The sequence below is a fragment of the Enterobacter cloacae complex sp. 2022EL-00981 genome (assembly GCF_028737495.1).
Taxonomy (GTDB): Bacteria; Pseudomonadota; Gammaproteobacteria; order Enterobacterales; family Enterobacteriaceae; genus Enterobacter; species Enterobacter cloacae.
In genome coordinates this window covers 1-115,343 of the sequence record NZ_JAQZRK010000006.1, presented here as the reverse complement: position 1 = coordinate 115,343, position 115,343 = coordinate 1, and the positions used below count along the sequence as shown (strand labels likewise).

The 115,343-nt window shown below is 55.1% G+C and carries 94 protein-coding genes and 1 pseudogene (1 of these 95 running past the window's edge); 38 read left to right on the top strand and 57 right to left on the bottom strand.

What is annotated here, in order from left to right; all coding sequences use genetic code 11:
* On the top strand, nt 1-1,102 hold the 3' portion of the coding sequence (locus PUZ33_RS08075; RefSeq protein WP_058680329.1) for a YcbX family protein. Its footprint begins 8 nt before the window's first position; only the last 1,102 of its 1,110 coding nucleotides appear in the window; its start codon lies beyond the left edge, outside the window; it ends in the stop codon at nt 1,100-1,102.
* Here the strand turns inward: PUZ33_RS08075 and zapC are convergent.
* Both zapC and pyrD read right to left on the bottom strand, forming a co-directional pair.
* The gene (gene zapC, locus PUZ33_RS08070) at nt 1,099-1,641 is read right to left on the bottom strand and encodes a cell division protein ZapC (RefSeq protein ID WP_020689696.1); all 543 of its coding nucleotides are present in this window, start codon (nt 1,639-1,641) and stop codon (nt 1,099-1,101) included. The genes PUZ33_RS08075 and zapC overlap by 4 nt on opposite strands.
* A gap of 165 nt (nt 1,642-1,806) precedes the next feature.
* Nucleotides 1,807-2,817, bottom strand: coding sequence for a quinone-dependent dihydroorotate dehydrogenase (gene pyrD / locus PUZ33_RS08065; protein WP_252107618.1), 1,011 nt, complete (start codon nt 2,815-2,817; stop codon nt 1,807-1,809).
* A gap of 249 nt (nt 2,818-3,066) precedes the next feature.
* Here pyrD and ssuE point away from each other — a divergent pair, with 249 nt between their 5' ends.
* Genes ssuE through ssuB form a run of 5 tightly spaced genes read left to right on the top strand, consistent with a single transcriptional unit; the run spans nt 3,067 to nt 7,307 of the window.
* Entirely contained in the window at nt 3,067-3,642 is a 576-nt protein-coding gene (gene ssuE / locus PUZ33_RS08060) for an NADPH-dependent FMN reductase (RefSeq protein ID WP_058680328.1), read from the top strand.
* On the top strand, nt 3,635-4,597 hold the full coding sequence (locus PUZ33_RS08055) for a sulfonate ABC transporter substrate-binding protein (protein ID WP_023619891.1): 963 nt from the start codon (nt 3,635-3,637) through the stop codon (nt 4,595-4,597). Before ssuE ends, PUZ33_RS08055 begins: the two co-directional genes overlap by 8 nt.
* Nucleotides 4,594-5,739, top strand: coding sequence for an FMNH2-dependent alkanesulfonate monooxygenase (ssuD, locus tag PUZ33_RS08050; protein ID WP_058680327.1), 1,146 nt, complete (start codon nt 4,594-4,596; stop codon nt 5,737-5,739). The genes PUZ33_RS08055 and ssuD overlap by 4 nt, the downstream gene beginning before the upstream one ends.
* Nucleotides 5,740-5,748: 9 nt before the next feature.
* A complete protein-coding gene (gene ssuC, locus PUZ33_RS08045) occupies nt 5,749-6,540 on the top strand; it encodes an aliphatic sulfonate ABC transporter permease SsuC (protein WP_058680326.1) in 792 nt (263 codons plus the stop codon).
* Entirely contained in the window at nt 6,537-7,307 is a 771-nt protein-coding gene (gene ssuB, locus PUZ33_RS08040) for an aliphatic sulfonates ABC transporter ATP-binding protein (RefSeq protein WP_058680325.1), read from the top strand. The genes ssuC and ssuB overlap by 4 nt, the downstream gene beginning before the upstream one ends.
* Nucleotides 7,308-7,358: 51 nt before the next feature.
* On the opposite strand, the gene pepN is transcribed toward ssuB, so the two are convergent.
* Nucleotides 7,359-9,971 (bottom strand): aminopeptidase N, encoded by a 2,613-nt coding sequence (gene pepN / locus PUZ33_RS08035; RefSeq protein ID WP_038981301.1) that lies wholly within the window; start codon nt 9,969-9,971, stop codon nt 7,359-7,361.
* Nucleotides 9,972-10,226: 255 nt separating this feature from the next.
* Between pepN and pncB the strand changes: the two genes are divergently transcribed.
* From pncB to PUZ33_RS08015, 4 genes are all read left to right on the top strand, one after another.
* A complete protein-coding gene (gene pncB, locus PUZ33_RS08030) occupies nt 10,227-11,429 on the top strand; it encodes a nicotinate phosphoribosyltransferase (protein WP_058680324.1) in 1,203 nt (400 codons plus the stop codon).
* A gap of 165 nt (nt 11,430-11,594) precedes the next feature.
* Entirely contained in the window at nt 11,595-12,995 is a 1,401-nt protein-coding gene (gene asnS, locus PUZ33_RS08025) for an asparagine--tRNA ligase (protein WP_058680323.1), read from the top strand.
* A 605-nt stretch (nt 12,996-13,600) separates the two neighbouring features.
* Nucleotides 13,601-14,656, top strand: coding sequence for a porin OmpF (gene ompF, locus PUZ33_RS08020; RefSeq protein ID WP_020689704.1), 1,056 nt, complete (start codon nt 13,601-13,603; stop codon nt 14,654-14,656).
* 184 nt (nt 14,657-14,840) lie between these two features.
* Nucleotides 14,841-16,031 carry an amino acid aminotransferase gene (locus tag PUZ33_RS08015; protein WP_058680322.1) on the top strand — a complete coding sequence of 397 codons (1,191 nt, stop codon included), beginning with the start codon at nt 14,841-14,843 and terminating at the stop codon, nt 16,029-16,031.
* Nucleotides 16,032-16,088: 57 nt separating this feature from the next.
* Here PUZ33_RS08015 and PUZ33_RS08010 read toward each other — a convergent pair whose 3' ends face one another.
* From PUZ33_RS08010 to cmoM, 7 genes are all read right to left on the bottom strand, one after another.
* The gene (locus PUZ33_RS08010) at nt 16,089-16,736 is read right to left on the bottom strand and encodes an MBL fold metallo-hydrolase (RefSeq protein ID WP_013097289.1); all 648 of its coding nucleotides are present in this window, start codon (nt 16,734-16,736) and stop codon (nt 16,089-16,091) included.
* Nucleotides 16,737-16,756: 20 nt separating this feature from the next.
* Nucleotides 16,757-17,308, bottom strand: coding sequence for a YcbK family protein (locus PUZ33_RS08005; RefSeq protein WP_013097290.1), 552 nt, complete (start codon nt 17,306-17,308; stop codon nt 16,757-16,759).
* Nucleotides 17,309-17,482: 174 nt separating this feature from the next.
* Nucleotides 17,483-19,306 (bottom strand): L,D-transpeptidase, encoded by a 1,824-nt coding sequence (gene ldtD, locus PUZ33_RS08000; RefSeq protein ID WP_058680321.1) that lies wholly within the window; start codon nt 19,304-19,306, stop codon nt 17,483-17,485.
* Between the two features lie 179 nt (nt 19,307-19,485).
* The gene (gene mukB / locus PUZ33_RS07995) at nt 19,486-23,934 is read right to left on the bottom strand and encodes a chromosome partition protein MukB (protein WP_062676567.1); all 4,449 of its coding nucleotides are present in this window, start codon (nt 23,932-23,934) and stop codon (nt 19,486-19,488) included.
* The gene (gene mukE / locus PUZ33_RS07990) at nt 23,934-24,638 is read right to left on the bottom strand and encodes a chromosome partition protein MukE (RefSeq protein WP_013097294.1); all 705 of its coding nucleotides are present in this window, start codon (nt 24,636-24,638) and stop codon (nt 23,934-23,936) included. Before mukE ends, mukB begins: the two co-directional genes overlap by 1 nt.
* Entirely contained in the window at nt 24,619-25,941 is a 1,323-nt protein-coding gene (gene mukF, locus PUZ33_RS07985; RefSeq protein WP_013097295.1) for a chromosome partition protein MukF, read from the bottom strand. Before mukF ends, mukE begins: the two co-directional genes overlap by 20 nt.
* A 3-nt stretch (nt 25,942-25,944) precedes the next feature.
* On the bottom strand, nt 25,945-26,724 hold the full coding sequence (cmoM, locus tag PUZ33_RS07980) for a tRNA uridine 5-oxyacetic acid(34) methyltransferase CmoM (RefSeq protein WP_058680319.1): 780 nt from the start codon (nt 26,722-26,724) through the stop codon (nt 25,945-25,947).
* 124 nt (nt 26,725-26,848) lie between these two features.
* On the opposite strand from cmoM, the gene elyC reads away from it, so the two are divergent.
* Nucleotides 26,849-27,628: an envelope biogenesis factor ElyC gene (elyC, locus tag PUZ33_RS07975; protein ID WP_013097297.1), complete on the top strand. Its 780-nt coding sequence runs from the start codon at nt 26,849-26,851 to the stop codon at nt 27,626-27,628.
* On the opposite strand, the gene PUZ33_RS07970 is transcribed toward elyC, so the two are convergent.
* From PUZ33_RS07970 to PUZ33_RS07905, 13 genes and pseudogenes are all read right to left on the bottom strand, one after another.
* Nucleotides 27,605-28,498 (bottom strand): YcbJ family phosphotransferase, encoded by an 894-nt coding sequence (locus tag PUZ33_RS07970; protein ID WP_013097298.1) that lies wholly within the window; start codon nt 28,496-28,498, stop codon nt 27,605-27,607. The genes elyC and PUZ33_RS07970 overlap by 24 nt on opposite strands.
* Nucleotides 28,499-28,640: 142 nt before the next feature.
* Nucleotides 28,641-29,387, bottom strand: coding sequence for a 3-deoxy-manno-octulosonate cytidylyltransferase (gene kdsB, locus PUZ33_RS07965; protein WP_013097299.1), 747 nt, complete (start codon nt 29,385-29,387; stop codon nt 28,641-28,643).
* On the bottom strand, nt 29,384-29,566 hold the full coding sequence (ycaR, locus tag PUZ33_RS07960) for a protein YcaR (RefSeq protein ID WP_013097300.1): 183 nt from the start codon (nt 29,564-29,566) through the stop codon (nt 29,384-29,386). Before ycaR ends, kdsB begins: the two co-directional genes overlap by 4 nt.
* 45 nt (nt 29,567-29,611) lie before the next feature.
* Nucleotides 29,612-30,734: pseudogene (locus PUZ33_RS07955) on the bottom strand (winged helix-turn-helix domain-containing protein).
* A 164-nt stretch (nt 30,735-30,898) separates the two neighbouring features.
* Nucleotides 30,899-31,876 carry a tetraacyldisaccharide 4'-kinase gene (lpxK, locus tag PUZ33_RS07945; protein ID WP_013097302.1) on the bottom strand — a complete coding sequence of 326 codons (978 nt, stop codon included), beginning with the start codon at nt 31,874-31,876 and terminating at the stop codon, nt 30,899-30,901.
* Nucleotides 31,873-33,621 carry a lipid A ABC transporter ATP-binding protein/permease MsbA gene (gene msbA, locus PUZ33_RS07940; RefSeq protein ID WP_023621029.1) on the bottom strand — a complete coding sequence of 583 codons (1,749 nt, stop codon included), beginning with the start codon at nt 33,619-33,621 and terminating at the stop codon, nt 31,873-31,875. The genes lpxK and msbA overlap by 4 nt, the downstream gene beginning before the upstream one ends.
* 36 nt (nt 33,622-33,657) lie before the next feature.
* Nucleotides 33,658-35,922, bottom strand: coding sequence for a ComEC family protein (locus PUZ33_RS07935; RefSeq protein ID WP_058680318.1), 2,265 nt, complete (start codon nt 35,920-35,922; stop codon nt 33,658-33,660).
* 214 nt (nt 35,923-36,136) lie between these two features.
* The gene (gene ihfB / locus PUZ33_RS07930) at nt 36,137-36,424 is read right to left on the bottom strand and encodes an integration host factor subunit beta (RefSeq protein ID WP_003858233.1); all 288 of its coding nucleotides are present in this window, start codon (nt 36,422-36,424) and stop codon (nt 36,137-36,139) included.
* Nucleotides 36,425-36,594: 170 nt separating this feature from the next.
* Nucleotides 36,595-38,268, bottom strand: coding sequence for a 30S ribosomal protein S1 (gene rpsA, locus PUZ33_RS07925; protein ID WP_008499966.1), 1,674 nt, complete (start codon nt 38,266-38,268; stop codon nt 36,595-36,597).
* 111 nt (nt 38,269-38,379) lie between these two features.
* On the bottom strand, nt 38,380-39,063 hold the full coding sequence (gene cmk / locus PUZ33_RS07920; protein ID WP_013097305.1) for a (d)CMP kinase: 684 nt from the start codon (nt 39,061-39,063) through the stop codon (nt 38,380-38,382).
* Nucleotides 39,064-39,248: 185 nt separating this feature from the next.
* Nucleotides 39,249-40,532 (bottom strand): 3-phosphoshikimate 1-carboxyvinyltransferase, encoded by a 1,284-nt coding sequence (gene aroA / locus PUZ33_RS07915; protein WP_014831286.1) that lies wholly within the window; start codon nt 40,530-40,532, stop codon nt 39,249-39,251.
* Between the two features lie 68 nt (nt 40,533-40,600).
* A complete protein-coding gene (gene serC, locus PUZ33_RS07910; protein WP_028028021.1) occupies nt 40,601-41,689 on the bottom strand; it encodes a 3-phosphoserine/phosphohydroxythreonine transaminase in 1,089 nt (362 codons plus the stop codon).
* A 162-nt stretch (nt 41,690-41,851) separates the two neighbouring features.
* Nucleotides 41,852-42,544 (bottom strand): DUF421 domain-containing protein, encoded by a 693-nt coding sequence (locus tag PUZ33_RS07905; protein ID WP_014831284.1) that lies wholly within the window; start codon nt 42,542-42,544, stop codon nt 41,852-41,854.
* 127 nt (nt 42,545-42,671) lie between these two features.
* Between PUZ33_RS07905 and ycaO the strand changes: the two genes are divergently transcribed.
* The 4 genes from ycaO (at nt 42,672) to pflA (ending at nt 48,969) form a co-directional block, all read left to right on the top strand.
* On the top strand, nt 42,672-44,432 hold the full coding sequence (ycaO, locus tag PUZ33_RS07900; RefSeq protein WP_014831283.1) for a 30S ribosomal protein S12 methylthiotransferase accessory factor YcaO: 1,761 nt from the start codon (nt 42,672-42,674) through the stop codon (nt 44,430-44,432).
* Between the two features lie 406 nt (nt 44,433-44,838).
* Nucleotides 44,839-45,696 carry a formate transporter FocA gene (focA, locus tag PUZ33_RS07895; RefSeq protein WP_013097310.1) on the top strand — a complete coding sequence of 286 codons (858 nt, stop codon included), beginning with the start codon at nt 44,839-44,841 and terminating at the stop codon, nt 45,694-45,696.
* 51 nt (nt 45,697-45,747) lie between these two features.
* Entirely contained in the window at nt 45,748-48,030 is a 2,283-nt protein-coding gene (gene pflB, locus PUZ33_RS07890; RefSeq protein ID WP_013097311.1) for a formate C-acetyltransferase, read from the top strand.
* A gap of 198 nt (nt 48,031-48,228) precedes the next feature.
* Nucleotides 48,229-48,969, top strand: a complete 741-nt coding sequence (gene pflA / locus PUZ33_RS07885; RefSeq protein ID WP_014831281.1) for a pyruvate formate lyase 1-activating protein — start codon at nt 48,229-48,231, stop codon at nt 48,967-48,969.
* Between the two features lie 36 nt (nt 48,970-49,005).
* Here pflA and PUZ33_RS07880 read toward each other — a convergent pair whose 3' ends face one another.
* From PUZ33_RS07880 to lrp, 10 genes are all read right to left on the bottom strand, one after another.
* Nucleotides 49,006-49,533: an anti-virulence regulator CigR family protein gene (locus PUZ33_RS07880; RefSeq protein WP_058680316.1), complete on the bottom strand. Its 528-nt coding sequence runs from the start codon at nt 49,531-49,533 to the stop codon at nt 49,006-49,008.
* Between the two features lie 123 nt (nt 49,534-49,656).
* Nucleotides 49,657-50,805: an MFS transporter gene (locus PUZ33_RS07875; protein WP_058680315.1), complete on the bottom strand. Its 1,149-nt coding sequence runs from the start codon at nt 50,803-50,805 to the stop codon at nt 49,657-49,659.
* A gap of 274 nt (nt 50,806-51,079) precedes the next feature.
* Nucleotides 51,080-51,943 (bottom strand): dimethyl sulfoxide reductase anchor subunit family protein, encoded by an 864-nt coding sequence (locus PUZ33_RS07870; RefSeq protein WP_058651188.1) that lies wholly within the window; start codon nt 51,941-51,943, stop codon nt 51,080-51,082.
* A gap of 1 nt (nt 51,944) precedes the next feature.
* Nucleotides 51,945-52,562, bottom strand: a complete 618-nt coding sequence (gene dmsB / locus PUZ33_RS07865; RefSeq protein ID WP_029882994.1) for a dimethylsulfoxide reductase iron-sulfur subunit DmsB — start codon at nt 52,560-52,562, stop codon at nt 51,945-51,947.
* Between the two features lie 10 nt (nt 52,563-52,572).
* A complete protein-coding gene (dmsA, locus tag PUZ33_RS07860; protein WP_058681027.1) occupies nt 52,573-55,017 on the bottom strand; it encodes a dimethylsulfoxide reductase subunit A in 2,445 nt (814 codons plus the stop codon).
* Between the two features lie 210 nt (nt 55,018-55,227).
* Entirely contained in the window at nt 55,228-56,520 is a 1,293-nt protein-coding gene (serS, locus tag PUZ33_RS07855; RefSeq protein ID WP_008499983.1) for a serine--tRNA ligase, read from the bottom strand.
* Nucleotides 56,521-56,612: 92 nt separating this feature from the next.
* A complete protein-coding gene (gene rarA / locus PUZ33_RS07850) occupies nt 56,613-57,956 on the bottom strand; it encodes a replication-associated recombination protein RarA (RefSeq protein WP_058681026.1) in 1,344 nt (447 codons plus the stop codon).
* A 9-nt stretch (nt 57,957-57,965) separates the two neighbouring features.
* On the bottom strand, nt 57,966-58,577 hold the full coding sequence (gene lolA / locus PUZ33_RS07845; protein ID WP_013097319.1) for an outer membrane lipoprotein chaperone LolA: 612 nt from the start codon (nt 58,575-58,577) through the stop codon (nt 57,966-57,968).
* Nucleotides 58,578-58,705: 128 nt separating this feature from the next.
* On the bottom strand, nt 58,706-62,437 hold the full coding sequence (ftsK, locus tag PUZ33_RS07840; protein WP_274205312.1) for a DNA translocase FtsK: 3,732 nt from the start codon (nt 62,435-62,437) through the stop codon (nt 58,706-58,708).
* 135 nt (nt 62,438-62,572) lie between these two features.
* Entirely contained in the window at nt 62,573-63,067 is a 495-nt protein-coding gene (gene lrp, locus PUZ33_RS07835) for a leucine-responsive transcriptional regulator Lrp (RefSeq protein WP_000228469.1), read from the bottom strand.
* Between the two features lie 544 nt (nt 63,068-63,611).
* Here lrp and trxB point away from each other — a divergent pair.
* The 5 genes from trxB to infA all read left to right on the top strand — a co-directional run bounded on the left by trxB (nt 63,612) and on the right by infA (nt 69,435).
* Nucleotides 63,612-64,580 (top strand): thioredoxin-disulfide reductase, encoded by a 969-nt coding sequence (gene trxB / locus PUZ33_RS07830; protein ID WP_013097321.1) that lies wholly within the window; start codon nt 63,612-63,614, stop codon nt 64,578-64,580.
* A gap of 114 nt (nt 64,581-64,694) precedes the next feature.
* Nucleotides 64,695-66,461 carry a heme ABC transporter permease/ATP-binding protein CydD gene (gene cydD / locus PUZ33_RS07825; RefSeq protein WP_274205311.1) on the top strand — a complete coding sequence of 589 codons (1,767 nt, stop codon included), beginning with the start codon at nt 64,695-64,697 and terminating at the stop codon, nt 66,459-66,461.
* Nucleotides 66,461-68,182 (top strand): heme ABC transporter ATP-binding protein/permease CydC, encoded by a 1,722-nt coding sequence (cydC, locus tag PUZ33_RS07820; protein ID WP_038419020.1) that lies wholly within the window; start codon nt 66,461-66,463, stop codon nt 68,180-68,182. The genes cydD and cydC overlap by 1 nt, the downstream gene beginning before the upstream one ends.
* Nucleotides 68,183-68,227: 45 nt before the next feature.
* Nucleotides 68,228-68,932, top strand: a complete 705-nt coding sequence (aat, locus tag PUZ33_RS07815; RefSeq protein WP_013097324.1) for a leucyl/phenylalanyl-tRNA--protein transferase — start codon at nt 68,228-68,230, stop codon at nt 68,930-68,932.
* A gap of 284 nt (nt 68,933-69,216) precedes the next feature.
* Nucleotides 69,217-69,435, top strand: a complete 219-nt coding sequence (infA, locus tag PUZ33_RS07810) for a translation initiation factor IF-1 (protein ID WP_002211347.1) — start codon at nt 69,217-69,219, stop codon at nt 69,433-69,435.
* A gap of 287 nt (nt 69,436-69,722) precedes the next feature.
* On the opposite strand, the gene clpA is transcribed toward infA, so the two are convergent.
* Nucleotides 69,723-72,002: an ATP-dependent Clp protease ATP-binding subunit ClpA gene (gene clpA, locus PUZ33_RS07805; RefSeq protein ID WP_023622164.1), complete on the bottom strand. Its 2,280-nt coding sequence runs from the start codon at nt 72,000-72,002 to the stop codon at nt 69,723-69,725.
* A gap of 27 nt (nt 72,003-72,029) precedes the next feature.
* Complete coding sequence (gene clpS / locus PUZ33_RS07800; protein WP_006174393.1) at nt 72,030-72,350, bottom strand: ATP-dependent Clp protease adapter ClpS; 321 nt, start codon at nt 72,348-72,350, stop codon at nt 72,030-72,032.
* Nucleotides 72,351-72,617: 267 nt separating this feature from the next.
* Here clpS and cspD point away from each other — a divergent pair, with 267 nt between their 5' ends.
* Nucleotides 72,618-72,839 carry a cold shock-like protein CspD gene (gene cspD, locus PUZ33_RS07795; RefSeq protein ID WP_008499993.1) on the top strand — a complete coding sequence of 74 codons (222 nt, stop codon included), beginning with the start codon at nt 72,618-72,620 and terminating at the stop codon, nt 72,837-72,839.
* 70 nt (nt 72,840-72,909) lie between these two features.
* Here cspD and macB read toward each other — a convergent pair whose 3' ends face one another.
* Entirely contained in the window at nt 72,910-74,850 is a 1,941-nt protein-coding gene (gene macB / locus PUZ33_RS07790; RefSeq protein ID WP_020689930.1) for a macrolide ABC transporter ATP-binding protein/permease MacB, read from the bottom strand.
* Nucleotides 74,847-75,962: a macrolide transporter subunit MacA gene (macA, locus tag PUZ33_RS07785; protein ID WP_023622163.1), complete on the bottom strand. Its 1,116-nt coding sequence runs from the start codon at nt 75,960-75,962 to the stop codon at nt 74,847-74,849. The genes macB and macA overlap by 4 nt, the downstream gene beginning before the upstream one ends.
* Nucleotides 75,963-76,121: 159 nt before the next feature.
* Here macA and PUZ33_RS07780 point away from each other — a divergent pair, with 159 nt between their 5' ends.
* On the top strand, nt 76,122-77,078 hold the full coding sequence (locus PUZ33_RS07780) for a VirK/YbjX family protein (RefSeq protein ID WP_013097328.1): 957 nt from the start codon (nt 76,122-76,124) through the stop codon (nt 77,076-77,078).
* On the opposite strand, the gene PUZ33_RS07775 is transcribed toward PUZ33_RS07780, so the two are convergent.
* A complete protein-coding gene (locus PUZ33_RS07775) occupies nt 77,075-78,733 on the bottom strand; it encodes an ATP-dependent endonuclease (RefSeq protein WP_013097329.1) in 1,659 nt (552 codons plus the stop codon). The genes PUZ33_RS07780 and PUZ33_RS07775 overlap by 4 nt on opposite strands.
* 371 nt (nt 78,734-79,104) lie before the next feature.
* Between PUZ33_RS07775 and aqpZ the strand changes: the two genes are divergently transcribed.
* The 4 genes from aqpZ (at nt 79,105) to hcr (ending at nt 83,633) form a co-directional block, all read left to right on the top strand.
* Nucleotides 79,105-79,800 carry an aquaporin Z gene (gene aqpZ / locus PUZ33_RS07770; RefSeq protein ID WP_013097330.1) on the top strand — a complete coding sequence of 232 codons (696 nt, stop codon included), beginning with the start codon at nt 79,105-79,107 and terminating at the stop codon, nt 79,798-79,800.
* Between the two features lie 157 nt (nt 79,801-79,957).
* Nucleotides 79,958-80,857 (top strand): lysine exporter LysO family protein, encoded by a 900-nt coding sequence (locus tag PUZ33_RS07765; RefSeq protein WP_058681023.1) that lies wholly within the window; start codon nt 79,958-79,960, stop codon nt 80,855-80,857.
* A gap of 144 nt (nt 80,858-81,001) precedes the next feature.
* Nucleotides 81,002-82,654 (top strand): hydroxylamine reductase, encoded by a 1,653-nt coding sequence (gene hcp, locus PUZ33_RS07760; RefSeq protein ID WP_023622157.1) that lies wholly within the window; start codon nt 81,002-81,004, stop codon nt 82,652-82,654.
* A gap of 10 nt (nt 82,655-82,664) precedes the next feature.
* Nucleotides 82,665-83,633 carry an NADH oxidoreductase gene (gene hcr / locus PUZ33_RS07755; RefSeq protein ID WP_058681022.1) on the top strand — a complete coding sequence of 323 codons (969 nt, stop codon included), beginning with the start codon at nt 82,665-82,667 and terminating at the stop codon, nt 83,631-83,633.
* A 90-nt stretch (nt 83,634-83,723) separates the two neighbouring features.
* On the opposite strand, the gene PUZ33_RS07750 is transcribed toward hcr, so the two are convergent.
* On the bottom strand, nt 83,724-84,158 hold the full coding sequence (locus tag PUZ33_RS07750) for a DoxX family protein (protein WP_029883004.1): 435 nt from the start codon (nt 84,156-84,158) through the stop codon (nt 83,724-83,726).
* 152 nt (nt 84,159-84,310) lie between these two features.
* On the opposite strand from PUZ33_RS07750, the gene poxB reads away from it, so the two are divergent.
* From poxB to PUZ33_RS07730, 4 genes are all read left to right on the top strand, one after another.
* Nucleotides 84,311-86,029, top strand: coding sequence for a ubiquinone-dependent pyruvate dehydrogenase (gene poxB / locus PUZ33_RS07745; RefSeq protein ID WP_013097335.1), 1,719 nt, complete (start codon nt 84,311-84,313; stop codon nt 86,027-86,029).
* A 38-nt stretch (nt 86,030-86,067) separates the two neighbouring features.
* Nucleotides 86,068-87,069 carry a low-specificity L-threonine aldolase gene (ltaE, locus tag PUZ33_RS07740; RefSeq protein ID WP_252107614.1) on the top strand — a complete coding sequence of 334 codons (1,002 nt, stop codon included), beginning with the start codon at nt 86,068-86,070 and terminating at the stop codon, nt 87,067-87,069.
* Nucleotides 87,070-87,079: 10 nt separating this feature from the next.
* Complete coding sequence (locus PUZ33_RS07735) at nt 87,080-88,516, top strand: SDR family oxidoreductase (protein WP_029883005.1); 1,437 nt, start codon at nt 87,080-87,082, stop codon at nt 88,514-88,516.
* A 92-nt stretch (nt 88,517-88,608) separates the two neighbouring features.
* Nucleotides 88,609-89,622: an NAD-dependent epimerase/dehydratase family protein gene (locus PUZ33_RS07730; RefSeq protein WP_058681021.1), complete on the top strand. Its 1,014-nt coding sequence runs from the start codon at nt 88,609-88,611 to the stop codon at nt 89,620-89,622.
* Nucleotides 89,623-89,718: 96 nt separating this feature from the next.
* Here PUZ33_RS07730 and PUZ33_RS07725 read toward each other — a convergent pair whose 3' ends face one another.
* The 15 genes from PUZ33_RS07725 to gspC form a co-directional block, all read right to left on the bottom strand.
* Nucleotides 89,719-91,572: a glycoside hydrolase family 19 protein gene (locus tag PUZ33_RS07725; protein ID WP_058681020.1), complete on the bottom strand. Its 1,854-nt coding sequence runs from the start codon at nt 91,570-91,572 to the stop codon at nt 89,719-89,721.
* A 136-nt stretch (nt 91,573-91,708) separates the two neighbouring features.
* Nucleotides 91,709-92,161: a type III secretion system invasion protein IagB gene (gene iagB / locus PUZ33_RS07720; RefSeq protein WP_058681019.1), complete on the bottom strand. Its 453-nt coding sequence runs from the start codon at nt 92,159-92,161 to the stop codon at nt 91,709-91,711.
* A gap of 137 nt (nt 92,162-92,298) precedes the next feature.
* Nucleotides 92,299-95,001: a glycosyl hydrolase family 18 protein gene (locus PUZ33_RS07715; protein WP_058681018.1), complete on the bottom strand. Its 2,703-nt coding sequence runs from the start codon at nt 94,999-95,001 to the stop codon at nt 92,299-92,301.
* A 263-nt stretch (nt 95,002-95,264) separates the two neighbouring features.
* Nucleotides 95,265-96,062, bottom strand: coding sequence for a prepilin peptidase (locus tag PUZ33_RS07710; RefSeq protein WP_058681017.1), 798 nt, complete (start codon nt 96,060-96,062; stop codon nt 95,265-95,267).
* Nucleotides 96,059-96,544, bottom strand: a complete 486-nt coding sequence (locus PUZ33_RS07705) for a type II secretion system protein M (protein ID WP_023621352.1) — start codon at nt 96,542-96,544, stop codon at nt 96,059-96,061. The genes PUZ33_RS07710 and PUZ33_RS07705 overlap by 4 nt, the downstream gene beginning before the upstream one ends.
* Nucleotides 96,541-97,671, bottom strand: coding sequence for a type II secretion system protein GspL (gene gspL, locus PUZ33_RS07700; protein WP_058681016.1), 1,131 nt, complete (start codon nt 97,669-97,671; stop codon nt 96,541-96,543). The genes PUZ33_RS07705 and gspL overlap by 4 nt, the downstream gene beginning before the upstream one ends.
* Nucleotides 97,672-97,686: 15 nt before the next feature.
* Nucleotides 97,687-98,703: a type II secretion system minor pseudopilin GspK gene (gene gspK, locus PUZ33_RS07695; RefSeq protein WP_058681015.1), complete on the bottom strand. Its 1,017-nt coding sequence runs from the start codon at nt 98,701-98,703 to the stop codon at nt 97,687-97,689.
* A complete protein-coding gene (gspJ, locus tag PUZ33_RS07690) occupies nt 98,700-99,371 on the bottom strand; it encodes a type II secretion system minor pseudopilin GspJ (protein ID WP_058681014.1) in 672 nt (223 codons plus the stop codon). The genes gspK and gspJ overlap by 4 nt, the downstream gene beginning before the upstream one ends.
* Complete coding sequence (gspI, locus tag PUZ33_RS07685; protein WP_029883205.1) at nt 99,368-99,742, bottom strand: type II secretion system minor pseudopilin GspI; 375 nt, start codon at nt 99,740-99,742, stop codon at nt 99,368-99,370. Before gspI ends, gspJ begins: the two co-directional genes overlap by 4 nt.
* Nucleotides 99,735-100,220, bottom strand: coding sequence for a type II secretion system minor pseudopilin GspH (gspH, locus tag PUZ33_RS07680; protein ID WP_020689911.1), 486 nt, complete (start codon nt 100,218-100,220; stop codon nt 99,735-99,737). The genes gspI and gspH overlap by 8 nt, the downstream gene beginning before the upstream one ends.
* Nucleotides 100,220-100,669: a type II secretion system major pseudopilin GspG gene (gene gspG / locus PUZ33_RS07675; RefSeq protein ID WP_013097349.1), complete on the bottom strand. Its 450-nt coding sequence runs from the start codon at nt 100,667-100,669 to the stop codon at nt 100,220-100,222. Before gspG ends, gspH begins: the two co-directional genes overlap by 1 nt.
* Before the next feature lie 2 nt (nt 100,670-100,671).
* Nucleotides 100,672-101,880 (bottom strand): type II secretion system inner membrane protein GspF, encoded by a 1,209-nt coding sequence (gspF, locus tag PUZ33_RS07670; RefSeq protein ID WP_058681013.1) that lies wholly within the window; start codon nt 101,878-101,880, stop codon nt 100,672-100,674.
* Nucleotides 101,880-103,358, bottom strand: coding sequence for a type II secretion system ATPase GspE (gene gspE / locus PUZ33_RS07665; RefSeq protein WP_057071989.1), 1,479 nt, complete (start codon nt 103,356-103,358; stop codon nt 101,880-101,882). The genes gspF and gspE overlap by 1 nt, the downstream gene beginning before the upstream one ends.
* 13 nt (nt 103,359-103,371) lie before the next feature.
* A complete protein-coding gene (gene gspD / locus PUZ33_RS07660) occupies nt 103,372-105,300 on the bottom strand; it encodes a type II secretion system secretin GspD (RefSeq protein WP_013097352.1) in 1,929 nt (642 codons plus the stop codon).
* 12 nt (nt 105,301-105,312) lie between these two features.
* Nucleotides 105,313-106,044 (bottom strand): type II secretion system protein GspC, encoded by a 732-nt coding sequence (gene gspC / locus PUZ33_RS07655; protein WP_058681012.1) that lies wholly within the window; start codon nt 106,042-106,044, stop codon nt 105,313-105,315.
* 299 nt (nt 106,045-106,343) lie between these two features.
* Here gspC and PUZ33_RS07650 point away from each other — a divergent pair, with 299 nt between their 5' ends.
* On the top strand, nt 106,344-107,897 hold the full coding sequence (locus tag PUZ33_RS07650; RefSeq protein WP_058681011.1) for a peptidoglycan-binding domain-containing protein: 1,554 nt from the start codon (nt 106,344-106,346) through the stop codon (nt 107,895-107,897).
* A complete protein-coding gene (locus PUZ33_RS07645) occupies nt 107,897-108,523 on the top strand; it encodes a hypothetical protein (RefSeq protein WP_058681010.1) in 627 nt (208 codons plus the stop codon). The genes PUZ33_RS07650 and PUZ33_RS07645 overlap by 1 nt, the downstream gene beginning before the upstream one ends.
* On the opposite strand, the gene PUZ33_RS07640 is transcribed toward PUZ33_RS07645, so the two are convergent.
* The 3 genes from PUZ33_RS07640 to PUZ33_RS07630 form a co-directional block, all read right to left on the bottom strand.
* Nucleotides 108,520-109,143 (bottom strand): helix-turn-helix domain-containing protein, encoded by a 624-nt coding sequence (locus PUZ33_RS07640; protein ID WP_023621365.1) that lies wholly within the window; start codon nt 109,141-109,143, stop codon nt 108,520-108,522. The two genes, PUZ33_RS07645 and PUZ33_RS07640, sit on opposite strands and share 4 nt — an antisense overlap.
* 263 nt (nt 109,144-109,406) lie before the next feature.
* Nucleotides 109,407-110,237 carry an N-acetylmuramoyl-L-alanine amidase gene (locus PUZ33_RS07635; RefSeq protein WP_013097358.1) on the bottom strand — a complete coding sequence of 277 codons (831 nt, stop codon included), beginning with the start codon at nt 110,235-110,237 and terminating at the stop codon, nt 109,407-109,409.
* A complete protein-coding gene (locus tag PUZ33_RS07630) occupies nt 110,234-110,557 on the bottom strand; it encodes a heavy metal-binding domain-containing protein (RefSeq protein WP_006174327.1) in 324 nt (107 codons plus the stop codon). The genes PUZ33_RS07635 and PUZ33_RS07630 overlap by 4 nt, the downstream gene beginning before the upstream one ends.
* A 107-nt stretch (nt 110,558-110,664) precedes the next feature.
* Between PUZ33_RS07630 and PUZ33_RS07625 the strand changes: the two genes are divergently transcribed.
* The 6 genes from PUZ33_RS07625 (at nt 110,665) to artJ (ending at nt 115,168) form a co-directional block, all read left to right on the top strand.
* On the top strand, nt 110,665-111,183 hold the full coding sequence (locus tag PUZ33_RS07625) for a lipoprotein (RefSeq protein ID WP_058681009.1): 519 nt from the start codon (nt 110,665-110,667) through the stop codon (nt 111,181-111,183).
* 226 nt (nt 111,184-111,409) lie between these two features.
* Complete coding sequence (gene artP / locus PUZ33_RS07620) at nt 111,410-112,138, top strand: arginine ABC transporter ATP-binding protein ArtP (RefSeq protein ID WP_013097360.1); 729 nt, start codon at nt 111,410-111,412, stop codon at nt 112,136-112,138.
* Nucleotides 112,139-112,158: 20 nt separating this feature from the next.
* Nucleotides 112,159-112,890: an arginine ABC transporter substrate-binding protein ArtI gene (gene artI / locus PUZ33_RS07615; protein WP_020689903.1), complete on the top strand. Its 732-nt coding sequence runs from the start codon at nt 112,159-112,161 to the stop codon at nt 112,888-112,890.
* 6 nt (nt 112,891-112,896) lie between these two features.
* Nucleotides 112,897-113,613, top strand: a complete 717-nt coding sequence (artQ, locus tag PUZ33_RS07610; protein WP_013097362.1) for an arginine ABC transporter permease ArtQ — start codon at nt 112,897-112,899, stop codon at nt 113,611-113,613.
* The gene (artM, locus tag PUZ33_RS07605) at nt 113,613-114,281 is read left to right on the top strand and encodes an arginine ABC transporter permease ArtM (protein WP_058681008.1); all 669 of its coding nucleotides are present in this window, start codon (nt 113,613-113,615) and stop codon (nt 114,279-114,281) included. Before artQ ends, artM begins: the two co-directional genes overlap by 1 nt.
* Before the next feature lie 155 nt (nt 114,282-114,436).
* Nucleotides 114,437-115,168: an arginine ABC transporter substrate-binding protein ArtJ gene (artJ, locus tag PUZ33_RS07600; protein WP_013097364.1), complete on the top strand. Its 732-nt coding sequence runs from the start codon at nt 114,437-114,439 to the stop codon at nt 115,166-115,168.
* The last annotated feature ends 175 nt before the right edge of the window (nt 115,169-115,343 follow it).

Sequence of the window (115,343 nt, the reverse complement as noted above, 5' to 3'; positions counted from 1 at the left end):
GTTATCCAGGCTTTTTATTCATCCGGTGAAATCCATGCGCGGTATCGGCGTTTCTCACGCCCTGGCTGACATCAGTGGATTTGCCTTCGATCGTATTTTTATGGTCACCGAGCCTGACGGTACGTTCATTACCGCACGCCAGTTCCCGCAGATGGTGCGTTTTACGCCTTCGCCGCTGCATGACGGCCTCCACCTCACCGCCCCGGATGGCTCAAGCGTGGTGATTCGCTTTGCTGATTTTGCGCCTGTCGATGCGCCAACGGAAGTGTGGGGCAATCATTTTACCGCTCGCATCGCTCCGGACGAAATTAACCGCTGGCTGAGCGGCTTCTTCTCCCGCGAGGTACAGCTGCGCTGGGTGGGTCCGGCGCTGACGCGACGCGTCAAGCGCCACGAAGCGGTTCCCCTCTCGTTTGCCGATGGTTTCCCGTTCCTGTTAACCAGCGAAGCCTCGCTGCGTGACCTGCAGCGTCGCTGTAAGGCCAGCGTGCAGATGGAGCAATTTCGCCCGAATCTGGTGGTGACCGGTACGGAAGCCTGGGATGAAGATACCTGGAAAGTCATCCGCATCGGCAGCGTCATTTTTGATGTCGTGAAGCCGTGCAGCCGCTGCATTTTCACCACCGTAAGTCCGGAGAAAGGCCTGAAGCATCCTTCCGGCGAACCGCTGAAAACCCTGCAATCATTCCGTACCGCGCAGGATAATGGCGACGTGGATTTCGGCCAGAATCTTATTCCGCGCTCAAGCGGAGTGATCCGCGTGGGTGACGAGGTGGAAATTCTCACCCGTGGGCCTGCGCGCGTGTACGGTGCGGGTCAGGAAGAAGAAACAGTAGACGTTGAGACGCAAGCCAGTTCGGCAGTGGATATTCACTGGCAGGGCCGCGTTATACGGGGTAACAATCAGCAGGTGATACTTGAGCAGCTGGAGCAAGCCGGGATCCGTATCCCGTATTCCTGTCGGGCGGGTATCTGTGGTTGCTGTCGAATCAAGCTGGTCGGGGGCGACGTCAGTGCGCTGAAGAAATCCGCAATCGGTGATGACGGGACGATCCTGTGCTGTAGCTGTATTCCAAAAACGTCGATACAGCTGGAAGCTTAAACCGCCTGTTCCAGGCTGAATGAATCCACGCGCAGCTGCGGTTTCAGCCTGTCATTCATGACCTTAATGGCATCCCCGAGCTGCATCGTCCGCCCGGCAATGGTCACGCCGGGCTGGGCCAGCAGACAAAGCGCGGCATTTTCGCCAGGTTCCACCACCAGTAAACTCACCTCTTCTGCGGTATCGCTCAGATTAACGCTGGCCGCATCGCCCGTGGACGGCGTCCAGTTCATATCATGCGGCAGAAAATGCCAGCTTTTCGGCATTTGCGGTTTCAGAAAACGAATCGCCACCAGCGCGTTTAATATCAGTTCGGCACGCTGTTCTTTTGAGAGCAGCAGGTCACGGCATTTCTCTTCAAAGGAGAAATAAAGCGCAGCATCGTCTACACAAAAGCCAGACGGGGAGAAAGCGTCCGGGGTTAACATTCGACGCGCAAAACGAGAACGGAACAACATGCCATTGGCTAAATCGAGCATCATTCGGTCATGCTCTTCACAAAAATACCAGCGCCAGTTATCGTCAGGTTTAATTCGCATATGTCTCTCCCGTACCCAAACGTCCTGTACTAAAAATGTCCCATTCGCCGCTTCGTTTATAACACCATTAATAAAAGACTATAATGTCTAAATAAGCAACAGTGACGGAATATAAAACAACCAGGGCTGGAAATAAAGCCCTGGTTGTCTGATTAAGAGAAAAGATTAGATATGAGTAACGATTTCTTTTATGAGCGGCGGGCCTTTAAAAATAAAGCCGGAATAGATTTGCACCAGTGAGGCGCCCGCAGCCATCTTCTCGCGCGCAGCAATCACCGAATCGATACCACCGACACCGATTATTGGCAGACGACCTTTTAATTCGGCGGAGAGCGCACGAATAATTTCCGTACTTTTTAATTGTACCGGACGTCCACTTAACCCACCCGCTTCGTCACAGTTTTTCATTCCCTGGACGAGGGAACGATCGAGCGTCGTATTGGTCGCAATCACACCATCAATATTATGGCGAACCAAGCTGTCGGCAACCTGGATCAATTCTTCAGCAGAAAGATCCGGTGCGATCTTAACCGCCACCGGAACATATTTATGATGGATCGCCTGCAGCTCATTTTGTTTATTTTTAATGGCGCTGAGAAGATCGTCCAGCGCTTCACCATATTGCAGAGAACGTAGCCCCGGGGTATTCGGCGATGAAATATTCACGGCGATATAACCGGCATAGGCATAGACTTTTTCCATACAAATCAGGTAGTCATCTTTACCCTGCTCAACCGGCGTGTCTTTATTTTTGCCAATATTGATGCCTAATACACCATCAAAATGGGCTTTTTTAACGTTTTCTACGAGATGATCCACGCCGAGGTTATTAAAGCCCATGCGGTTGATCAGCCCCTCGGCTTCGACCAGGCGGAACAAACGCGGCTTATCATTACCCGGCTGGGGACGCGGTGTGACGGTACCGATTTCGATGGAACCAAAGCCCATCGCGCCCAGGGCATCAATGCACTCGCCATTTTTATCCAGACCTGCCGCCAGACCCAGCGGGTTTTTAAAGGTCAGACCCATGCACTGCACAGGTTTTTCCGGCACGTTCTGACGCACCAGCGCGGCCAGCGGCGTTCCCGTAAAACGGCGTAATTGCTGGAATGTAAATTCATGAGCGCGCTCAGGGTCGAGCTGGAAAAGGGCTTTACGAACGAAGGGGTAGTACATGAACTCTCCTGGATTCCCGGTGTGCAAACCGGGAGGGGATTATGTGCGATCCTGCCCGGAAAGGGAATTGACCTGCGGCAAAAAAATCAGCGTAAAACGCAAACGTTTACTTCCCCGTACACTTCTTATGCGCTTTTTCGCATTTTAATTGCGGATAAATCATTTAGTGGAATAACCACGCAGTGTCACACTCCTGAAAATTGTTATGAATGTTAGATAAAAGCAAACAATTAGTTATAAGGAGCACACATGCGCGTCATCACCCTGGCCGGAAGTCCACGTTTCCCTTCTCGTTCCAGCGCCCTGCTGGAATATGCCCGCGAAAGGCTTAATGCTCTGGATGTGGAAGTGTACCACTGGAATCTGCACAACTTTGAACCTGAGGATCTGCTCTACGCGCGCTTTGACAGTCCGGCATTGAAAACCCTGATTGAACAGCTAAAAAGTGCTGACGGGCTTATCGTCGCGACCCCGATTTATAAAGCCTCATTTTCCGGCGCACTGAAAACCTTGCTCGATCTGCTGCCTGAACGTGCACTTGATGGAAAAGTGGTGTTGCCGCTGGCTACGGGCGGCACGGTTGCCCATTTACTGGCCGTGGATTACGCCCTGAAGCCGGTACTGAACGCGTTGAAGGCGCAGGAGATCCTGCACGGCGTTTTTGCCGATGACTCGCAGGTTATCGATTACCAGCACAAACCGCATTTCACCCCGAATCTGCAAACCCGGCTCGACACTGCGCTGGAGACATTCTGGCATGCCCTGCACCGTCGCGATATTCAGGCACCTGCGTTTGGACAGCCACAAGGAGTCGCACATGTTTAAAACACTTACCCGTATCAGCCTGGCTGGTCTGCTCACACTCTCGTCCCTGACCCATGCAGCAGAGACGGCACCTGACAGTTTGCGCATTGGTTACCAGAAAGGCAGCGTCAGTATGGTGCTGGCAAAAAGCCACCAGCTTCTGGAAAAACGCTTCCCACAGACCAAATTCTCCTGGGTGGAGTTTCCTGCCGGGCCACAAATGCTGGAGGCGCTGAACGTTGGAAGCATCGATTTAGGCAGTACTGGCGATATTCCACCGATCTTTGCGCAGGCGGCCGGGGCCGATCTGGTCTACGTTGGCGTTGAGCCACCAAAACCTAAAGCCGAGGTGATTCTGGTGCCGGAAAATAGCGCCATTAAAAATGTCGCCGAACTTAAAGGTCATAAAGTCGCATTCCAGAAAGGTTCCAGCTCGCACAACCTGCTACTCCGCGCCCTGCAGGAGGCCGGGCTAAAGTTCACCGATATTCAGCCCGTATATCTCACCCCGGCTGATGCACGCGCCGCCTTCCAGCAAGGCAATGTCGATGCGTGGGCTATCTGGGATCCTTACTACTCCGCGGCATTACTTCAGGGCGGCGTACGGGTATTGAAAGATGGCACTACCCTGAAACAGACCGGTTCGTTCTACCTGGCAGCCCGTCCGTATGCAGAGAAAAACGGTGCCTTTGTTCAGGAGGTCCTGAATACCTTTACCGAGGCCGATACCCTGACGCAAAGCCAGCGCCCGGAGAGCATCACCCTGCTGGCGAAAACCATGGGCTTACCGGAGGCGGTGATCGCGAGCTACCTCAACCACCGTCCACCCACCACCATTATCCCGGTGGACGCGCATGTTGCAGCCCTGCAACAACAGACTGCCGACCTCTTTTATCAAAACCGCTTAGTCCCAAAACAGGTGAACATTCGCGAACGCATCTGGCAACCCGCAGCCAAAGAAGGAGCCAAATCATGAGTCTGAATCTTTTCTGGTTTTTACCCACCCACGGCGATGGACACTATCTTGGCACCGAAGAGGGGTCGCGCCCGGTTGACCACGGCTATCTGCAGCAGATTGCGCTGGCGGCAGACCGAATCGGTTTCACCGGCGTGCTGATCCCCACCGGACGCTCGTGCGAAGACGCCTGGCTGGTCGCCGCGTCGATGATCCCGGTCACCCAGCGCCTGAAATTCCTGGTGGCATTGCGTCCGAGCGTGGTTTCCCCGACCGTTGCCGCACGTCAGGCGGCAACGCTCGACAGGCTCTCCAACGGACGCGCGCTGTTTAACCTGGTCACCGGCAGCGATCCGCAGGAACTGGCCGGTGACGGCGTGTTCCTCGATCATACGGAACGCTATGAGGCCTCCGCCGAGTTTACCCGCGTCTGGCGACGTCTGCTTGAGGGGGAAACGGTCACCTTCGATGGCAAGCATATTCATATTCGCGACGCGAAACTCTACTTTCCTCCGGTACAGCAGCCGCGTCCACCGCTCTACTTCGGTGGATCGTCGGATGTGGCACAGGATCTGGCGGCAGAACAGGTCGATCTCTATCTGACCTGGGGGGAGCCACCTGAACTGGTGAAAGAGAAAATTGCCCAGGTGCGGGCCAAAGCCGCCGCCCACGGCCGCAAGGTGCGCTTTGGTATTCGCCTGCACGTGATTGTGCGTGAAACCAACGAAGAGGCCTGGCAGGCCGCTGACCGGCTGATCTCGCATCTGGACGATGAGACCATCGCCAAAGCGCAGGCGGCGTTTGCGAAAACCGACTCCGTTGGACAGCACCGGATGGCTTCGTTACATAACGGCAAACGCGAGAATCTGGAGATCAGCCCCAATCTCTGGGCGGGTGTCGGCCTGGTACGCGGTGGTGCAGGTACTGCGCTGGTGGGTGACGGCCCGACCGTCGCGGCGCGTATCAACGAATATGCCGAGCTGGGTATCGACAGCTTTATCCTCTCGGGCTATCCGCATCTTGAGGAGGCATACAAAGTGGGAGAACTGCTGTTCCCGCATCTGGATGTCGCTATCCCGGACATTCCGCAGCCCCGCCAGCTGCAGCTTCAGGGCGAAGCCGTGGCCAACGAGTTTATTCCGCGAAAAGTCGCGCAAAGCTAAGGAGTGGCTATGTCTCTCACCTCACAAAAATGGCTGTTGCGCGCCGCCCCATGGTTTTTACCTGTCGGCATTGTCCTTATCTGGCAACTGGCCTCCTCCACCGGCTGGCTGTCGAGCCGTATCCTGCCCTCTCCGGAGGGCGTGATCGAAGCCTTCTGGTCGCTGAGTGCCAGCGGCGAGCTGTGGCAGCACCTGGCCATTAGCTCCTGGCGCGCGGTGATTGGGTTTTCCATCGGCGGGAGCATCGGCCTGACGCTGGGGTTGATCAGCGGCCTGTCCCGCTGGGGGGAACGGTTGCTGGATACCTCCATTCAGATGCTGCGCAACGTACCGCATCTGGCGCTGATCCCCTTGGTCATTCTGTGGTTTGGTATTGATGAGAGCGCCAAAATTTTCCTCGTGGCGCTGGGCACGCTGTTCCCGATTTACATCAATACCTGGCATGGGATCCGCAATATCGATCGCGGGCTGGTTGAGATGGCACGCAGCTACGGATTATCAGGATTTGCCCTGTTTATCCACGTGCTGCTGCCGGGCGCCCTGCCCTCCATTATGGTTGGCGTTCGCTTTGCGCTCGGCCTGATGTGGCTGACGCTGATCGTCGCGGAGACCATTTCAGCCAACTCCGGCATTGGCTATCTGGCAATGAACGCCCGCGAATTCCTGCAAACGGACGTGGTGGTGGTCGCCATTATCCTTTATGCCCTGCTGGGCAAACTTGCTGACGTCAGTGCCCAGTGGCTGGAACGCAGCTGGCTGCGCTGGAACCCGGCCTATTTCTCTCAGGAGGCGAAAGCATGAATACCGCCCGACTCACTCAGGGGACACCGCTGTTACTTAACGGCGTCACGAAACGCTACGGCGACAAAACCATTCTTAACGCCCTGGATCTGCATATCCCCGCCGGACAATTTGTGGCCGTTGTCGGCCGCAGCGGCGGCGGCAAGAGTACGCTGCTGCGCCTGTTAGCCGGACTGGAAGCGCCGAATGGAGGGGAGATTCTGGCAGGGACAACGCCGCTGGCCAATATTCAGGATGATACTCGCATGATGTTTCAGGATGCGCGCCTGCTGCCCTGGAAAACGGTGATGGATAACGTCGGGCTGGGGCTGAAAGGTCACTGGCGGGAGGAGGCGCGTCAGGCACTGGCCGCCGTCGGGCTGGAGGATCGCGCCGGTGACTGGCCTGCGGCCCTCTCAGGCGGGCAAAAACAGCGCGTAGCGCTGGCGCGGGCGTTGATACATCGTCCAGGCCTGCTGCTGCTCGATGAGCCGCTCGGGGCACTTGATGCCCTGACGCGGATTGAAATGCAGGATTTAATTGCCTCGCTCTGGCAGGAGCACGGTTTTACGGTCCTGCTGGTGACGCACGACGTGAGCGAAGCCGTCGCCATGGCCGACCGGGTGCTGTTAATAGAAGAGGGAAAAATTGGTCTGGATCTGACGGTAGATATTCCACGCCCTCGCCGTGTGGGATCGGCCAGACTGGCAGAGCTGGAAGCGGAGGTGCTGGAGCGAGTGATGAGGCGCGGTGTGAATGAGCGCGCGTTGATTAAAGCTAATGCCTGATGCCCTCACCCCGGCCCTCTCCCACAGGGAGAGGGAGGGTTAAGCTTTCTATCAGGCCAGCGCCTTCGAAATCTTCTCGTACAGATCGCCAGAGAGATTTTCCAGCCCTTTAAGCTGCTCAAGCGCGGCACGCATCTTCGCCTGGCGCTGCGTATCGTAGCGTTTCAGGCGGATCAGCGGCTCAATCAGACGTGATGCCACCTGCGGGTTGCGGCTGTTCAGCTCGGTCAGCATTTCCACCATGAACTGATAACCGCTGCCGTCTTCCGCGTGGAACGCAGCCGGGTTGCTGCTGGCAAACGCGCCAATCAGGGAGCGGACGCGGTTCGGGTTGCTCATGGTAAAGGAGCGATGCTTCAGCAGGCTGCGCACGTTGCTGAGCGCATCGGCTGCCGGACTGGTCGCCTGCAGAATGAACCACTTGTCCATAACCAGGCCATCCTGGTGCCACTTGTCGTCATACTCTTGCATCAGCGCATCACGGCACGGTAACTCGGCTGCCACGCTTGCCGCCAGGGCTGCGAGCGCGTCGGTCATATTATCCGCTTCGTGATACTGCTTACTCACCAGCGTGTTCGCCAGGTCTGTTTCACCAAAGGCCAGGTAGCGCAGACAGGTATTGCGCAGGGAACGTTTACCAATATCGCCATGTTCCACGCGGTACGCATCCAGCTTGTTGGCGTTGTAGATCGCCAGGAACTCATCCGCCAGTTCGGCCGCCAGCGTGCGGGTCAGCGCTTCACGCACAGCCACGATGGCAATAGGATCGATGGTCTCGAACAGCTCGGCGATTTCGGTCGCGGACGGCAACGTCAGGATTTCAGCCGCGAGGGCCGGATCAATCTGTTCATCCAGCAGAACCGCACGGAACGCGTCGGCCACGTGAACCGGCAGCGACAGCGGCTGGCCCTGCTGATGACGATTAACGTTCAGCTTGATGTATGTCGCGAGCAGGCTTTGAGCGGCATCCCAGCGGGAGAAATCGTTGCGCGCGTGACGCATCAGGAACGTCAGCTGCTGATCGCTCCACTTATACTCCAGCTTCACTGGAGCAGAGAATTCACACAGCAGCGCAGGCACCGGCTGGAAATAGACGTTATCGAAGATAAAGGTCTGCTCTGCCTGGGTCACGTTCAGCACGTGGTGTACCGGGTGGCCACCCTTCTGCAGCGGGATCACTTTGCCTTCGTTATCATACAGTTCAATGCTGAACGGGATGTGCAGCGGATATTTTTCTTCCTGCTCAGCCGTTGGCGGCGTGCGTTGGCTGATGGTCAGGGTGTACTGCTCGGTCTCCGGATTGTAATCGTCTTTAACGGTGACAATCGGCGTACCGGCCTGGCTGTACCAGCGGCGGAAGTGAGAGAGATCCACATTCGACGCATCTTCCATTGCCTGCACAAAATCATCGCAGGTGGCGGCGCTACCGTCGTGACGCTCGAAATAGAGCTGCATCCCTTTCTGGAAGTTCTCCTCGCCCAGCAGGGTGTGGATCATACGGATAATTTCCGCCCCTTTTTCATACACCGTCAGGGTGTAGAAGTTATTCATCTCGATGACTTTGTCCGGACGAATTGGGTGCGCCATCGGACTGGCATCTTCCGCGAACTGCAACCCACGCATGGTGCGCACGTTGTTGATGCGGTTAACCGCACGCGAGCCCAGATCGGAGCTGAACTCCTGGTCACGGAAGACGGTCAGACCTTCTTTCAGGCTCAGCTGGAACCAGTCGCGGCAGGTGACACGGTTACCGGTCCAGTTATGGAAATACTCGTGGCCAATAACGCGCTCGATATCGAGGTAGTCTTTATCGGTGGCGGTATCGGTACGGGCCAGCACGTATTTGGAGTTAAAGATGTTGAGACCTTTGTTCTCCATCGCCCCCATGTTGAAGAAGTCGACGGCGACAATCATATAGATGTCGAGATCGTATTCCAGACCAAAACGCTCTTCGTCCCATTTCATGGAGTTGATGAGCGAGGTCATCGCCCATGGCGCGCGATCGAGGTTGCCACGGTCAACGAACAGTTCCAGCGCCACTTCGCGGCCAGAACGGGTTTTGAAGGTGTCGCGTAAGACGTCGAAATCACCCGCCACCAGCGCAAACAGGTAGCATGGTTTTGGGAACGGATCCTGCCACTGTACCCAGTGACGGCCGTTTTCCAGCTCACCCTCACCCACGCGGTTACCGTTAGAGAGCAGGAAAGGATAAAGCGTTTTATCCGCGATGATTTTGGTGGTAAAGCGCGCCAGCACGTCCGGACGGTCAAGATACCAGGTGATGTGGCGGAAACCTTCCGCTTCACACTGGGTGCACAGCGCCACGCCAGACTGGTAGAGCCCTTCCAGCGCCGTATTGGCGGCAGGGCTGATTTCATTCACGATGCGCAGCGTAAAGCGTTCCGGCAGGTTATCGATCACCAGCTGGTTGTCTTCTTCTTTATAGTCAGTCCAGGCTGCATCATTAATATGCAGGGAGACCAGCGTCAGGTCTTCACCATCCAGACGCAGCGGCACTGCCGTCGCGCTCTGGCGCGTCACCTGGCTTACCGCCGTCACAACGGTTTTAGTGGCATCCAGGTCAAAAGTCAGATCGATATCGCTAATCAGGTAATCCGGCGCACGATAGTCGTGGCGGTATTTGGCTTGTGGCTGTTGTGTCATAGAAAACCTTATGCATCGTTTGTCGAATAACGATTCCAGTCTATTCCTGTTGTGTAGATCGCGCTATGCAGAATGTTCATCTTTTCAGGTACAAACACCCTTTTTGCTACATTTGTATAACACGGGGCACAAAATGCCCTCGACCATAAAGAGCGCTTATGTTGTGATCGGGGTTCAATAAATCACTAAACAAGGTATACTCCGGAGTTGTTTATTGTACTAAACGCTCCTGTGAGAGGATGCTACTGCGCACCTATGACTCGATTCGCTTCTCCTGTTCTGCATACATTGCTGGATACCGACGCGTATAAACTGCACATGCAGCAAGCCGTTTTCCACCATTACTATGATGTTGATGTTGCGGCGGAATTCCGCTGCCGTGGCGACGACTTGCTCGGTATCTACGCAGATTCCATTCGTGAACAGGTCGATGCTATGCAGCATCTGACGTTGCAGGACGACGAATACCAGTGGCTTTCCGGCCTGCCTTTCTTTAAAGCGGACTATCTGAACTGGCTGCGCGACTTCCGTTATAAGCCAGAGCAGGTCACCGTCACGAATGATAACGGCAAGCTGGATATTCGCCTTGAAGGCCCATGGCGTGAAGTGATCATGTGGGAAGTTCCGTTGCTGGCTGTGATCAGCGAGCTGGCTCACCGCTACCGTTCGCCGGAAACCGGGGTGACTCAGGCACTGGCCGCGCTGGAAAACAAACTCGCAGGGTTTGCCACCCTGACGGATGGGTTGGATATGTCCCGCTTCCGTCTTATGGACTTTGGCACGCGTCGCCGTTTCTCCCGCGACGTTCAGCAGGCCATTGTTCAGCGTCTGCAGCAAGAGTCGTGGTTCGTGGGCACCAGTAATTACGATCTGGCACGTCGTCTGAACCTGACACCCATGGGTACCCAGGCGCATGAATGGTTCCAGGCGCATCAGCAGATCAGTCCAGATCTGGCCAACAGCCAACGCGCCGCACTGGCCGCGTGGCTTGACGAGTATCCGAATCAACTCGGCATCGCCCTGACCGACTGTATCACGATGGATGCGTTCCTGCGTGATTTCGGCCCTGAGTTCGCTGAGCGTTACCAGGGGTTACGTCATGACTCCGGGGATCCGGTTGAATGGGGTGAGAAGGCGATAGCGCATTACGAAAAACTCAGCATCGACCCGATGAGCAAGGTGCTGGTCTTCTCCGACAACCTCGATCTCGCGAAAGCGGTTGAACTCTATCGCCATTTCAGTACCCGAGTGAACCTGAGCTTCGGGATTGGCACCCGTTTAACCTGCGACATCCCTCAGGTAAAACCGCTGAATATCGTGATAAAACTGGTGGAATGTAACGGCAAGCCGGTAGCCAAGCTCTCCGATAGCCCGGGTAAAACCATCTGTCATGATAAAGCGTTTGTCCGCGCGTTACGCAAAGCTTTCGATCTCCCTCAGGTCAAAAAAGCCAGTTAAGCGCTTAAGGGAGCCAAATGGCTCCCTACTTCTTATTTATTTCTTAATTCTTCTCTTTTGACTGCGAAATTTACTTGTCTGATAGCGGATGGCAGGTAACATAGATATCCCCCCATTTGGGTGGACAAGTGTTTATTTTTTCCGACTATTAACAGAGAGAATATTATGAGCGTTGTGCCTGTAGCCGACGTACTCCAGGGCCGTGTCGCCGTTGACCAGGAAGTCACCGTGCGCGGATGGGTGCGTACCCGCCGAGATTCTAAAGCTGGCATCTCCTTCCTTGCCGTCTATGACGGTTCCTGCTTTGATCCTGTACAGGCCGTCATTAATAATTCTCTGCCCAATTACAATGATGACGTTCTGCACCTGACAACCGGTTGTTCCGTAATTGTTACCGGCGTGGTTGTCGCATCACCGGGTCAGGGTCAGAGTTTCGAAATTCAGGCCACTGCCGTTGAAGTAACTGGCTGGGTTGAAGATCCTGATACCTACCCGATGGCCGCAAAACGTCACAGCATCGAATATCTGCGTGAAGTGGCTCACCTGCGTCCACGCACCAACCTGATTGGTGCGGTGGCCCGTGTCCGCCACACGCTGGCGCAGGCACTGCATCGCTTCTTCGATGAGCAGGGTTATTTCTGGGTATCTACCCCGCTGATCACCGCCTCCGATACCGAAGGCGCTGGCGAGATGTTCCGCGTTTCTACGCTGGATCTGGAAAACCTGCCGCGCACGCCAGAAGGTAAAGTGGACTTTGACAAAGACTTCTTTGGTAAAGAAGCCTTCCTGACGGTATCTGGCCAGCTCAACGGCGAAACCTACGCCTGTGCGCTGTCTAAAATCTATACCTTCGGCCCAACCTTCCGAGCGGAAAACTCCAACACCAGCCGTCACCTGGCAGAATTCTGGATGCTGGAGCCTGAAGTGGCTTTCGCAGATCTGAACGATGTCGCTGGCCTGGCGGAAGCCATGCTCAAGTACGTCTTCAAAGCGGTACTGGAAGAACGTGCTGATGACATGAAATTCTTCGCTGAGCGTGTCGATAACGAAGCGATTGCACGTCTGGAGCGCTTTGTTTCCTCCGACTTTGCCCAGGTGGATTACACCGATGCGGTCGCTATTCTCGAGAAATGCGGTGAGAAGTTTGAGAACCCGGTTTACTGGGGCGTGGATCTCTCTTCCGAGCATGAGCGTTACCTGGCTGAGAAGCACTTTAAAGCACCGGTTGTTGTGAAAAACTACCCGAAAGACATTAAGGCGTTCTATATGCGCCTTAACGAAGACGGTAAAACCGTTGCCGCAATGGACGTACTGGCACCGGGCATTGGTGAAATTATCGGTGGCTCCCAGCGTGAAGAGCGTCTGGACGTGCTGGATGCGCGCATGCAAGAGATGGGGCTCAATCCGGCGGATTACAGCTGGTATCGCGATCTGCGCCGTTACGGTACTGTGCCACACTCAGGCTTTGGTCTGGGCTTCGAACGTCTGATCGCCTACGTCACAGGTGTTCAGAACGTACGTGACGTTATTCCGTTCCCACGTACGCCGCGTAATGCCAGCTTCTAAGTAACCAAAATCATAATGGCCAGCATTTGCTGGCCATTATTTTATTCTGCTCTGTCAATTTTCGTCAGCGTAAAGTAAGCACCTTTCAACTTTGACCCCGTCACAACCACTAGTTGTTACGTTTTGTTTCCACGAAATATCTACGAACAAAAAATAAACCCTATTCTTATTGCGATTATTTAATCCTCAAGCAATAGCACAAATTTCAACCAAAATCACAGCCATCCAGAAGTCCCTTTTGGGTCATAAGAAAAAATGAGTCGTTGAAGGTGCGCGTATACGAATTGCCTTTATCTAAATTAATTATAAGGAATTCATATATATAGTAATCTGCCTGCCGTTTAATTCGCCAGGTCTTTCTGAAATTTGAGGTGGTTCACAAAGTTCCGAAAAATACACATTTAGTTACATATAATTTCTTTTTGTTACTCAATCTTGAAAACTGTAACACTTTAAGGCTAGCGAAACGCTTCTATGAATGGAAAGATGCCTGACAGATACATAAAGACACCAAACTCTCATCAATAGTTCCGGAAATATTTATTGACGGAATTTATTGGCGGCAGTGGCGAGTGTCATAAAAAAACCAATGAGGGTAATAAATAATGATGAAGCGCAATATTCTGGCAGTGGTAGTCCCTGCCCTGCTGGTAGCCGGTGCAGCTAACGCTGCAGAAATCTATAACAAAGACGGCAACAAACTGGATCTGTACGGGAAAGCAGTTGGCCTGCATTACTTCTCTGATAATGACGGCAACGATGGCGACAAAACTTATGCTCGTCTGGGCTTCAAAGGCGAAACCAAAATCAACGACCAGCTGACCGGCTATGGTCAGTGGGAATATAACTTCCAGGGTAACAACTCTGAAGGCGCTGATGCTCAGTCAGGTAACAAAACCCGTCTGGCATTCGCAGGCCTGAAATTCGGTGACGCAGGTTCCTTCGACTACGGTCGTAACTATGGCCTGGTTTATGATGCAATCGGTATCACCGATATGCTGCCTGAGTTCGGTGGTGACACCGGCGTGAGCGATAACTTCTTCTCTGGTCGTACCGGTGGTCTGGCGACTTACCGTAACAGCGGCTTCTTCGGCCTGGTTGATGGTCTGAACTTTGGCGTTCAGTACCTGGGCAAAAATGAGCGTACCGATGCGTTGCGTTCCAACGGTGACGGCTGGGCAACCTCTCTGAGCTATGATTTCGATGGCTTCGGTATCGTCGGTGCTTACGGCGCGGCTGACCGCACCAATGCCCAGCAGAATCTGCAATGGGGTAAAGGCGATAAAGCTGAGCAGTGGGCAACCGGTCTGAAATATGACGCGAACAACATCTACCTGGCAGCACTGTACGGTGAGATGCGTAACGCGGCTCGTCTGGACAATGGTTTCGCTAACAAAACTCAGGACTTCTCTGTTGTAGCTCAGTATCAGTTCGACTTCGGTCTGCGTCCATCCATCGCTTACTACAAATCTAAAGCGAAAGACGTAGAAGGCATCGGTGACGAAGACTACATCAACTACATCGACATCGGCGCGACTTACTACTTCAACAAAAACATGTCCACCTATGTTGACTACCAGATCAACCAGTTGAAAGACGACAACAAGCTGGGCATCAACAACGATGATACCGTTGCTGTAGGTCTGGTTTACCAGTTCTAATCAGTACACCACTTTGTTATATGCTTAATGAACAGGGCTTCGGCCCTGTTTTTTTATGCCTGACAGAAAATAATGGCGACTTTTGAAAAGCCGCACGCTTTTCGTCGCAAACGGTTGGCATTTTGTAAATCTACCGTTAACCTGATAGCGGATTTCACTTCTGTAATCACAATGGAACTTCGTCATGTTTGAGAACATTACCGCCGCTCCTGCCGACCCTATTCTGGGCCTGGCCGATCTGTTTCGTGCCGACGACCGCCCTGGCAAAATCAACCTGGGTATTGGTGTATATAAAGATGAAACCGGCAAAACCCCAGTACTGACCAGCGTAAAAAAAGCTGAGCAGTATCTGCTGGAAAATGAAACCACCAAGAATTACCTCGGTATTGATGGTATCCCTGAGTTTGGTCGTTGCACGCAGGAGCTGCTGTTCGGTAAAGGTAGTACAATTGTGAGCGACAAACGCGCGCGCACAGCACAAACGCCTGGCGGTACCGGCGCACTGCGCGTGGCGGCGGATTTCCTTGCAAAAAATACCGCTGTTAAGCGCGTATGGGTAAGCAACCCAAGCTGGCCGAACCATAAGAGCGTCTTTAACTCTGCGGGTCTGGAAGTGCGCGAATATGCCTACTACGACGCCGCAAACCATGCTCTGGACTTCGACGGTCTGCTGGCGAGCCTGAGTGAAGCCCAGGCGGGCGACGTGGTACTGTTCCACGGCTGCTGCCACAACCCAACCGGCATTGATCCGACGCTTGAACAGTGGGAACAGCTGGCAAAACTGTCAGTCGATAAAGGCTGGCTGCCGCTGTTTGACTTCGCTTACCAGGGCTTCGCCCGTGGTCTGGAAGAAGACGCTGAAGGTCTGCGCGCTTTCGCAGCCGTCCATCAGGAGCTGATCGTTGCTAGCTCCTACTCCAAGAACTTTGGCCTGTACAATGAGCGTGTTGGTGCCTGTACGCTGGTCGCAGCAAACGAAGAGACTGCCGATCGTGCGTTCAGCCAGATGAAATCAGTTATCCGCGCTAACTACTCTAACCCACCAGCACACGGTGCTTCTGTCGTTGCCACCATCCTGAGCAACGATGCGCTCCGCGCGATTTGGGAACAAGAGCTCAACGATATGCGTCAGCGTATTCAGCGCATGCGCCTGCTGTTTGTGAACACCCTGGCAGAGAAAGGTGCAGACCGTGATTTCAGCTTTATTACTAAGCAGAACGGTATGTTCTCTTTCAGTGGCCTGACCAAAGAACAGGTTCTGCGTCTGCGTGAAGAGTTTGGCGTGTACGCCGTGGCCTCTGGCCGCGTGAACGTTGCAGGTATGACCCCTGACAACATGGCGCCACTGTGCGAAGCAATCGTCGCCGTACTGTAATGTAATTAGCGCCCACAAAAAAGCCTGCACGATGCAGGCTTTTTTTATTATCCGGATTTACCAGACAGGCATTTCATCCTGAAGGAAGGGGTTATGCACCCGCTCGTAGCCCAGCGTCGACATCGGGCCGTGTCCAGGGATAAACGTCACGTCATCGCCCAGCGGCAATAACTTCTGTTTAATAGACTGGATCAGCTGTCCGTGGTCGCCACGCGGGAAATCGCTGCGCCCTACGCCACCTTTGAAAATCACATCGCCGGAAATCAGCAGACGGGACTGGTCATCAAAGAAGACAATATGGCCTGGCGTATGCCCAGGACAATGCAACACCTGTAAAGTCACATTCCCTACGTTCACACGCTCTCCTTCGTTTAACCAGCGATCGGGCGTCAATGGCTGACACTCATCGAGGCCAAACATGCGGCTTTGGGCTGGCAAACCCTGCAGCCAGAACTCATCTTCTTTTTCCGGACCGATCACCGGCACTCCATAGTGCTGTGCCAGCTCCGCCGCTGCGCCAACATGGTCAAGGTGACCATGCGTCAGTAAAATCTGCATCAGCGTCACACCGCTTTCTGCAACTTCCTGTTTGATCTTCTCAGCGTCACCGCCGGGATCGACAAGCGCGGCCAGTTTGGTTTGCTCACACCAGATCAATGAACAATTCTGGGAGAACGCCGTAACCGGAATAATACGATAGTTCATACTGCTCCTGTGTTTCGTTATTACCAGTGCCGAACTGGACCGGTATCAATATGCACAAAGTTACTACTTGGGTAATATCCTACACCACCTGCGCGCATAGATAACGCAGCTTTGCGAATATTGGCTAACGAAACGCCTTCAATATGGAAATCCATTGCCTGTCCCCTGGTGTGATAGCTTTTTTTCGCTACCCCACGGCTGCGGGCGCGCAATTCATTATTGGTATCAATGGAACGATAACCGGAAATGAGTTGCACCGGCTTGCTGGTACCCAGCAGGCCCTGAAGGCGGAACAACTGGTCAAATAATCCTGGGTCGATGGCTTTTACTTTATTCGCGCGGAAATCACGGAAAAAATGGTTAAGTCTTGCTAATTCATCCTGAATATAGCCTCTGCCATCGAAGAATTCCGCTTTTAGCGACTCACCAGTATGCAGATTGTTGAGCGTTAAAATACGCGGACGAGGTGTCGAGAGGGTGGCAAATGCTGGCGTCGGCAGGATGGCCGCTGCGCCGAGCGCAACGCCACCTAACGCCAGCAGTTTGCGGCGATTAGCGTCAAATTTGTCCATGATAATCAGGTCTACAGGTCAAAGAAATCGTAATATGCTTAGCGCACGAAGGGCACCTTAACTGGCAAAGCCAACGACGTCAAGGCACCCAACCCCAGCAAACACGCGGCTTCCAGCCATATCGCCACGTATTTGCCCTAACTTACGACAACCTATTTTCCCGAACTGCTTCATTTACCTGATTAATTGTTCAGCTTTTGGCAAAATTTGTGCGCCGGATCGCGCCGTGAGATCATAATTGTAAATATCTGTACGATACTGGGTACGTCCATCTTCACCAACAAACGCCGTCAGATAGTAAAGATTGACCGGTATATTGTGTCGAATGTTAACGTAACGGGTGTCCCCCTGCTTGAGGGCATCGGAGATCCGCGTGTCGTTCCAGCCCGCATCCTGCAACAGCATATTCGCCAGTTCCGATGCCTTATTCACACGAACGCAGCCTGAGCTGAGCGCGCGGGCATCTTTCTGGAACAGGTTATGGTTCGGCGTATCATGCAGATAGATAGCGTCCGAACTTGGCATGTTGAATTTATAGCGCCCCAGCGAGTTATGCGCACCCGGTGCCTGCTGGAAACGGAATGGCAGGTTCGACGGCGTAATCGTTGACCAGTCAACCATCCACGGATCGATCGTCTCTTTGCTGTTCCAGCCGCGGATCACCGTATAGTTATGACGCTCCAGATAGCCAGGATCGTTCCAGACCTTAGGCAGAATATCCTTGCGCGCCAGCGTCGGTGGCACGTTCCACGGCGGGTTTACCACCACGTTATTCAGGGCACTGCTCATCATCGGCGTTTTACGGTCAGGACGTCCGACAATCACGCGCGACGCCAGCACTTCGCTACCGTTCTGATAATAAACCAGCGAATACGCTGGAATATTCACCATAATCCCGGTCGACAGTGTTCCCGGCAGCAGACGTAAACGCTGGATATTCAGCGCCAGCACTCCAGCACGCTGGGCAGGCGAGACGTTCAGCCAGTCGCGGGTGGATGGACCGATCACTCCGTCTGCGCCCAGCCCCTGCGCGGCCTGGAACTGCTTAACCGCCGCGACCAGTTCGCGATCGTAGGCGGCGGGTTTGTTGCTCTGTGCAACGGCCTTTTTCTCTTTTACCGGGGCCGACGGGCTGACGACCGCGCTTTGCGTATCGTCGCCGGGCAGCGCAATCTTAGGACCGCTTTCGAGAATGCCGGAGCGTTTCATAATTTCGCGGATCGCCGGGACATCGCTGCTCCACTGTCCCGGACGAAGCGTGGTTGTGCCACGCACCTGAGGCCACGGGCGGGAATCCGCAACCAGCTCAAGCAGCGACTGATGCATGGTGGCATACTGCGGATGGGCCGGTGCCAGGCTTGCGATAAAGCGCGGCAGGTCACCGTTATCCAGCGCCAGTTGCCACTGGTTAATGACCGACAGCGCCGGCGTCGCCAGCTTGTACGGTTTTTGACTGTATAACCAGCGGTTGCCATTGACCGGGATGCCCGCCACGAACTGGAGGTAGCCCATCATGGCATCAGACAGCACCACATCACGCGCCTGACCGGTAACGCCTGGATCGGTCAAGAGTTCAACCCAGGTGGTGAATTGCGGCTGAAAACCTGCAATGGCGACTTCCGCCAGCTGCTGCTGAAAAGCGCGCACGGCGTCCCGGTTTTCCCACATCGGCTTCATATCACGCGCGGCATAAAGCAGCGTAAGCTGGTTAATGTAAGCAGGCGTGTATCCTGCAGGAAGGCCGGTAAGAAGCTGCTGGCGGAGCGCGCCGGTTTCGATACCTTCGGGTAGCGGTCTGATACCCGCTAAAATGGCCGTCGCCGGAGATTGATCCAGCGGTTGTGACAGCGACGTCGGCTGCGCACCCATCGTCGCGGAACTGTCTGACGGTACAACTTCAGGCTCATCGGCCTGAGCGCTTAACAGTGGAGCAAACATCACCGCCAGACACAAACTCAACGCTGACAGCTGATGACCACGATTTTTCTTTAGCAACATCCCTTGCCCCCTGTTTTCTCACGACATGCCCATCACACTGGGGCTTTTATTCATTATAGGAAGGCACAAACGCAGTTGCCTTACCTTATGTAAAGAAGTTTAAAGATAACGCAGCCGTAAGCATAAGTTAAGCGTAAAAAAAAGCGGCGCTAATGCGCCGCGCTTTGTAACAACACGCCTCAGGAGGCGTCTGCCGTGCCCGGTAAGGACTCAGGCGGCTGCGGAGCAAAGCCACGCAGGCCTACAACGTGAACGTGCTCGCTGTTCTGGAACACTTTACGCACCAGTTTATAGGTTGTGCCTTTTTCCGGACTAATATTTTCCGGTGCCGCAATAATGAGCTGCATATCCAGACGTTCGCAGAGCTCAAACAGCGTGGCGATGGAGCGGGCATCCAGACGCGCTGCCTCATCAAGGAACAGCAGACGGCATGGGGAAATATCTTTGCCGCGCAGACGACGCGCTTCATCTTCCCAGCTCTGCACCACCATCACCAGAATCGACATCCCGGTACCGATAGCTTCACCGGTCGACAGTGCCCCGGATTCCGCACGCAGCCAGCCATCTGAACCACGGTTAACCTCAACTTCCATCTCCAGGTAGTTACGGTAATCCAGCAGCTCTTCACCGATGGTTTGCGGCGTACGTTGCCCCATATCAATCTGCGGATTCAGACGCTGATACAGCTTCGCCAACGCTTCGGAGAAGGTCAGACGGTTGCTGTTAAACAGATCCTGATGCTGTTCATGCTGCTCAGAGAGCACATCCAGCAGCGTAGAGTGCGCTTCACGGACGTTTACATTCAGACGTACGCTGTTCACCTGACCAAACGATACGCTCTGCAGACCCTGGTTCAGCTGGCGAATACGGTTCTGCTCGCGCTGAATGGTCTTGCGGATGATGTTCGCCACGCTACGGGAGCTGATAGCCAGCTTCTGCTCACGGGAGGTCAGCTCTTCCGTCAGGCGCCCCAGTTCAATTTCCATCTGTTCAATGGCTTCGACCGGATCGTCGGTACGGATGATGTCCTGACGAATACGCTCACGCAGATGCTGGTATACCGCCACGAAGAACTGAATTTTACGCTCAGGACGCTTCGGATCTTCAGACATACGCAGCACATCGCGCAGATGTTCGTTATCTGCCACCGCCAGACGCAGCGCACCCAACGCCTTATCCGACATGGATCGCAGTTCATCAGCAGAGAGGTACGCCAGTTCACGACGATGCAGACGGCGTTCAACATTATTGTCTTTCACCATGCGCATCACCGCGCACCAGCCTGCCTTCGCAGATACCACCTGCTCGCGCATTTCGTGATAGTCGCGCTCCAGCTTGCGCAGGCGGCGGGTCAGGTTATCCATCTCCGCTTCACAGAAGGTCAGCGCTTTTTCCAGCTGATTACGACGCGCACGGTTATTGCTCAGCTGGGCATGCAACTCATCACGACGAACACGCGCCCGCTCTTCTGCCCCGCTGTCGGCACGGACGCCGATGTCCTGCAGCTCTTTTTGCAGATCGTTTAACAGCTCTTTCTTGGTATCAAAGGAGCTTTTTAGCGAGGCCAGAACCTGGTTGTACTGGTTCAACTGGGCCGCGTGGCTACGCATCGCTTCACGGGCACGCGTACGTTCCGCTTCAGCCTGCTCAAGGCGCTGGCGTAATTTCTCGTTCAGATCGCTGTTACCGCTCAGCATTTCCGCCGAGTCAGAGTAGCCGAAGTGAGCGCGACGCTGCACCACTTCCGTCAGGGCAAACGCCTGCTGGCGTGCTTCACGCTGCACCTGCTGGGACCAGGCATAATCTTCTTTTAGCTGCTCAAACTGCTCTGGATCGCTCTGAAGCACCGAAACGACCGGCTCCAGCTTCGCCAGCTGATTACCGTGTTGCTGCACGAAGCGCGCAGCCTCCTGCGCTTCATCCAGACGTTCCTGGATTTCATCCACACGGTCAGCCAGCGTATCGTCCGCCAGCAGATTCAGACGCGGCAGAATGCGGTTCAGGGCAGCAACGCCCTCTTTCGCCTGTTCAAACTGAACGCGGCTCTGCTGGTTGTCATTTTCATGGCTGGCAATTGCGCGCTCAAGCTCGCCACGGCGGGTGTTGAGCTTGCGAATTTCCGCTTCCGGGTCAGCCTCAAAGGCCACTCCCAGATGGCTACCGATAAAGCGGCTAAATGCCTGATGCAGGCGCTGGGTTTTCTGCACGTCAAACGACAGCGTCGCAAAACGTTCAGACAGTGTTTCACGCTCAGCGTGCAGGCTCTCAATACGGTTTTCACGCGCGGCGCGGCCAAACAGAGGAAGTTCCGGGAAGCGTGAGTAACGCCACTGACGGTCAGCGATTTTCACCACTACCGCTTTTTCCAGCTCGTCAACGCTGAACACGCTGTCATCGAACGACTGCGGGTCTCCTTCGATCAGATAGAGATCTTCCGGGCAATCTTCCAGCCCTTCGAGCTGTTCGGCAATCAGAGACAGATCCGGCACCACAATCGCGTTACGCGACGGGCCATACAGCGCGGAGAAGTACGGCGCATCGTCCAGACCCACGTCATCATAAATTTCTGACAGCAGTACGCCACCGAAACGCTCCGCCAGCGTATTCAGGCGTGCATCTTCCGCACCGCCCGGCTGGCTTAAGCGTTCAATCTCTTCGTCAACCTCGCGCTTGCGCGCACCAACTTCATCACGCTCAACTATCGCCTCGCGCTCGCGCTCAAGCAGCTGTTGCAGATATTCGGTCACTTCCTGGCTGGATTCGAACGTTTCACCGCACTGTTCGCTGAGCTGGTTCAGGCTGCTTTGCGCCGCCAGCCAGACGGGTGCGCGTTGCAACAGCGTCTGCGAGCGGGACTGAAGCTGCTCCAGCTCCTGACGCAGCGTCATCCGCTGTTCGCTGGCGCTGGATACGGTATCGGACAGGGCGGCGATACGGGCTTCAAGCTCCTGGTGCAGAGCCTCGAGATCGTCAATATCGTAATGTTTACCCTGACGCTTACAGAACTCGGCCAGCAGACGCTCGGCCTCCTGCTGCTCGCGCAGACGCTGTTCCAGCTCGTTCAGACGCATACGCAGCGGTTGCACCTGCTCGGCCAGATGACGCTGGTTGACGCCGTCGCGCAGCAACTCGCGAGCTACGTCCCACGCTTCGTTTCGCGCCAGCGGGCCGTTAATCGCCACCACCAGCTGATAAGCTTGTTCAAACTGGCTGTGCGCGGTCTGCGCGACGCTCATTTTCTGTTCCAGGGAGAGCAGTTTTTCCGTGGCTTCCTGCTCTTTCGCCTGGAAGGTGTCCAGCCATTCATCGGCGCTGTCCGGCGTCAGGTCAGGCAGATGGCATAGCTCTTTCGCACGCTGCAATGCCTGCAGGGCCTGGTTGTACTGAATCGCTCGCGTCTGCTGCACGTCCAGCGCCTGCTGGTAATCGGCGAGCTGGCTTTTCAGCTCATCCACTTCCAGTTCGGCGGCTTCGGCACGCGCTTCGTTCTCTTCCTGCATGTCGGCAGCTTCGGCCACCACTTCGTTTTGCTCTTCGAGACGAATTTGCAGTTCATCGAGATCGGCTTCGTAGCGCTCGATTTTTTCCTGCTGGCGCAGCGCGGTCTGAACCAGGTTCAGGTGATCGCTGGCGGCCTGATAATCGGCTTCCAGATCGCCCTCTGCCCCGTTGTGTTCGCCCAGTTCACGGGCCATTTCAACGTGCTTATACTGCTCGGCCACCAGCTGTTTACGCGAGGTGAACAGCTCGCGGCGGTACTCTAATGCCTGATCGAGATGCACGCGACGCTCGTTGGCGTGACGCATATAATCCGCCGCCACATAGTTGGTGGCTTCACTGATCAGGTGTTTAAACAGATCGCGGTCAGACTGGGTAACGCGAATCGCTTCCAGCGTCATGCGGTTTTCACGCAGCGCGGCTTCCATGTCCTGGAAGGCCTTACGCACGCCGCTGTTTTCCGGCAACAGGTAGTCGCGCAGGGAGCGGGTAATGGCGCTGGAGATCCCGCCGTACAGGGAGGCTTCAATCAGACGGTAATATTTGCTGCGGTCGGATGCGGTACGCAGACGACGCGCCACCACGCCCAGATCGAACATCAGGGAGTGGTAATCGGTAATTGAGTTGAACTGCTTGAACTGCACGCCTTCGATAGCTTCGAGCTTGTCTTTCAGCTCCTGCAGCGTCAGTACGCGCGCCTGGCGCTCATTGAGCGTTTCCGTCAGCAGCGCCGTTGGCTGCATTGAGGTTGGCAGGCCCTGAATCGCGAACGGTTTGATATCCACTTTTCGATCGCGACCGGCGACCTGCTGCAGACGCACGCCCACCACCACACGCTGGTGACGGGAGTTGATCACATCCAGCACCGAATAACAGACGCCAGCTTTGAGCTTACCGTGCAGGCCTTTATCGCGGGAGCCGCTTGTCGCCCCCGCTTCGGTGGTATTACGGAAGTGCAGCAGCGTCAAATCAGGGATCAGCGCCGTCACAAAGGCCGCCATGGTGGTGGATTTACCCGCACCGTTACCGCCGGAGAGCGTTGTCACCAGCTCATCGAGATCAAAGGTTCGGGCAAAAAAGCCGTTCCAGTTAATCAGCGTTAGTGAGCGAAATTTACCGCGTTCAATCATTACTCTTCCTCCCCGCTATCCGGCTGATTGTCTTCAGGCTCGTCATTGAGCTGCAAATGGTTTTCCACCGGCATCGCCTCACCGTCGCGGATCATGCGAAGCTGCGCTTCACGCGCGTCGTCGCCCGCACGCACGTCGGCACCGAAGCGGAAAACAGATTCCGTAATGCGGAATTTGCTGCTGTCGTGGCCCATAAACCAGACCATCCCCAGACGACGCAGACGGTTCAGAGAAGAGCGAACTTTTTCCTGCAATTTCTGACGATCGAGATCCGACCCCGTTGAACGGTTGTTCACAAGCTTCAGCAGCTTGCTTTCGTCTGCCAGCGTCAACAGCTCATCGTAAAGCTCCTGCTGGGTGAAGATCCCTTCATTTGCCAGACGTTCCGGGCTGAGGTAGAGGTAGCACAGAATTTTGCCGACCATCATATCCAGCTCGGAAAGCACGGAGCGCGGAATAAGCGTGGTGGAACGCGGACGCAGGTAGAAGAAACCTTCCGGCGCGCGGATAAGCTCAACGTTATAGCGTGCGTAAAACTCTTCCAGATACTCCTGGAAGTCCATCAAAAAGGCGTGATTATCCAGTTCGTCGAGGCCAATATGACGACCGGCACGCAGCTGGCTGTCCAGCGCCGGAAATAACGGATTCGCCAGCGCCTGTGCCAGCTTTAATGGCATCACTTGTTCAATATTTGTCAATGACATGCGCCTGTACCTTGGCTCCGTAATCGTTAATCGGCTGCCACTTCGGCGGCAGTCCGGTGAAATCTGCTTGCGCGATACCCAGGCGAACCGCCTGGTCTACCACAATGCGGGCAACGTCGAAGTGGCGCGCGCGAGGATATTGCGCCAGATAGTCGCGCACCACGAGACCAAGATCCAGCGGTACCTGTCTGGTTTTGTAGACAGCGAGCTGTTCTTCGATCATGGCCGCAAGTTGCTCACGAATTTCGTTGAATTCTTCGTACTCCAGATCCGGTGGCAGCTCACCGGTTACCTCTTCATCACGCAGCGCCATCTCTTCGTCGCGCATATCGAGCAGACGATCGGCATTGGCGTAGGTTAGCGCCCACGGCGCATCGAAGTAGGTTTGAACAGACTGACGCAGACGCTGAGCAAAGACGCGGTTTTTATCCATATCGATGGCGGTACGGATAAATTTATGTACGTGACGATCGTAACCGATCCACAGGTCAATCGATTGCTGGCCCCAGCTAATGATGCGATCGAGCTTGCTCTGCAAATCAAAGACCAGACGGTCGATAAAATGCAGATCGTCATGTGCCATGGTCGCATCCTGAATGCGCAGCAGGTTGGCCTGGAGCTTATCGCCAGCGGCTTCCAGCGTATCCTGCAGTTCACGCAGCGTGCCGGAGGTTTCCGACAACAGCAGTTCACAGCTGGAGATGGCCGCACGCCAGTCTTTATTCAGCAGTTGCGCGATATCATCTTTCACCTGCTGCTGCTGTTCGTCCATCAGACGCTGGGTCAGATCGATACTGTCAAAAATCTCCGCTACCGAATATTTCAGCGGCGCGTAGACGTTACGGTGCCAGTGGAATTCATCACCGTTTTCATCCGCAGCATCGGCTGCACGCTTGAGTTCACCCGCCACAATGGAGAGCTGCATGGAAAGGCGCAACGTGGAAAACTCACGCTGGCGGATGTAGTAATCGGTAATGCCGATGCCCAGTGGCGTCAGTCGATAAATGGCGTTACCTTCCGCCTGCTCGCTGGTAAAGCGGTTCAGCAGACGTTGACGCACCATATCGTTGATTGCGTTGTTGGCACGCACGCTAATGGTTTCGCTGGTTTGCTCAAACGCATCACTCACATGGCGGAACGCATCCACCAGTTCACCCTCGCTCATTTCGCCATCGAGCCGTTCGCCGTTCAGCGTGGCAACCGCCAGCAGGAAAGAGAGTCTGTCTACCGGCAGCGAGATGGAGAAATCATTTTTCCTGGCCCAGGCAACCAGTTCGGGGACTGTCTGGGAAAATTCACTCATAGGTTATCCTTGCATCTGCGGCTTGTGCGCGGTGACGTGAATATAGCGGCCAAGACTGATAAACGGTTCCTGACGGCAATACCGCGTTTCTAATTCTGTTAAGGTGTCAAAACAGTCACGCTGTTTGTGTTTTTCACGCAGATAATCATGAAACACCCTGACGCCCGTCTTCCCGGTTATCTGCCAGCCAATCTCTGCCAGCCAGCCGTAAACCTGCTGGGGATCGCGCGGATAGTCCGGGGAAAGCGTGCGCTTTTTCTTTTTCGGCATTCCGACCTGAACATAGTCGAAGTTGCCCGCAACCATGTTGTGCATCAGGAAGCCGTTAGCATTGTAGAACATCAGCGACAGCGTACCGCCCGGGCGTAGCATCGACCACAGGGTTTGTAACACGCTTAACGGATCGGCTACCCATTCCAGCACCGCATGAAACAATATCAGATCAACCTGGGTTTCCAAATGCTGTGCGATGTCCTGAGCGGCGCATTGTACAAAATGCATGTTGTCGCTCACACCTTTCTCCTCTGCTGCACGCGTGGCACGCGCAACCATCTCAGCAGAAAGATCGCAAAGCGTGACATGATGACCGCGCTCAGCCATTTTTATGGCCGTCTGCCCTTCACCGCCTCCGGCGTCAAGCACGCGCAACGTTTGACCGCCATACGTGGCCAGAATGGTGTCCAGATCCTGCCAGAGGATCGTCTGACGTAACTGCCCTTTTGTGGTGCCGTATATGTTGCGCGAAAACTTTTCCGCGATGTCATCAAAATTGCGATCCCGCATTGGGAGAGTTCCACTCGCTAACTGCAAAACCGCTATTTTGTCACACCCGCGCGGAGAATGAACCTCTCTGGTGTAATATCACGGGTATTCGCCTGCTATATGGTTAAAAAAGGAACCAAAAAGGATGCTTTTTACCCTGAAGAAATACATTGGAGGCATGATGCTTCCCCTTCCGCTACTGCTGCTCATCATCGCGCTGGGGCTGGGGCTGGTGTGGTTTAGTCGCTTTCAGAAAAGTGGCAAAACGCTGATCACCTTCGGCTGGCTGGTACTGCTGCTGCTGAGCCTGCAACCCGTTGCAGACAAACTGTTACGTCCCATCGAAAACACCTACCCAACCTGGCAGGGAAACCAGAAAGTGGAGTACATCGTGGTGCTGGGCGGCGGGTATACCTGGGATCCAAACTGGGCCCCCAGCTCTAACCTGATCAATAACAGCCTGCCGCGCCTGAACGAAGGTATTCGCCTGTGGCTGGCTAATCCGGGATCAAAAATGATCTTCACCGGCGCGCCAGCCAAAACCAACCCGGTCAGCACGGCTGAAGCCGGCGCCAGGGTGGCAGAATCCCTCGGCGTGCCGCGCTCCGCTATTATCACGCTGGACAGTCCGAAAGATACCGAAGAAGAAGCCGCCGCGGTGAAACAGGCTATTGGCGATGTTCCGTTCTTACTGGTGACATCTGCTTCACATCTGCCAAGGGCAATGATTTTCTTCGAAAAACAAGGTCTGCACCCGCTTCCCGCGCCGGCGAACCAGATGGCCATTAACGCCCCGCTCAACCCATGGGAACGGGTGATCCCGTCCCCAATGTGGTTGATGCATAGCGATCGCGTCGGCTATGAGACGCTGGGACGCATCTGGCAGTGGCTGAAAGGCTCCTCAGGCGAGCCAGGGCAGGAGTGATTTTGTCGCAAGGTCAAAGTTGGCGCGGTTGAAACGTCCGGTATTCACCAGCTGCGCCACTTCATCCCACAATAAATAAAGCCAGCGCCGCCAGAGAAACGCCTCCGCAACGGGCGCGCGCTGCAGATAGTGCCACAGCAAGCCTTCAGCGGCCGCGCTATCGCTTAGCCTGAACAGGTCATACTCGCGCGGAGCCCAGAGCATGACCCCTGGCCCCAGCATCGCCAGAAGCTGATCGCTACGAGAATCTTTAAGCATGCTACGCAGGGTAAAATTACCGTGTATCAACACGCAGTTGTCGTTAAAGCCCTCAAACAGCGCCGGTAAACACTCCCGGGTGCGGAACAGGATACGTTTATCCTGCATGGTCAAGCCGGTGTTGTTGAACTGATTAAGCGTTCCCCACAGCACCTCCACCCGCTGGCGATACCACAGCGGCCAAAGATTTTCCTGAGTGCTGTCGACGGGTCCCACAAGACCACGGCTATCCTGCCGGTGCCAGGCCAGCAGAGCCTCCACAATCTGGTCTTTCAGCTGTTCCCAGCGCTCCGGTGTACGCGCCGGGGCTTCAACGGATACTCCGCGTAAACGCTCAATCAGCAGAACATCCGGACCGGGGTGCTCTTCATGCGTCATCACTCCGTAAACCGTCGGCATACGCACGGTTCCTTGCCGCGCGAGCATTGAAATTTTCCAGGCGAGCTGCCTGGCCACACCCGGCGAGGTAAAGCTTCGGGCCATCAGCGGCATTGGGTTTCCCTGACTGTCGTACAACGACCAGAGCGCGGTATCTGCCTTTTCACTTACACATTCCACCCGGCTTAACTTCTCGCCAAGCAGGTGACTCAGTTCGGCACGCAGCTGTTCCATATGAGATTACCCCCATTAAGACTACTGCTTTTATAATGAGCGCGCAGGACGCAGATGTCACCCTGCGGAGATCAATTATGGAAAAGATAAGAGAAAATAAACGGCGGAGTGCATCCCTCCCAAAAGAGGAATGCCGCAAGGATTAACGCAATTCAGCGCGAACGCGCTCAAGATCTTCTGGGGTGTCTACGCCTGTACCAGGCACCTCTTCGGCGACGGCAACGTGGATCTTTTCGCCGTACCAGAGCACACGAAGCTGTTCCAGCATTTCAATATGCTCCAGCGGACTCGGTGTCCAGGTTACATACCGGCGAATAAAGCCAGCGCGATAGCCGTAGATGCCAATATGGCGCAGGAAGGTATCGCCAATGGTCTCTTTGGACACCGCAAAGCGATCGCGATCCCACGGGATGGTGGCACGGGAGAAATAAAGCGCATAGCCCTCCGCATCCGTCACAACCTTCACCGCGTTCGGGTTGAACGCTTCTTCCGCGTGGTGGATAGGTACCGCGAGAGTTGCCATGCCAACCTGACGCTGCGCCAGGTTTTCCGCCACCTGACGAATAATCGCCGCCGGGATCATCGGTTCGTCGCCCTGCACGTTAACGATTACCGTATCGTCGCTGAATGCGCATTTCTCAACCACTTCAGCCAGACGTTCAGTACCAGACTGGTGATCGGCACGGGTCATGCATACTTCCCCGCCTGCGGCTTCAACCGCACGCGCAACATCAGGATGATCGGTGGCCACGATAATACGGTCAGCGCCGGACTCACGGGCGCGTTCAAGGACATGCACAATCATTGGCTTGCCGTTGATATCTACCAGCGGCTTACCCGGCAGACGCGTTGAGGCGTAACGGGCAGGAATAATGACGACAAAGCTCATGGTTTGCTCTCTTCAGCCACCAGGGAACGGGCTTCGTTTTCCAGCAGTACCGGAATACCGTCACGCAGCGGGAAAGCCAAGCTGTCCGGTTTGCAAATCAGCTCTTGTTTGTCCTGGCTATAGTAGAGTTTGCCGTTGCACACCGGGCAGGCAATAATTTCAAGTAAACGGTGATCCATAGTTCCTCCGTATGGGTAATCGCTAAAGCTTATCACATTCCCTTTTCAGGGCGTGCCTGTTTCCCAGCCACTTCGACAGGATGTAAAGAGTCCGTCAGGCACGCGGCCCAGCGTCACTTCGCAGGCCTTCTGCCAGCAGGCGAAATCATTGATGGCGGATGTTAACCCTTTTTCCAGGGTCGCGGTTATCCTGACGCCCTCTTCCAGATACAGCGCAATGACCTCTAGCGTGCCGGTTTTACGGTGCATTTTGGCATCCATGCGCCCTACCAGTTGTCCCTTGTGCAGCAGGGGCAAAACAAAGTAACCGTACTGGCGCTTTGGCGCGGGAGTGTAGCACTCCAGCCGGTAGCTGAAATCAAACAGCTGCTCGGCCCGTTTTCTGTCCCAGACCACCGGATCAAAAGGTGACAGCACCGCGCTATGGGTTGCCTGAAGTTTACCTGCTTCAGCTTGTGGCAGTAGCGGGAGTAAATCCACATGCAGCCACATATCGCCCAACCTCTCTACAGAGACCGGGATAACCCGCTGCTCGCGCTGCCAGTTATCCAGCAACGGTTTCAGCGTGGGCTGTCGGAGACGGTAATAATCGGCCAGCCATTGCGGACGGAAAATACCCAGACTGCGGGCGCTGTTTTCAAGCATGACGGCTTCGGCTGCCTCCTGTGTGAGCAGGTCGCGCTCGTCGTCCCAGTGAGGCATCACCCGCTGCGTCAGGTCGTACACCCGTTGAAAATTACGCCGCTCGACTACCATCACCTTGCCTGATGTAAACAACCCTTCCAGATGACGCTTGTGCGGTTTCCATTCCCACCAGCCGCTCCCACCAGCCGCTTGCCCCTTTTCGCGGATGTTCAAAATCCGCGGAACGTACTGGCCCCTTTTCCGCGATATGGGCAATGAGCTGCTCAATTTCAGCCGCATGCTCGTGCATCCACGCCTGCCGGTATTTCCAGCCCATTTTTTCCGGGGCAAGCATACGATGGCGAACCAGGGCAAAATCGCTGCGGGGCAGGAAACAGGCTTCATGTGCCCAGTATTCCATCAGCTCTCCCTTGCTGAGCGCATCATCGAGCCACTGAGGCGGATAATTGCCCAGCCGGCTGAACAGCACCAGGTAGGGGCTACGAGCCACAATGTTGATGGTGTCGATTTGCAACAACGACATGCGTTGCACGGTAGTGAGGATATCGGCAGGCTGCGCGCGGCGACGGGGCTTTTTAAGAAGTCCTTGCGCGGCAAGGTGCAAGTTACGTGCGGCTGAAAGCGAGAGTTGCGGTAAAGACATGCGTTTTCCTGTCAGTCAAAGCGCCACCAGAACCGCGTAAGCTCTTAATGCACCAACGCAATCAGTTCCTGGAGCAAGTGTTCCGGCTGCTCGCCGCTGAGTTCAGCGTCAACCGGCAGATACCACCAGTTTTCTTTCGCAAAAGCGCGGCATTTCACCGCATCTTTTTCGGTCATGATTAATGTCTGACCGGATGTTGTCAACGCGTCTACCTGCTCCGCCACCAGCGCCTGGTGATCGGCCAGCGGAACACGTTTATCAAGGCGGGCACCACACTGTTCCAGCGTTGCGAAGAAACGCGGAGGATGACCAATACCTGCCATCGCGACCAGCGCGGGTAGCCGGGAAACGGCCTGTCGTTCACCGGTCAACAGGTTAATAGCCATGCCTGGCTGGAGTTGCATCGGGATCTCCCCCGGCAGTGCCGCACCGCCGTTAACAATCACCGCATCCACGGACTTCAGGCGCGAAGCGCGTTCACGCATGGGGCCTGCAGGCAGCCACCAGCCGTTGCCAAAACGGCGGACGCCATCAATGACCACAATCTCTTTATCACGCGCCAGCGCGTAATGCTGCAGACCGTCATCGGTAATAATTATTTGCACGTCGTGTTCGGCAAGCAACGCCTTAACAGCATCACTACGCACCGGAGAGACTGCGACAGGCGCGCCAGTACGCTGATAAATCAATACCGGCTCATCCCCCGCCTCGGCGGTCGTCGTGTCCGGCGTCAGGAGCAGTGGATAGTGCGCCGCTTTGCCGCCGTAACCTCGCGACACCACGCCGGGGCGGATGCCGCGCTTTTGCAGTTGCTCAACCAGCCAGATGACCACCGGGGTTTTACCGTTCCCCCCTGCCGTGAGGTTGCCCACCACGACAACCGGCACCGGCGCACGCCACGCCCGCTTTAGCCCCAGACGGTAAAGCAGACGAATAATGCCGCTCACCAGACCATACAGCCAGGAGAGCGGCAGAAGCAGCAGCCATAGCGGGGACTCACCGGACCAGATACGGGCAATCATTCGCCGAACTGCATCTTATGGAGCTGAGCGTAAACACCACGCTGTGCCAGTAAATCGGTATGGCTACCGCGTTCTACAATGACCCCATCCTCCACAACGACGATTTCGTCTGCCTGTTCAATCGTTGACAGGCGGTGCGCAATCACCAGTGATGTACGGTTCTTTTGCAGTTCATCTAGCGCAGACTGAATTGCACGTTCAGATTCTGTATCCAAAGCAGAGGTTGCTTCGTCGAGGATTAGAATAGGGCTGTTACGCAGCAATGCACGGGCGATGGCGATACGCTGGCGTTGACCACCGGAGAGCAGAACTCCATTCTCACCGATGATGGTATCCAGGCCGTTGTCCATCTTGTTAATAAAGTCCATGGCATAGGCCATGCGAGCGGCTTCTTCAATCTGCTCGCGGCTGTACTCTTCAGTGCGCGCATAGGCAATGTTGTTCGCAACAGTATCGTTGAACAGATGCACGTTCTGAGACACCAGCGCAACCTGGTTACGCAGCGACTGCAGGGTGTATTCCCGCAGGTCGTAACCGTCTAACAGAATTTCACCCTGATCGATGTCGTAGAAACGGGTAATCAGGCTGGCAATCGTCGATTTACCCGAACCAGAACGGCCGACCAGCGCAACGGTTTTGCCTGCCGGAATGGTCAGATTGATGTTACGTAATGCTGGAACTTCACGGCCAGGGTAAGTGAAGGTCACGTTGCGGAATTCGACATCGCCCTTTGCGCGCTCAATGACGCGAGTACCTTCGTCTTTCTCTTGCTCGGAATCCAGAATGCTGAACAGCGTCTGGCATGCTGCCATCCCGCGCTGGAACTGGGCGTTAACGTTGGTCAGCGACTTCAGCGGACGCATCAGCGCAATCATGGAAGAGAACACAACGGTGATGGTCCCCGCCGTCAGCGTTTCCATTACGCTCGGGAAGCTCGCCGCATACAGGACGAATGCCAGAGCCAGAGAGGCAATCAGCTGAATAATGGGGTCAGAGATTGAAGAGGCCGAGACCATTTTCATCCCCTGCAGACGCATTTTGTTGCTGACTTTATCGAAGCGTTTTGTTTCGACCTCCTGCCCACCGAAAATCAACACCTCTTTATGTCCTTTCAGCATCTGTTCAGCGCTGGTGGTCACCTGCCCCATCGTATTCTGCATATTCTTACTGATATTGCGAAAACGCTTTGAGACGACGCGGATCGCGACAGAAACAACCGGAGCCAGCACGATGAGGATCAGCGACAGCTGCCAGCTGTAATAGAACATCATCACGAACAGACCGATAATTGACGCACCTTCACGCACAACGGTAATCAGTGCGCTGGAGGAAGAGGATGCCACCTGCTCTGAGTCATAGGTAATACGTGACAGCAACGTACCCGTCGATTGTTTGTCAAAGAAGGCCACCGGCATGCCCATCATGTGGCTGAACAGCCGACGGCGCATTGTCATGACCACTTTTCCTGACACCCAGGAGATGCAATAACTGGAAATATAGCTGGTGATACCGCGTAAGATCATCAGTCCGATCACCACCAGAGGCATCCATAGCAACACTGAGCGATCCGTTTTACCAAAACCGTCATCCAGTAACGGTTTGAGGAGCGATAACATAAAAGTATCGCTGGCTGCGTTGAGAACTAACGCTATACCCGCCACGATTAAACCTGCTTTAAAAGGTGCAATCATCGGCCAGAGTCGGCGGAAGGTTTGCCACGTGGAGAGATCTTTGTCGTTATGCATTCAAAAAACCAGCATCTGTTGAAATAGCCGCATATTCTACCCGTTATCGACGGGCGCGCCAAACCACTGATGATACCAACGCGGTAAATATTGCTCCCGCAACCGTCGGATTTGCCAGGCATGTTGCGAAAACGTCACCGATATTTGGCCCGAATGAGGAGTATCGTGCCAGACATACCCCTCCTTTCGATAACGCTTCACCACCTTCACTGACGGGAATCGCCACGCATTATAACGGGCCGCAGAATCCAGCGCGATATCGCCTCCCACCCGTTGTACCAGCGGCAACGATGAGGAGGTATTACTGCCATGGTGCGGCACCTGTATCACCGTTGACGTCAGATAACGCCAGTAATGGCTAAGCATAGCCTGTTCCGCTTGCGCTTCAATGTCCCCTGTCAGCAAAACACTCTGCTCACCGTCATCAATTTTAACCACGCAGGAGCGATTGTTACCCAGGGCAGTGGATCCAGCCGGTGGCCAGTGAACGGTCAATGTTAGCCCCTGCCATTTCCACTGCTGCCCGCGAAAGCAAGAAAGATGCTGCGCCCACCCCAGCGGGCTGCGTACCCATAAGCCGGGCCATGCCTCCTGCAGCGATGCCAGACCACCTGCATGGTCCAGGTGCTCGTGACTGAGAATAACGCCCTCTGGTTGCAGGTGATGCCAGCGTAACCAAGGAATAATCAACTGCTGCGCACTGTCTCCCCCAGGCCAGCCGGGACCGGTGTCGTATAGAAGCGCTTTACCCTGCCGCTCAATAACCATTGATAGCCCCTGCCCCACATCCAGCATATGCAACGTCCAGCTATCGGTTTTCTCCGTTCGCATGAATGGGCATGCCAGCACGACAGTTCCTGTCAGACACACCGCCGGCATGCTTTTCCAGGAGCGAAAGCGCCAGCCGATAATGGCCAGCCAGGGCAGTAATGTCAGGTACTGCCAGCGCTCATCGACGTCCTGCCAGCCATCAGGCAGACGCTGCAGCAGCCAGAACAAACCGGCCAGGGACTTATCTGCCGCAAACCATACGCCAGTCTCCAGGGGGACCAGCGGGAGCAGGTGCAGTAGCATACCGAGCAGGATCAGTGGAACCGAGATAAAGGTCACCAGCGGAACGGCAAAGAGATTGGCCACCAGCGAAGAGACGCTGAAGCCATGGAACATCAACACCTGCAAAGGCAGGAGCAGCAGCAACATCCCAACCTGCAGATAGAGTAAATTTATCAGGGGTCGCACCCGGCGAGTCCAGCGCCAGCTGGGGAGTGGCAGCCACTGATACCAGAAAATCAACGCCGCGACAGCAAACGCTGACAACGCCAGGCTTTGAGAAAGCACCGCCAGCGGATCAACGATGAGTATCGCTGCAATACAGCTACACCAGACCTGCCATGCAGACCACTGACGCGCGCCGATCCGCAGAGCGGCCAGCACCGCAAGCGCGATGACCGTGCGTAATGCAGGCGGCTGCAGACCCGTCAGCCATGCGTAGAAGGCCGCAAAAAACAGTCCCGCAAGCAGTGGCATCTGCCAGCGGATCCACTGACACGGCAATAAAAACTGAATACCCCTGGCAAGCAACCAGACGATGGAAGCCGCCAGCGCGATGTGCAAACCCGAGATCGCCATCAGATGCGACGTGCCGGTCTCACGCATCAGTGTTTTTATTTCCCGGGGCACATCCAGGCGCTCGCCCATCCCCAACCCCAGGATCACCGCTCCCCAACGATAGGCTGAAAGCGTGTCGTGCAGCGATGACAGATAGTGGGCACGCAAGCTACAGCGTTCATCAATGATTTCTGCCCGTGTAAAACGTCCGCTCAACGTTTGATGCCGGGCAAAAGCATTTCGCTGAGGATCATATCCCCCGTCGTTCAGTTCACCGTGTACAGGCCTGAGCCTGAGCGTCATGGCCCAGCGCTGACCCGCGCAGGCCTTTTGCGGCAGGTAATTGCCATACAGCACGATGCCCGTCGATGCCCACCAGCGTTTGCCATTAAGTGCAACGAGTTTCCCCTGATGGACTGTTGCGCCATCGGTGGCGGTGATCTCTACCTCAGCCTTGACTGCACCGGTGGTTAGATGCTGCATCGGCCAGACGCTTTCCTGCGCTGCCAGAATGCCCCACGCGCAAAATAACAACCCCATACCGATACACTTCAGACTGAAGCTTCGCTGTAAGCCCAGCACCAACCCACCGGCAACCATGATCCATACAGTATGCCGTGCAGGTAGTTCAGGTAACCAGAGTAGCGGCACTATCGCCAGAATGGCGCACAGACTTAGTGTGGGAATTCCCATTACGACCTCCCTGTTTCAGGGCGGCAGTATGTAAGAAGAGGGAGAGAGGCGTCAGTTGAATAAAATGCAGGTTACAGCGCGCGCTGCACTGTTTTTGTCGGTTTGCAGAAAACGACACGGGGATTGCGGCACGGCTTCAGAATAAAAACGATAAGTACAAAAAAAGCACCCGGAGGTGCTTTCTTTTGAACCCAGTTTAACCTGATGGCTAAACTCAGTTGCCGTAAATATTGGCGCGATCGCGCAGTTCTTTACCCGGCTTAAAGTGTGGAACGTACTTACCTTCCAGCTCGACTTTATCGCCAGTCTTCGGGTTACGCCCGGTACGTGGAGCACGATAGTGCAGAGAAAAACTACCGAAACCGCGGATTTCAATGCGCTCGCCCTGGGCAAGAGTGGTGGCCATATGCTCCAGCATCTCTTTTACGGCATCTTCCACTGCTTTAGCTGGGATATGCGGTTGCTGACTGGCAAGTCTTTCAATCAATTCTGACTTGGTCATGATTCCTCCGGTTCCTTTCAAACCAATTAGCTGAACAGCTCATTAAACAAGGGCGGCCGTAGCCGCCCTTTGTTATTGATTACAGGACGAATCCTGCAATCTGTCAAGTTTGCTCCTCATCCTTCGCGCGATAAATGCGTTACCGCTCAAAGGATGCTGAGGACTTGATATTACTCGCCTTTAGCTGCTTTGAAAGCTTCAGCCATTGCGTTGTTAGAGAAGTTTGCATCTTCCTGTTTGTTAACAGTAGCGATTGCATCTTTCTCGTCAGCTTCGTCTTTCGCACGAACAGACAGGCTGATTGCACGGTTCTTACGGTCAACACCGGTGAACTTAGCTTCAACATCGTCGCCAACGTTCAGAACCAGAGTGGCATCTTCAACGCGGTCACGTGAAGCTTCAGAAGCGCGCAGGTAACCTTCAACGCCGTCAGCCAGTTCTACGGTTGCGCCTTTAGCGTCAACTGCAGTCACTTTACCGTTTACGATTGCGCCTTTCTTGTTCAGTGCAACCCAGTTGTTGAACGGATCTTCTGCGAGCTGTTTAACGCCCAGAGAGATACGCTCACGCTCTGCGTCAACCTGCAGAACAACTGCTGCGATTTCGTCGCCTTTTTTGTATTCACGAACTGCTTCTTCGCCTGCAACGTTCCAGGAGATGTCAGACAGGTGAACCAGGCCGTCGATGCCGCCGTCCAGGCCGATGAAGATACCGAAGTCAGTGATAGACTTGATTTTACCTTCAACACGGTCGCCCTTGTTGTGGGTTTCCGCGAACTGCTGCCATGGGTTGTTTTTGCACTGCTTCAGGCCCAGGGAGATACGACGACGTTCTTCGTCGATATCCAGAACCATAACTTCCACTACGTCACCAACGTTAACAACTTTGGATGGGTGGATGTTTTTGTTGGTCCAGTCCATTTCGGAAACGTGTACCAGACCTTCAACGCCTTCTTCGATTTCAACGAAGCAGCCGTAGTCAGTCAGGTTGGTCACGCGGCCAGTCAGTTTGGTACCTTCTGGGTAACGCTTAGCGATAGCTACCCATGGATCTTCGCCCAGCTGTTTCAGGCCGAGGGATACACGAGTACGCTCGCGGTCGAACTTCAGCACTTTAACAGTGATTTCGTCGCCCACGTTCACGATTTCGCTTGGGTGCTTAACGCGTTTCCACGCCATGTCGGTGATGTGCAGCAGGCCATCAACGCCGCCCAGGTCAACGAATGCGCCGTAGTCAGTGAGGTTCTTAACGATACCTTTGACTTCCATGCCTTCCTGCAGGTTTTCCAGCAGCTGATCGCGTTCTGCGCTGTTTTCGGATTCGATAACGGCACGACGGGAAACAACAACGTTGTTACGCTTCTGGTCCAGCTTGATTACTTTGAACTCAAGCTCTTTGCCTTCCAGGTGCAGGGTGTCACGGACTGGACGAACGTCTACCAGTGAACCTGGCAGGAACGCACGAATACCATTCAGCTCAACAGTGAAGCCACCTTTAACTTTGCCGTTGATAACACCGACCACAGTTTCAGCTTCTTCGTAAGCTTTCTCCAGCGTGATCCATGCTTCGTGACGTTTAGCTTTTTCACGAGACAGCAGGGTTTCGCCGAAGCCGTCTTCTACTGCGTCCAGAGCAACGTCAACTTCGTCACCTACCTGGATTTCCAGCTCGCCCTGGGCGTTTTTGAACTGCTCTGCCGGAATGGCGGACTCAGATTTCAGACCGGCGTCAACCAGTACTACGTCTTTGTCGATAGCAACAACAACACCGCGAACGATGGAACCCGGACGGGTTTCGATTTCTTTTAAGGATTCTTCAAACAGTTGAGCAAAAGATTCAGTCATGTTTAATCTTCAGGTTAATATTAACGTCCACCTGGCTCCGTGCCGGATGGGGTTGTTTCACATACCCGCCGTCAATCCATTGCAGCGGGGGTACTGCTAAATCGGTCGCAATTACGCGAGTGCCAGTTTTTGGCGCGCATATTGTAGCGCTTTTTCAATCACTTGCTCAATAGTTAAACTGGTGGAATCCAGAACTAATGCATCTTCTGCAGGAACAAGTGGGGCGACGGCGCGGTTACGGTCGCGGTCATCGCGCTCTTTTATCTCGGATAAAAGGCGATCAAAGTTAACACTAAAGCCCTTCTCCTGCAACTGAAGCATGCGGCGTTGAGCCCGTTCTTCCGAGGAGGCGTCAAGGAAAATTTTCACTGGCGCATCAGGGAATACCACCGTCCCCATATCTCGCCCGTCAGCAATCAGACCCGGCGCTTCGCGGAAAGCGCGTTGACGGCGTAACAGAGCTTCACGAACGCGCGGGAAAGCCGCCACCTGAGAGGCCGCATTAGCAACCTCCTGCGTACGAATTTCGCCGCTTACATCTTCCCCTTCCAGGATCACTTCGAGGTTGCCATCGGTCGAGACAAAACGCACATCCAGATGCGCAGCCAGCGGAACCAGCGCCTCTTCAGACGCAACATCCACATGGTGATGCAGCGCTGCCAGCGCCAGCACGCGATAGATAGCTCCCGAATCTAAAAGATGCCATTGCAATGCTTCCGCCATCGCCTTGCACAGAGTTCCTTTCCCTGCGCCACTAGGCCCATCAATGGTGATTACCGGGGCAACTGCCGTCATCTTTTTCTCCTTAATAAAGGCATACCGTTAACATGAACGCCGCGCATTATACGCGCCAACGTGCGCAACTGTTACCTTTGCGTGCAAATTACGGAATTAATGAAGCAGAGTGTAGAAGAAATGTGCGGGAACAAACGTCAGAAAACGTAAGGAAATGCCGCATCGGGTGATGCGGCATCATGTCATCAGGCCAGTGTACTGATGCGGGCCAGCTGTTCGAAATAGTCCGGGAAAGTTTTCGCCGTACATTTCGGATCGAGGATCGTGACAGGTGTATCGGACAACGCCACCAGCGAGAAGCACATCGCCATACGGTGATCGTTGTAAGTGCCAATTTCCGCGAACTGCAGTTTTGCCGGAGGCGTTACGCGAATGTAGTCTTCGCCCTCTTCCACTTCGGCGCCTACTTTACGCAACTCGGTGGCCATCGCGAACAGACGGTCAGTCTCTTTTACGCGCCAGTTGTAGATGTTGCGCAGCGTCGTGGTGCCTTTGGCAAACAGCGCAGCGGTGGCAATGGTCATTGCCGCGTCAGGAATGTGGTTCATGTCCATATCGATGGCATTGAGCTCACCATGTGTACAGGCGATGAAATCATCCCCCCAGGTCACCACCGCCCCCATTTTTTCCAGCACATCAGCAAAACGAATATCGCCCTGCACGCTGTTACGGCCAATACCGGTCACTTTCACGGTACCGCCTTTAATCGCCCCTGCTGCCAGGAAGTAGGAAGCAGATGAGGCGTCACCTTCAACCAGGTAGTTGCCCGGAGACTGATACTGCTGCGCCCCCCGCACCACGAAACGCTGATAAGACTGGTTTTCCACCTCAACGCCGAAGGTTTTCATCAGGTGCAGGGTGATATCAATGTACGGCTTAGACACCAGGTCGCCCTTGATGGTGATAACCGTATCCTGCGGTGCCAGCGGAGCGGTCATCAGCAGTGCCGTCAGGAACTGGCTGGAGACGCTGCCGTCCACCTCAACGTTGCCGCCAGTAAAACCACCGCGAAGGCGCAGTGGTGGGTAATTCTCTTGCTCCAGATACTCAATCTGCGCACCGCCCTGACGAAGGGCATCCACCAGATGGCCGATCGGACGCTCTTTCATGCGCGGCTCGCCGGTCAGAACAATGTTGTTGCTGCCCAGACACAAGGCGGCAGCCAGTGGACGCATGGCGGTTCCCGCGTTACCCAGAAACAGCTCCAGTTCCTCGGCTGAACGTAGCGCACCGCCATTCCCCGTCACTTCACAGCGGGTACGGTCGTCAGACAGCGTGTAATGAACTCCCAACGCTTTCAGCGCATTGAGCATATGGCGCACGTCATCGCTGTCCAGCAGGTTAGTGAGGACGGTGGTGCCGTTTGCCAGAGCTGCCAGCAGCAGAGCGCGGTTCGAGACACTTTTTGAACCAGGCAGATTGATGGTGCCATCTACCCGCGCGATAGGTTGTAACGTCAGGGATTCCATGAAACTTAACTCTCAACTCAACATAATAAAAACCCCGTAGCAGGGCTACGGGGGTGAAAACAGCGCAATTAACCGTGGCGACGTTCGAAGTCAATCATGAAATCGGTCAGGGCCTTAACGCCTTCCAGCGGCATGGCGTTATAGATAGAGGCGCGCATGCCGCCCACCACACGGTGGCCTTTCAGCGCATGCAGACCTGCGGCGAAGGACTCTTCCAGGAAAACTTTATCCAGGTTGCTGTCCGCCAGCTGGAACGGCACGTTCATGCGGGAACGGTTGGCTTTCGCCACATCGTTACGATAGAAATCACTCTTATCAATGACGCCGTACAGCAGCTCAGCTTTCTGCTGATTGATCTTATCCATCTGCGCCACGCCACCGTTTTGCTTCAGCCATTTGAAGACCAGGCCGGAGAGATACCAGGCAAAGGTCGGCGGGGTGTTGAACATGGAGTCGTTATCGTTCAGCACGGTGTAATCGAGAATCGACGGGCAGGATTTATGCGCTTTACCCAGCAGATCGTCACGCACGATGACGATAGTCAGTCCTGCAGGGCCGATATTTTTCTGCGCACCCGCATAGATGACACCGTAGCGGCTGACGTCAATCGGCGCAGAGAGAATGGTAGAGGAGAAGTCAGCGGCAACCACCACGTCTTTACCGAAGTTCGGCGTCTCGTCGATGGCAATCCCGTCAATGGTTTCGTTCGGGCAGTAGTGCAGATACGCGGCGTTGTCAGAGAGCTGCCACTCGCTCATTGGCTTCACGGCACGCAGGCCATCAACGGTCACTTTGGCGTCGATGACGTTTGGCGTGCAATACTTGTGCGCCTCCTTCACCGCGCTGGCAGCCCAGTAGCCAGCGTCAACATAGTCTGCCGTGGTTTTGTCACCCAGAATATTCAGCGGTACGCCAGCAAACTGGCCGCGTCCACCACCGTGGCAGAACAATACTTTGTAGTTCGAGGGAATGTTCAGCAGATCGCGAAAATCCTTTTCTGCCTCTTCCGCCACCTGAATAAACTCTTTACCACGGTGGCTGATTTCCATCACCGACGTACCCAGACCGTTCCAGTCACAAAGTTCCTGTTGAGCCTGTTTAAGCACGTCTGCCGGTAACATTGCCGGACCTGAACTGAAATTAAAGACTTGAGCCATTTCCCCTCACCACGCTAAAAGCCATAAGTTATAACTGTGGATATCGGTTTTATCATTCAGTGACACGCGCCGCAATGTCTAAAACTTATGACCGGTGAAATGTGCCCGTCGTCACACAATACAATCTGCCGCCTCGCTGTCACAAAACCGACAAAATGGCTGTCAGATAAGGCGTTTGGCCCGGCTAACCTTCGTCCATTCCGGATTTGTACAGCGGGGGCATAATTGATGATCGCCCACCTGCATGGAGACGACATGGCTGCATCTTACACAGGCATACTCGCCGGACTCCGGCACTGTCTTAAACCGTTCGACCAACATATCCGGCAGAATACACAATCCCGGCTTCACCTCGTCGTCGGGATAGTAATACACGCTGATTTGCCCATTGGTTTCCATTATCGCCAGACGCACCTGCCCAAGCTGTTCCACGCTATTCAGACGCAGCTCCATGAAGAACTCAAATTCGGTCATATTGGCGCTTTGGACATTTTCCCAGGCCAACTGTCCATCCTCAACGATAACGACAGGCTTCCCTTCAAGCATGTCTTCCAGCTTTTCGCTTTTCGACATCAGCCACATGACCAGCCGGTAAAGCAGCGCCAGCGTGACGAAGACAATAAACACCGGCACCATTGGTACATCATCATAAAAAGCGACATCCCCCGCCGCTGAGCCCAGCGTCAGAATGATCAACACTTCAAACAGCGACATCTGCCGCACACCGCGCCGACCAGTGATTTTAAGAAACAGGAAGACCAGAACGAAGGTATACAGGCTACGCAGCGCCACTTCGCCTAAAAATTCGGGTGGGACTTTATCAAACGCCATCCTCTGGAGATCGAATGCTTTCATTTTTCTATGCCTTAACAGTCAGTTACTGACAGTAAGCATAGCCCAGTCTTTTATTTTCGCCGGAGATAGCACCTGTCACGCAAAACCCGTATCATTGCGCGCTTTACGTACGATAAAAGTGAACGCCATGACTCAAACGTTTATCCCCGGCAAAGACGCCGCTCTGGAAGATTCCATCGCTCGCTTCCAGCAGAAACTGACCGACCTGGGCTTTAATATCGAAGAAGCCTCCTGGCTCAATCCAGTGCCTCACGTCTGGTCCGTGCATATTCGCGATAAAGACTGTGCACTGTGCTTTACCAACGGTAAAGGCGCGACGAAAAAAGCGGCGCTGGCTTCTGCGCTGGGTGAGTATTTTGAACGTCTGTCGACCAACTACTTCTTCGCCGATTTCTGGCTGGGTGAAACCATCGCTAACGGCCCGTTCGTTCACTATCCCAATGAAAAATGGTTCCCGCTGACCGAAGACGATGAACTGCCGGAAGGTATTCTCGATGCGCGCCTGCGTGCGTTCTACGATCCGGAAAATGAACTGACCGCCAGCATGCTGATCGATCTGCAGTCGGGCAATGAAGAGCGTGGGATCTGCGCCCTGCCGTTCACCCGTCAGTCTGATGAGCAGACCGTTTACATCCCAATGAACATTGTCGGTAACCTGTATGTGTCTAACGGCATGTCCGCCGGTAACACCCGCAATGAAGCGCGTGTGCAGGGGCTGTCAGAAGTGTTTGAGCGCCACATTAAAAACCGCATCATTGCTGAATCCATCAGTCTGCCTGAAATTCCGGCCGACGTGCTGGCGCGCTATCCGGGCGTGGTGGAATCCATTGCTAAGCTGGAGGCAGAAGGCTTCCCTATCTTTGCGTATGATGGCTCGCTGGGCGGCAAATATCCGGTTATCTGCGTTGTGCTGTTTAACCCAACGAACGGCACCTGCTTCGCCTCCTTCGGCGCGCATCCTGACTTTGGCGTGGCGCTGGAGCGTACCGTCACCGAGTTGCTGCAGGGCCGTAGCCTGAAAGATCTCGATGTATTTACTCCACCAACCTTTGACGACGAAGAAGTGGCCGAGCATACCAACCTCGAAACCCACTTCATCGACTCCAGCGGTTTGATCTCCTGGGACATGTTCAAGCAGGACGCAGACTATCCATTCGTCGACTGGAGCTTTGCCGGTACGACCGAAGAAGAGTTCGCTACCCTGATGGCCATCTTCAACGCGGAAGATAAAGAAGTCTACATTGCTGACTACGAACACCTGGATGTTTACGCCTGCCGTATTCTGGTGCCGGGCATGTCCGATATCTATCCGGCTGAAGATCTGTGGCTGGCGAACAACAGCATGGGTGCGCACCTGCGTGAAACGCTGCTGGCCCTGCCGGGCAGCGAGTGGGAAAAAGAGGATTATCTGAACCTGATCGCCCAGCTGGACGACGAAGGCCATGATGACTTCACGCGCGTACGTGAGCTGCTGGGTCTGGCTACCGGCAAAGACAACGGCTGGTATACCCTGCGCATCGGCGAGCTGAAAGCGATGCTGGCGCTGGCTGGCGGCGATCTGGATCAGGCCCTGGCCTGGACCGAGTGGACCATGGAATTCAACCAGTCAGTGTTCTCTGCCGAGCGCACCAACTACTACCGCTGCCTGCAAACCCTCCTGCTTCTTGCGCAGGAAGAGGATCGTGAGCCACTGCAGTACCTGAACGCCTTCGTGCGCATGTACGGTGCCGAGGCGGTAGAAGCCGCCAGCGCGGCCCTGAGCGGCGAAGCGCCATTCTACGGACTGCAGGCGGTAGACAGCGATCTGAAAGCCTTCCCTGCGCATCAGTCGCTGTTGAAGGCCTATGAAAAACTGCAGAAAGCAAAAGCCGCTTACTGGTCAAAATAAGCGCATATAACATTATCAGCAGTAGGCGTATTTAATCGTCTGGGCTATATTACGGGGCAATTTCATTGCCCCGTTTTTTATTTTTTTCGGCAATGAACGTTGAATGTAATAATAAAGTTAAATATGGGTAAATATAATAATATTTACCTGGGCTTTACTGTTACTTTTTATGGCAAATACTCCATATTAATTAACTGTTCCAGAGGTGGCCGACCGAAAAAATTCAACTCTTTTCATAACTTTTAAAATTTATTTTTATACGGATAATCAAAAACTTACACCGCATTTGTCGTAAAACCATACACACTGCGGGCCTATAAGCCAGGCGAGATATGATCTATATCAATTTCTCTTCTATAATGCTTTGTTAGTATCTCGTCGCCGACTTAATAAAGAGAGAGTTAGTGTGAAAGCTGACAACCCTTTTGATCTTTTACTCCCTGCTGCGATGGCCAAAGTTGCCGAAGAAGCGGGTGTCTATAAAGCAACGAAACACCCGATGAAGACGTTCTATCTGGCGATCACGGCCGGTGTGTTCATCTCAATCGCGTTCGTCTTCTACATCACTGCCACCACCGGTACTGCCGCGATGCCTTACGGCATGGCCAAACTGATTGGCGGCATTTGCTTCTCACTGGGTCTGATTCTGTGCGTTATCTGCGGCGCCGACCTCTTCACCTCAACGGTGCTGATTGTCGTAGCAAAAGCCAGCGGAAGAATTACCTGGGGTCAACTGGCGCGCAACTGGCTTAACGTCTATGTTGGTAACCTGATTGGCTGTCTGCTCTTTGTTTTGTTGATGTGGCTCTCTGGCGAGTATATGACCGCCAACGGTGGCTGGGGACTGAACGTCCTGCAGACCGCGGACCACAAAATGCACCACACATTTATCGAAGCGGTTGCACTTGGCATCCTCGCGAACCTGATGGTCTGTCTGGCGGTATGGATGAGTTACTCCGGCCGTAGCCTGATGGACAAAGCCATGATTATGGTTCTGCCGGTTGCGATGTTTGTTGCCAGCGGCTTCGAGCACAGTATCGCGAACATGTTTATGATCCCAATGGGTATTGTAATCCGCAACTTTGCGAGCCCGGAGTTCTGGACTGCAGTTGGTTCAACCCCGGAAAGTTTCTCTCACCTGACTATTATGAATTTCATTACTGATAACCTGATCCCTGTCACTATCGGGAACATTATCGGTGGGGGTCTGTTAGTTGGGTTGACATACTGGGTCATTTACCTGCGTGGCGACGATCATCATTGATGGTTATCTCAGGCAGTAAATAAAAAATCCACTTAAGAAGGTAGGTGTTACATGTCCGAGCTTAATGAAAAGTTAGCCACAGCCTGGGAAGGTTTTGCAAAAGGTGACTGGCAGAATGAAGTAAACGTACGTGACTTCATTCAGAAAAACTATACCCCGTATGAAGGTGACGAATCCTTCCTGGCTGGCGCAACTGAAGCGACCACCAAGCTGTGGGACAGCGTAATGGAAGGCGTAAAACTGGAAAACCGCACTCACGCGCCAGTTGATTTTGACACCTCCGTTGCTTCCACCATCACTTCTCACGATGCTGGTTACATCAACAAAGCCCTTGAGAAAATCGTTGGTCTGCAGACTGAAGCACCACTGAAACGTGCGATCATCCCGTTCGGTGGTATCAAAATGGTTGAAGGTTCCTGCAAAGCGTACAACCGCGAGCTGGACCCAATGCTGAAAAAAATCTTCACCGAATATCGTAAAACCCACAACCAGGGTGTATTCGATGTTTACACCAAAGACATTCTGAACTGCCGTAAATCCGGTGTTCTGACTGGTCTGCCAGATGCCTACGGCCGTGGCCGTATCATCGGTGACTACCGTCGCGTTGCGCTGTACGGTATCGACTTCCTGATGAAAGACAAATACGCGCAGTTCGTTTCCCTGCAGTCCGATCTGGAAAACGGCGTAAACCTGGAAGCGACTATCCGTCTGCGTGAAGAGATCGCTGAACAGCACCGTGCGCTGGGTCAGATCAAAGAGATGGCTGCTAAATATGGCTGCGATATCTCTGGTCCTGCAACTAACGCTCAGGAAGCTATCCAGTGGACCTACTTCGGCTACCTGGCCGCAGTTAAGTCTCAGAACGGTGCAGCAATGTCCTTCGGTCGTGTATCCACCTTCCTGGATGCGTACATCGAACGTGACCTGAAAGCAGGTAAAATCACCGAGCAAGACGCTCAGGAAATGATTGACCACCTGGTCATGAAACTGCGTATGGTTCGCTTCCTGCGTACCCCAGAATATGATGAACTGTTCTCTGGTGACCCAATCTGGGCAACCGAATCTATCGGTGGTATGGGCGTAGATGGCCGTACTCTGGTCACCAAAAACAGCTTCCGCTTCCTGAACACCCTGTACACCATGGGTCCTTCTCCGGAGCCAAACATCACCGTTCTGTGGTCTGAAAAACTGCCTCTGAACTTCAAGAAATTCGCCGCTAAAGTGTCCATCGACACCTCTTCTCTGCAGTATGAGAACGATGACCTGATGCGTCCGGACTTCAACAACGACGACTACGCTATCGCATGCTGCGTAAGCCCAATGGTTGTTGGTAAACAAATGCAGTTCTTCGGTGCGCGTGCAAACCTGGCGAAAACCATGCTGTACGCTATCAACGGCGGCGTTGATGAAAAACTGAAAATGCAGGTTGGTCCTAAGTCTGAACCAATCAAAGGCGATGTGCTGAACTATGACGAAGTCATGGATCGCATGGATCACTTCATGGACTGGCTGGCGAAACAGTACGTTACTGCACTGAACGTTATCCACTACATGCACGACAAGTACAGCTACGAAGCCTCTCTGATGGCGCTGCATGACCGTGACGTTATCCGTACCATGGCGTGTGGTATCGCAGGTCTGTCCGTTGCTGCTGACTCCCTGTCTGCTATCAAATATGCGAAAGTTAAACCAATTCGTGACGAAGACGGTCTGGCTATCGACTTCGAAATCGAAGGCGAATATCCGCAGTTTGGTAACAACGACGCTCGCGTTGATGACATGGCGGTTGACCTGGTTGAACGTTTCATGAAGAAAATTCAGAAACTGACCACTTACCGTAACGCTATCCCGACTCAGTCTGTTCTGACCATCACCTCTAACGTTGTGTATGGTAAGAAAACCGGTAACACCCCAGACGGTCGTCGTGCTGGCGCGCCATTTGGCCCAGGTGCTAACCCAATGCACGGTCGTGACCAGAAAGGTGCGGTTGCCTCTCTGACTTCCGTTGCAAAACTGCCGTTTGCTTACGCGAAAGATGGTATCTCTTACACCTTCTCTATCGTGCCAAACGCGCTGGGTAAAGATGACGAAGTACGTAAAACTAACCTCGCGGGTCTGATGGATGGTTACTTCCACCACGAAGCGTCCATCGAAGGTGGTCAGCACCTGAACGTGAACGTCATGAACCGTGAAATGCTGCTCGACGCGATGGAACACCCTGAGAAATATCCTCAGCTGACCATCCGTGTATCTGGCTACGCAGTACGCTTTAACTCCCTGACTAAAGAACAGCAGCAGGACGTTATCACCCGTACTTTCACTCAGTCCATGTAACTGGAATTGACTGAAATCACGCGTTAAAAAGCGTACAATAAAGGCTCCACGTCAGTGGGGCCTTTTTCTTCCCCACCCCAGTCTCTTTTGGCCGCTATCTATACTGAATGGATAGCAGCCAAAACAGACTCGACATAGCCTTTGAGCTGTGCATCAACACAGGCCCCGGGATGGGCCAAATTCGGAGATATCACCGCAATGTCAATTATTGGTCGCATTCACTCCTTTGAATCCTGTGGCACTGTTGATGGCCCGGGCATCCGTTTTATCACTTTTTTCCAGGGCTGCCTGATGCGCTGCCTGTATTGCCACAACCGTGACACGTGGGATACGCATGGCGGCAAAGAAGTGACCGTTGAAGATCTGATGAAAGAGGTGGTGACTTACCGCCACTTTATGAACGCGTCCGGCGGGGGCGTCACCGCATCCGGTGGTGAAGCCATTCTTCAGGCGGAATTTGTGCGCGACTGGTTTCGCGCCTGCCACAAAGAAGGCATACACACCTGCCTCGACACGAACGGGTTTGTGCGCCGCTACGATCCGGTCATCGATGAATTGCTTGAAGTCACCGACCTGGTCATGCTCGATCTCAAACAGATGAATGATGAGATCCACCAGAACCTGGTTGGCGTATCCAACCACCGTACGCTGGAGTTCGCCAAATATATTTCAGCCAAGGGCATCAAAACCTGGATCCGCTATGTCGTCGTTCCAGGCTGGTCTGATGATGATGATTCCGCACATCGCCTGGGCGAATTTACCCGCGATATGGGCAACGTCGAGAAAATTGAGCTTCTGCCCTACCATGAGCTGGGTAAACATAAATGGGTGGCGATGGGTGAAGAATATAAGCTTGATGGCGTTAAGCCGCCGAAGAAAGAGACGATGGAGCGTGTGAAAGGTATTCTGGAACAATACGGACACAAGGTCATGTATTAAAGAAGAGGCCCGGTGAGAACCGGGCCTTTTTGTATTTTATTTAAAGACACCATTAATAATGGAAGTCACAATCGCAGTACTCAGCGCAACCAGGACCAGATCGTCACCGACCACGCGCCATTCATAGCCAGGATAGTTAGGGAGCTGGCCCAGCATGGAGGCTGGCACGGTTTTCTTCGCAATACCTGGAGGCAGTGGTTTGCCGCGTGCGAGGTTTTTAGCGATGCCCGGAGGCAGCGATTCATACCCCGTTAATCCATAGTTCACTGCCAGATGGCGAGCATGATCGAAGCTCACGCGAGCTGCGACATCATCGCTGACGCTTTTATTCGATTTACCCGGGTTGTCCAGACCACTTTTTTTATTGCCATGGGTATCGGACTTACCGTTGCCATGATTGCCGGAATTCCCGTTGCCGTGATTACCGCCATTACCTTGTCCGCCACTGTTACCGTGACCACCACCGCCATTCCCGTTTCCAGGGTTAGCCATGACCGGTGCTGTAGCAAACGTTAAAGACAACACTACTGCCAGTGCGGTAGTGGTTAAACGACGTGTAGCCATGATTGCTGCCTTTTAGTGTTAGAACTCACCTGAATTATCGCCTGGCGTGATAAACAAACAATGCGTAAAATTCTTATATGTGATGGGGACAAAAAAGCCAGTCAACGACTGGCTTTTAATTCATCAGGCATGCGCCACTGGCGTGGGATGTTCGCCCGCTTTGCGCAGCAGCATTAAGAGATAAATAAACGACACGCTGGCAATCATGATAAACAGCAAATTGTCGGAATAATTCTGCATCAGCATCGCGGTGAATGTCGGCCCCAGCAAACTGCCAATGGTATAGCTTAATAACAGCGCCTGGTTCATCGCCACCAGCTGGTGATGTTCAACTTTTTCACAGGCCCAGGCCATCGCGACCGGATAAAGTGTGAAACCTGCCGCCCCCAGAATAAACAGCGCTGGCGCCATCGCGGCATTGCTGAGCATGGCAAGGCAACCCATGATCACCACGAAGACCTGAACGCGCAACACCAGCAGACGCCCAAAACGGTCTGCCAGACGGCCAATCGGCCACTGTCCGACGATGCCCGCGCTGACCATTACCGCCATCCAGAAGCCGATCCCGGAATCACTGACGCCCTGATGGTTCAGGTAGAGCGGCATCAGACCATAAAGCGACCCCAGAACAATCCCGGAGATGATGCAGCCGTTCACGCCCAGACGCGCCTGTCGCAGTCTCAGCATCGGCCAGACGTGGGTCGCTTCCTGATGTTCACTGCTTTGATTCACAATGCGTGTAAAGAGCAGCGGCAGGATCGCCGCCAGGACCATGCCCGTTACCCACGGCAGAACGCTCATCAGGTCGGTAGGTAGTTTGCTGACCATTAATTGCCCAAGCACGGTTCCGACGTAATAGACCATCATATACGCTGCCAGCAGACGTCCCCGGTTGCGCGAGGTACCGCTGCACATCAGCGCACTTTCCACCACGACCCAAATCATCGCGCAGCCTACGCCAGCGATAAAGCGCCAGATCATCCAGCTCCAGAAGCCGACCATCAGGCCCAGCCCGGCACAGCCGGCAGCGAAAATCAGCGAGGCCAGATAATAGCTGCGGTTAAAGCCAACGCGTTTAATCAGGCTCCCCGTCATCAGGGTGCCCAGCAGGTTCCCCGTGAAAAAGGACGAGCTGACCATACCCACCTGCCAGGTTGGTAAGTTTTCATGGGCAAGCCATAGCGGGACGAGCGTATTCAACACTGCGATCGCCAGGGTCAACAAAAGCAGGCCACAGAGCAACAGGAGCACTGGCCGGGTATAGATGGTCATGGATTAAAAACCGTGAGGAAGTTCAGATTTCGTGCGCATCATGCCACTGGCAAAAACAAAGTCAATCCACCGATTCAGGCGTCACGCACGATATGTGCCATGTCGATTTAAAAAACTCATCCTGCTAATGCAAAGTCTGCTACTGATATTAATTATCTGGTTGTTTTTATTTATTTCAGGGGATTTTTAATACCAAACATCAGTCGAAAAATTTCATGATGGAAAAAAGAAAAGCCGGGCGCTATGTCCCGGCTTTTTATAACGAAAAATCAAATCAGCTGGCGATAGCCATGCCTACCGTCATATGCAGGCCGTAAAACACACCGCGACCGATCAACTCCCCTGCCAGCACCAGCACAAAGGCCACTGACAGTAACGGCAGTGCGGGCTGATAACCTTTAAGCTGAGGGGCAATCCAGCACACCAGCGCAACAGCCAGCAACACCACACGCCAGGCCATCAGAGAACCGTACTCTGGCACCAGGGCTGAGGCCTGCTGAATGGAGCTGTGAATGGTTGCCAGCTCAGCGCCCTGCATCAGCGCAACCATCGTGCTTACCACCAGCGCCAACAGCGAAACGGCAGGGAGCAGACGCATCGCCCAGCCGTCCACACCCGCCACGCGCAGCAGCAGGTAGCCCAGCAGCGGCCCGCCGATAAACATCGTCAGGAAGAAACTCATTGGCGTCCAGACGCTATACCAGGTGGGAACGGTATCGATGGTGTTATAAACCCGCACCATCATCCACACGAAGACCACGCCCAGCACCATTGTCACGATCAGCCACACGTTGCGCAGCCCCGCAGGAAGCTTTTTCAGGGCTGCCAGCAGCCACCCCAGCCCACCGACGGCAAAGAAGATCGCCCCGCTGGCAATTTCGTTACTCAGTGAGGATGCCCCCACGCGATTGAGAGAGTTGAACGCGCGCATTGGCGAGCCGAGGTGCAGCGTAGAGGCAATAAAACCGATCCCCATCAACACCCACAGACCAAACATACTCAGCACCACGCGCTGCTGCTGTTCAGCTTTCAAATCGCCTTTCAGTAACGCCAGCGCGAGCACAATAAAGCCACCCGCCACGCACTGCCCAAAGACCGTGAAGATCATCAGCGGCCATTCATGCCATCCACTTCCCATCTCACACCTCCTTCGGGTTTGCCAGATAGCCGGTGGTATCTCCCGTCGGGCGGCTGTTGGCGTTAGGTTTAATCACAATGCTCGGCTTCGTGAAGTGCGCGGACGGCAGTGGCGCGACGGCCGCAAGCTGGCCGTGTTTTTTACGCAGCTCGTCAATCGGGCCGAAGTCCAGCGCCCGCAGCGGACAGGATTCCACGCAAATCGGCTTTTTGCCCTCTGCGACGCGGTCATGGCAGCCGTCGCACTTGGTCATGTGGCCTTTGGCGGCGTTGTACTGCGGCGCACCGTACGGACAGGCCATATGGCAGTAGCGGCAGCCGATGCAGACATCCTCATTCACCACCACAAACCCGTCGTCGCGCTTGTGCATCGCCCCGCTCGGGCACACTTTGGTGCAGGCCGGATCTTCACAGTGGTTACAGGCAATCGACAGGTAATAGGCAAAGACGTTCTGATGCCAGACGCCGTTATCCTCCTGCCAGTCGCCGCCCGCGTATTCGTAGATCCGGCGGAAGCTGACGTCCGGGGTCAGGTCTTTGTAATCCTTGCAGGCCAGCTCGCAGGTTTTGCACCCGGTGCAACGGCTGGAGTCAATAAAAAATCCATACTGAGTTGTCATCGGTTACTCCTTACACCTTCTCAACCTGAACAAGGTTTGTGTGGGACGGGTTGCCTTTCGCCAGCGGCGACGGGCGCTGCGTGGTCAGTACGTTAATACTGCCAGCCTGGTCGATGCGGTTTGCATCCGGGCTGTACCACGCGCCTTCCCCCAACGCGACAACACCAGGCATCATGCGGGGCGTCACTTTGGCTTCGATATGCACCTCGCCGCGACCGTTAAAGATACGCACGCGATCGCCATTGCTGATGCCTCGCGCTTTCGCATCCATCGGGTTCATCCACATCTCCTGGCGGCAGGCGGCTTTCAGCACATCAACGTTGCCGTAGGTGGAGTGAACGCGCGCTTTGTAGTGGAATCCGGTCAGTTGCAGCGGGAATTTTGCGGTCAGCGGATCGTTATAGTTTTCAAACCCGGGCGTGTAGATCGGCAGGGGATCGATAACATCCCCTTCCGGCAATTCCCAGGTTGCGGCAATGTTTGCCAGCTCTTCGGAGTAAATCTCGATTTTGCCCGATGGCGTGGTCAGCGGATTCGCCTGCGGATCATCGCGGAAGGCTTTGTACGCCACGTGGTGCCCTTGCGGATCGCGCTGTTTATAGATGCCCTGCTTGCGGAAGGTATCGAAATCCGGCAGGTCAGGGATCGCTTTACGGGAAAGTTCATGCAGATGACGCATCCACTCTTCCTGAGTGCGGCCTTCTGTGAACTGTTGTTCGACACCAAGACGTTTCGCCAGCTCAGAGGTCATCTCATAGATGGTTTTGCACTCGAAACGCGGTTTGATGGCCTGGTCGGTGAAGATCACGTAGGACATGTTGCCGCAGGAGGCATCCAGCGCGAAATCCATCTGCTCCGAGGCGGTGCAATCCGGCAGCAGAATATCCGCATATTTCGCCGATGAGGTCATGTGGCAGTCGATCACCACAATCATCTCGCACTTCTTGTCATCCTGCAGGATTTCGTGGGTGCGGTTGATCTCCGAGTGCTGGTTAATAAGGCAGTTACCGGCGTAGTTCCAGATCATCTTGATCGGCACATCCAGCTTGTCTTTGCCCCGTACGCCATCGCGCAGGGCGGTCATCTCCGGCCCGCGCTCAATGGCGTCGGTCCACATAAACATGGAGATACTGGTCTGAACCGGGTTTTCCAGGGTTGGCATCCGTTCAAACGGCAGCGAATAGGAACCTTCGCGCGCGCCACTATTCCCACCATTAATACCCACGTTACCGGTCAGAATGGAGAGCATCGAAATAGCACGAGTGGCGATTTCGCCATTCGCGTGACGCTGTGGCCCCCAGCCCTGGCTGATATAGGCCGGTTTCGCTGAACCGATTTCACGCGCCAGCTGGACAATACGCTCCGCCGGTATCCCGGTGATTTTTGATGCCCACTCCGGGGTCTTCGCCACGCCGTCACTGCCCTGACCCAGAATATACGCCTTGTAATGCCCGTTGGCAGGGGCACTGGCGGGCAGGGTTTTCTCGTCATAGCCGACGCAGTATTTATCGAGGAATGGCTGATCGACAAGGTCCTCGGTGATCATGACCCACGCCAGCGCACTGACCAGCGCCGCATCGGTACCCGGGCGAATAGGGATCCACTCATCTTCCCGGCCTGCCCCCGTATCGGTATAACGCGGATCAATGATGATCATCCGGGCGTTAGATTTGGCGCGAGCCTGTTCAAGGTAATAGGTTACCCCACCGCCGCTCATGCGCGTTTCACCAGGGTTGTTACCGAAAAGCACCACCAGTTTACTGTTTTCGATATCGGACGGGCTGTTACCGTCTGCCCAGCCACCGTAGGTGTAGTTCAGGCCGGCAGCAATCTGTGCAGAAGAGTAGTCACCGTAGTGATTGAGATAACCGCCGCAGCAGTTCATCAAGCGCGCCACCAGCGTTTTACCCGGTGGCCAGGAGCGGGTCAGCGTTCCCCCGAGCGTTCCGGTGCCATAGTTCAGGTAGATGGATTCGTTACCGTACTCTTTTATCAGACGCTGCATATTGCTGGCGATGATATCGTAAGCTTCATCCCAGCTGATGCGCTCGAACTTCCCTTCCCCGCGCTTACCGACGCGTTTCATCGGGTACTTCAGACGGTCCGGGTTATAAACCCGGCGGCGCATTGAGCGGCCACGCAGACAGGCGCGAACCTGATGCAAGCCGTCGTAGTTATCGTCACCGGTATTGTCGGTTTCGACGTATTTGATCTCGCCATCCACCACATGCATACGTAATGGACAACGGCTACCACAGTTTACGGTACAGGCGCTCCACACCACGTTTTCCGGGGCCGTAGCCGGGGACAACGCATCCGCCGCCGACGCCAGTCGGGTAAAAGGGAGAGTGAAGGCACTGCTGGCAACGGCGAGACCGCCAATTGCCGTGGTTTTCATCAACCCACGGCGAGTGACCTCGGCAGCCATTAACGCTTCAGGCGCTTTGATTTTCATAAAGACTCACTTTGGTTGCTCACAAAGAATAAGGGGCGGAATTAACCGCGATATAGTTTTATATATAACGAGTTAATGCGTTATGCGTGTTTTATGCTGGCTTTCATTCGCAGGAGTATTACTACTTTAGAGGGAGGGGGTATTGCGTCGTATCAAACCGAGGGTATAAAAAAAGCGCCAAAAGGCGCTTTTTTGTTGTAAGGCAAAGAATTAGCCGATGTACTGCTGACCTTTCATGTATGGGCGCAGTACTTCAGGGATCTCAATACGTCCGTCTGCCTGCTGATAGTTTTCCAGCACGGCAACCAGCGTACGGCCAACAGCCAGACCAGAGCCGTTCAGGGTATGCACCAGACGGGTTTTCTTGTCGGACTTGCTGCGGCAGCGTGCCTGCATACGACGCGCCTGGAAATCCCAGACGTTAGAGCAGGAGGAGATTTCACGGTAGGTGTTCTGCGCAGGTACCCACACTTCCAGATCGAAGGTTTTGCAGGCGCCAAAGCCCATATCACCGGTGCACAGCGCCATACGACGGTACGGCAGGCCGAGCAGCTCCAGCACTTTCTCCGCGTGGCCGGTCATCTCTTCCAGCGCGTCCATGGACTCTTCCGGACGAACGATCTGTACCATCTCAACTTTATCGAACTGGTGCATACGGATCAGACCACGCGTGTCACGGCCGTAAGAACCCGCTTCAGAGCGGAAGCACGGAGAGTGCGCCGTCAGTTTGATTGGCAGGTCGTCTTCGTCGATGATCTCATCACGCACGAGGTTGGTCAGCGGCACTTCCGCGGTTGGGATCAGCGCGTAGTTGCTGCTGTCGGCTTCCTCGTCCAGCGGACGGGTATGGAACAGATCGCCGGCAAATTTCGGCAGTTGTCCGGTACCGTACAGAGTATCGTGGTTAACCAGATACGGAACGTAGGTTTCGCTGTAACCGTGCTGCTCGGTGTGCAGATCCAGCATGAACTGTGCCAGCGCACGGTGCAGATGAGCAATCTGACCTTTCATCACCACGAAGCGAGAACCGGTCAGCTTCACGGCTGCCGCAAAGTCCAGGCCCGCGTGCATTTCGCCCAGAGTAACGTGATCGCGAACCTCGAAATCGAACTCACGAGGCGTACCCCAGCGTTTCACTTCAACGTTGTCGTTTTCGTCTTTACCGACAGGAACGCTGTCGTCAGGAATGTTCGGGATAGCCAGGGCGATATCACGAATTTCGGCCTGAAGAACGTCCAGCTCAGCTTTCGCCTGGTCCAGCTCTTCACCCAGTTTGTTCACTTCCAGGCGTAATGGCTCAATGTCTTCCCCGCGCGCTTTCGCCTGGCCGATGGACTTCGATCGAGAGTTACGCTCTGCCTGCAGATTTTCAGTTTGTACCTGCAGAACTTTACGACGCTCTTCAAGAGCGCGCAGCTTATCTACATCCAGCTTAAAGCCCCGGCGTGCCAGTTTTTCAGCGACTGCGTCTGGCTCATTACGCAGCAGATTGGGATCGAGCATGCTTATCCTGTGCTTATCGAATTAAAATAGGAAAATGTGGCCACAGCCTGCGGCCACAGGGATACAATGCCAACATTACCGCAACGACTGAACTAACGGTAGCGTTTTATAGGGCTATTTTGATCCTGTCCGGCGAGCCAGGCGAGCTTTTCGCCAATCTTGCCTTCAAGACCTCTGTTTGTGGGGTGATAATAGCGGGTATGTGCCATTTCCTGCGGGAAATACTCCTCCCCGGCCGCGTAAGCGTTGGGTTCATCGTGAGCGTAACGATACTCCTGCCCGTACCCCATCTCTTTCATCAGCTTCGTTGGCGCATTACGCAGATGCACCGGCACATCGTAGTCCGGGCGCTCACGCGCATCCGACATGGCCGCTTTGAATGCGGTATAGACGGCATTACTTTTCGGCGCGCAGGCCAGATAGACAATCGCCTGAGCAATAGCGCGCTCACCTTCTGCCGGCCCGACGCGAGTAAAACAATCCCAGGCCGAAAGCGCCACCTGCATGGCGCGCGGATCGGCATTGCCAACATCTTCTGAAGCAATCGCCAGACAGCGACGCGCGACGTACAGCGGATCGCCACCGGCAGTGATAATGCGTGCATACCAGTAAAGCGCGGCATCCGGTGCGCTGCCGCGTACCGACTTATGCAGCGCCGAGATCAGATCGTAAAAACGATCGCCTTTGTTATCAAAACGCGCGCTACGCTCACCGGCAATTTCGGTCAACAGTTCCGGTTTTAATACCCGTTTGCCGGCGTCGTCGACTTCGGCCATATCGGCCATCATTTCCAGGGTATTCAGCGCCCGCCGCGCATCGCCGTTAACCAGCTCCGCAATTGCCCGACGCGTGTCGTCAGGCAGGATAATGTCCTGTCCGCCATAGCCGCGGGCTTTGTCGTCCATCGCCTGGGTGAGGACGTTTTCAATATCCTCGGTGGTGAGCGATTTAAGCAGGTAGACGCGCGCCCGGGAAAGCAGTGCCGAGTTGAGTTCAAATGACGGGTTTTCGGTGGTGGCACCAATGAAAAAGATGGTGCCGTCTTCGATGTGCGGCAGGAATGCATCCTGCTGACTTTTATTGAAGCGATGGACTTCGTCCACAAAGAGGATGGTTCGTCGCCCGGCGTTACGGTTCTGGCGCGCGCGCTCGATTGCCTCGCGGATCTCCTTCACACCGGATGTGACGGCCGAGATGCGCTCGACGTCCGCGTTAGCGTAGCGGGCGATCACTTCAGCAAGCGTGGTTTTACCGGTACCGGGTGGTCCCCAGAGGATCATCGAGTGCAGATGCCCGGCTTCAATGGCCCGCGGCAACGGCTTACCCGCAGCCAGCAGGTGCTGCTGGCCAATATACTGAGCTAAATTTTCTGGCCGCATACGCGCGGCCAGAGGTTGAAACGCATTATCTGAAAAATCGAGCGACAGGTTGCCCACTCATGCCTCTTACTTACGTTGGTCGTCCACCGTTACGCCCTGCGGCGGGGTAAACGTAAATTTAGATGCATCGACAGCGCCATTTTGCTGAGATTTGAGCTGATAGCTGCTGCGCTGATCGTCCTGCTCAACGGCGCCGAACTGATTGATGGTACCGTTAGTGCTTACATTGATGGTGAACTGCTTCAGGTTGCCGTTGCTGCCTTTTGGCGTCAGGACAAACTCATCACCGTTCTGCTTAATATTATACTGCTGCCAGTCGCTGGCCTGGTTACGGGCAATCAGCATAAATGGCGTGTTGCTGGTCGCATCTTTCAGCCAGGTGGCGGTTGCCTGCTCAACAAACGGGTTGAAGAACCACAGGGTTTTGCCGTCAGAGACCAGGATGCTCTCATCTGGCTGAGTCATGTGCCAGTTGAAAAGATTTGGGCGTTTTACCCACAGATCGCCCTGGCCTTCCTGCACCGCATTACCGCTGCCGTCAGTCACTTTTTGCGTGAAGCTGGCGTGGAAGCTGCTCACTTTATCCAGGCGGCTTTTAAGGTCGCTGGCCGCATCAGCCCAGACGCTGCTGGCGACAAAACTGGTGAGTAATGCACAGGCGATTGCGATTTTTTTCATTGTTGTTCCTTAAAATACGTCATCCCGAAATGGGGTTTCCGTTTTCTATTCTGGACCTGCCCGCAGGCAGGTGACAGAAGAAAATGCTTAAATTTGGCTGATTTACCCTTCTTTGCACACGCTGAAGATCAATCAAACGGCGGCGGAGCCAGCACCTCACGGTTACCGTTATGCCCCTGCTCGCTGACAATGCCCTGGGCTTCCATCTGCTCGATGATGCGCGCCGCGCGGTTGTAGCCAATACGGAACTGACGCTGAACGCCGGAGATAGACGCTTTACGTTTTTCGGTAACAAAATTAACCGCCTGGTCGAATAACGGATCCAGCTCTTCGCCGCCGTCAAAGCCACCGCCGCCGCCTTCGCTTTCGCTGTCGGAGGTAATGCCGTCAACGTATTGTGGACGACCACGCGCTTTCCAGTCCTGCACCACGGCATGCACTTCCTGGTCGCGAACGAATGCGCCATGAACGCGCACCGGAGAGGTGGAGTTCGGGCCGGAGTAGAGCATATCCCCCATCCCCAGCAGCGATTCAGCACCGCCCTGATCAAGGATGGTACGCGAGTCAATTTTGCTTGATACGGTAAAGGCGATACGGGTCGGAATGTTGGCTTTAATCAGACCCGTAATGACGTCCACAGAAGGACGCTGCGTCGCCAGGACGAGGTGAATACCGGCCGCACGCGCTTTCTGTGCCAGACGGGCAATCAACTCTTCCACTTTCTTACCGACGGTCATCATCAGGTCGGCGAACTCATCCACCAGCACGACGATGTAAGGCAGTTTTTCCAGCACCGGATGCTGGGCATCCATGCTATCGCCCGGTTTCCAGTATGGATCGGGAATTGGACGCCCCATCCGCGCCGCCTCGGCGATTTTCTCGTTATAACCGGCAAGGTTACGCACGCCCAGAGCCGACATCAGCTTGTAACGGCGCTCCATCTCGTTGACGCTCCAGCGCAGAGCATTGGCCGCGTCTTTCATGTCGGTCACAACTTCCGTCAGCAGATGCGGGATCCCCTCATAGACCGACAGTTCCAGCATTTTCGGATCGATCATGATGAAACGGACATCTTCAGGCTGCGCTTTATAGAGCATGCTGAGGATCATGGCGTTCACACCTACCGACTTACCGGAACCGGTTGTACCTGCGACCAGCAGGTGAGGCATTTTCGCCAGATCGGCTACCACCGGCTCACCCGCGATATCTTTACCCAGCACCACGGTCAGTGGTGAAGGGTTATCGCGGAATTTGGTGTTATCCAGCACTTCACGCAGGTAAACGGTCTGACGTTTTTTGTTCGGCAGCTCAAGGCCGACATAAGGTTTACCAGGAATGACTTCAACCACACGAACCGCAACGGTCGACAGAGAACGCGCCAGGTCGCGGGACAGGTTTGAAATACGCGCGGCTTTAACGCCAGGCGCCAGGTTGAGTTCGAAACGGGTAATGACAGGGCCTGGAGAGTAGTTGACCACGTCCGCTTTAATACGGAAGTCAGCCAGACGCGCTTCTACCAGACGGGCCATTTGCTCCAGCGCGAAGGTATCGACCGGCTCAACTTCTGCTGGCGGCGGCGTTAACAGATCCAGCGACGGCAGAGGCGTGCTCGGACGTTGCAACGGACGGCTGTCACCGTTACGCATCAGCAGCGGATGAATGAGACTTTCCAGCGGCTGTGCCTGAGGCTGCTGGAATTGTGGCTGCTGTGGCTGCTGTGGCTGCTGTGGCTGCTGTGGCTGCTGTGGCTGCTGTGGCTGCGCATAAGATTGTGGCGCAGGCTGCTGCGGCTGGGCGTAAGCCTGTGGCGCTGGGGCCGGCTGCTGACGCACCGGCTCGGCTTCCGGCATGACGCTCGGTGTGAACAGCGGTTCGCTCGGACCATCATCCACCAGATCTTTCATCGGTGAGAATTCGAAATCCGACAGCGAGAACGGGTTCGCACCAGCAGGTTGCTCACCTGAATAGCGTTGCTGCTGGGTGGCCGCAAACTGGCGTGCTAATTCTGCCTCTGCGGCATCATCATCGTCCGCCTGAGCAGGATGATCGTGCTGATACTCCTCGCCATAGCGCTGATGCTGCTGTGCGGCGAACTGACGCGCCAGTTCGTCCTGCTGCATTTCATCTGCATCATCGTCGTAATCAGATTCACGGGCTTTCTCCTCAGCCATACGCTGAGAAGGCAGTTTAATGCCATAGGATGCCAGCTCACGGCGGGTTGGCACACGCACGCGGTTAGGACGCGGCAACTGCGGGCCAATCCCCTCTTTTACCTGAGGACGTGGTGTTCCACCTGTCGCCAGGCTAAAGACCGGCGCCGCAGCCGAAGCGGCTGCTGTAGCCTGTTTCACGCTCTCTGCCACTGGTGCAACCGCAGGCGTTGAAGTAGCTGGCGGTGCGGAGACAGAAGGTGTATTCACAACAGGCTCCTGCACCGGCTCGGGAACAGGCTGATACCATGCTGCCAGTGGCTCGCGCTCACGGGCACGGCGCTCTTCAACCTCTTCGAAATAGTACATTGGCGGACGAGACGGTTTGACCTCTTCCACCACCTCAGGTTCTGGTTGAGGCGCGACATAAGGCTCAGCAGGCTGAACAGGCTCAGGGACATACTCCTGATACGGTTGCGCGACGGGCTGCTCGTCGTACGGGTACCCCTGCGGCTCATGAACGGGCTCAGGTTGATAAGGTTGCTGCCACGGTTCCTGCTGGACCGGCGCATAGCTTTCTGGCTCCGGTGCGATAACCGGCTCTGGCGTATGAACGCCCGGCGCCGTTTGCCACTCTACCTGAGGCTGTTGAATAGCGGACTCGGGAGCGGGAACCGACGCAGACGGCATAACGGCTTCCGCTGGTGCTGCATAAGCCTGCGCCGCCGTGGTCGCGGCTGCCGCGGCGGCAACCGGTGCGGTAACAGAGTGACCGTTTAGCAGTGGATCGTATTCATCAAAATCGCCCGGCGTGGCGCGACTGCCAGAGAAAAGCACATCATCAGGATCGACGGCGGCACCGGCTGAACGGTACTCAACATGATCGTCTTCGTCCATGCGTTTACCGGAGAAGAGCGCCGCATCGGTTTTACGGCCCAGCGGGTTGGCAAATTTCTCGGCGACGCGCTGACGGCGTGCCAGTGCTCCACGCAAAATACGTGCACGACGAGATTCACGACGCTGTACGGGCGCATCGTCTTCCTCTTCGTACTCATCTTCATATTCGTCTTCATCGACCCATGTGTCGTCACGACGGGTACGGTTGCTGGCAAAGGTCAGAATAGTGAGGACAAAACTGCCGATCTTCTCGGCAATGCTCACCCACGACCAGCCGGTGAACAGCGTTAATCCTGCCGCCCAGATACACAGCAAGGCCAGGGTACCGCCGCTGCTGTGAAGCATAGGCTGTAACGCAGAGCTCAGCAGGCTACCGATGACCCCGCCAGACGCGAAATACCAGATGTCATCGGCGTTGATGGCTGCCAGCCCGCAGGAAGTGAGGATCAACGCCAGCGCGCCTATCAGGCGCAGCGAAACCGCGAAATAATCGATGTAGTCGTCATTCTGACGATGGCGCCAGGCAAACCAGCATCCGCCAATAATAATGACGGGAATGGTATAGGCCATCACACCGAAAATGAAAAACAGGGTGTCCGCAAGCCAGGCACCGGGAACGCCGCCTAAATTATGGATAGGCTCATGCCATGCAGTTTGTGACCAGCTGGGATCTGAGGGGTTGAAACTGAGTAAGGCTGCCATCAGCCAGACGGCAAAAAGGACAATAACAATCAGCAACGCCTCAAGGAGCCGACGTCCGCTGCTTAGCTTCGATAATGTGACTTCTTTGTCTTCAGTGTATTCCTGGCTCAAGAAAGGCTCTCCAGGTATCAGGCATATCCTGCCTGTTTGCTAAAACGGACAACAGCGCCGGGACACCCCGGCACTGTTGCTGTATGGATTAACAGGAGTGTAATCAAACTACACTGATTTTGCACCTGTTCCGTGTTAGCGCGTCTTAATAACCAGACGATTGCTCTGTTTGACCTCTTCCATCACCACATAGGTACGGGTGTCGTTCACGCCTGGCAGACGCAGCAGGGTTTCACCCAGCAGCTTACGGTAGGCGGACATATCTGGTACGCGGGTTTTCAACAGGTAGTCGAAATCGCCAGAAACCAGATGACACTCTTGAATTTCTTCAAGTTTTTGTACAGCGGCGTTAAATTGCTCAAACACATCCGGTGCACCACGATTCAGAGTAATCTCAACAAATACCAGAAGTGAGGCATCCAGATAATGCGGGTTCAGCAGAGCCGTATAGCCCTGAATAAAACCCTGTCTTTCCAGTCGGCGCACACGCTCAAGGCACGGCGTCGGGGAAAGTCCCACACGTTTTGAAAGCTCGACGTTGGAAATACGCCCATCCTTTTGCAATTCATTAAGAATGTTACGATCGATACGGTCGAGATCTTTGCCAGGGCGCTTCTTGCTATCTACCATTATTATTGTCTCTCTGTATTCCTTCCCTACTCCTGCCTGGACCCTGTGCACATCACTGTTCAGAGCCTGTACCCGTTAGTCATCACATCGCCTGGTTATCTATTAGACGCGATGCGGATTCGGGTTCTGTTGGTAAGAAGACCGTTGCCCGAAGGCAGTCACCGACATCACGTATGGCGTCTGTCCACGCCATGCGTAGATTTCACTGACCCGGTAAAAATGGCATTTACATGCATGCCTATGCGGCACACGGTTAACGCGGTTTTTTTTCTTCCTTGAATGTTTTCGCAAAAGCGCAGGGGATTGTCAAAGCAAAACATCGATTTTTAGTACAACATGCCGGATATTCATTTCGGTGGGGTATTAATCCTCATTTTATTGCCTTATAAACAAGCGAATTTAAGAAGTAAGCCTGATGTTATAGCGCTCAATTTATCGTCATTGCCTATCGTACAGATTGAGATCAACATTGCTGTGCTCTTTTTTTACGGCAACAAATTCCCTACAATCCAGCCAACTGTCTGCCAACAACAATGGGGATCTCATGGGCACGGCCAAACACAGTAAGCTGCTAATTCTTGGTTCTGGACCTGCGGGATATACCGCGGCGGTCTATGCTGCACGCGCTAACCTGCAACCGGTTTTGATTACCGGTATGGAAAAAGGCGGTCAGCTGACCACCACCACTGAAGTGGAAAACTGGCCAGGCGACCCTAACGACCTGACCGGGCCGCTGCTGATGGAGCGTATGCACGAGCATGCGGCTAAATTCGAAACCGAAATTCTGTTCGACCATATTAACAAGGTCGATTTGCAGAACCGTCCGTTCCGCCTGACGGGCGACAGCGGCGAGTACACATGCGATGCGCTGATCATCGCAACGGGCGCTTCTGCCCGCTACCTTGGCCTGCCGTCAGAAGAGGCGTTCAAAGGTCGCGGCGTTTCTGCCTGCGCAACCTGCGACGGTTTCTTCTATCGCAACCAGAAAGTCGCGGTCATCGGCGGCGGTAACACCGCCGTAGAAGAGGCGCTCTATCTGGCGAACATCGCTTCAGAAGTGCACCTGATCCACCGTCGCGACACTTTCCGCGCCGAGAAAATCCTGATCAAACGTCTGATGGATAAAGTGGCGAGCGGCAACATTGTGCTGCACACCAACCGTACGCTGGAAGAAGTGACGGGCGATCAGATGGGCGTTGCCGGTCTGCGTATTCGTGATACCCAGAACACCGATAACGTCGAAACGCTGGAAGTGGCGGGCCTGTTTGTGGCTATCGGCCACAGCCCGAACACGGCAATCTTCGAGGGGCAACTGGAGCTTGAAAACGGCTACATCAAAGTGCAGTCCGGTATTCACGGCAACGCGACCCAGACCAGCATCCCGGGTGTGTTCGCTGCTGGTGACGTCATGGACCACATTTACCGTCAGGCGATCACCTCCGCAGGCACCGGTTGCATGGCCGCGCTGGACGCTGAACGCTACCTTGATGGGCTGGCTGAACAAGGTAAATAATCTTTACAAGTCAGTAACAAACGTAAATAAAGGCGGCGATAAGTCGCCTTTATTGTCTCCTCGTTGTAACATTGCGCTGCCCACTTTCTAATAACATCACCTGCAAAGCACGCAATGGAAAAAACCCGTCAACAAGAGTTAACACGCTGGCTAAAACAGCAGAGCGTTCTTTCCCGCCGCTGGCTCATGATTTCCCGTCTTCTGGGACTGATCAGTGGTCTGTTGATTGTTGCCCAGGCATGGCTGCTGGCCCGCATTCTCAATCATATGATCATGGAGAACATTCCGCGTGAAGCGCTTCTGCTGCCCTTCATCGTCCTGATCCTGGTTTTCATTCTGCGCGCCTGGGTCGTCTGGCTGCGCGAACGCGTTGGTTTTCACGCGGGGCAGCATATTCGCTACGAAATTCGCCGACAGGTGCTTGATCGTCTTCAGGAAGCCGGGCCCGCATGGATCCAGGGAAAACCAGCCGGAAGCTGGGCAACGTTAATCCTTGAACAGATTGACGATATGCACGACTACTACGCCCGCTACCTTCCGCAGATGGCGCTGGCCGTCTGCGTCCCGCTGCTGATTGTGATAACCATTTTCCCTGTTAACTGGGTAGCTGCGCTGATCCTGCTGGGTACCGCCCCGCTCATCCCCCTGTTTATGGCGATGGTGGGGATGGGAGCGGCCGATGCGAACCGCCGTAACTTCCTTGCGTTGGGTCGCCTGAGCGGCCATTTCCTTGATCGTCTGCGCGGGATGGAGACGTTACGCATTTTTGGCCGGGGTGAAGCCGAAACGGAAAACATTCGCCTGGCGTCGCAGGATTTCCGTCAGCGCACGATGGAAGTGTTACGTCTGGCGTTTCTGTCGTCTGGCGTACTGGAATTCTTTACCTCGCTCTCTATCGCCCTCGTGGCGGTCTATTTTGGTTTCTCGTATCTCGGCGCGCTGGATTTTGGTCACTACGGTACGGCGGTAACGCTGTCTGCCGGTTTCCTGGCGCTTATTCTGGCTCCGGAATTTTTCCAGCCGCTTCGCGATCTTGGCACCTTCTACCATGCCAAAGCGCAGGCCGTTGGCGCGGCTGACAGCCTGAAAACGTTCCTGGAGACGCCGCTGGCGCATCCGGAGCGGGGAGAGGTAACGCTGAACGCCAATGAACCCGTGACCATTGAAGCACGTGATTTCTCTATCCTGTCACCGGAAGGGAAAGTGCTGGCTGGCCCACTGAACTTTACCTTACCCGCCGGGCAACGGGTGGTGCTGGTAGGGACCAGTGGTTCAGGAAAGAGCTCTCTGATCAATGCATTATCCGGTTTTATGGCTTATACCGGCTCACTGCGCATCAACAAAACCGAACTGCGCGATCTCGATCCGAACGCCTGGCGTAAACAGCTCAGTTGGGTGGGGCAAAACCCGCAGCTGCCAGCCCCGACGCTGCGGGAAAATGTCCTGCTGGCTCGCCCGGATGCACGTGAAGACGAGTTGCAATCTGTTCTCGACCGCGCCTGGGTCAGCGAGTTTCTGCCGCTGCTTCCGCATGGCGTCGATACCGTTGTCGGCGATCAGTCTGCCGGGTTATCCGTGGGCCAGGCGCAGCGCGTGGCGGTCGCCCGCGCGCTGCTTAATCCATGCCAGTTAATGCTGCTGGACGAGCCAGCGGCCAGCCTGGATGCGCACAGTGAACAGCGCGTGATGGCGGCCCTGAACGCCGCCTCGCGGCAGCAAACCACACTGATGGTCACTCATCAGCTGGAAGGCATTGCCGACTGGTACCAGATCTGGGTCATGGAAAACGGTCGTATTGTTGAGCAAGGCGATCACGCCTCTCTCGTTACCGCGCAGGGCCCCTTCGCTGCCCTGCTGGCGAATCGTAAGGAGGACATCTGATGCGTGCCCTGCTTCCCTATCTCGCGCTCTATAAACGCCACAAATGGATGCTGACGCTGGGCATCGTGCTGGCCATTGTGACCCTGCTTGCCAGCATCGGCCTGCTCACGCTTTCCGGCTGGTTCTTGTCTGCCTCTGCCGTGGCGGGGGTCGCCGGGCTCTACAGCTTCAACTACATGCTTCCGGCGGCGGGCGTCCGCGGCACCGCCATTACCCGTACGGCTGGACGGTACTTCGAGCGACTGGTCAGCCATGACGCGACATTCCGCGTGCTGCAACATCTGCGCATTTACACCTTCAGTAAACTGCTGCCCCTCTCCCCTGCCGGACTGGCGCGTTTTCGTCAGGGGGAATTGCTCAACCGTGTGGTTGCGGATGTCGACACCCTGGATCACCTCTACCTGCGCGTGATTTCCCCGATAGTCGGCGCGTTTGTGGTGATTGTGGTGGTCACGCTGGGCCTGTCGGTGCTGGATGTCGCTGTTGCGCTGACGCTGGGCGGGATCATGCTTTTGACGCTCATTATCCTGCCGCCGCTATTTTACCGCGCGGGTAAATCTACCGGAGAGAACCTGACGCGTCTGCGCGGGGAGTACCGCCAGCAGCTCACCTCCTGGTTACAGGGGCAGGCCGAACTGACGATATTTGGCGCCAGCGAGCGCTACCGTGCGCGAATGGAGAACACAGAACTGAACTGGCATGAAGCCCAGCGCCGTCAGTCTGAGCTTACCGCGTTCTCTCAGGCGCTTATGATGTTAATCGGGGGTGTCGCAGTCATCGCCATGCTCTGGATGGCGTCCGGTGGCGTTGGCAATAACGCACAGCCGGGCCCTCTGATTGCCTTGTTCGTATTCTGTGCCCTGGCGGCCTTTGAAGCGCTGGCGCCGGTGACGGGTGCCTTCCAGCATCTCGGTCAGGTCATCGCCTCCGCCCTGCGCATCACGGAGATTGCGGAGCAGGATCCGGAGGTGAAGTTCACCGCAGAGCAAACGGCCACGCCTGAGCAGGTTGCCCTGACGCTCAGTAACGTCACCTTCGCCTATGACAAGCAGGCACAGAATGCGCTGGAAGGCATCAGCCTCGCTGTGGATGCGGGTCAGCGGATTGCGATCCTCGGCCGTACCGGCTGCGGCAAATCCACGCTTTTGCAGTTGTTAACGCGAGCCTGGGATCCACAGCAAGGTCAGATTCAGTTTAACGGAACTCCGCTGGCAGACTTCAGCGAACAGGCGCTGCGCAAAACCGTCAGCGTGGTTCCGCAGCGCGTTCATCTCTTCAGCGCCACGCTGCGCGATAACCTGCTGCTGGCTGCACCGGAGGCCACTGATGACGTACTCCGCGCCATGCTGGAGCAGGTCGGGCTGCATAAGCTGCTTGAAGACGATGGCCTGAACAGCTGGCTGGGTGAAGGCGGTCGTCAACTCTCTGGCGGTGAGCTGCGTCGTCTGGCGATTGCGCGCGCGCTGCTGCATGATGCGCCGCTGATGTTGCTCGACGAGCCCACAGAAGGGCTTGATGCGACAACTGAAAGCCAGATCCTTGATTTACTTGCGAATGTTATGGCCGGTAAAACCGTACTGATGGTGACACACCGCCTGCGTGGACTGGCAAGTTTTGATCGGATAATTGTGATGGACAACGGACACATTATTGAGCAAGGTAGTCACGCAGAGCTGTTGACGAAACAGGGTCGCTACTACCAGTTTAAACAGCGTCTGTAGACTATATTTGTAGCGTCCTCACTCGCGTACTGGAGTTTTGCTGTCATGCGCCTGGTCCAGCTTTCTCGTCATAACATTGCGTTCCCGTCGCCAGAGGGAGCGCTGCGTGAACCCAATGGGCTGCTGGCACTTGGCGGCGATCTCAGCCCTGCCCGGCTCCTGATGGCCTACCAGCGCGGCATATTCCCGTGGTTTTCACCTGGCGACCCTATTTTATGGTGGTCTCCCGATCCGCGCGCCGTGCTCTGGCCCACGCAGTTTCACCTGAGCCGCAGCATGAAGCGTTTCCACGCAAAATCACCGTACCGGGTCACATTGAATCACGCCTTCGGTCAGGTGATAGAAGGGTGTGCGGAAGACCGTCATGAAGGGACATGGATCACCCGCGATATCATCACTGCCTATCATCAACTGCACGAGCTTGGCTACGCCCACTCCATTGAGGTGTGGGAAGGTGGCGAACTTGTTGGCGGTATGTACGGCGTCGCGCAGGGGACGTTGTTCTGCGGTGAGTCGATGTTCTCCCGGGCGGTAAACGCCTCGAAAACGGCCCTGCTGGTTTTCTGCCAGGAGTTTGCTCAGCGCGGCGGGCAGTTGCTGGATTGTCAGGTTCTGAACGAGCATACCGCCTCCCTCGGTGCGGTTGAAATCTCCCGCCGCCACTACATTGAGCACCTGGATAACTGCCGTCAGGAGAAGCTGCCGCGCGATTTTTGGGTACCGCGGACACTCTTTATGCCCAATGTCTAAATGTTTTCCGCATATTTTTTATGAGGGTGTTATAATTATGCCGCAGAGTAGCTTCTGCCTGTTGCCCCGCCGCCGTTTGGGACCTTCGCTTCAGATAACGTCCTGACGTTTATCCTGTTGTATCCCCTTTACGAATGCGCTTTCCGTTCGGTTGTACCGTGACGCTTGGGCAATGCGCCGAAACTGTTTTGCTGCGTTTTAAACGCGCAATTCTTTACTTAATTGATGAATTTCGGCATTATCTTGCCGGTTCAAAACTTGGTAGTGATACCCCAGAGGATTAGATGGCCAAAGAAGACAATATTGAAATGCAGGGTACCGTACTTGATACGTTGCCTAACACCATGTTTCGCGTAGAGCTGGAAAACGGTCACGTGGTAACTGCGCACATCTCCGGTAAAATGCGCAAAAACTATATCCGCATTTTGACGGGCGACAAAGTGACTGTTGAACTGACCCCGTACGACCTGAGCAAAGGCCGCATTGTCTTCCGTAGTCGCTAATTGTTTTCGCCTGTAATGGCAGATGAATATTTAATAAGGCCGGGATAATCCCGGCCTTTTTTTATTCATGGCTTTAGTGTTGGTGTATTGTCTTCCACGGTTGTACAGAGGCGCCAATTTATGGCTGTGGATTTATCCAGAACCAACATCGAACGAAACTGGAAAGCGCCTTGCAAAATTACTCTGCGGGCTGTTGCCCTCACCCCAGCCCTCTCCCATTGGGAGACGGAGAAAAGCAGGCATAAAAAAACCGGGCTGATGCCCGGTTTTTAACACACATATTACACTCAGTGAGCCGCTTCCGGCTTGTGCTTCGCCGCACTCTGGAAATCGTACGTCAGTTCGTTCTTCGCCTGATCCAGTGCCACTGTCACCTGGCCGCCGTCCACCAGCGAGCCAAACAGCAGTTCGTTCGCCAGCGGTTTCTTCAGGTTATCCTGAATCACACGCGCCATCGGACGGGCACCCATCGCACGGTCGTAGCCTTTCTCAGCCAGCCAGTTGCGGGCCTCCTGGCTCACTTCCAGCGACACGCCTTTCTGATCAAGCTGAACCTGCAGTTCGACGATGAACTTGTCTACCACCTGATGGATCACCTCGGTAGACAGGTGATCGAACCAGATAATGTTGTCCAGACGGTTGCGGAACTCCGGCGTAAAGATCTTCTTGATCTCTTCCATCGCATCGGTGCTGTTATCCTGGTGGATCAGGCCGATGGATTTGCGCTCGGTTTCACGGACACCGGCGTTGGTGGTCATCACCAGCACCACGTTACGGAAGTCCGCCTTGCGCCCGTTGTTGTCGGTCAGCGTCCCGTTGTCCATCACCTGCAGCAGGATGTTGAACACGTCCGGGTGCGCTTTCTCGATTTCATCGAGCAGCAGTACCGCATGTGGATGCTTGATCACCGCGTCGGTGAGTAGACCGCCCTGGTCAAAGCCCACGTATCCCGGAGGCGCACCAATCAAGCGGCTGACGGTGTGACGCTCCATATACTCGGACATATCAAAGCGCAGCAGTTCAATGCCCAGCGCTTTCGAGAGCTGCACCGTTACTTCGGTTTTCCCGACACCGGTTGGACCGGCGAACAGGAACGAACCGACAGGCTTATGCTCATGCCCAAGTCCGGCACGGGCCATCTTGATCGCTTCGGTTAAGGCCTCAATGGCTTTATCCTGACCAAAGACCAGCATCTTCAGACGATTGCCAAGGGTACGCAGCGTGTCGCGATCGCTCTGAGAAACGCTTTTCTCAGGAATGCGCGCGATACGAGCCACTACGGACTCAATATCCGCCACGTTGACGGTTTTCTTACGCTTGCTGGCTGGCATCAGACGCGCACGCGCCCCTGCCTCGTCAATCACGTCAATCGCCTTATCTGGCAGATGACGATCGTTGATGTATTTCACCGCCAGCTCCACCGCCGCACGCACCGCTTTCGCGGTGTAACGCACGTCGTGGTGCGCTTCATACTTCGGTTTCAGGCCGTTGATGATCTGCACCGTTTCCTCGACGGACGGTTCAGTGACATCGATTTTCTGGAAGCGACGCGCCAGGGCACGATCCTTCTCAAAGATGTTGCTGAACTCCTGGTAAGTGGTCGAGCCAATCACCCGGATCTTGCCGCTGGAGAGCAGCGGTTTGATCAGGTTAGCGGCGTCCACCTGCCCACCCGAAGCGGCACCCGCACCGATGATGGTATGAATTTCATCGATAAACAGGATGCTGTTGGTATCCTGCTCCAGCTGTTTTAACAGCGCCTTGAAGCGTTTTTCAAAATCACCACGGTATTTGGTGCCCGCCAGCAAAGAGCCGATATCCAGCGAGTAGATGGTGCAATCGGCAATTACTTCCGGTACGTCGCCCTGCACAATGCGCCAGGCGAGACCTTCGGCAATCGCGGTTTTACCCACGCCCGATTCCCCCACCAGCAGCGGGTTATTTTTGCGGCGACGGCACAGCACCTGAATCGCGCGCTCCAGCTCTTTATCGCGACCAATCAGCGGGTCGATACCGCCAACGCGAGCAAGCTGATTAAGGTTGGTGGTGAAGTTTTCCATACGATCCTCCCCGCCTGCTTGCTCTTCATTGTTATTGACCTGATTGCTGGGATCCGATGCCTGGTTAGGCTCGTCTTTGCGCGTGCCGTGGGAAATAAAGTTAACCACATCGAGTCGGCTGACTTCGTGTTTGCGCAGCAGGTAGGCCGCCTGCGACTCCTGCTCGCTGAAGATGGCGACCAGGACGTTTGCGCCCGTCACTTCGCTACGTCCGGAAGACTGGACGTGGAATACCGCGCGCTGCAGCACACGCTGGAAGCTGAGCGTCGGCTGTGTGTCGCGCTCTTCTTCACTGGCTGGCAGCACCGGTGTCGTTTGTTCGATGAAGGCTTCGAGTTCCTGACGTAGCGCCACCAGATCCACGGAGCAGGCTTCCAGCGCTTCGCGGGCAGATGGGTTGCTAAGCAGTGCGAGCAGTAAATGCTCGACGGTCATAAACTCATGTCGGTGCTCACGCGCTCTGGCGAAAGCCATATTTAAACTGAGTTCCAGTTCTTGATTGAGCATAGGCACCTCCCCCAATTTTATGCCTTATCAGGCCTTTTCCAGCGTACACAGCAACGGATGCTCGTTCTCCCTCGCATAGTCGTTCACCATCGCCACTTTGGTTTCCGCCACCTCGGCGGTAAAGATGCCGCAGATAGCTTTGCCACGATAATGAACGGTAAGCATCAGTTGCGTTGCACGTTCTACATCATAAGAAAAGAACTTTTGTAGCACGTCAATAACAAATTCCATCGGCGTGTAATCATCGTTCATTAACATAACTTTATACATAGATGGCGGTTTTAGCGCGTCACGCACTTTGTCTTCCGCCAGCTGGTCAAAATCCAGCCAGTCGTTGGTCTTACCCATTTTGCATAACCACTTTGAATCTACCTCAGATGTTAGATAACAATCATCTATTACTGTCATCCGCGATGTCTGTCACAAACTGTTGCAATAGCGTTAACTGCTTCAAACTTTGGTTGATTATTGTCCCATCTCCAGCGCCAAACGCTTGACGATGTCTTTCGATTCTCTAAATTGTACAAGCGTGAGATGGCGAGGTTTTGAACAGCCCCCACTCCACCACCGGTTCATTCCATCTTAACTTATAAGATTTACGAAGGATGTCGAAGCATGGAAATGGGTACTGTTAAGTGGTTCAACAACGCCAAAGGGTTTGGCTTCATCTGCCCCGAAGGCGGCGGCGAGGATATATTCGCTCACTATTCCACCATTCAGATGGATGGTTACAGAACGCTCAAAGCCGGGCAGTCCGTCCGGTTCGATGTACATCAGGGACCCAAAGGCAATCACGCAAGCCTTATCGTACCGATTGAAGCAGAAACGGTTGCTTAGCTCTCTGTTTTATTGTGTACATCCCGCAGTCAAAATGCCAGCCCGATCGGCTGGCATTTTTATTTTCGGGTTATTCCCGAGCCAGCGCATCCACCGGATCCAGCCGCGCCGCGTTGCGGGCCGGCAGCCAGCCAAACAAGATGCCGGTAAAGGTCGAGCATAAAAATGCGGTAAGAATAGCCACCGGTGAAAACCCAATCTCCCAGCCGGGTAAGAAAATCTGCAGGGCAAAAGCGATCATCATCGACAGCGCAATCCCCATGGCGCCGCCCACCAGACACACCAGCACCGCTTCAATCAAAAATTGCTGCAGTACGTCGCTGGCTCTGGCCCCGACCGCCATACGAATACCAATTTCCCGGGTACGTTCCGTCACCGAGACCAGCATGATATTCATCACCCCGATACCGCCAACGACCAGCGAAATCACCGCCACCAGCGTGAGGAACAGCTGAAGAGTACGTGTGGTCTTTTCCGCCGTTTTCAAGAGGCCGTCCATATTCCAGGTGAAGAAATCCTTCTTCCCGTGACGCAGGGTTAACAACCGCTCAAGCTGCTGTTCGGCCAGCGCGCTGTCATAGCCCTCCTTGACGCGCACGGTGATAGAGTTCAGCCACGACTGCCCCATAATCCGCCCGGAAATGGTGCTGTACGGTAGCCAGACCCGCAGGATCTTGCTGCTGCCAAACATGGACTGCTTCTCTTCCGCCACGCCAATCACGGTGGCTGGCATGTTCCCTACGAGGATCACTTCGCCCACGACGTTGGTTTTATTGGGGAAGAGCTGTCTGCGCGAGTTCGCGTCCAGTACCACCACCTGCGCCCTGCCCGCCAGCTGTTCGGCGTTGAAGGTCGCCCCTTCGCTGAAGGTCATGCCGTAGACGTTAAAATAATCTCCGCTGACGCCGTTCGCGCTGGCGGCAACGTCCACGTTACCCACGCGCAGGCGAAGGTTTTGCGACACGGCAGGCGTCGCCGAATTGACCCACGGCTGTTTCTGAATGGCCGCCAGGTCGTCGTATTTCAACGCCTGCTGATACTGCGGTTCGTCATCACCAAAGTCTTTCCCGGGATAGACGTCAATGGTGTTGGTCCCGATAGCGCGGATATCCGCCAGCACCAGCTGTTTGGCTGCATCGCCCACCACCACAATCGACACCACCGATGCAATACCGATGATGATCCCAAGCATGGTCAGCAGGGTGCGCATTTTATTGGCCGCCATCGCCAGCCAGGCCATGGTCAGCGCCTCGCGAAAACCGCTGGAAAACTGTCCCCAGCCGGTTGCAGCAGGCAAGGCTTCTTTTGGCGCGGCCGCTCTGGACGCACGCGGCGGCGGGTTGCTCACCAGCTCGCCGTCGTGGATCTCGATAATGCGCTCAGCCTGCGCCGCCACCTGCGGATCGTGAGTCACGATAATGACCGTGTGCCCCTGATCGCGAAGCTGATGGAGGATCGCCATCACCTCTTCACCGGAATGGCTGTCGAGCGCCCCGGTGGGTTCATCGGCCAGGATCACCTGCCCGCCGTTCATCAGCGCACGGGCAATACTCACGCGCTGCTGCTGACCGCCAGAAAGCTGTGAGGGCTGATAATCTACCCGCTCCGCCAGGCCAAGACGCGTTAACAGCGCCTGCGCCCGCGCAAGGCGTTTCTTGCGCTCCACACCTGCATAGACCGCCGGGACCTCCACGTTCTGCGCCGCACTCAGGTGAGAGAGCAGATGGTAACGCTGAAAGATAAAGCCGAAGTGTTCCCGACGCAGCTTTGCCAGCGCGTCGCCGTCCAGAGTGGAAACGTCCGTTCCGGCCACGCGGTAGGTGCCGCTGGTCGGTTTATCCAGACAGCCAAGAATGTTCATCAGCGTCGATTTACCGGAACCCGACGCGCCAACAATCGCCACCATCTCGCCCGCTTCCACGCGCAGGGAGATGCCCTTCAGCACCTCCACCGGACCATCGCCCGACGGATAGCTGCGACGAATGTCAGTCAGCTCAAGCAATGCCGTCATTTCGCCGCTCCGGGCAGGGTTTCGCTGGTGACCACCTCGTCACCCTCTTCCAGCCCTTTCACCACCACCACGTCAGTATCGTTGCGTGCGCCAATCACCACTTCACGCTCACGCGTTTCGCCGTTGCGTAGCACCTTCACCTTATAACGGTTATCCCCGGCGGATTCCCCCAGCGCAGAGAGCGGAACGGTCAGCACGTTTTTTACGCCGGTCAGCTGAATATGGACCTGCGCGGTCATATCCAGACGCAGCACGCCCTGCGGGTTGGGGACTTCAAAACGGGCATAGTAGAAGATCGCATCGTTCACTTTTTCCGGCGTAGGCAGAATGTCCTTCAGCACGCCTTCATAGCGCGTCTGCGGATCGCCCAGTACGGTAAACCAGGCGTTCTGCCCCGGCTTAAGATGGATAACATCCGCCTCGGAAACCTGCGCTTTCACCAGCATAGTGCTCATGTCCGCCAGCGTCAGAATGTTCGGCGCCTGTTGGGCGGCAATCACCGTCTGACCCTGAAGCGTGGTGATCTGGGTCACTTCCCCGGCCATGGGCGCCACAATCTTCGTATAATCGAGGTTGGTTTTCGCCGTATCCAGCGAGGCCTGGTTGCGCTTGATTTGCGCGTCAATGGTGCCAATCTGCGCCTGTTTCACCGCCAGTTCGGTGGCGGCCGTGTCGAGATCCTGTTTCGAGATCGCCTGCGTTTTGGCCAGCGCCTGCTGACGCGTCAGGGTCACCTGGGCAAGATTACGTTCCGCCAGCGCCTGCGCACGCTGCGCGCGCAGCTCCATCAGCGTGGCTTCCACTTCCCGGATCTGGTTTTCAGCCTGTTCCGGGTCGATAACGCCGAGCAGCTGCCCCTTTTTCACCTTATCGCCAATCTCAACGGACAGCGTTTTTAACTGCCCGCTAACCTGTGCGCCCACGTCAACCTTGCGCAGCGCATCAAGTTTGCCGGTCGCCAGCACGTTTTGCTGCAATTCACCCGGACGGACGATCAGCGTTTGATACTGCGGAACCGGCGCGTTGAGCACTTGCCATAACCAGTATCCGGCCGCTATCACCACTATCGCCAGCAGCAGAAACCACTTTCTGCGTTTTCCCTTAAGGTTCATAAATATTCCAAATAATTATTCTGGCTTACATCAACGTCGATTCTATCTAAACCACTCCTCAACGAAACCCCTGAATTCAGGAAATACCTGGATTTGTTGACACAACGTTGACAAAGGGCCTGCTGAAATAACGCCATTCCATAAGAAGCAGGATCTCACATGTCTTCCATCGTCGATACACCGTATTCCACTCTGTCGCAGCCTAAATCCGGCTGGCAGCTGTTTAAAAGCCTGGTCACTGGCGCCATTACGCCGGGCCTGGCATGGCAAAATCCCGCCTATCGACGTAAGTTTGCGCTTCGCACGCTGGCCACACCGCTCAGCACCGCACGTCTGCTCTCAAGCCTGGCAAAGCAGCCCCGTTTGATGCAAATGCTGCAGGTCCAGCCTGGCCTGCCCTGTCGCCTGCATCGCCCTTGGCTGACCGTGAATATGGATCGCCCGCATGCGCTGGAAGCCCTGAACTGGCACTACCAGACCATGAGTGACCACCTGCCAGCCGCGCTGCTCAAAGGCTATCTTTCTAAGCAGGGCGTGACGCTCCTGACCTTAACCGGTAAGGATGAACAGCAGTTTACCGTTCGGTTGTGCGCCGATGCGTTCCTGGATAAAGAGGGAGAAGCTACCCTCTTTTTCAGTGACCATCAGGATACCGTGCTGGCGGAAATAACGTTTACGCTGTGCCCGTTTGAAGGCAAAAGCACACTCTTTATCGGCGGCCTGCAGGGGGCGAAAGCCCACGTTCCGCATGAGCTGATCCAGAAGGCAACCAAGGCGTGCCATGGCCTTTTCCCGAAACGTCTGCTGGTTGAAGCGGTTATGACGCTTGGCAGCGCCTTCCCGGTGGAGCAGATTGTGGCGGTGAGTAATGCCACCCACATCTATCGCAGCTGGCGATATCGCAAGAAAAAAGAGGGGAAACTGCTGGCGGATTACGACAGCTTCTGGATCTCCCTCGGCGGACACAAACAGGATAACGGTAACTTTGAACTGCCGCTTGCCATGCCGCGTAAGTCCATGGAAGAGATTGCCAGTAAAAAACGCGCGGAATATCGCCGCCGCTATGAGCTGCTGGATAGCCTCACGGAGCAGGTCACCCAGGCAACCCGGCGTTAATCGGCTTTCCCGCGTGCCAGCCACAGGACGCGGGAGAACATTTTACGCAGCAGCGTAGGCACCGATTCGATCCCTCTCCGCCCTGCTTCTGTTGCCACTTCAATGGCTAAATCCGGTTTTGAAGAGCGGTGGATCGCTTTGGCGATCACGCGCCGCATGTTCATCGGCACATCAACCGGCACCATCGCTATCCTGTGGAACACGTCATCGAACCCCTGGCGGTACATAAAGTGCTCCATGTCCATGGCGGGCAGCATGGTTAAATGGTCCCGCTCTTCTTCTCGCTCATCGTTCAACAGGCTGCGCACGGTGGATGCGTATTTTTTACCCGCCTCATCGCCGTCGACCAGCACGTGCCATTCTATGCCCATCCGCCGGGCGAATTTGATCAGCGGCTTTAACCCTGACTGCGCAAACTCGATGACCTTAATCCCCTCCGCATCAAAATGGTGGCCGCACTGGCGCGCCAGCTCGTTGATGACCCAGGTCTCGGTTTCCCCCTCCACCAGAAGCCAGCAGCGGGCAAAAAGCGACGAGGCGCGATTAAAGCGGATATGAAACGCAATACGGCGACCATCCTCGGCATTCATCCCTCCCGGCCCCAGCCGGTAAGCAGAAACGCGCGATGATTCACGCACCAGGCGGCAAACATACTCGACCGGCGTCAGCGACAACAACTCGCCGGAATTGGTGGTGGTAATGCGCTGAAGCGGCAGCAGATTCAGCAGGTGCCAGGCAACGGAGAGCATGATGGGGTGCAGACGTGTTTCCGGGTCTTCCACCAGCAGCAGCGGACGCGCATCGCGATCCAGACGGACGGTTCCCTTGGCCTGCAGAAGAGTGGAAAACAGCCCCAGCAAAATCACCCGATGAGTGCGTCCGCCGGGCCGGTCGATCATCCGGTTAATGATATCGAGATAGCGCCAGCTTCGTTGCTCATCATGGGACCGACGGCGCATCAGACGATGGCGCGACTGCGAGGTCCCCTGCTCGGAAAAATAGTGCTCCAGCAGTTGCACCATGGCAGATAGCCCCTGGCGGATTTGCCCATCAGTGAGATTTTGCGGACGCGAAACCAGCTCGCGTGCCAGGAAATCAAGCTCGCGGGCGGTGACTTCTACTTCCGGCATATGCGGCACGGTACCGTTACGGATACGCCGCATAAAACGCGCATCGCGCAAGCGTAGCACCGGCATCAAACGAATCAGATGACGGGCCAGCTCGTCGATATTGTCCAGCGGGATGGGGTTGCCTTTCTGGTCGAGAAATTCACGCAGGGTCAGCACCCCTTCATTCTCTGACATCTCGCCTTCCAGACGATAAAAAATACGGTGGAAGCCATCGTCGCTCTGAACCCAGCACGGTGACATCGGGCGGAAGCGACGCACCCGGTGACGCCCCGGCTCGGATTCGCGGAACGTCAGAATGATATGGAGATGCTTCTCGCGGCCGTTGACATCGCCGGGCGGAAACCAGAAATCATCATGAACGAAGTGATACAAATCGCCTTCGGGCGAAAGCAGCAGCGTCAGCGCATCCAGCAGGCTGGACTTACCCCAGGCGTTCTCGCCGATGAGGACGTTATTCTGCTCCAGCTGGAGTGACAGACGGTTTATACCGCGAAACCCGACAATTTCCACACGTTCGAGAAGCATACATCCCCCGAGAAATGATCACTTTTTCCTTTAAGTTATCAGCAGTATAGCGGCAGGATGCCGCGCAGAACACTGTCAGGCCTCCTGATTATTTTGTCTCAGCACGAAAAATTCAGAATTTACGTGCAAGGTTTCATTTGAAATAGTCTCAATAGCACCACAAACTATCGCCCGCAAATTGGACTATGATCTATTCACCTCCAGTTTGAACAAGGATTGACATCACATTGCCTTAAATCAAATTATCCGAATTTATTTAAGTGGCGAAGGGGTGTTGTTGGTTTCTAAAATAATGGCTCTTTGAGTCGTCATCCCTTTATGGCGATATATCCCGCGCGCGGGAAAGCGTGCGGTAGTTAATTGAGGTGGTTATGTTCAGAAAATTAGCAGCAGAATGCTTTGGTACATTCTGGCTGGTGTTTGGTGGCTGCGGTAGTGCCGTTCTGGCAGCAGCATTTCCGGAACTCGGCATTGGTTTTGTCGGCGTCGCGCTGGCATTTGGTTTAACGGTATTAACCATGGCCTTCGCCGTAGGACATATTTCCGGTGGTCATTTTAACCCGGCCGTGACATTAGGCTTATGGGCTGGTGGTCGCTTCCCGGCTAAAGAGGTCATTGGCTATATTGTCGCTCAGGTTGTGGGCGGTATTATTGCTGCCGCGGTGCTGTACGTGATTGCCAGCGGTAAAGCCGGCTTTGACGCCGCAGCCAGCGGTTTTGCTTCCAACGGCTTCGGTGAGCACTCGCCTGGCGGCTACTCCATGCTCTCCGCCATTGTGATTGAAATTGTACTGACCGCCGGCTTCCTGCTGGTGATTCACGGCGCGACCGACAAATACGCCCCTGCGGGCTTCGCGCCTATCGCCATTGGTCTGGCACTGACGCTTATTCACCTGATCTCCATTCCGGTGACCAACACCTCGGTGAACCCGGCGCGCAGCACCGCCGTCGCTATTTTCCAGGGCGGTTGGGCACTTGAGCAGCTGTGGCTGTTCTGGGTAATGCCGATCGTCGGCGGTATTCTGGGCGGCGTGCTGTATCGCACCCTGCTGGAAAAACGCGATTAATCTTTCCCTCCCTCTCCCCGTGGGAGAGGGCCAGGGTGAGGGCAACAGGCCGGGTAAGGCGCAGCCGACACCCGGCTTTCTTTTGCCGCTTTACTGAACAGCCTTTATTGGGTAGTGTCTCTGGCGCTCAACAGCTACTCACAAGGACCGGTTGTTCATGTTCTCAGGACTCCTCATTATTTTGCTGCCCCTGATTGTGGGCTATCTTATCCCGCTGCATCAGGCATCGGCATTACGGCTTATCAACCGTTTTCTCAGCTGGATTGTTTACGTCATTCTGTTCTTTATGGGGATTAGCCTGGCCTTTCTGGATAACCTGGCGACCAATCTGCTTTCCATCCTGCATTATTGTGCGGTCACTGTTGTGGTTATTTTGCTCTGCAATATCGCCGCCTTATTCTGGCTTGAACGCACTATTCCGTGGAAAAACCATCACCATCAGGAAAAACTGCCTTCCCGAATTGCGATGGCGCTGGAATCATTAAAACTGTGCGGCGTCGTGGTGCTCGGTTTTGTCCTTGGACTCACCGGATGGCCTTTTTTGCAGCACGCCACCGAAGCCAGCGAATATACCCTGATATTCCTGCTGTTCCTTATTGGTATCCAGCTACGCAATAATGGCATGACCCTGAAACAGATTGTCCTGAATCGTCGGGGAATGATTGTTGCCGTTATTGTGGTCGCCAGTTCAATGGTGGCAGGCGTCATTAACGCCTTGATTCTCGACCTGCCGCTCAAAACCGGCCTGGCCATGGCCTCCGGATTTGGCTGGTATTCCCTCTCCGGTATTCTGCTAACCGAGTCGTTTGGCCCTGTTATTGGCAGCGCCGCCTTCTTTAACGACCTGGCGCGGGAGTTAATCGCCATCATGCTGATCCCGGGTCTGGTTCGCCGCAGCCGCTCTACCGCGCTGGGTCTGAGCGGGGCGACGTCGATGGACTTTACCCTGCCGGTATTACAACGCTCTGGCGGGCTGGAAATGGTGCCCGCCGCCATCGTGCACGGCTTTATTCTGAGCCTGCTGGTGCCTGTTCTGATGGCCTTTTTCTCCGCCTGATACCTCTCTGGCGGTAGGGTTCCTGCCGCCAAAATTGCGCTAAATCAATCTCCCTCTATTTTGTCAGAAAAAGCCCTTTTCACCGCCCGGACACAGGCATAACCTTAAACATGTATATCAAATATAACTTTAACAGGTGTGATTATGTTTTGTGTGCAATGTGAACAAACTATCCGTACCCCGGCAGGCAATGGCTGTTCTTACGCGCAGGGTATGTGCGGTAAAACCGCAGAAACATCAGACCTGCAGGATCTGCTGATTGCTGCCCTGCAGGGGCTTTCCGCCTGGGCATTCAAAGCCCGCGAGTACGGTATTGTCGACCACTACGTAGACAGCTTTGCGCCGCGCGCCTTTTTCTCCACGCTGACTAACGTTAACTTTGATTCGCCGCGCATTGTCGGGTACGCCCGTGAAGCGATTGCCCTGCGCGAAGCGCTGAAAGCGCAGTGCCTGAATGCCGATGCCAGCGCCCGCGTGGACAACCCGATGTCAGAACTGCAGCTGGTGAGTGACGACCTGGGCGAATTACAGCGTCAGGCCGCAGAATTTACCCCGAACAAAGACAAAGCGGCGATTGGCGAGAACATTCTCGGCCTGCGCCTGCTGTGCCTGTACGGCCTGAAAGGTGCCGCAGCCTATATGGAGCACGCGCACGTGCTTGGCCAGTACGATAACGACATCTACGCGCAGTACCACAAAATCATGGCGTGGCTGGGCACCTGGCCTGCCGATATGAATGCGCTGCTTGAGTGCTCTATGGAAATCGGCCAGATGAACTTCAAAGTGATGAGCATTCTGGATGCCGGTGAAACCAGCACCTACGGTCATCCAACGCCAACGCAGGTCAATGTGAAAGCGACCGAAGGCAAATGTATTCTCATCTCCGGCCACGACCTGAAAGATCTCTACAACCTGCTGAAGCAGACCGAAGGCACCGGCGTTAACGTCTATACCCACGGCGAAATGCTGCCCGCACACGGCTACCCGGAACTGCGTAAATTCAAACATCTGATCGGGAACTACGGCAGCGGCTGGCAGAATCAGCAGGTTGAGTTCGCCCGCTTCCCGGGCCCAATTGTGATGACCTCTAACTGCATCATCGACCCGACCGTCGGCGCGTATGATGACCGCATCTGGACCCGCAGCATCGTCGGCTGGCCGGGCGTGAGCCACCTTGAAGGTGACGATTTCGGTCCGGTGATCGCCCAGGCGCAGCAGATGGCGGGCTTCCCGTACAGCGAAATTCCGCACCTCATCACCGTTGGCTTTGGCCGCGAAACGCTGCTCGGCGCCGCAGACTCGCTGATTGACCTCGTCAGCCGTGAAAAACTGCGCCACATCTTCCTGATTGGCGGCTGTGACGGCGCGCGCGGTGAGCGTAACTACTTCACCGATTTCGCCACCCGCGTGCCGGAAGATTGCCTGATCCTGACGCTGGCCTGCGGTAAATACCGTTTCAACAAGCTGGACTTCGGCAACATTGAAGGGCTGCCACGTCTGGTGGATGCTGGTCAGTGTAACGATGCCTATTCAGCCATCATTCTGGCGGTCACGCTGGCGGAGAAACTGGGCTGCGGCGTGAACGATCTGCCGCTGTCGCTGGTGCTCTCCTGGTTCGAGCAGAAAGCGATTGTGATCCTGCTGACCCTGCTCTCTCTGGGCGTAACCAATATCGTCACCGGCCCGACCGCGCCAGGCTTCCTGACGCCGGACCTGCTGGCCGTGCTGAACGAGAAATTCGGTCTGCGTTCCGTGACCACCGTAGAAGAAGATATGCAGCAACTGCTGAGCGCGTAAGGAGTATTTCATGACCATGCCAACCTCTCAGTGCCCGTGGCGGATGCAGGTTCATCACATCCATCAGGAGACGCCGGATGTGTGGACGCTGTCGCTGCTGTGCCATGACTACTACCCGTACCGTGCCGGTCAGTATGCGCTGGTCAGCGTCCGTAACGCGGCGGACACATTGCGCGCCTATACGATCTCCTCGACGCCGGGCGTGAGCGAATACATTACGCTCACTATCCGCCGCATCGATGACGGTGCAGGCTCGCAGTGGCTCACGCGTGACGTCAAGCGCGGGGATTACATCTGGCTGTCTGACGCTCAGGGGGAATTTACCTGTGACGACAAAAGCGAAGATAAATTCCTGCTGCTGGCCGCAGGCTGTGGCGTCACGCCGATCATGTCAATGCGTCGCTGGCTGGCCAAAAACCGCCCGCAGGCCGACGTGCAGGTGATCTACAGCGTGCGTTCGCCGGACGATGTGATCTTTGCCGATGAGTGGCACAACTACCCGGTGACGCTGGTGGCAGAGCACAACGCGACGCACGGTTTTGTCGAGGGACGTCTGAGCCGCGAGCTGCTGCAACGCGTGCCCGATATAGCGAACCGTACGGTGATGACCTGCGGCCCGGCACCGTATATGGAGATTGTGGAACAGGAAGTGAAAGCCCTGGGCGTAACCCGCTTCTTCAAAGAGCAGTTCTTCACGCCGGTGGCGGAGGCGGCAACCAGCGGGATTCAGTTCACCAAACTGCAACCGGCACAAACCTTCTTTGGCCGCGTCGGCACCACGCTGCTGGAAGCGCTGGAAAGCAATAAGGTGCCCGTGGTAGCTGCCTGTCGCGCGGGCGTATGCGGTTGCTGTAAAACGAAGGTAGTCTCCGGGGAGTACAGCGTGACCAGCACCATGACGCTGACCGATGCAGAAATTGCCGAGGGTTATGTGCTGGCGTGCTCATGTCATCCGCAGGGCGATCTTGTGCTCGCGTAATCGTTAAACGTGTCATTGTAGGCCCGGTAAGCGCCAGCGCCACCGGGCTTTTTGTCGGGTGGCACTACGTTTACCCGACCTACAACAACCCTATCGCCACGCAGGACCTTTCCCTACCGCGTACCGCCCTGCCCCTAAAAACGCCACCGCCAGCGAGCCGATAAAGAAATACACCAGGCTCTCAATGGCCCACGCACCGACGGCATCGAGTGCAAAGGTTTTGCCCGTGCCCACCATCAGCCATGCCACAATCATGGTAAACGCCAGCACCAGCGCCGCCGGGCGCGTAAAGAGGCCGACAATAATCAGGATCGGAGCCACCACTTCGCCAATCAATACGCCGTAAGCAATAAACCCCGGCAGCCCTTTTTCCACCAGCAGGCCGCTGATGAAGCCCACACCGCCAAATAACTTGTGTAATCCGTGAAACAACATCAGCCCACCGACGGCAAGTCGTAACAAGAGTTTGCCGAGATCGTCGCACGTTAGCTTTTCGTTTACAGCAATTAACAATGATTTAACCATCTGAAATGATTCCCGTTTTCACCCAATCTGTCGCCAGATTATGCCGAATCATTGCCGGTGAAAACCACCCTGAAATGAGGGGTATTGTGCAGGCAATACAGTGACTTTCTTCTAAGCTTGTAAGCGATATCACAAAAAGGAGACGGACAACCATGAAACAAACCGTGGCTGCATACATAGCGAAGACCCTTGAACAGGCAGGTGTAAAACGTATCTGGGGCGTAACCGGCGATTCACTGAACGGGCTGAGCGACAGCCTCAACAAGATGAAAACCATTGAATGGATGCCGACCCGTCATGAGGAGGTCGCCGCCTTTGCCGCCGGGGCCGAAGCACAGCTCACCGGAGAGCTGGCCGTCTGCGCCGGGTCGTGTGGTCCAGGGAACCTGCATCTGATTAACGGGCTGTTCGACTGTCACCGCAATCACGTGCCGGTGCTGGCAATTGCCGCCCATATTCCCTCATCTGAAATCGGCAGTGGCTATTTTCAGGAGACGCATCCGCAGGAGCTGTTCCGTGAATGCAGCCACTATTGCGAGCTGGTGTCCTCGCCGGAGCAGATCCCGCAGGTTCTGGCGATAGCCATGCGCAAGGCGGTGCTGAACCGGGGTGTTTCTGTGGTCGTGATCCCGGGGGATGTAGCGCTCAAGGCTGCGCCCGAAGGGGCCAGCACCCACTGGTATCACGCCCCCCAGCCAGTCGTTACCCCAGCTGAAGAGGAGCTGAAAAAACTGGCGCAACTGCTGCGTTACGCCAGCAATATCGCCCTGATGTGCGGCAGCGGCTGTGCTGGCGCGCACAAGGAACTCCTTGAATTTGCAGGTAAGCTAAAAGCCCCAATTGTTCATGCCCTGCGCGGCAAAGAGCACGTCGAGTACGATAACCCTTACGACGTGGGCATGACCGGGCTGATCGGTTTTTCGTCCGGCTTCCATACCATGATGAATGCCGACACGCTGATCCTGCTCGGTACCCAGTTCCCCTATCGCGCGTTCTACCCGACGGATGCCAAAATCATTCAGATCGATATTAACCCGGCCAGCATCGGTGCACACAGCAAGGTCGATATGGCGCTGGTGGGCGACATTAAATCCACCCTTGCCGCCCTGCTGCCGCTGCTGGAAGAGAAAACGGATCGTAAATTCCTCGACAAAGCCCTGAGCGATTACCGCGATGCGCGTAAGGGGCTGGACGAACTCGCCAAACCGAGCGACAAAGCGATCCACCCGCAGTATCTCGCGCAGCAGATCAGCCACTTCGCGGACGACGATGCCATCTTTACCTGCGACGTCGGCACGCCAACCGTCTGGGCGGCACGCTACCTGAAGATGAACGGCAAACGCCGCCTGCTCGGCTCGTTCAACCACGGCTCAATGGCCAACGCCATGCCGCAGGCGCTGGGCGCCAAAGCCACCGCCCCGGAGCGTCAGGTGGTGGCGATGTGCGGTGACGGCGGATTCAGCATGCTGATGGGCGATTTCCTGTCGGTGGTGCAGATGAAGCTGCCGCTGAAAATCGTGGTCTTCAATAACAGCGTGCTGGGCTTTGTGGCGATGGAGATGAAGGCCGGGGGCTATCTGACGGACGGCACCGAGCTTCACGACACCAACTTTGCCCGCATTGCCGAAGCCTGCGGCATAACCGGTATCCGCGTGGAGAAAGCCTCCGAGGTGGATGAAGCCCTGCAACGGGCGTTTTCCATCGACGGCCCGGTGCTGGTGGATGTGGTGGTCGCCAAAGAGGAGCTGGCCATCCCGCCGCAGATCAAGCTGGAGCAGGCCAAAGGCTTCAGCCTCTACATGCTGCGGGCGATCATCAGCGGCCGCGGCGATGAAGTGATCGAACTGGCAAAAACTAACTGGCTCAGGTAAAACATTTCGCATGACCTCTTAAAATAAAGGGATGTGAAATGATTGATTTACGCAGTGATACCGTTACCCGTCCGAATCGCGCCATGCTCGAAGAGATGATGGCCGCCCCGGTCGGGGACGACGTCTACGGTGACGATCCAACGGTCAACGAACTGCAGCGCTATGCCGCAGAACTCAGCGGTAAAGAGGCCGCCCTGTTCCTGCCCACCGGAACGCAGGCCAACCTGGTGGCGCTGCTCAGCCACTGCGAACGCGGTGAAGAGTACATCGTCGGCCAGGGGGCGCATAACTACCTGTACGAAGCGGGCGGCGCGGCGGTGCTCGGCAGCATTCAGCCGCAGCCGATCGACGCCGCACCGGACGGCACTCTCCCGCTCGACAAGGTCGCCGCAAAAATCAAAGCCGACGACATCCACTTCGCCCGCACCAAATTACTCAGCCTTGAAAACACCCACAACGGCAAAGTCCTGCCGCGCGAGTACCTCAAAGCGGCGTGGGAATTTACCCGCGAGCGCAGGCTCGGCCTGCACGTGGACGGCGCACGAATCTTTAACGCCGTGGTAGCCTACGGCTGCGAGCTGAACGAGATTACGCAATATTGTGACTCGTTCACCATCTGCCTCTCAAAAGGGCTGGGCACCCCCGTGGGTTCTCTGCTGGTGGGTGATGCGGACTACATCAAACGCGCCAACCGCTGGCGTAAGATGACCGGCGGCGGCATGCGCCAGGCCGGTATTCTGGCCGCAGCGGGTCTGTATGCCCTTAAAAACAACGTGGCACGTCTGCAGGACGATCACGACAACGCCGCGTGGATGGCCGGGCAACTGCGTGAAATTGGCGCCGACGTGATGCGACACGACACCAACATGCTGTTTGTTCGCGTGGGTGATGAGCACGCCGCTGCGCTTGGGGAGTTCATGAAAGCGCGTGGCGTACTGATCAACGCGTCACCTGTTGTGCGTCTGGTGATGCATCTCGACGTCAGCCGCGAGCAGCTGTTGGACGTCGTGAAACACTGGCAGGCGTTTTTACAGCGTTAAGGAGCAGAACGTGCCGCAACGTATTCTGGTGCTCGGTGCCAGCGGGTATATCGGTCAGCATCTGACCACGGCGTTAAGCCAGCAGGGGCATCAGGTGCTGGCGGCGGCACGCAACACGGAACGCCTGCAAAAACTGAACCTGCCTGGCGTCACCTGCCACAACGTCGACCTTAACTGGCCAGAGTCACTACCCGCACTGCTGGAAGGGGTCGACACGCTGTACTACCTGGTGCACAGCATGGGCGAAGGCGGCGATTTTATCGCCCACGAACGTCAGGTGGCCCTGAACGTCCGCGATGCCCTGCGGCAAACGCCGGTTAAGCAGGTGATTTTTTTAAGCTCGCTCCAGGCGCCCGAAAATGAGCAGTCGGACCACCTGCGCGCCCGTCAGCTTACCGCGGACACCTTGCGCAGCGCGGATATCCCCGTCACCGAACTGCGGGCGGGGATCATCGTCGGCGCGGGCTCTGCCGCCTTCGAAGTGATGCGCGATATGGTCTACAACCTGCCGGTGCTCACCCCACCGCGCTGGGTGCGGTCGCGCACCACGCCGATTGCCCTGGAAAACCTGCTGCATTACCTGGTAGCGCTGCTGGACCATCCCGCCGAACAGCACCGCGTGCTTGAGGCCGCGGGGCCGGAGGTGTTGAGCTATCAGGAACAGTTCGAGCATTTTATGCGCGTCAGCGGCCGCCGACGCTGGCTCATCCCCGTTCCCTTTCCGACCCGCTGGATCTCCGTGTGGTTTTTAAACGTTATTACCTCGGTGCCGCCGACGACAGCGAAAGCGCTGATCCAGGGGCTGAAGCACGATCTGCTGGCGGACGATGGCGAACTGCGCGCATTAATTCCGCAGACGCTGATCCGTTTTGACGACGCGGTACGCCATACCCTGAAAGAAGAAGAGAAGCTGGTGAACTCCAGCGACTGGGGCTACGACGCGCAGGCGTTTGCCCGCTGGCGGCCGGAGTATGGCTATTACCCGAAACAGGCGGGCTGCACGGTGAAAACCTCGGCCAGCCTGGCATCACTGTGGGAGGTGGTGAACCAGATCGGCGGCAAAGAGCGTTATTTCTTCGGCAATATTCTCTGGCAGACACGCGGAGCGATGGATCTGCTGGTGGGCCACCGGCTGGCGAAAGGTCGCCCTGCGCAGCCGTACCTCAAAGTGGGTGATACGGTCGACAGCTGGAAAGTCATCATCGTCGAACCGGAAAAACAGCTGGCACTGCTGTTCGGCATGAAAGCGCCAGGGCTGGGACGGCTCTGCTTCACGCTGAAAGACAAAGGCGATTGCCGGGAACTGGACGTCCGCGCCTGGTGGCACCCACATGGGATGCCCGGTCTGTTCTACTGGTTACTGATGATCCCCGCACATCTGTTTATCTTCCGCGGGATGGCAAAACGGATTGCGCAACTGGCAGAACAAAAAACGGAAAAGAACTAAATAAAACTCGCTTTCTTTCACCTTTCCCATTGCAACCCGCCGTAATTCACGAAAGAATGCGCACGAAATTCTTTTCAACACAGTGGATTGTTATGAAGGTACTGGTTACCGGGGCGACCAGCGGCTTAGGCCGAAATGCGGTCGAATTTCTGCGCAACAAAGGCATTAGCGTCAGGGCTACCGGTCGCAACGAGGCGATGGGTAAGCTGCTGCAAAAAATGGGCGCAGAGTTTGTCCATGCCGACCTGACGGAGCTGGTCTCCTCTCAGGCGAAAGTGATGCTCGCCGGAATCGACACCCTGTGGCACTGCTCCAGTTTTACCTCTCCGTGGGGAACCCAGGAAGCCTTCGATCTCGCCAACGTGCGCGCCACGCGCCGTCTGGGCGAGTGGGCCGTTGCCTGGGGCGTGCGTAACTTTATTCATATCTCCTCCCCGTCGCTCTACTTCGACTATCACCACCATCGGGATATCCAGGAAACGTTCCGTCCGGCCCGTTTTGCCTGTGAGTTTGCCCGCAGCAAGGCGGCCAGCGAAGAGGTGATCGACCTGCTGGCGCAGTCGAACCCGCATACGCGCTTTACGATCCTGCGTCCGCAAAGTCTTTTCGGACCGCACGATAAAGTGTTTATTCCGCGCCTGGCGCAGATGATGCACCACTACGGCAGCGTGCTGCTGCCGCGCGGCGGTGATGCGCTGGTGGACATGACTTACTACGAAAATGCCGTGTACGCCATGTGGCTGGCGAGCCAGCCGGACAGCGATAAACTGGCGTCCGGTCGCGCCTTTAACATTACCAACGGCGAACCCTGCCGCCTTCGCACCATTGTGCAGCGCCTGATCGACGAGCTGCACATCGACTGCCGCATTCGTTCGGTGCCTTATCCTATGCTGGATATGATTGCCCGCAGCATGGAGCGTTTTGGCAGCAAAACCGCCAAAGAGCCTGCGCTGACGCATTACGGCGTGTCGAAGCTGAATTTTGATTTCACGCTGGATATTTCGCGCGCGGAGAACGAGCTGGGGTATAAGCCGATTGTGACCCTGGATGAAGGGATTGTGCGCACCGCGGCGTGGCTGCGGGACCATGGGAAGTTGCATCGGTAGTTAATTGGGTGCGGCCTGATGCCCTCACCCCGGCCCTCTCCCACAGGGAGAGGGAGTAAAGACTAAAACGGCAACCTTTCGGTTGCCGTTTGCTGTTTATAATGCCGTCCAGGCCTCAGACCATGCCAGACCTGCGCCTGGTTCATAGTACATTGGTGCATTGTTACACCAGCCGCTGTACGGGAACGGTTTGCACTGGAACAGTTTACCGTGGTTGTTCACGATATCGCCTGCGCTGTACTTGCTGTTCGCGCTCCACGCCGGGTAAGAGCCGGAAGTGCCTTCGTCCTGAGACGGGGTGGCTGCTTTGGCTTTTACGTTCAGCAGGTATGTGGTGGTGCTGCTCAGCTCGCCGTCGCTGACGGTCAGGCTGATTTCATACTGCTGCGCCGTCGCGGCTTCTGGTGCATTGAAGGTCACTACCGCTTTATCGTCGCCGGTAACGGTCTGGCCGTCCTGGGAACGCCAGGTGTAGGTCAGCTTGTTGCCGTCTTCGTCGGTAGAGCCTTCTGCGCTCAGGGAGACCTGCGCACCGGCTTCAACCGCGCCAATCGGGCCCGCAATTTGCGCAACCGGTGCGTGATTTGCAGGAACCGGAACGGTATCTTCATCCGGCGTTGGCGTGACGTTTTCGTCAGGCGTTGGCGTCACATTTTCGTCTGGCGTTGGGGTAACATTTTCATCCGGCGTTGGCGTGACGTTTTCGTCAGGGGTGACGGCTGAGCCATCATCGTTAACGATGTTCACGTTAAAGAACTTCTGTACACACTTGGTGTAGTCGCCGTCTTTGAACGCGCTGAATGGCGTCTGGTAACCCACCAGCTGGCAAGCGTAGGTCTTGCCATCTGGGGTATCCGCGCTCCATCCCCAGTCCTGTTCCCAGTAGATCTTCAGGGCGCCTGCGCCGCCTTCATCGAACTGCTTCATGTTGGCACAGCCAAGCACTTCGTCAGCCGGTACAGGGACTTTCAGGTAGTTAGCGAACTCTTTGTAGTATTTGATACGGTTCTGAGACTGGGCAATTTCAGTCGGGCCACCGCACTCTACGCCGCCGTTGATGATCTGGGTGGTCACGCCAAAGCCAGGGACAAGACCGTTGGCTTTATCGTGGTCGTTCGGCTGCCAGGTGCCGTCGATAACCTGAAGCATGCTTGGTTTTGGCGGCTGTGGATAGGCGAAGAAGAAGATGGCGCTCGCCAGGTTCAGCCAGGTATCGGCCACCAGCTCAGGTTTGTCGAGCAGCGTGCGGACATCGCCGTACATTGCTTCAGAGAAGGGACCGTAGTTGTAGTTGTAGGACAACTGCTTAGCGCCGCGGCCAAAGTAGCTCAGGAAGTCGCCATCTTTGTCTTTACCGCACGGCCAGGTCTGACCCTGCCAGACGTCCGGGTTACACTCCCCGTTATAGCCGCCCTTCTGGCCTTCGCTCCAGCCCATCTCACGCACATAGACCAGTGCCTGACGCCATTCCGGCTCCGGACGCCAGCTTTCGTGGCCGCCGGTTTCTTGTGCGAAGTGAGCAAACATGGTTGCCAGCTCTTTACGGCAGATAGCTTCGCTGTCGCGGCCATCGTTGTAGGTATCACACAGCGCCGGGAATTTACCCACGGCTTTCAGGAAGTTACTGTAGCTGTAATCCTTCGCGCGCAGCGGGAACAGGTATTCCCAGTCGCTCTCTTTAAGGATCCCTTCAACGCGTTTCACGTTTACCGGGTTGGCTGCACGGCCTGGCTCAATCTGCTCGACCTGAGCGTTGTCCAGCGTACGGATGGTATCCTTCACGGATTTCATCAGTGGGAAATCGGTGAGCTCTTTTTCCTTTTTAGCCAGATCGCTGGCTTTCATGGTGTAAGGCACACTGCTTTCCGCCTTCAGCATGGTGGCCTGAGCAATCACCGGCGCTACGCAGGCACCGGCAATAAGCACGCTCAGTAATGTCCTTTTATTCATCTCGGTTATTCCTGTTAATTTCGATAAAGTTAAATAAATCTAAATTCATTTATTAATCCGTTAATAAATAAACTTCAGACAGCTGCTTTTCATTTTCTGAAGAATACGGGTGGGTACTCTTCAAAAAACAAAAAACTCACCAGTTGGTTCTGTCGCGGGCGGCTAATTTTAACTGCTGATACTTTTTCCAGACCTTATGGGCATAGACCATGCGCTTAGGGTAATTTTCTTTTTTAAGCCCGGCGTTATACGCACCTACTGCTTCCCAGTTGTATCCATAAACTTCAATCATGCCTGACAATATAGAGGCGCCGACCATAATGGAGGTGCAGGGCTCTGTCATCAGACGATTTTCATTAATGCCTTTGCGTTCAAGTTCAGGAAAGTGCGAGCTGTTGATTTGCATTAATCCGACATCGCGCGTTCCGTCATGATTGATGCCAATGGCGTACGGGTTCATTCCCGATTCCACATTCGCGATGGCATAAAGTAAAAACGGATCAATATGATAATAATGCGCCGCTTTATTCCAGCAATTTGCAAATGCGCTATGACTTAATATCAATAACAAAAACAGAAACCTTTTCATTCTTCACCTGCGTGGCCGTTTTTTATTCACCTCAAACACGTCCTGTTAAATTAGTGGAAGGTACTGGTCACACCCGAAGCGGGGTGTGACCAGTGATTGTGGGCCGATATCACACCCACAATTTCAAGCTCAGAAGATTATTTGCAGTCTGCTGACGCGCCTTCTTTCACCCATACATCGCTGTTGCCTGGTTTGTCACCTTTTGTCCACCATTTCGCGCGGTACTCGAAACCTTGATAGGTTGTCTTGTCACCACCGTTGTAGACCATGTCGGAGCGCCAGTTCATTTTCACCTGGCTGACCAGTTCCCATGCATCGGCGTTAAAGCCAGGTTTGTTGCCCTGAGTCCAGTACTTCGCTTTCCATACCAGATTATCGGAGCTGACCATGTCGCCGTTGTTGTAGATTTTGCTGGATTCCCATGCCGCGTATTTGCTGGCGTTGGCATCTACCGGGTTATCGCAGCTGCCAGTTGCAGTGCCTTCATCAGATGGGGTGTTACCTTCATCGGATGGCGTGTTGCCTTCGTCAGACGGGGTATTGTCTTCATCAGGCACAACCGGGGTGGCTTTCGGCGTTACGGTAACCTGTACGTTAGACTGTACGCTGGTTTTGCCGTCGCTTACGACAACGCTCAGGGTGTAGGTTGAGTCAGTTGTAACGTCCGGCGCGGTGATCTGTACGCTGGAGGTATCAGTACCGGTCGCGTGCATATCAGATGGTACGCTCCAGGCGTAAGTCAGTGCATCACCGTCTGGATCCGCCGCCTGCACGTTCAGGGCGTAGGTCTGACCGGCTTCCAGAGTGACGTTCTGCATCTGGTTAACCACAGGGGCCTGGTTGGCTTTCGGCGCTTTGTTCAGAACCTGTACGTCAGCGGTGCTGCTCAGGCCTTTCGCATCGGTCACGGTCAGACGGAATGCCAGGGTCTGGTTGCTGGTCACAGCGCCAACGGAGAAGGTCGCCTTCGCTTTGGTGCTGTTGGTCAGGGTAACGCTTGGGCCAGAGATCTGGGTCCATTTGTAGGTCAGCGCATCGCCATCAGGATCGGTGGAGGCAGAGCCATCCAGAGTCACGGTCGCAGGACCGGTCACGGTTTGATCCGCCGCAGAAGCAACCGGCGCATGGTTGGTCACTACCGGATCTGGCGTGGAGCTGCCCAGCAGGCTTTCGTTCATCGCGTTCAGGATATCGCCGTTATCGGAGTCGATAGACCACGCGAACAGGCCGCCCAGGTTTTTCGCCAGAACGTACTTACCTTTTGCGGTTGCAGAACGGGCATCTTCATAAGAGATCAGCTCGCCGGTGGATTTGTTGAAGACGTATGGCGCTTCAGCGTCTGCGTCATAGCCATATTCCCAGCCTGGCTTGCCTTTGTACTCGTTCACAATCTGACGATAGTCAACAACGCCTGGTTCCCAGGTGCCTTTCACGCCGTCAGTCGCCGTACCGGTGAACGGGTTGTTGCCGGTATAGCCGTGAACGCCAGTCCAGCCACGACCGTACATGCCGGTACCCACCACGATTTTGCCTGGCTGTACGCCCTGCTCCAGCAGCGCGTTAACGCCGTTTTCGGTGGTGTAGTTGGTGTCCGGACGCCATGCTGGTGCATGCAGCGCAGCCTGGTGGCCCAGATCGGTCATGCTCCACGCGCCGTAGAAGTCGTAGCTCATCAGGAAGATGTGATCGAGATACTGCTGCGCCGTGGTGTAATCCACGTCTTCGATCTTATCTTTACCGGCACCGATAGCGCTGGTCAGTTCATAGGTGCGCCCGGTTTCAGCTGACAGTTCGTTCAGCATGGTACGCAGATCGCGAATCACGGCAGTATAGGTTGCCTTATCCTGCTGCGGGTTACCCAGTGATTCGTTCACACCGCCGCCGCCCGGGAATTCCCAGTCGATATCCACGCCGTCGAAGAATTTCCAGGTTTTCAGGAAGTCTTTAACAGAGGCCACGAAACGTGCACGGATCGCGGAATCGTTCATGTGATAGAACGGATCGGACATGGTCCAGCCGCCAATGGATGGCAGAATTTTCAGGTCAGGATGGGCTTTTTTCAGCGCCATCAGCTGGCCGAAGTTACCTTTGTACGGGTCGTCCCAGTTAGATACGCCGGACTGTGGTTTTTGCAGCGCAGCCCACGGGTCGTGGATCGCCACGGTGTAGTCAGGACGGCCAGCACAGGCTTTCTGCAGGTTGGCGAAGCTGTTGCCGTTTTCAACGGTTTTCAGACCGTCGTTGATGCCGTCGCCGCCACAGATTGGAATGAAGCCGTACAGGATGTGGTTCAGGTTAGCGGCAGGGATTTTATCGACCGGGAAGTTACGGCCATAAACGCCCCATTCAGGGAAGTAGGCGGCAACCACTTTATCGGTATGTTTTGCGAAGGTTTTGTTGTTTTCCTGCAGAGGCGCATTCAGCGGCAGGAGGTGGCTACCGTCAGTATCCGCCACGATGATCAGCTTGCTTGCGCTTTTGGTACAGCCGCTGTTGTTACAGAGTTCAACCTGCTCCTGGTAGCGACCGCCTTTTTTCACTTTAAAGGTGGCAGAACCGGATGCACCGGCAGCACCGGACCAGACGGTCTTGCCATCCAGCAGCACTTTACCGGAGGTCGGCGCGTCGCCGCTCCAGACGTTCCACTCGACTTTTACGTCGACACCGTCGTTATGAACCTTAACAAGATTACCGTAGTCCACTACGGCCTGGTCCACTTCAACGATGGCAAATTTATCGTTACCGCTGCTGATTGAAGGCGTACCTGGCGCTGCGGCGAACGCAGAGCCGGAAACGGCTGCGACAAAGAGTGCCAGATAGGTTGGCTTCATAAATTTCATTATTAATTCCTGATAATCTTATTTTTGATAAATGAAAAGGACCATGTATTCCATATAACATGGGCGAGTACTGAATAAGCTATTTAATTAAAACCACAAACCCAATTTAATTTTACTAACCATGTATAGTGCTAATATACCCTCCATAAAAAGACATGAGCGGCAATCCTTACAGCTTATGTTTCTTACAATACTCCGGGAATTAATTGATGTCCTTTTACTCCCTCAGCGAAATAATTTCAAAAAAAACTTGACCGCGTAAATCAGAATGTGAATTGCAAGGTCTGCAGAATAAAAATAACCAAACCGGCGAGTGACAACAGAGGGCCAAACGGAATAACGCTATTTTCTTTAACCGCTTTATAAAAAACAAAATACAGTGCGATACCGCTTAATGCCGCCGCGAGCAATAACGAAGGCAACGCCTGCCAGCCGCACCACGCGCCCAGCGCAGCCAGCAGCTTAAAATCACCGTAGCCCAATCCCTCGCGTCCTGTTGTCAGGCGAAAGGCCCAGTAGAGAAGCCACAGCGACAGGTAGCCCGCCGCCGCGCCAAACAGGGCATCCGACAAAGGTATGGTATGAAAAAGCGCATGATTCAGCAGGCCCGCCCACAACAGCGGCTGCGTCAGGCAGTCCGGCAGCAGCATGTGTTTTGCGTCTATCGCCGCCAGCGGCAGCAGTCCACACCAGAGCACCCATAGCGACATCAATGCAGCCGCAGACGGGGCGTACGCCGCCGTCAGGGCAAAAAACAGGGCGCTGGAAAGTTCAAGCAACAGCAGACGCAGCGGGATCGCAGTCTGGCAGCAGCGGCAGCGTCCACGCAGACAACACCAGCTCAGAACCGGGATATTTTCCCACCAGGCGAGCATGTGGGAGCATGCGGGACAGTGGGAGGCCGGAAACAGCAGGTTTCCGGCGCCCTCCTCCTCTTTGATGAGCGGGGGAATGCGTTCGACCACTACCCCCAGAAAGCTGCCGATAATGCCGCCAAGCGTGCCGCTGAGCAGGCAAAGGGCGGGCATCTGGCTGCCCTGAAGCAGCGTCAGCGAGTTCATGCCACTTTCGCCCAGGAGAGCTTAATCTGGGCCTTTACATCGCTAAGGTGATCAACCGGCGTGAGATCCATTTTCTCCAGACGAACCCCGGTGGTTAAATTCACCTCCCGAAGCCAGTTTTTCAGTTCATAGACGTTGACCCGATCAATATTAAACGTCAGGGTTTGCCCGTCCTGCTGGATATTACTCAGCGCAACGTGGATCTCTTTGGCACTCTCTTCCACCACGCTTCTCGGGTTACTGGTTTTTAATACTTTCGCCTGAAGGTGATTTTTATTAATTTCTGCACGCATCCAGTTCAGGGTCTGTTTCTGTTTTTGCAGCGTGCTTTTCTCATTTTTAATAATATTATCCAGCGGGGTCATTACACCGTACCAGATAATGGCGCAACAGAGCGCCGAACCACAGAGTTTAATCAGCGTTCGTTCGCGCGGGCTGTAACGCAAATAGCGTGCTTTTAATTGTCCAATTTTCTCTTTCATTTATATTTCCCTGTGATGATAGCGGTATAAGGCGCTTCACTGGAGACCGGCTGCAGCGTAAAGTCGAAGGTATCACTCGCCTTATTGACGAACGCCTGCAACGCCGTGGGATCCATCGAACGGATGTTCAGCGTGAGCTGATTCTGGGTGTCGTCGTATCCCACTTCACTCAGTTCGACCGCCGGGAGCGATTGCTTGATCTGCTCCAGTGCGTCCAGTTGAAGAAAGATCCCTTTCTTCTCTTTCTTGATGTTCTGCCCGAAGTGGTACTTCAGGTTGGTGGTCTGGCGCAGCGTGGGGAAATAGTGCTGGGCCAATTCCACCATCTGCTGCTGGGCCAGGTTTTCCTGGTTAGAGAGCATCCAGGCCATGCCGATGCGAGGGCCAACCAGCAGCCCGAGACTCAGCACCGCCATGGCGGCAAGGGCCGGTTTCGCATAACGGAAACCGGTCTGTGCACCCGTGGCGCTAAAAACGCCGTGCAGCAGGTTTGCTTTGCAGCTTTTCCACTGCGGCTGGATCAGCACCAGCGGATGCTGCCAGGCCCGTGGCTCATCCACCTGCACGTCCGCTGGCGCATCGCCGTAGCAGACGAGGTTACCGGCGCACTGCTGGCTCAACAGCAGCGGCAACAGGGCGGCGTCGGTTTCACAGGCGCCAAACGGCGAATAGCGCATCCAGTAGCCGCTGTCGGTGGAGACCAGCGTGCTGCCGCCTTCGGTTACCGGCAGAAGGATCGCATCGGGCAGCACCTGCACTACCGTCAGCCCGGCATCGACACAGCGGTCCAGCCAGTACTGCAAACGCGCCGCATCAATGGCCACCGCGTCCACTTCCCGCCCCTTCCGGTTGAGCACCGTCCAGTGAAGCGTGTCCACATCGCCAATCAGCGTCTCTTCTGCCAGCCAGGAGAACTCAACGCTGCCTTTTTTGGGCAACGTGAAGCGACGGAAGATCATTTCGCTGGCCGGCAGTAGCAGGCAGACGCGTGCGGCTAACGCGTGACCGGCAAGCGCCGCCAGTGACGCCCCGCCCTGACGCTGTTCCACCTGGTCGCTACCGGACTCGCACCACATTATGTTCCCGTCCTCATGCGTGTCGGGACGAATAAAAAGCACCTGTTTCATAGAATTCGTCTTGTGTTATTCAACCATTCGGTAGCGACGTTGCCAGGTAATCACCTTCCCGGCTTCATTATCAACATGAAGCTGGCTGACGACGCGCAGCGTTAAATCATCGGTATTGCCGGTACTGTTGACCCGGAAATAGTGACTGTTTACCGCAAGAAACGCCTGAACCTGCTTGAGGGCGTCTTTGGTCTGCGGATAATTTGTCTCAAGCTCTTTCTGGAATGCCTCCATCGACTCCCAGCCCTCTTCCGGGCGGGAGGCGATCAGACGGGCGGCCTCGTCCTCGCTCAGCGAGCCGATAAACAGGGCTGCCAGGAGCGGTGCCTGTTCTTCGGTCAGGGTGTTGACATCCACCTTGCTGGCGGTGTCGGGTAAGGCGCACAGCACTTTACTGACCTTGCCGTAGGCCGCCACCGGAAACGCAGGCAGCAGCTTTAGCTCGCCCGGGGTGCGCATCATCTGATTCGCAGGCAGCCGTGCGGGCTCAACGCCGGCCCAGGCATCCGACTCCAGCCCCTCTTTGGCCGTTGTGGTATCACCGTCGAGATAGTCCATTAGTTGCAGGTAAATCTCTTCTGCGTCACCGGCGGAAATGCCGCTGTCGGTCAGAAGCTGCTCAACGATGCGCGCTTTGACCGGTTTTTCCGGCAGCGCCCCTGCGGTCTGTACCGCGGGGGTCGGATCGGCCGCCAGCAGGTTATTGACGTTAAAGCAGGTCTGGGCATCCTCAATCTGGCTCACCACGGTGTAGTGTTCACCCTCTGTCTCCACCGGCTCTGTCCACTCCCCTTTGGGCGACAGCCCCTGGCTGTCACCGCTGGCGTAGGTCTGAAGCAGACCTTCTATGGTTTTTTGCTGACTCTGAATGGCCCAGCGCAGCTGCTGCTGACTCACCTGATAACGGGTTTTCTGCAGATTGCGGCAGAACTGCTGGCTGATTTTGGCCGCCAGCGCCGACATCATGACCAGCAAAATTAGCACCACCAGCAGCGCGACACCGCGCTGTTTTCGAACCGATTTTCCGCTCATTTGTTCTCTCCTGACGGAGCGGGCACCGGCTGCGGTTGTGGCTGCGTTGGCGTGGCCGCATCCCCCGATGGCGCAGGCGTTTGTTCTGTTGGTGCCGCCGGGGCGACCGGCATATCACCCGGCGTGGTAAATACCCAGCGCCAGGTATCGCCATTCTCCATGGTCAGCAGAAGTTCTACGCCGTCCGGCTGATGCGCCGTGTCGGTCCATTTGTTCTGCCAGCCCTCTTTCCAGAAGCGCCACGTCATTTCTTTGACATCGCTGAGGATCGGCACCTCTTCCGGCTTCACATCGGCAGGGCTGTCGATAACCGGCCAGATATCGCGCCACAGTTTTTTGTCCTCAAGCCGCCAGCGCACGCGCTCCAGCTGGACCTGACCGCTCACGCCGTTCAGCGTGGTCAACTCCAGCGCATCGTCGTGCTGGACAAATACGTCAGGCTCGTTGCGTGGCGCGCGTGCCTGAAGCTGAAAGAAATCCCGCTCCAGCAGGTTATAGGCGCGCTGAAGCTGGTTGAGTTGAGTCGCAGCCACGTCGGTGGCGTTCGAGGTGCGCATCGCCCCGTCCAGGATTTGCCAGGCAAGCGTGCTGATAACCGCGAAGATGGTCAGCGCAATCATGATCTCCAGCAGCGTAAAGCCCTGCTGACGCTGAATGTGCTTGCTCATTTCACCTCTCCGGGTTCCGGTATCTGCAGGCTCAACACCGGTTTGTCTTCATCATCTTCGGCGTACACCTGCACTTCATCGGCAAAGCGATTTTCGGCGGTTTTCACCCGCTGCTTGCGCCAGATCCAGCTTCGCCCCCCCATGATTTCTGTCCCTGTCTGCAGGGCATCCGGGAACGGCGTGTTGCTCAGCTTTGCTTCCGCCAGCTGGTTTTCCGCCACCCAGCTCGCCTGCAGCGAATCGGCCAGGCCATGGGTAAAGCGCACGTTCAGCGAGACGGAGTTCATCAGCGCCAGCGCGGCGGTGGAGAAGATGACCAGAGCGACCATCACTTCCAGCAGGGTCATCCCCTGTTCTTTGCGTTTAGTCATCGTTCTCTACCGAAACCGGTGATGCCCCCTGCGACACCACGCGAAAGCGCTGCTTTTTATCGAAACTCTGCAGGGACAGCGTGAAGCGGCTTATCTCCCCGTCCGGCAAAAAGACAATCTGCGGCGTGGCGTCGGTTGTGGCAGCAATGCGCTGCGGTGACAGCGACACGTGCATCTCTTCCGGGAACTGGCCGTGGGTGACAATGCGCCCGGCGGTTAAGGGTTCCCAGTGTCGTTCGCCCTCTTTTTCGGCCCAGGTCACCAGCTGATATTCTGAGGTGGTGATCACCAGCCCAACGATATTTCCGTCCATTACCGCACGGTCTGAACCATATTCAACGAGGGCTTTTAACTGCTGACCGAAAATATCCGCGCCGCTGCGCGAGGGGATTGTCGACACCACCATCATGGCGCAGGAGGCAAATATCACCAGCGCCAGAATAATTTCCAGTAAGGTAAACCCACGTTGCTTATTCATTACTTCTCTTTTTTATCTAAAGACCAGTTGGTAATATCATCCGCGGTATTCGCTTCGGCATCCGGGCCCGCAGAGAAAACATCCACTGCGCCATGTTCACCCGGGCTGACCAGAATATAATCATTGCCCCACGGATCTTCCGGCAGGCGGCGAATATAGCCATCATCACGGTAGTTTTTCGGGATAGGCGCGATATCAGGTTTGGTGACCAGCGCCTGCAACCCCTGCTCCGTCGTGGGGTAACGGTGGTTATCCAGCTTGTACATATCCAGCGAACCTTCCAGCGCGACAATATCGCTGGTTGCTTTCTGGGCATCGGCTTTTTCTTTATTCCCCATTAAATTTGGTACCACCATACTGGCGAGCACACCGAGAATAACGATCACCACCATTAATTCGAGCAAGGTAAAACCGGCCTGACCTTTCAGGCTATTTCGTTTTAAAGACATATTTAACCCACCATATTATTGAGCTGAAGAAGCGGTTGTAATATTGACAGCACGATAAATAAAACCACTGTCGCCATTGTCACCACCAGTGCCGGTTCAAATACCGACAGCGTTAACGTAATTCGATGCTGTAATGCCGATTCCTGGTTTTCCGCGGCGCGATCCATTAATGAACCTAATTCCCCGCTCTCTTCGCCGGAGGCAATCATGTACAGCATGGTCGGCGGAAAGAGCTTCGCCTGGTCCAGCGCGTTATACAGAGAAGCGCCCTGACGTACGGTATCCGCCGCCTGCCCCAGCACCTGCCGGGCATAGAGGTTTTCGATCCCGTCCATCGCGATATACATCCCCTCCAGCAGCGGGACGCTACTGGCCTGCAGGATGCTGAGCGTGCGGATATAGCGGGCGCTGTTGATGGCGCAAACCAGCTTTTTGATCGGCGAGCCATTCACCAGCCAGCTGTGCCAGCGAAAGCGGTTCGTGGTTTTCTTCACCCACGTCTTAAAGCCCACGATTGCGCCGAACAGCCCCCCGGCAATGTAGATCCCGTACGCCTGCAGAAAATCGCTCACCGCAATCAGCGTGCGGGTGGTGATCGGCAGCTGCTGTTTCATGTGCACGAACTGCTCGATGACCTGCGGCACCACCGCCACCAGCAGGATGCTGATCACCGCCACGGCAACCACCGTCAGGGTGATCGGGTAGACCATCGCCTGCGTCAGCTTGCTTTTCATCTTCTGGCGCTGCTCGTTGTACTCCGCCAGCTTCTCCAGCACATCGCCGAGGTGGCCGGTTTTTTCCCCGGCCATCACCAGCGTGCAGTACAGCTTGTCGAAGGTACGCGGGAACTGGCTGAAGGCATCAAACAGCGTATGGCCTTCCACCACTTTCTCGCGGATCTCCGTCACCATAGCCGCCAGCTTTTTGTCTTCCGTCTGCTTTGAAATGGCCTTCAGGGCGCTTTCCAGCGGCAGCGACGCGTTAACCAGCGTTGACAGCTGACGGGTGAACATCGACAGCACCGGCACAGAGAGTCTGGCGCCGGTTTTGGCTTTAGCGCTGGCCGCATTTTCACGGGTTTCGGTGATGGTGAGCGGCATCAGCTTCTGCTCACGCAGCGACTGGCGCACCTGCTTAGGTCCTTCCGCCTGCAGCGTGCCGCGCTGGGTTTTTCCGGCGGCATCGGTCGCAGTCCACGCGTAGAAAGCCATTACTCATCGCCTCCACGCTCAGCGGTCACGCGCATCACCTCTTCAAGGGACGTGATACCGCTGATGACCTTCATCAGCCCGTTTTCGCGCAGGCTGTAGGCCTGTTTGAACAGCTCGGTCTCAATGGACATCTCATCTTTGTCTTCATGAATGGCGCGACGCATGGCGCTGTCGACCACCAGAAACTCGTGAATGCCCGCGCGTCCCTGATACCCGCTCTGGCGGCACTGGTCGCAACCAACGGCGCGATAGATGGCCTTTGGTGGCTTATCCATAAAGCTAAACAGCGCTTTTTCATTGTCATCCAGCGGACTGGTGGTACGGCAGTGCGGACACAGCCGACGCACCAGACGCTGGGCAATGACGCCGAGTAGCGACGAACCAATTAAAAAGGACTCCAGCCCCATATCCCGCAGACGGGTGATGGCCCCCGCCGCACTGTTGGTGTGCAGCGTAGACATGACCAGGTGACCGGTGAGCGACGCCTGCACCGCGATTTGCGCGGTTTCACCGTCACGAATTTCCCCGATCATCACCACGTCCGGATCCTGACGCAAAATGGCGCGCAGGCCGCGGGCAAAGGTCATGTCCACGCGCGGGTTGACCTGCGTCTGCCCCACCCCTTCCAGCTCGTACTCAATCGGATCTTCGACGGTCAGAATGTTGCGTTCATGTCCGTTCAGGGCCGACAGAATGGCATACAGGGTGGTACTTTTACCGGATCCTGTCGGCCCGGTGACCAGGATGATGCCGTGCGGGCGGTTAATCAGCCCTTTCAGTTTTTCCAGCTCTTCATCAATGAGTCCGAGCTTGTTGATATCCGGTTTCAGGTTGCTCTTGTCGAGCAGACGCATGACCACGCGCTCGCCGTACTGCGACGGAATGGTCGAGACACGCACGTCAATCGCCTTGCGGCCAATGCGCAGGGAGATACGGCCATCCTGCGGCAGACGTTTTTCGGCAATGTCGAGTTTCGACATGACCTTAATACGCGAGACCAGCAGCGGGGCCAGTTTACGTGCGGGCTGGAGCACCGGGCGCAGCACGCCGTCAACGCGAAAACGGATGCTCAGCGTGCGCTCAAAGGTTTCGATATGGATATCCGATGCACCGTCTTTCACCGCTTCGCCGAGAATGGCGTTGATCAGGCGGATCACCGGCGAGTTTTCGTCGTTATCCAGCAGATCTTCGTTGTCCGGGATCTCCTCGGTTAACGCCATCAGATCGATATCCGCATCCATATCGTCCACCAGCTGCTGCGAAACGCCGCTGTTCTGCTGCCAGATTTTAGCCAGCATCTCATCAAACGCTTCCGCGCTCAGCGTCTGGGGCATAAAGGCGCGCCCCAGTACCCGGCGCATCTCCAGTAGCGCAAACGCGGGGACGTCATCACGGATATAGACCGTGTCGTTCCAGAAAAGGATGCCGTTCTCCTTCGCAAAGCCGCTGGTGCAAAGCTGTTTCGTCAGTTCATCCACGCGTCACCTCCCCTTACTCTTTGAAGGGGTTGCGCGTGGTAGCAGGTGCGCTCACGCCGACCGGCATGGAGTGATCCTGCTTTGGATAGGCAGGCAGGACGGCGTTATCGGTGTTCTCAACGATGCCGAGCTTTTTCTCCTCCAGACGCTGCTGTTGACGGGCGCGGATCTGGTCGTATTTCTCCTTCGTCGCCGCGCTGTAGTTGTCGTCATCACGCAGGACGGTGGTATGGATAAAGACCATCAGATTGCGCTTCGACGTATCCTCCGAGGTATAGCGGAACAGCTGTCCCACCAGCGGCAGATCGCCGAGCAGCGGCACTTTCGACACGTTCTGTTTGCTGACGTTTTCCATCAGACCGCCCAGCACCACCGTCTGGCCACTGTGGACCATCACTTCGTTGTTGATGGTACGGGTGTTGAAGGTTGGGCCGAGGCTGGCATCTTCGGTGGCGCTGGCGTCAACGCTGGAGACCTCCTGCTCGATCTTCAGGTGGATCATGTCCCCGTCGTTGATCTGCGGAACAATCTTCAGCTTGGTACCGACGGTTTTACGCTCAACCGAGTTAAAGACGTTGTCGCCGCTGGTGGTCTGAGAACCCGACAGCACCGGCACATCCTGACCCACGTTGAACGACGCTTCTTTGTTATCCAGCGTCACCACGCTTGGCGTGGAGAGAATATCGTTCTTGCCGCTGGTGGAGAGCGCGGTCAGCAGTGCGCCATAGTCACCGTTGAAGAAACCGGTCGCCAGGCCAGTAAAGGAGGCCCCTTTGATCGTGCCGTTTTTGACCTGGCTAATGGGCAGACCGGTTGAACCGAACTGCACGCCGCCGTGTTTGCCGGTCCACTGCACGCCGAGATCCATGCCGTTACCGTCCTGCACTTCCGCAATGATGGCTTCCACCAGCACCTGCGGACGACGAATATCCAGCTTGTCGATCACCTTCTCCAGCGAGTTCATGACGTTTGGCTGAGCGGTGATCACCAGCGAGTTGGTGGACTCATCGGCGGTGATATTCAGCTCGCTATTGGTTGTGGCTGTTTTGCTTTTCGCGGTACCGGCTTTGTCTTTTAGCTGCTCACCGATACCGGTCAGCACTGGCACCACTTTCGAGGCGTTGGCGTATTTCAGGTAGAAGACGCGGGTATTGCCCTCGTTGTTCTGTTCGCGGTCGAGCTGGCCAATCAGCGAGCGGGTACGCGCGCGGGCATCTTCGGTGCCGCTGATCACCAGGCTGTTGGTTTCATCATCGGCCACCACTTTGGTCGCCAGCTGTGGGGCGTTCTGCCCTTTCTGCTCTTCATTGTTGAGGTTGTTCAACATATCGGAGAGCTCTTTCGCCGAGGCATAGCGCAACGGTACGATTTCGCGACGCTGCATACCGGAACGGTCCACGCGCTCAACCAGATCCACCAGGCGGTTCACCACCGAGGCTTTCCCGGTTAACAGCAGCACGTTAGAAGGTTCAAAATGGACCACGTTGCCGATCCCCGAGGCATCGTTCAGCTGGCGCAGCAGCGGGGCCAGCTCGCGCACGGGGACGTTCTCCATGCGCACTACGCGGGTGATGATCTCATCCCCTTTGCCCGGGTTTTTGCTGTCGGCCACCGGCACTCCGGCGGTACGCGCCACGCTGGAACGCACCACTTTAATCATGCCGTTATCCATTGGGATCACCGACAGACCGTAGAGATCCAGCACGCTCAGGAAGAACTGATAATATTCCTCTTCCGACAGCACGTTATAGGTTCTCACCGACACCGTACCCTGAACGGACGGATCGACGAGAATCGTTTTATTCAGATTGCGACTTACCGTATCGATAAATTCGCGAATATCGGTATTTTTAAAACTGGCGCTAAAGTTGGCTGCAAACAGCGAACCGGAATATAACGACAATGCGGTCAGCGCCACGCACGCCCATGGAAATTTCTTCATGATTTACACTTGTTAATTGTTTAGAACATTAACCCGAATATTTTCAAGGTGAGCGTGCCGTCTGACGACGACCTCCGCTTCTTTCATTTTCGACCAGTTGGCGATAATATTTTTCGCCTGCGCTTCTTTCGTCATATCGACGTCATTCACTTTCACCACCACATCACCCTGTTTCAGTCCTGTTTCACTGTAAAAAGGCGACGCATTGCGTGGATTAATGTTAAAGCCTTCCAGTTGGCCTTTATCGATTAACGGCTTTAACACCAGATAATCATCGAGATGCAGACTGTCCGCGCCGGCATCTTTTTTCGATTTCGTCACCGGGCTATTGCCTGCATCGCCCTTAAAATAAGGCGGCTGTTTGAGGGCGAGCGTTTGCTTCGTGCCTTCGTACTGAACAACCACGTTATCTTTATTAATTTCATCCACATACGCATCGTCGAACCCCACCAACGGTTCCCCTTCCCGGTAGCTCTGCTGCCCGGCGGGGGTCTTAATCACGGCAAACGACAGCCACGACTCATCGCTGCGGATGATGCCTTCAATTTCTGCAGACAGCGGCGCTTTTACCGCCGCCGGAACGTCGGCCTGACGGATCGCAGCCGTAAAAAGACCAAACGTTTTGTCACTGTTACGCGGTTTTAGCGGCGCCTTATCAGCATTCGCTAACTTATTCGTAACCTTTTTATAATCTTTAAAAACGACATAACCCTGCTGGCTGCAAAAAATTAGCATGACTAGCATTATGCAGGGCGTCATTAGCCTGGAAAGGAATGCGTTCCTCATTATTATCGGGCCTTTTAGCAAAGCAGGAATTCGCAGCGGTATGCTGCATAACTTAGTGAGCAAATAGTAATAAGCGTGACCAGTGCAAACCACCGGCTTCGCTATTAACTTTAATGAAGAAAATGATTGACCGGAAAAAAAGGGAATGTTAGATGCGGCCTGACAGGTTATTTTTACTCTGGTGTTAAATTGACCATGACAGGGGCTTACCGTACTTTTCGCCCATTGCTATTAAAGAGAAGAGACGGTAAGTCGTTATGTATCAGAGCCATTTTAAATTCAGTACCCCGCCGTTCAGAAATATCACCCGCAAGTCGGGCGATTTTCTGGTGCCTTATCATCAGGATGTGTTTAATCTTCTGAAAGAGAAAAGCCAGCAGGCAGGGATCACCGGGCTCTTTTACCACGACAGCGAACTGCTGGGGCAGTTCAGCGATGCCCTCAAAGCCAGCAGCAAGTCGGTGCTCTGCATTAATGCCTTTCCAAAGCTGAGCGCCAGTAGCCTGCTCTTCAAACTCAACCCGGTAGCGAAAGAGAAGAACAAGCTCCAGGCGGTTGACGCCATTATTCGCCAGTGGCGCGATGCGAAGTCGACCCACAAGGTGCTGGTCATTTCCCAGGCGCATGCGATGAAGGCCAGCGGCTATGACGTGCTGGGCATACTGCTTACCCGTGCGCAGGAGCTGGATGTTCGCCTGTCGATTGTGCTGATGGGCACGGCCGACCAGGAAGTGATGCTGAAAGCCTCTGCCCTGCAGGAATATGTGCTGACCTGCCACACCCTGCGCAACCTGACCTGCCGCGAGTTCCTGAGCTACGTTGACGCCCAGTGCCACGAGCACGGCGCGGATGTCTCTCCGCTGACGCCCGCTCGCGTGAAAAAAATCCACGCCCTGACTAAAGGCAACATCAGCAAGCTGAATGAACTGGCTCATCTTTCCATGCTGGCCGCCTGGACCGAACGGGCGCCAAACGTTGGACCGCGTCATTTGCGTCTCGCCACCGGTGAAGCCCTGCCAGCGCCTAAGCGTGGTAAAACGCTGGCCTCCATCGGGTTGTTCGCGTCCATCCTGTTCGCCGCCTGCGGCTGGATGATGACCTCGTCCATTACGGCAAAACTGCCGGTGGCGCTGCCGGTACCGGCCAGCTGGAAACAGCAGGTAAAAACGCCAGACGCGCCGGTACTGCCGGTCATCGAACATGAGGTGGTGAATCAGCCCGATGCCATGCACCAGCTTTATGCCATGTGGGGCTATGACGCCTCTGCCGAAGATGCCTTGTGCCAGAATGCCGCAAAAGTGAACCTGATGTGTAAACAGGGTAATGCTTCCCTGGACACCCTGGCGAATGATGGTTATCCGTGGGTGAGCGAGATTAAAACAGGCGATCACATGAATTACGCCGTCGTGGCGCGTGCCGGGAAAAATTCCCTCGATCTGCTGATGAACAACCGCACCTGGCAGGTGAGCCGCACGTGGTATAACCAGCACGCAACGGGCAATTACACCCTTCTGCACCGCCTGACCCCGTCAGGCAAAGACGAAATCACCGCCGCCAGCGACAGTAAAGATCTTGAGTGGCTGGATCAGCAACTGAGCGTGGCGTTGGGCGAAAGCGAGACGCACGATAAAAACTGGACGGCGGAACTGATGAAGCGCACCCGCGAATTCCAGGAAAAAATGCACCTCCGCGTCGACGGTATTCCGGGTGAAGACACCCTGATGCAGCTGATGCGCGAAACCCATACCACGCCGAGCGTGTTGATCCAGACAACCCAGGCTAACCCGACTACGCAAGAGAAGCACGCATAATGTCTACCATCTGCCTCGCTGCCCAGCGCAGCTATACCACCGGGGAACCGGTCTGGTTCTCATGGCGTTTGCCGTCATTCAGTAAAATTATCAGCGTGGTGACGCTCTGGTGTCTGGGGCTGTGCGCGCTGATCGTCGCAGGCCTCTATGCGCACGTGTACTGGAACCTGCGCCACCCGGCACCGGTGATAAAAAAGGTGAGCGTCGCGAAGCCAGACACCACCCTTTCTGATATGCATTACGTGTATGTCACCAAACCGTTCCCGCACCCGCAGCCAAAGCCGCAGTCGGTAAAAGTGCAGGAAGATTTACCGCCGATGGACAATATGCCCATTAATAGCGACGAAAATGAGTGGCAGCAGGCACCTGATGGCGCATTGCCGGACAGCCCCGTCACGCATGATACCTCGCGCGATACCTTACCCGGCACCGAAGCGCACGAACAGGCGATGAAACACGCGCAGGCAACGCAGCCGGATGAAGACAATTCATTAAAAACGTTATTTATGCAGGCGCTAAAACAGCAGCAGGATGATATGGAGAAGGGAAAAATGCCCGCCCCACCGGTTGACGAAACGCAAAATGCGTCTCCTTCGGTGATAAAAGGAGACGCGGGAGGGGATTAATATTTTTCCGGCAGAGTGGTCAGGCTAATCAGTCGCCCTTTTTCGACCACAATATATTGACCTTTTTTCAGGTCTGAGAGAATTTTAATTATGGTGCTGCGTGCCAGGTTAGTGTATTCCTGAATATAATCATAAATGTTAATATCTCGCTGATGAACAACAATCAGTTCGTTAATTTCTATCAGGAATTCACGGACGACGGAATATGCGCTGCGGGCAACTAAAACGTCATCCCGCTTGCTGAGCAAACAGACATACCATGCCAGCACTTTAGTCAGTTCAGGCCACAGCCCGTGCTGAGTCATTAACTGCTGGAATTCGTCCTTATGTATGGTACGAACCACGGTGTTACTGCGTACCACGCCCTGCATATGCGCAGAGTTGTAGAAAATAGCGGAGAGACCAAAAATACATTGTCCCTGTAGCGTAAACATACATAAGTCATCAGAACTGCGGCGGAATTCGACTTCTCCGCTGACGATTATGTGAATATTATCGGAGTTGCAGGTTGATATTTTTTGCCATTTTCTTAACGTTTTTTCTTCATACCCAGCCGTTGCAGAAATAATGGCTTCCATTTCATGATGGGGACGTGTTTTTTTACCAAAAATGCTTAACATTATTATACCCAATTAAGATGTTTAAATAAGAAAATTGTCCAGCAAGGTGTTACGTTGCCGTAAAATATGTTGGTATTCTTTTTGAAATTAAAAAAACCAAAAGAGGACTGTTTCTTTAATTTGATTCATGCTTTGAATCGATGAATCAATCTTAGTTGAGGGCGATTTTAAATCAATTTACTTAAAATGAATTGAGAATGTACTTAAGATTAATCTTATGATCATGCTCACAAAAACGAGGCATTCGGGTTAATCCCGAAGGATTACCCTTGCCCGTATTTCTCTAAAAGTGCTTCGGCAATGGCCAGCGTTTCCACATCAGCCACGCCGTTCCACAGCTGCGGCCTAAAGTGCATCTGGAAGACCATAATGATGCGCTTCTGCTGAGCGGGGGTGCTGTTGTCGGGAACCTCGTAACCGTAACGCGCGAGCAAATCAAGTAACGCTGCGGTCTCCACGGCCTGATACCGTGGCCGCCCGTTCATATAGAACGCCACCCGGGACGCGTCGGGCCAGGCGCCAATCCCCTGCTCTGCAAGCTCGCGCCACGGGAACAGCGGACCGGGATCGTCCTTGCGCTGAGGCGCGATATCCGCATGGGCCACCACGTTCTCGGGTTTAATGTGATAGCGGGCAATAATGTCTTTTGCGAGCGGCACCAGGGCCGCAATTTGCGCGGGTTCGAACGGGGAAAAGTGTTTTACCCCGGCCGTTTTTTGCCAGCCGCGATTCTCAAGCTCAATGCCAACCGACGTATCATTAATACGGTTGGTGCCGCGCCAGAAGCTGATGCCCGCATGCCAGGCCAGTTCGTTCTCGGGAACCAGCTGCCAGATGCGTGGTTTACCGTCTGGTGCGGGCGGCTTCGCCGGGATCAAATAGTGGGAGCTGACGTTCTTGTCCGTCAGCGTGGCCAGCGAACTGTCAAAATCATCCGCCGTATAGTGGATAACCAGCACCTTGATGCGCGGATAGGCCGCCTGCGCCTGGTGGCGGGTATCCAGTTCATAGGCGCCTTTATCCACAATGCCTTTTTCCGTGGCGCACCCTGCCAGCAACAGCGCCAGCAGGAGTGTTGAAAACGCGCGTTTCATCGACGGGTTTTCACCGCCGTACCGCTTACGCTCACCATCAGCATGCTGGCATCTTTACCGACGGTTTCGTAGTCGATATCAATCCCCACGACCGCATCCGCCCCCAGTGCTTTGGCCTGTTCGCCCAGCTCCTTAAAGGCGATTTCCCGGGCTTTACGCAGCTCTTTTTCATACGCGCCAGAGCGACCGCCGACGATATCGCGGATACCGGCAAAGAAATCGCGAAAAATGTTGGCCCCCAGAATGGCTTCGCCCGTGACCACACCGCAATACTCGGTAATCGGCTGCCCTTCCAGGGTTGGCGTTGTTGAAAACTGCATGGTTTCTCTCCTTCTTTAGCGTTCAATGCCTTAGCCCATAACTTCACCAGCATTATCGGTTCGTTACGCTATGATTGAAAGGATAGTTAATAAATAAGGAAATCAACATGCGCTACTCTGCTTTAACGCTTTTGGTGCCCTGCGCGCTGGTGCTCAGCGCGTGTACCACCACGGTCACGCCAGCCTTTAAGGATATCGGTACCCGCAGCGGCCCCTGTATAGAGGGCGGCCCGGATACCGTGGCGCAACAGTTCTATGATTATCGCATTCAACACCGCAGCAACGATCTCACCGGCCTGCGTCCGTATCTGAGCGATGGGCTGGCAAAACTGCTGAACGATGCCACGCGCGATCCGCAGCACAACGCGCAGCTGAAATCCGATCCGTTCTCCAGTCGCACGACGTTGCCTGACAGCGCCGAGGTGGCCAGCGCCTCGACCATCCCGAACACCGATGCGCGTAACATCCCCCTGCGCGTGAAGCTGACCCAGGGCAGCCAAACCTGGCAGGATGAAGTGCTGATGATCCGCGAAGGCCAGTGCTGGGCGGTGGATGACGTACGCTATATCGGCGGGAGCGTTCATGCCCCGGCAGGCACGCTGCGCCAGTCGATTGAGAATCGCTAAACCCACTGTTTCAGAATTGTAAACCCCGAAAAATGTGCGGCATTTCATGCGGAATGCCGACATTTATACTCGCCGACCTTGGGCTTCGCTATTTTGTGCTATGTTTAAGGGGTATTACGGGTTATATTTAACTTTTAACGCAGAAATATTGCATAACTATTCTGTCAACGGTACTATCTGCGGCCTCAATTGCTATAGATTGCCTGGATGAGTAAAGACTGCCCCGATGAGTATTAAACTAAACGGCATTAACTGCTTCTACGGCGCACACCAGGCGCTGTTCGACATCACGCTGGAGTGCCCGGAAGGCGAAACGCTGGTTTTGCTTGGCCCAAGTGGCGCGGGTAAAAGTTCTCTTTTGCGTGTCCTTAATCTGCTTGAAATGCCCCGTTCAGGAACGCTGGCGATTGCCGGTAACCACTTTGATTTTGCGAAAACGCCGTCCGATAAAGCGATTCGTGAACTGCGTCAAAATGTTGGCATGGTCTTCCAGCAATACAACCTCTGGCCGCACCTGACCGTCCTGCAAAACCTGATTGAAGCGCCCTGCCGCGTTCTCGGCTTGAGCAAGGATCAGGCGATGGCGCGTGCTGAAAAGCTGCTGGAGCGTCTGCGCCTTAAGCCCTACAGCGATCGTTATCCGCTGCACCTCTCCGGGGGTCAGCAACAGCGTGTGGCGATTGCCCGTGCGCTGATGATGGAGCCAGCGGTACTGCTGTTTGATGAGCCAACCGCCGCGCTGGACCCGGAAATCACCGCCCAGATCGTGAGTATCATTCGTGAGCTGGCGGAAACCAACATTACTCAGGTCATCGTCACCCATGAAGTGGAAGTGGCGCGTAAAACCGCCAGCCGTGTGGTCTACATGGAAAACGGGTATATCGTTGAGCAAGGTGATGCGAGTTGCTTTACCAACCCGCAAACCGATGCCTTCAAAAACTACTTATCTCACTGAGAGTGCCAGGGAAAATGATAATGAAAAAAGTATTGATTGCCGCGCTGCTCGCTAGCGTCAGCCTTTCCGCTACCGCAGCCCAGACCATCCGTTTCGCCACCGAAGCGTCCTATCCTCCGTTTGAATCTATCGACGCCAACAACAAGATTGTGGGCTTCGATGTCGATCTGGCTAACGCGCTGTGTAAAGAGATCGACGCGACCTGTACCTTCAGCAACCAGGCGTTTGACAGCCTGATCCCAAGCCTGAAGTTCCGCCGTATCGACGCCGTGATGGCCGGTATGGACATCACCCCAGAGCGTGAAAAGCAGGTGCTGTTCACCACGCCGTACTATGACAACTCCGCCCTGTTCATTGGTCAGAAAGGAAAATTTACCTCTGTTGACCAGCTGAAAGGCAAAAAAGTGGGCGTACAGAACGGCACCACGCACCAGAAATTCATCATGGATAAACATCCGGAAATCACCACCGTGCCTTACGACAGCTACCAGAACGCGAAGCTGGATCTGCAGAACGGCCGTATCGATGGCGTGTTTGGTGACACCGCGGTTGTGACCGAATGGCTGAAAGCCAACGATAAACTCGCGCCAGTGGGCGACAAAGTGACCGATAAGGACTACTTCGGCACAGGTCTGGGGATTGCCGTTCGTCAGGGCAACACTGAGCTGCAGCAGAAATTTAACGCTGCGCTGGAAAAAGTGAAGAAAGACGGCACCTACGAAACCATCTATAAAAAATGGTTCCAGAAGTAATTCCTGATGAATGAAATTCTTCCTTTAGCAAGCGCCGCCGGGATGACCGTCGGCCTTGCCGTTTGCGCACTGATTATCGGCCTGGTGCTGGCAATGTTCTTTGCGGTATGGGAATCTGCAAAATGGTTCCCTGTCGCCTGGACCGGCTCCGCGCTGGTCACCGTGCTGCGTGGGCTACCGGAGATTCTGGTGGTCCTGTTTATCTATTTCGGTTCCTCACAGCTGCTGCTGACGCTGTCGGACGGCTTTACCCTCAATCTTGGCGTCGTGCAGATCCCGGTGCAGATGCAGATTGAAAACTTCGACGTCAGCCCGTTCCTCTGTGGTGTCATTGCCCTTTCCCTGCTCTATTCTGCGTACGCGTCGCAAACCCTGCGCGGTGCGCTGAAAGCGGTACCGCAAGGACAATGGGAATCTGGCCAGGCGCTGGGAATGTCGAAAGCGGCGATCTTCTTCCGCCTGGTGATGCCGCAGATGTGGCGTCATGCCCTGCCGGGTTTAGGTAACCAGTGGCTGGTGCTGCTGAAAGATACCGCGCTGGTGAGCCTGATAAGCGTTAACGATTTAATGCTGCAAACCAAAAGCATCGCTACCCGCACCCAGGAGCCGTTTACCTGGTACATTGTGGCGGCGGCTATCTACCTGGTGATCACGTTGCTGAGTCAGTACATCCTTAAGCGTATTGACCTGCGTGCGACGCGCTTTGAACGGAGACCAGGCTGATGCTGGACTATTTACCCGAGCTGATGAAAGGGCTGCACACCAGCCTGACGTTGACCGTGGCGTCCATCATCGTGGCGCTGATCCTGTCGCTGATCTTTACCATCATCCTGACGCTGAAAACGCCGGTGCTGGTGTGGATTGTGCGCGGCTATATCACCCTCTTTACCGGTACGCCGCTGCTGGTGCAGATCTTCCTGATTTACTACGGCCCGGGCCAGTTCCCGTCGCTGCAGGAGTATCCGGTTATCTGGCATCTGCTCTCTGAGCCGTGGCTGTGTGCCCTGATCGCCCTTTCACTGAACAGCGCCGCCTACACCACTCAGCTGTTCTACGGAGCGATCCGCGCCATTCCGGAAGGACAATGGCAGTCCTGCGGCGCGCTCGGCATGAGCAAAAAAGATACGCTGGCCATTTTGCTGCCGTACGCCTTTAAGCGTGCCCTCTCCTCTTACTCCAACGAAGTGGTGCTGGTGTTCAAGAGTACCTCGCTGGCCTACACCATCACCCTGATGGAAGTGATGGGCCACGGGCAACTGCTGTATGGACGCACCTACGATGTGATGGTGTTTGGCGCGGCAGGCGTGGTGTATCTGGTAGTTAACGGACTGTTGACGCTGATGATGCGCCTGATCGAGCGTAAAGCGCTGGCATTTGAGCGCAGAAATTAATCACGTAAATGCATAAAACGGTATTGATAAAGCGGGTAACCTGATGGGTTATCCGCTTTTTTTTATTCCACAATAAATATTTAATCATTTATATTGAATATAAATTCATTAAATGGCATTGTACTTTCATAAGACCTACAGACGGGAGTATTACAATGAAAAAGTTAGTTCTGGCCGCATTACTGGCAACGTTTGCCGCAGGCGCAACGGCTGCCGATAAAATCAATTTCGGCGTTTCTGCCACGTATCCACCATTTGAATCGCTGGATGCCAGCAACCAGATCGTGGGTTTTGATATCGATCTGGCGAAAGCGCTGTGCAAACAGATGCAGGCCGACTGCACCTTTACCAACCATGCCTTTGACAGCCTGATCCCGTCCCTGAAATTTAAAAAATACGACGCGGTGATCTCCGGTATGGACATCACGCCAGAGCGTAGCAAGCAGGTGGCCTTCACCGACCCGTACTACGCCAACTCGGCGGTGGTCATTGCGAAGAAAGGGGCTTATAAATCCTTTGATGAGCTGAAAGGCAAACGCATCGGGATGGAAAACGGCACCACGCACCAGAAGTACCTGCAGGACAAACATCCTGAAGTGAAAACCGTGGCGTATGACAGCTATCAGAACGCGATTATAGACCTGAAAAACGGCCGTATCGATGGCGTATTTGGTGACACCGCGGTCGTAAACGAATGGCTGAAAACCAACCCGCAGCTCGGTACGGCAACCGAAAAAGTGACCGATCCGCAGTACTTCGGTACGGGTCTGGGCATTGCGGTGCGTCCGGATAACAAAGCGTTGCTGGCAAAACTGAACGGCGCGCTGAAGGCGATTAAAGCTGACGGTACGTATCAGAAAATCAGCGACCAGTGGTTCCCGCAGTAACTTTTTTTGCCGGGTGACGGCTTCGCCTTACCCGGCCTACGGGGGGAGTTGTAGATACTGTTATGCCACGCAAGCATTTTTCTCGTGCAGTGTGGCATCGAACGGGCGTCCTGATTTCAGGACGCCATACGCCACCTGCGCCAGCTTACGCATCATTGCTCCGATTATCAGCTTC

Bases quoted from the DNA above. Each gene is read 5' to 3' on its own strand.
- lolA (WP_013097319.1), bottom strand. From the start codon at position 58,577: ATGAAAAAAATCGCAATCGCCTGTGCATTACTCACCAGTTTTGTCGCC.
- cmk (WP_013097305.1), bottom strand. From the start codon at position 39,063: ATGACGGCAGTTGCCCCGGTAATCACCATTGATGGGCCTAGTGGCGCA.
- mukF (WP_013097295.1), bottom strand. From the start codon at position 25,941: ATGAGTGAATTTTCCCAGACAGTCCCCGAACTGGTTGCCTGGGCCAGG.
- artJ (WP_013097364.1), top strand. From the start codon at position 114,437: ATGAAAAAGTTAGTTCTGGCCGCATTACTGGCAACGTTTGCCGCAGGC.
- iagB (WP_058681019.1), bottom strand. From the start codon at position 92,161: ATGAAAAGGTTTCTGTTTTTGTTATTGATATTAAGTCATAGCGCATTT.
- PUZ33_RS07640 (WP_023621365.1), bottom strand. From the start codon at position 109,143: ATGTTAAGCATTTTTGGTAAAAAAACACGTCCCCATCATGAAATGGAA.
- PUZ33_RS08055 (WP_023619891.1), top strand. From the start codon at position 3,635: ATGTTTAAAACACTTACCCGTATCAGCCTGGCTGGTCTGCTCACACTC.
- cydD (WP_274205311.1), top strand. From the start codon at position 64,695: ATGGAAAAAACCCGTCAACAAGAGTTAACACGCTGGCTAAAACAGCAG.
- lrp (WP_000228469.1), bottom strand. From the start codon at position 63,067: ATGGTAGATAGCAAGAAGCGCCCTGGCAAAGATCTCGACCGTATCGAT.
- artM (WP_058681008.1), top strand. From the start codon at position 113,613: ATGCTGGACTATTTACCCGAGCTGATGAAAGGGCTGCACACCAGCCTG.
- PUZ33_RS07710 (WP_058681017.1), bottom strand. From the start codon at position 96,062: ATGAACTCGCTGACGCTGCTTCAGGGCAGCCAGATGCCCGCCCTTTGC.
- cmoM (WP_058680319.1), bottom strand. From the start codon at position 26,724: ATGCGGGATCGCAATTTTGATGACATCGCGGAAAAGTTTTCGCGCAAC.
- dmsA (WP_058681027.1), bottom strand. From the start codon at position 55,017: ATGAAAATCAAAGCGCCTGAAGCGTTAATGGCTGCCGAGGTCACTCGC.
- PUZ33_RS07780 (WP_013097328.1), top strand. From the start codon at position 76,122: ATGTCTTCCATCGTCGATACACCGTATTCCACTCTGTCGCAGCCTAAA.
- macA (WP_023622163.1), bottom strand. From the start codon at position 75,962: ATGAACCTTAAGGGAAAACGCAGAAAGTGGTTTCTGCTGCTGGCGATA.
- ssuC (WP_058680326.1), top strand. From the start codon at position 5,749: ATGTCTCTCACCTCACAAAAATGGCTGTTGCGCGCCGCCCCATGGTTT.
- PUZ33_RS08005 (WP_013097290.1), bottom strand. From the start codon at position 17,308: ATGGACAAATTTGACGCTAATCGCCGCAAACTGCTGGCGTTAGGTGGC.
- mukE (WP_013097294.1), bottom strand. From the start codon at position 24,638: ATGTCATTGACAAATATTGAACAAGTGATGCCATTAAAGCTGGCACAG.
- PUZ33_RS07750 (WP_029883004.1), bottom strand. From the start codon at position 84,158: ATGGTTAAATCATTGTTAATTGCTGTAAACGAAAAGCTAACGTGCGAC.
- PUZ33_RS07725 (WP_058681020.1), bottom strand. From the start codon at position 91,572: ATGAATAAAAGGACATTACTGAGCGTGCTTATTGCCGGTGCCTGCGTA.
- artP (WP_013097360.1), top strand. From the start codon at position 111,410: ATGAGTATTAAACTAAACGGCATTAACTGCTTCTACGGCGCACACCAG.
- mukB (WP_062676567.1), bottom strand. From the start codon at position 23,934: ATGATTGAACGCGGTAAATTTCGCTCACTAACGCTGATTAACTGGAAC.
- trxB (WP_013097321.1), top strand. From the start codon at position 63,612: ATGGGCACGGCCAAACACAGTAAGCTGCTAATTCTTGGTTCTGGACCT.
- aqpZ (WP_013097330.1), top strand. From the start codon at position 79,105: ATGTTCAGAAAATTAGCAGCAGAATGCTTTGGTACATTCTGGCTGGTG.
- zapC (WP_020689696.1), bottom strand. From the start codon at position 1,641: ATGCGAATTAAACCTGACGATAACTGGCGCTGGTATTTTTGTGAAGAG.
- cspD (WP_008499993.1), top strand. From the start codon at position 72,618: ATGGAAATGGGTACTGTTAAGTGGTTCAACAACGCCAAAGGGTTTGGC.
- gspG (WP_013097349.1), bottom strand. From the start codon at position 100,669: ATGTCTTTAAAACGAAATAGCCTGAAAGGTCAGGCCGGTTTTACCTTG.
- dmsB (WP_029882994.1), bottom strand. From the start codon at position 52,562: ATGACAACTCAGTATGGATTTTTTATTGACTCCAGCCGTTGCACCGGG.
- ssuE (WP_058680328.1), top strand. From the start codon at position 3,067: ATGCGCGTCATCACCCTGGCCGGAAGTCCACGTTTCCCTTCTCGTTCC.
- PUZ33_RS07645 (WP_058681010.1), top strand. From the start codon at position 107,897: ATGTCTACCATCTGCCTCGCTGCCCAGCGCAGCTATACCACCGGGGAA.
- gspH (WP_020689911.1), bottom strand. From the start codon at position 100,220: ATGAATAAGCAACGTGGGTTTACCTTACTGGAAATTATTCTGGCGCTG.
- PUZ33_RS07970 (WP_013097298.1), bottom strand. From the start codon at position 28,498: ATGGAACAGCTGCGTGCCGAACTGAGTCACCTGCTTGGCGAGAAGTTA.
- PUZ33_RS07765 (WP_058681023.1), top strand. From the start codon at position 79,958: ATGTTCTCAGGACTCCTCATTATTTTGCTGCCCCTGATTGTGGGCTAT.
- aat (WP_013097324.1), top strand. From the start codon at position 68,228: ATGCGCCTGGTCCAGCTTTCTCGTCATAACATTGCGTTCCCGTCGCCA.
- serS (WP_008499983.1), bottom strand. From the start codon at position 56,520: ATGCTCGATCCCAATCTGCTGCGTAATGAGCCAGACGCAGTCGCTGAA.
- gspC (WP_058681012.1), bottom strand. From the start codon at position 106,044: ATGCTAGTCATGCTAATTTTTTGCAGCCAGCAGGGTTATGTCGTTTTT.
- gspJ (WP_058681014.1), bottom strand. From the start codon at position 99,371: ATGAGCAAGCACATTCAGCGTCAGCAGGGCTTTACGCTGCTGGAGATC.
- PUZ33_RS07730 (WP_058681021.1), top strand. From the start codon at position 88,609: ATGAAGGTACTGGTTACCGGGGCGACCAGCGGCTTAGGCCGAAATGCG.
- asnS (WP_058680323.1), top strand. From the start codon at position 11,595: ATGAGCGTTGTGCCTGTAGCCGACGTACTCCAGGGCCGTGTCGCCGTT.
- PUZ33_RS07775 (WP_013097329.1), bottom strand. From the start codon at position 78,733: ATGCTTCTCGAACGTGTGGAAATTGTCGGGTTTCGCGGTATAAACCGT.
- infA (WP_002211347.1), top strand. From the start codon at position 69,217: ATGGCCAAAGAAGACAATATTGAAATGCAGGGTACCGTACTTGATACG.
- artQ (WP_013097362.1), top strand. From the start codon at position 112,897: ATGAATGAAATTCTTCCTTTAGCAAGCGCCGCCGGGATGACCGTCGGC.
- gspD (WP_013097352.1), bottom strand. From the start codon at position 105,300: ATGAAGAAATTTCCATGGGCGTGCGTGGCGCTGACCGCATTGTCGTTA.
- msbA (WP_023621029.1), bottom strand. From the start codon at position 33,621: ATGCATAACGACAAAGATCTCTCCACGTGGCAAACCTTCCGCCGACTC.
- elyC (WP_013097297.1), top strand. From the start codon at position 26,849: ATGCTTTTTACCCTGAAGAAATACATTGGAGGCATGATGCTTCCCCTT.
- aroA (WP_014831286.1), bottom strand. From the start codon at position 40,532: ATGGAATCCCTGACGTTACAACCTATCGCGCGGGTAGATGGCACCATC.
- poxB (WP_013097335.1), top strand. From the start codon at position 84,311: ATGAAACAAACCGTGGCTGCATACATAGCGAAGACCCTTGAACAGGCA.
- macB (WP_020689930.1), bottom strand. From the start codon at position 74,850: ATGACGGCATTGCTTGAGCTGACTGACATTCGTCGCAGCTATCCGTCG.
- ldtD (WP_058680321.1), bottom strand. From the start codon at position 19,306: ATGTTGCTAAAGAAAAATCGTGGTCATCAGCTGTCAGCGTTGAGTTTG.
- ycaO (WP_014831283.1), top strand. From the start codon at position 42,672: ATGACTCAAACGTTTATCCCCGGCAAAGACGCCGCTCTGGAAGATTCC.
- pepN (WP_038981301.1), bottom strand. From the start codon at position 9,971: ATGACACAACAGCCACAAGCCAAATACCGCCACGACTATCGTGCGCCG.
- PUZ33_RS07880 (WP_058680316.1), bottom strand. From the start codon at position 49,533: ATGGCTACACGTCGTTTAACCACTACCGCACTGGCAGTAGTGTTGTCT.
- PUZ33_RS07625 (WP_058681009.1), top strand. From the start codon at position 110,665: ATGCGCTACTCTGCTTTAACGCTTTTGGTGCCCTGCGCGCTGGTGCTC.
- gspL (WP_058681016.1), bottom strand. From the start codon at position 97,671: ATGAAACAGGTGCTTTTTATTCGTCCCGACACGCATGAGGACGGGAAC.
- hcr (WP_058681022.1), top strand. From the start codon at position 82,665: ATGACCATGCCAACCTCTCAGTGCCCGTGGCGGATGCAGGTTCATCAC.
- hcp (WP_023622157.1), top strand. From the start codon at position 81,002: ATGTTTTGTGTGCAATGTGAACAAACTATCCGTACCCCGGCAGGCAAT.
- PUZ33_RS07935 (WP_058680318.1), bottom strand. From the start codon at position 35,922: ATGGGAATTCCCACACTAAGTCTGTGCGCCATTCTGGCGATAGTGCCG.
- PUZ33_RS07705 (WP_023621352.1), bottom strand. From the start codon at position 96,544: ATGAAAGAGAAAATTGGACAATTAAAAGCACGCTATTTGCGTTACAGC.
- cydC (WP_038419020.1), top strand. From the start codon at position 66,461: ATGCGTGCCCTGCTTCCCTATCTCGCGCTCTATAAACGCCACAAATGG.
- ssuB (WP_058680325.1), top strand. From the start codon at position 6,537: ATGAATACCGCCCGACTCACTCAGGGGACACCGCTGTTACTTAACGGC.
- PUZ33_RS07875 (WP_058680315.1), bottom strand. From the start codon at position 50,805: ATGACCATCTATACCCGGCCAGTGCTCCTGTTGCTCTGTGGCCTGCTT.
- ompF (WP_020689704.1), top strand. From the start codon at position 13,601: ATGATGAAGCGCAATATTCTGGCAGTGGTAGTCCCTGCCCTGCTGGTA.
- gspK (WP_058681015.1), bottom strand. From the start codon at position 98,703: ATGAGCGGAAAATCGGTTCGAAAACAGCGCGGTGTCGCGCTGCTGGTG.
- PUZ33_RS07870 (WP_058651188.1), bottom strand. From the start codon at position 51,943: ATGGGAAGTGGATGGCATGAATGGCCGCTGATGATCTTCACGGTCTTT.
- gspF (WP_058681013.1), bottom strand. From the start codon at position 101,880: ATGGCTTTCTACGCGTGGACTGCGACCGATGCCGCCGGAAAAACCCAG.
- PUZ33_RS07715 (WP_058681018.1), bottom strand. From the start codon at position 95,001: ATGAAATTTATGAAGCCAACCTATCTGGCACTCTTTGTCGCAGCCGTT.
- lpxK (WP_013097302.1), bottom strand. From the start codon at position 31,876: ATGATTGCCCGTATCTGGTCCGGTGAGTCCCCGCTATGGCTGCTGCTT.
- artI (WP_020689903.1), top strand. From the start codon at position 112,159: ATGAAAAAAGTATTGATTGCCGCGCTGCTCGCTAGCGTCAGCCTTTCC.
- pncB (WP_058680324.1), top strand. From the start codon at position 10,227: ATGACTCGATTCGCTTCTCCTGTTCTGCATACATTGCTGGATACCGAC.
- PUZ33_RS07635 (WP_013097358.1), bottom strand. From the start codon at position 110,237: ATGAAACGCGCGTTTTCAACACTCCTGCTGGCGCTGTTGCTGGCAGGG.
- rpsA (WP_008499966.1), bottom strand. From the start codon at position 38,268: ATGACTGAATCTTTTGCTCAACTGTTTGAAGAATCCTTAAAAGAAATC.
- pyrD (WP_252107618.1), bottom strand. From the start codon at position 2,817: ATGTACTACCCCTTCGTTCGTAAAGCCCTTTTCCAGCTCGACCCTGAG.
- ltaE (WP_252107614.1), top strand. From the start codon at position 86,068: ATGATTGATTTACGCAGTGATACCGTTACCCGTCCGAATCGCGCCATG.
- pflB (WP_013097311.1), top strand. From the start codon at position 45,748: ATGTCCGAGCTTAATGAAAAGTTAGCCACAGCCTGGGAAGGTTTTGCA.
- pflA (WP_014831281.1), top strand. From the start codon at position 48,229: ATGTCAATTATTGGTCGCATTCACTCCTTTGAATCCTGTGGCACTGTT.
- PUZ33_RS07650 (WP_058681011.1), top strand. From the start codon at position 106,344: ATGTATCAGAGCCATTTTAAATTCAGTACCCCGCCGTTCAGAAATATC.
- PUZ33_RS08015 (WP_058680322.1), top strand. From the start codon at position 14,841: ATGTTTGAGAACATTACCGCCGCTCCTGCCGACCCTATTCTGGGCCTG.
- PUZ33_RS07905 (WP_014831284.1), bottom strand. From the start codon at position 42,544: ATGAAAGCATTCGATCTCCAGAGGATGGCGTTTGATAAAGTCCCACCC.
- PUZ33_RS07630 (WP_006174327.1), bottom strand. From the start codon at position 110,557: ATGCAGTTTTCAACAACGCCAACCCTGGAAGGGCAGCCGATTACCGAG.
- ycaR (WP_013097300.1), bottom strand. From the start codon at position 29,566: ATGGATCACCGTTTACTTGAAATTATTGCCTGCCCGGTGTGCAACGGC.
- PUZ33_RS08010 (WP_013097289.1), bottom strand. From the start codon at position 16,736: ATGAACTATCGTATTATTCCGGTTACGGCGTTCTCCCAGAATTGTTCA.
- gspI (WP_029883205.1), bottom strand. From the start codon at position 99,742: ATGACTAAACGCAAAGAACAGGGGATGACCCTGCTGGAAGTGATGGTC.
- serC (WP_028028021.1), bottom strand. From the start codon at position 41,689: ATGGCTCAAGTCTTTAATTTCAGTTCAGGTCCGGCAATGTTACCGGCA.
- ssuD (WP_058680327.1), top strand. From the start codon at position 4,594: ATGAGTCTGAATCTTTTCTGGTTTTTACCCACCCACGGCGATGGACAC.
- kdsB (WP_013097299.1), bottom strand. From the start codon at position 29,387: ATGAGCTTTGTCGTCATTATTCCTGCCCGTTACGCCTCAACGCGTCTG.
- clpS (WP_006174393.1), bottom strand. From the start codon at position 72,350: ATGGGTAAGACCAACGACTGGCTGGATTTTGACCAGCTGGCGGAAGAC.
- ihfB (WP_003858233.1), bottom strand. From the start codon at position 36,424: ATGACCAAGTCAGAATTGATTGAAAGACTTGCCAGTCAGCAACCGCAT.
- clpA (WP_023622164.1), bottom strand. From the start codon at position 72,002: ATGCTCAATCAAGAACTGGAACTCAGTTTAAATATGGCTTTCGCCAGA.